The 114,260-nt window shown below is 51.3% G+C and carries 109 protein-coding genes, 3 pseudogenes and 1 riboswitch (2 of these 113 running past the window's edge); of the genes and pseudogenes, 62 read left to right on the top strand and 50 right to left on the bottom strand.

What is annotated here, in order from left to right:
• Nucleotides 1-1,532, bottom strand: the 5' portion of a protein-coding gene (locus tag KTJ90_RS21615) for a DUF4401 domain-containing protein (protein ID WP_499026911.1). The gene continues 676 nt to the left of window position 1, outside the view; only the first 1,532 of its 2,208 coding nucleotides appear in the window; its start codon is at nt 1,530-1,532; its stop codon lies beyond the left edge, outside the window.
• Nucleotides 1,533-1,924: 392 nt separating this feature from the next.
• Here KTJ90_RS21615 and KTJ90_RS21610 point away from each other — a divergent pair, with 392 nt between their 5' ends.
• From KTJ90_RS21610 to araC, 8 genes are all read left to right on the top strand, one after another.
• The gene (locus KTJ90_RS21610) at nt 1,925-3,283 is read left to right on the top strand and encodes an esterase-like activity of phytase family protein (protein WP_499026909.1); all 1,359 of its coding nucleotides are present in this window, start codon (nt 1,925-1,927) and stop codon (nt 3,281-3,283) included.
• Nucleotides 3,284-3,888: 605 nt separating this feature from the next.
• Nucleotides 3,889-5,547: a kdo(2)-lipid A phosphoethanolamine 7''-transferase gene (eptB, locus tag KTJ90_RS21605; RefSeq protein WP_442843829.1), complete on the top strand. Its 1,659-nt coding sequence runs from the start codon at nt 3,889-3,891 to the stop codon at nt 5,545-5,547.
• A 324-nt stretch (nt 5,548-5,871) separates the two neighbouring features.
• Nucleotides 5,872-7,005: a glutathione-independent formaldehyde dehydrogenase gene (locus tag KTJ90_RS21600; protein WP_008924432.1), complete on the top strand. Its 1,134-nt coding sequence runs from the start codon at nt 5,872-5,874 to the stop codon at nt 7,003-7,005.
• A 383-nt stretch (nt 7,006-7,388) separates the two neighbouring features.
• The gene (locus KTJ90_RS21595; RefSeq protein WP_442843830.1) at nt 7,389-8,552 is read left to right on the top strand and encodes a PAS domain-containing protein; all 1,164 of its coding nucleotides are present in this window, start codon (nt 7,389-7,391) and stop codon (nt 8,550-8,552) included.
• A gap of 45 nt (nt 8,553-8,597) precedes the next feature.
• Nucleotides 8,598-9,293, top strand: a complete 696-nt coding sequence (locus KTJ90_RS21590) for an IS6 family transposase (RefSeq protein WP_442843831.1) — start codon at nt 8,598-8,600, stop codon at nt 9,291-9,293.
• Between the two features lie 228 nt (nt 9,294-9,521).
• Nucleotides 9,522-11,552 carry a beta-galactosidase gene (locus KTJ90_RS21585; protein ID WP_008927170.1) on the top strand — a complete coding sequence of 677 codons (2,031 nt, stop codon included), beginning with the start codon at nt 9,522-9,524 and terminating at the stop codon, nt 11,550-11,552.
• Complete coding sequence (locus KTJ90_RS21580; protein WP_499026904.1) at nt 11,549-12,973, top strand: MFS transporter; 1,425 nt, start codon at nt 11,549-11,551, stop codon at nt 12,971-12,973. Before KTJ90_RS21585 ends, KTJ90_RS21580 begins: the two co-directional genes overlap by 4 nt.
• Nucleotides 12,974-13,055: 82 nt before the next feature.
• Nucleotides 13,056-13,934: an arabinose operon transcriptional regulator AraC gene (gene araC, locus KTJ90_RS21575; RefSeq protein ID WP_003848208.1), complete on the top strand. Its 879-nt coding sequence runs from the start codon at nt 13,056-13,058 to the stop codon at nt 13,932-13,934.
• 214 nt (nt 13,935-14,148) lie between these two features.
• Here araC and KTJ90_RS21570 read toward each other — a convergent pair whose 3' ends face one another.
• Nucleotides 14,149-15,030 carry an NAD(P)-dependent oxidoreductase gene (locus tag KTJ90_RS21570; protein WP_313045119.1) on the bottom strand — a complete coding sequence of 294 codons (882 nt, stop codon included), beginning with the start codon at nt 15,028-15,030 and terminating at the stop codon, nt 14,149-14,151.
• Here KTJ90_RS21570 and KTJ90_RS21565 point away from each other — a divergent pair.
• Nucleotides 15,016-15,710 (top strand): IS6 family transposase gene (locus KTJ90_RS21565; RefSeq protein WP_499026901.1). Its coding sequence is split into 2 segments (ribosomal slippage): nt 15,016-15,589 and nt 15,589-15,710, totalling 696 coding nucleotides; the frame shifts between segments, so codons are not numbered across the junction. The genes KTJ90_RS21570 and KTJ90_RS21565 overlap by 15 nt on opposite strands.
• Before the next feature lie 758 nt (nt 15,711-16,468).
• Here KTJ90_RS21565 and KTJ90_RS21560 read toward each other — a convergent pair.
• The 3 genes from KTJ90_RS21560 to KTJ90_RS21550 all read right to left on the bottom strand — a co-directional run bounded on the left by KTJ90_RS21560 (nt 16,469) and on the right by KTJ90_RS21550 (nt 20,257).
• Entirely contained in the window at nt 16,469-18,526 is a 2,058-nt protein-coding gene (locus tag KTJ90_RS21560; protein ID WP_255694450.1) for a pyrroloquinoline quinone-dependent dehydrogenase, read from the bottom strand.
• Nucleotides 18,527-18,575: 49 nt separating this feature from the next.
• Nucleotides 18,576-18,935: a hypothetical protein gene (locus KTJ90_RS21555; protein ID WP_187513394.1), complete on the bottom strand. Its 360-nt coding sequence runs from the start codon at nt 18,933-18,935 to the stop codon at nt 18,576-18,578.
• A gap of 488 nt (nt 18,936-19,423) precedes the next feature.
• On the bottom strand, nt 19,424-20,257 hold the full coding sequence (locus KTJ90_RS21550; RefSeq protein ID WP_192378046.1) for an oxidoreductase: 834 nt from the start codon (nt 20,255-20,257) through the stop codon (nt 19,424-19,426).
• A 106-nt stretch (nt 20,258-20,363) separates the two neighbouring features.
• Between KTJ90_RS21550 and KTJ90_RS21545 the strand changes: the two genes are divergently transcribed.
• The gene (locus KTJ90_RS21545) at nt 20,364-21,284 is read left to right on the top strand and encodes an AraC family transcriptional regulator (RefSeq protein WP_140915775.1); all 921 of its coding nucleotides are present in this window, start codon (nt 20,364-20,366) and stop codon (nt 21,282-21,284) included.
• Nucleotides 21,285-21,343: 59 nt separating this feature from the next.
• Here KTJ90_RS21545 and KTJ90_RS21540 read toward each other — a convergent pair whose 3' ends face one another.
• Nucleotides 21,344-22,822 (bottom strand): SulP family inorganic anion transporter, encoded by a 1,479-nt coding sequence (locus KTJ90_RS21540; RefSeq protein ID WP_499026898.1) that lies wholly within the window; start codon nt 22,820-22,822, stop codon nt 21,344-21,346.
• A gap of 485 nt (nt 22,823-23,307) precedes the next feature.
• Between KTJ90_RS21540 and KTJ90_RS21535 the strand changes: the two genes are divergently transcribed.
• From KTJ90_RS21535 to arsC, 3 genes are all read left to right on the top strand, one after another.
• A complete protein-coding gene (locus tag KTJ90_RS21535; RefSeq protein WP_008924815.1) occupies nt 23,308-23,661 on the top strand; it encodes a metalloregulator ArsR/SmtB family transcription factor in 354 nt (117 codons plus the stop codon).
• Between the two features lie 86 nt (nt 23,662-23,747).
• On the top strand, nt 23,748-25,031 hold the full coding sequence (locus KTJ90_RS21530) for an arsenic transporter (protein WP_105099633.1): 1,284 nt from the start codon (nt 23,748-23,750) through the stop codon (nt 25,029-25,031).
• Between the two features lie 48 nt (nt 25,032-25,079).
• Nucleotides 25,080-25,481, top strand: coding sequence for a thioredoxin domain-containing protein (arsC, locus tag KTJ90_RS21525; RefSeq protein ID WP_499026895.1), 402 nt, complete (start codon nt 25,080-25,082; stop codon nt 25,479-25,481).
• Between the two features lie 363 nt (nt 25,482-25,844).
• Here the strand turns inward: arsC and KTJ90_RS21520 are convergent.
• A pseudogene (locus KTJ90_RS21520) lies at nt 25,845-27,505 on the bottom strand (methyl-accepting chemotaxis protein).
• A 302-nt stretch (nt 27,506-27,807) separates the two neighbouring features.
• Here KTJ90_RS21520 and KTJ90_RS21515 point away from each other — a divergent pair.
• A complete protein-coding gene (locus KTJ90_RS21515; protein WP_110411859.1) occupies nt 27,808-28,260 on the top strand; it encodes a GNAT family N-acetyltransferase in 453 nt (150 codons plus the stop codon).
• Between the two features lie 435 nt (nt 28,261-28,695).
• Here the strand turns inward: KTJ90_RS21515 and KTJ90_RS21510 are convergent, their stop codons facing one another.
• Entirely contained in the window at nt 28,696-29,097 is a 402-nt protein-coding gene (locus tag KTJ90_RS21510) for a winged helix-turn-helix transcriptional regulator (protein ID WP_008924809.1), read from the bottom strand.
• Between the two features lie 85 nt (nt 29,098-29,182).
• On the opposite strand from KTJ90_RS21510, the gene KTJ90_RS21505 reads away from it, so the two are divergent.
• Nucleotides 29,183-30,118 (top strand): aromatic alcohol reductase, encoded by a 936-nt coding sequence (locus KTJ90_RS21505; RefSeq protein WP_499026893.1) that lies wholly within the window; start codon nt 29,183-29,185, stop codon nt 30,116-30,118.
• A 404-nt stretch (nt 30,119-30,522) separates the two neighbouring features.
• On the opposite strand, the gene KTJ90_RS21500 is transcribed toward KTJ90_RS21505, so the two are convergent.
• Nucleotides 30,523-31,440 carry a LysR family transcriptional regulator gene (locus KTJ90_RS21500; RefSeq protein ID WP_140034278.1) on the bottom strand — a complete coding sequence of 306 codons (918 nt, stop codon included), beginning with the start codon at nt 31,438-31,440 and terminating at the stop codon, nt 30,523-30,525.
• A gap of 130 nt (nt 31,441-31,570) precedes the next feature.
• Between KTJ90_RS21500 and KTJ90_RS21495 the strand changes: the two genes are divergently transcribed.
• Nucleotides 31,571-32,968 (top strand): amidohydrolase family protein, encoded by a 1,398-nt coding sequence (locus KTJ90_RS21495; RefSeq protein WP_140915779.1) that lies wholly within the window; start codon nt 31,571-31,573, stop codon nt 32,966-32,968.
• Nucleotides 32,969-33,178: 210 nt separating this feature from the next.
• Here KTJ90_RS21495 and KTJ90_RS21490 read toward each other — a convergent pair.
• The 3 genes and pseudogenes from KTJ90_RS21490 to KTJ90_RS21480 all read right to left on the bottom strand — a co-directional run.
• Nucleotides 33,179-33,407, bottom strand: a pseudogene (locus KTJ90_RS21490) (transposase); the annotation flags it as partial.
• A gap of 376 nt (nt 33,408-33,783) precedes the next feature.
• Nucleotides 33,784-35,028, bottom strand: a complete 1,245-nt coding sequence (locus KTJ90_RS21485; RefSeq protein WP_499026891.1) for an SLC5/6 family protein — start codon at nt 35,026-35,028, stop codon at nt 33,784-33,786.
• A gap of 1,055 nt (nt 35,029-36,083) precedes the next feature.
• Nucleotides 36,084-36,614: pseudogene (locus KTJ90_RS21480) on the bottom strand (DUF2778 domain-containing protein).
• A 681-nt stretch (nt 36,615-37,295) separates the two neighbouring features.
• On the opposite strand from KTJ90_RS21480, the gene hemH reads away from it, so the two are divergent.
• Complete coding sequence (gene hemH, locus KTJ90_RS21475) at nt 37,296-38,267, top strand: ferrochelatase (RefSeq protein ID WP_110411858.1); 972 nt, start codon at nt 37,296-37,298, stop codon at nt 38,265-38,267.
• Nucleotides 38,268-38,597: 330 nt separating this feature from the next.
• Here the strand turns inward: hemH and KTJ90_RS21470 are convergent, their stop codons facing one another.
• The 5 genes from KTJ90_RS21470 to KTJ90_RS21450 all read right to left on the bottom strand — a co-directional run bounded on the left by KTJ90_RS21470 (nt 38,598) and on the right by KTJ90_RS21450 (nt 43,849).
• Complete coding sequence (locus KTJ90_RS21470; RefSeq protein WP_039661341.1) at nt 38,598-39,293, bottom strand: cyclase family protein; 696 nt, start codon at nt 39,291-39,293, stop codon at nt 38,598-38,600.
• A 1-nt stretch (nt 39,294) separates the two neighbouring features.
• Nucleotides 39,295-40,644, bottom strand: coding sequence for an MFS transporter (locus KTJ90_RS21465; protein WP_039661342.1), 1,350 nt, complete (start codon nt 40,642-40,644; stop codon nt 39,295-39,297).
• A gap of 539 nt (nt 40,645-41,183) precedes the next feature.
• A complete protein-coding gene (locus KTJ90_RS21460) occupies nt 41,184-42,128 on the bottom strand; it encodes a hypothetical protein (protein ID WP_499026888.1) in 945 nt (314 codons plus the stop codon).
• Nucleotides 42,129-42,310: 182 nt separating this feature from the next.
• Nucleotides 42,311-42,583 carry a YrhB domain-containing protein gene (locus KTJ90_RS21455; protein WP_039661344.1) on the bottom strand — a complete coding sequence of 91 codons (273 nt, stop codon included), beginning with the start codon at nt 42,581-42,583 and terminating at the stop codon, nt 42,311-42,313.
• Nucleotides 42,584-42,874: 291 nt separating this feature from the next.
• Nucleotides 42,875-43,849, bottom strand: a complete 975-nt coding sequence (locus KTJ90_RS21450; protein ID WP_039661345.1) for a nitrilase family protein — start codon at nt 43,847-43,849, stop codon at nt 42,875-42,877.
• Nucleotides 43,850-43,949: 100 nt separating this feature from the next.
• Here KTJ90_RS21450 and KTJ90_RS21445 point away from each other — a divergent pair, with 100 nt between their 5' ends.
• Nucleotides 43,950-44,828: a LysR family transcriptional regulator gene (locus KTJ90_RS21445; RefSeq protein WP_039661801.1), complete on the top strand. Its 879-nt coding sequence runs from the start codon at nt 43,950-43,952 to the stop codon at nt 44,826-44,828.
• Nucleotides 44,829-45,292: 464 nt separating this feature from the next.
• Here KTJ90_RS21445 and KTJ90_RS21440 read toward each other — a convergent pair whose 3' ends face one another.
• From KTJ90_RS21440 to KTJ90_RS21430, 3 genes are all read right to left on the bottom strand, one after another.
• A complete protein-coding gene (locus KTJ90_RS21440) occupies nt 45,293-45,856 on the bottom strand; it encodes a TetR/AcrR family transcriptional regulator (protein ID WP_499026884.1) in 564 nt (187 codons plus the stop codon).
• Nucleotides 45,857-46,104: 248 nt separating this feature from the next.
• A complete protein-coding gene (locus KTJ90_RS21435) occupies nt 46,105-46,806 on the bottom strand; it encodes a glutathione S-transferase family protein (RefSeq protein ID WP_039661347.1) in 702 nt (233 codons plus the stop codon).
• A 345-nt stretch (nt 46,807-47,151) separates the two neighbouring features.
• The gene (locus KTJ90_RS21430; RefSeq protein ID WP_039661348.1) at nt 47,152-47,553 is read right to left on the bottom strand and encodes a VOC family protein; all 402 of its coding nucleotides are present in this window, start codon (nt 47,551-47,553) and stop codon (nt 47,152-47,154) included.
• A 306-nt stretch (nt 47,554-47,859) separates the two neighbouring features.
• On the opposite strand from KTJ90_RS21430, the gene KTJ90_RS21425 reads away from it, so the two are divergent.
• On the top strand, nt 47,860-48,327 hold the full coding sequence (locus KTJ90_RS21425; protein WP_008924794.1) for a DUF1203 domain-containing protein: 468 nt from the start codon (nt 47,860-47,862) through the stop codon (nt 48,325-48,327).
• A gap of 313 nt (nt 48,328-48,640) precedes the next feature.
• On the opposite strand, the gene KTJ90_RS21420 is transcribed toward KTJ90_RS21425, so the two are convergent.
• The gene (locus KTJ90_RS21420) at nt 48,641-48,979 is read right to left on the bottom strand and encodes an ArsR/SmtB family transcription factor (RefSeq protein WP_003851702.1); all 339 of its coding nucleotides are present in this window, start codon (nt 48,977-48,979) and stop codon (nt 48,641-48,643) included.
• 52 nt (nt 48,980-49,031) lie between these two features.
• On the opposite strand from KTJ90_RS21420, the gene KTJ90_RS21415 reads away from it, so the two are divergent.
• On the top strand, nt 49,032-50,024 hold the full coding sequence (locus KTJ90_RS21415) for a threonine ammonia-lyase (RefSeq protein WP_008924793.1): 993 nt from the start codon (nt 49,032-49,034) through the stop codon (nt 50,022-50,024).
• 241 nt (nt 50,025-50,265) lie between these two features.
• Nucleotides 50,266-50,871: a hypothetical protein gene (locus tag KTJ90_RS21410; protein ID WP_003851698.1), complete on the top strand. Its 606-nt coding sequence runs from the start codon at nt 50,266-50,268 to the stop codon at nt 50,869-50,871.
• A 228-nt stretch (nt 50,872-51,099) separates the two neighbouring features.
• Here the strand turns inward: KTJ90_RS21410 and KTJ90_RS21405 are convergent, their stop codons facing one another.
• Complete coding sequence (locus tag KTJ90_RS21405) at nt 51,100-51,513, bottom strand: hypothetical protein (protein ID WP_499026878.1); 414 nt, start codon at nt 51,511-51,513, stop codon at nt 51,100-51,102.
• Nucleotides 51,497-51,697, bottom strand: coding sequence for a hypothetical protein (locus tag KTJ90_RS21400; RefSeq protein WP_008924791.1), 201 nt, complete (start codon nt 51,695-51,697; stop codon nt 51,497-51,499). The genes KTJ90_RS21405 and KTJ90_RS21400 overlap by 17 nt, the downstream gene beginning before the upstream one ends.
• Before the next feature lie 382 nt (nt 51,698-52,079).
• Here KTJ90_RS21400 and KTJ90_RS21395 point away from each other — a divergent pair, with 382 nt between their 5' ends.
• A complete protein-coding gene (locus tag KTJ90_RS21395; RefSeq protein ID WP_008924790.1) occupies nt 52,080-52,517 on the top strand; it encodes a VOC family protein in 438 nt (145 codons plus the stop codon).
• 160 nt (nt 52,518-52,677) lie between these two features.
• Here the strand turns inward: KTJ90_RS21395 and KTJ90_RS21390 are convergent, their stop codons facing one another.
• Entirely contained in the window at nt 52,678-53,298 is a 621-nt protein-coding gene (locus KTJ90_RS21390) for a protein phosphatase CheZ (protein ID WP_003851694.1), read from the bottom strand.
• A gap of 167 nt (nt 53,299-53,465) precedes the next feature.
• Nucleotides 53,466-54,140: a hypothetical protein gene (locus KTJ90_RS21385; RefSeq protein ID WP_140915965.1), complete on the bottom strand. Its 675-nt coding sequence runs from the start codon at nt 54,138-54,140 to the stop codon at nt 53,466-53,468.
• A gap of 213 nt (nt 54,141-54,353) precedes the next feature.
• Here KTJ90_RS21385 and KTJ90_RS21380 point away from each other — a divergent pair, with 213 nt between their 5' ends.
• Nucleotides 54,354-54,665 (top strand): cupin domain-containing protein, encoded by a 312-nt coding sequence (locus KTJ90_RS21380; RefSeq protein ID WP_140915964.1) that lies wholly within the window; start codon nt 54,354-54,356, stop codon nt 54,663-54,665.
• A 21-nt stretch (nt 54,666-54,686) separates the two neighbouring features.
• Here the strand turns inward: KTJ90_RS21380 and KTJ90_RS21375 are convergent, their stop codons facing one another.
• Both KTJ90_RS21375 and gstA read right to left on the bottom strand, forming a co-directional pair.
• Nucleotides 54,687-55,397, bottom strand: coding sequence for an alpha/beta hydrolase (locus KTJ90_RS21375; RefSeq protein ID WP_192377993.1), 711 nt, complete (start codon nt 55,395-55,397; stop codon nt 54,687-54,689).
• Nucleotides 55,398-55,502: 105 nt separating this feature from the next.
• A complete protein-coding gene (gstA, locus tag KTJ90_RS21370; protein WP_140915962.1) occupies nt 55,503-56,108 on the bottom strand; it encodes a glutathione transferase GstA in 606 nt (201 codons plus the stop codon).
• A gap of 123 nt (nt 56,109-56,231) precedes the next feature.
• On the opposite strand from gstA, the gene KTJ90_RS21365 reads away from it, so the two are divergent.
• Complete coding sequence (locus KTJ90_RS21365) at nt 56,232-57,116, top strand: LysR family transcriptional regulator (RefSeq protein ID WP_181405308.1); 885 nt, start codon at nt 56,232-56,234, stop codon at nt 57,114-57,116.
• Between the two features lie 121 nt (nt 57,117-57,237).
• Here KTJ90_RS21365 and KTJ90_RS21360 read toward each other — a convergent pair whose 3' ends face one another.
• From KTJ90_RS21360 to KTJ90_RS21345, 4 genes are all read right to left on the bottom strand, one after another.
• Nucleotides 57,238-57,420: a hypothetical protein gene (locus tag KTJ90_RS21360; protein WP_499026866.1), complete on the bottom strand. Its 183-nt coding sequence runs from the start codon at nt 57,418-57,420 to the stop codon at nt 57,238-57,240.
• Complete coding sequence (locus KTJ90_RS21355) at nt 57,404-57,532, bottom strand: hypothetical protein (protein WP_499026864.1); 129 nt, start codon at nt 57,530-57,532, stop codon at nt 57,404-57,406. Before KTJ90_RS21355 ends, KTJ90_RS21360 begins: the two co-directional genes overlap by 17 nt.
• A 99-nt stretch (nt 57,533-57,631) precedes the next feature.
• Nucleotides 57,632-59,491: a M48 family metallopeptidase gene (locus tag KTJ90_RS21350; protein ID WP_499026862.1), complete on the bottom strand. Its 1,860-nt coding sequence runs from the start codon at nt 59,489-59,491 to the stop codon at nt 57,632-57,634.
• 365 nt (nt 59,492-59,856) lie between these two features.
• Complete coding sequence (locus KTJ90_RS21345; protein ID WP_033762506.1) at nt 59,857-60,294, bottom strand: DUF2628 domain-containing protein; 438 nt, start codon at nt 60,292-60,294, stop codon at nt 59,857-59,859.
• A 394-nt stretch (nt 60,295-60,688) separates the two neighbouring features.
• Here KTJ90_RS21345 and KTJ90_RS21340 point away from each other — a divergent pair, with 394 nt between their 5' ends.
• Together KTJ90_RS21340 and KTJ90_RS21335 are read left to right on the top strand one after the other, a co-directional pair.
• Nucleotides 60,689-61,030, top strand: a complete 342-nt coding sequence (locus KTJ90_RS21340) for a hypothetical protein (RefSeq protein WP_003851674.1) — start codon at nt 60,689-60,691, stop codon at nt 61,028-61,030.
• 71 nt (nt 61,031-61,101) lie between these two features.
• On the top strand, nt 61,102-61,659 hold the full coding sequence (locus KTJ90_RS21335; RefSeq protein ID WP_140033817.1) for a hypothetical protein: 558 nt from the start codon (nt 61,102-61,104) through the stop codon (nt 61,657-61,659).
• A 149-nt stretch (nt 61,660-61,808) separates the two neighbouring features.
• Here the strand turns inward: KTJ90_RS21335 and KTJ90_RS21330 are convergent, their stop codons facing one another.
• Complete coding sequence (locus KTJ90_RS21330; RefSeq protein ID WP_140915960.1) at nt 61,809-62,927, bottom strand: ABC transporter ATP-binding protein; 1,119 nt, start codon at nt 62,925-62,927, stop codon at nt 61,809-61,811.
• A gap of 325 nt (nt 62,928-63,252) precedes the next feature.
• Here KTJ90_RS21330 and KTJ90_RS21325 point away from each other — a divergent pair, with 325 nt between their 5' ends.
• The 6 genes from KTJ90_RS21325 (at nt 63,253) to KTJ90_RS21300 (ending at nt 70,762) form a co-directional block, all read left to right on the top strand.
• Nucleotides 63,253-64,473 carry an extracellular solute-binding protein gene (locus KTJ90_RS21325; protein WP_105099660.1) on the top strand — a complete coding sequence of 407 codons (1,221 nt, stop codon included), beginning with the start codon at nt 63,253-63,255 and terminating at the stop codon, nt 64,471-64,473.
• On the top strand, nt 64,473-65,822 hold the full coding sequence (locus KTJ90_RS21320) for a carbohydrate ABC transporter permease (RefSeq protein WP_373681462.1): 1,350 nt from the start codon (nt 64,473-64,475) through the stop codon (nt 65,820-65,822). Before KTJ90_RS21325 ends, KTJ90_RS21320 begins: the two co-directional genes overlap by 1 nt.
• Before the next feature lie 10 nt (nt 65,823-65,832).
• Nucleotides 65,833-66,684 carry a sugar ABC transporter permease gene (locus KTJ90_RS21315; RefSeq protein WP_003851665.1) on the top strand — a complete coding sequence of 284 codons (852 nt, stop codon included), beginning with the start codon at nt 65,833-65,835 and terminating at the stop codon, nt 66,682-66,684.
• A gap of 3 nt (nt 66,685-66,687) precedes the next feature.
• Nucleotides 66,688-67,881: a glycoside hydrolase family 53 protein gene (locus KTJ90_RS21310; RefSeq protein ID WP_499026854.1), complete on the top strand. Its 1,194-nt coding sequence runs from the start codon at nt 66,688-66,690 to the stop codon at nt 67,879-67,881.
• Nucleotides 67,882-67,922: 41 nt separating this feature from the next.
• The gene (locus KTJ90_RS21305) at nt 67,923-69,995 is read left to right on the top strand and encodes a beta-galactosidase (protein WP_033762501.1); all 2,073 of its coding nucleotides are present in this window, start codon (nt 67,923-67,925) and stop codon (nt 69,993-69,995) included.
• Nucleotides 69,996-70,444: 449 nt separating this feature from the next.
• A complete protein-coding gene (locus tag KTJ90_RS21300; RefSeq protein ID WP_003851663.1) occupies nt 70,445-70,762 on the top strand; it encodes a PTS sugar transporter subunit IIB in 318 nt (105 codons plus the stop codon).
• A gap of 106 nt (nt 70,763-70,868) precedes the next feature.
• Here the strand turns inward: KTJ90_RS21300 and KTJ90_RS21295 are convergent, their stop codons facing one another.
• Nucleotides 70,869-72,131: a maltoporin gene (locus tag KTJ90_RS21295; protein WP_003851661.1), complete on the bottom strand. Its 1,263-nt coding sequence runs from the start codon at nt 72,129-72,131 to the stop codon at nt 70,869-70,871.
• A gap of 266 nt (nt 72,132-72,397) precedes the next feature.
• Here KTJ90_RS21295 and KTJ90_RS21290 point away from each other — a divergent pair, with 266 nt between their 5' ends.
• On the top strand, nt 72,398-73,468 hold the full coding sequence (locus KTJ90_RS21290; protein WP_003851659.1) for a LacI family DNA-binding transcriptional regulator: 1,071 nt from the start codon (nt 72,398-72,400) through the stop codon (nt 73,466-73,468).
• 184 nt (nt 73,469-73,652) lie between these two features.
• Nucleotides 73,653-73,979: a hypothetical protein gene (locus KTJ90_RS21285; RefSeq protein ID WP_003851658.1), complete on the top strand. Its 327-nt coding sequence runs from the start codon at nt 73,653-73,655 to the stop codon at nt 73,977-73,979.
• Between the two features lie 108 nt (nt 73,980-74,087).
• Here KTJ90_RS21285 and KTJ90_RS21280 read toward each other — a convergent pair whose 3' ends face one another.
• Nucleotides 74,088-74,861 carry a COG4705 family protein gene (locus KTJ90_RS21280; protein ID WP_499026849.1) on the bottom strand — a complete coding sequence of 258 codons (774 nt, stop codon included), beginning with the start codon at nt 74,859-74,861 and terminating at the stop codon, nt 74,088-74,090.
• A gap of 787 nt (nt 74,862-75,648) precedes the next feature.
• Between KTJ90_RS21280 and KTJ90_RS21275 the strand changes: the two genes are divergently transcribed.
• Nucleotides 75,649-76,896, top strand: a complete 1,248-nt coding sequence (locus KTJ90_RS21275; protein ID WP_033762496.1) for a sensor domain-containing diguanylate cyclase — start codon at nt 75,649-75,651, stop codon at nt 76,894-76,896.
• Between the two features lie 394 nt (nt 76,897-77,290).
• Nucleotides 77,291-78,649, top strand: coding sequence for an esterase-like activity of phytase family protein (locus tag KTJ90_RS21270; protein ID WP_128755145.1), 1,359 nt, complete (start codon nt 77,291-77,293; stop codon nt 78,647-78,649).
• 42 nt (nt 78,650-78,691) lie between these two features.
• Here the strand turns inward: KTJ90_RS21270 and KTJ90_RS21265 are convergent, their stop codons facing one another.
• From KTJ90_RS21265 to KTJ90_RS21245, 5 genes are all read right to left on the bottom strand, one after another.
• Nucleotides 78,692-79,168, bottom strand: coding sequence for a glutathione peroxidase (locus KTJ90_RS21265; RefSeq protein ID WP_497817314.1), 477 nt, complete (start codon nt 79,166-79,168; stop codon nt 78,692-78,694).
• Nucleotides 79,169-79,334: 166 nt separating this feature from the next.
• A complete protein-coding gene (locus KTJ90_RS21260) occupies nt 79,335-80,357 on the bottom strand; it encodes an NADP-dependent oxidoreductase (RefSeq protein ID WP_497817352.1) in 1,023 nt (340 codons plus the stop codon).
• Nucleotides 80,357-81,178 (bottom strand): oxidoreductase, encoded by an 822-nt coding sequence (locus tag KTJ90_RS21255; protein WP_497817313.1) that lies wholly within the window; start codon nt 81,176-81,178, stop codon nt 80,357-80,359. Before KTJ90_RS21255 ends, KTJ90_RS21260 begins: the two co-directional genes overlap by 1 nt.
• A gap of 123 nt (nt 81,179-81,301) precedes the next feature.
• The gene (locus KTJ90_RS21250; RefSeq protein ID WP_497817351.1) at nt 81,302-82,084 is read right to left on the bottom strand and encodes an SDR family NAD(P)-dependent oxidoreductase; all 783 of its coding nucleotides are present in this window, start codon (nt 82,082-82,084) and stop codon (nt 81,302-81,304) included.
• Between the two features lie 67 nt (nt 82,085-82,151).
• Nucleotides 82,152-83,243: an alkene reductase gene (locus KTJ90_RS21245; protein WP_497817312.1), complete on the bottom strand. Its 1,092-nt coding sequence runs from the start codon at nt 83,241-83,243 to the stop codon at nt 82,152-82,154.
• Nucleotides 83,244-83,370: 127 nt separating this feature from the next.
• Between KTJ90_RS21245 and KTJ90_RS21240 the strand changes: the two genes are divergently transcribed.
• Nucleotides 83,371-83,919 (top strand): TetR/AcrR family transcriptional regulator, encoded by a 549-nt coding sequence (locus tag KTJ90_RS21240; RefSeq protein ID WP_187513039.1) that lies wholly within the window; start codon nt 83,371-83,373, stop codon nt 83,917-83,919.
• 175 nt (nt 83,920-84,094) lie between these two features.
• Here KTJ90_RS21240 and KTJ90_RS21235 read toward each other — a convergent pair whose 3' ends face one another.
• Nucleotides 84,095-84,895 (bottom strand): SDR family oxidoreductase, encoded by an 801-nt coding sequence (locus KTJ90_RS21235; RefSeq protein ID WP_003851631.1) that lies wholly within the window; start codon nt 84,893-84,895, stop codon nt 84,095-84,097.
• Nucleotides 84,896-85,330: 435 nt separating this feature from the next.
• The gene (locus tag KTJ90_RS21230; RefSeq protein ID WP_003851630.1) at nt 85,331-85,804 is read right to left on the bottom strand and encodes an Lrp/AsnC family transcriptional regulator; all 474 of its coding nucleotides are present in this window, start codon (nt 85,802-85,804) and stop codon (nt 85,331-85,333) included.
• Nucleotides 85,805-85,965: 161 nt separating this feature from the next.
• Between KTJ90_RS21230 and KTJ90_RS21225 the strand changes: the two genes are divergently transcribed.
• From KTJ90_RS21225 to KTJ90_RS21175, 11 genes are all read left to right on the top strand, one after another.
• Nucleotides 85,966-86,322, top strand: a complete 357-nt coding sequence (locus tag KTJ90_RS21225; RefSeq protein ID WP_003851627.1) for a Dabb family protein — start codon at nt 85,966-85,968, stop codon at nt 86,320-86,322.
• Nucleotides 86,323-86,351: 29 nt separating this feature from the next.
• Nucleotides 86,352-86,774, top strand: a complete 423-nt coding sequence (locus tag KTJ90_RS21220) for a DUF2000 domain-containing protein (RefSeq protein WP_003851626.1) — start codon at nt 86,352-86,354, stop codon at nt 86,772-86,774.
• 97 nt (nt 86,775-86,871) lie between these two features.
• Nucleotides 86,872-88,281, top strand: a complete 1,410-nt coding sequence (locus KTJ90_RS21215; RefSeq protein ID WP_499026842.1) for a phenylacetate--CoA ligase family protein — start codon at nt 86,872-86,874, stop codon at nt 88,279-88,281.
• Complete coding sequence (locus KTJ90_RS21210; RefSeq protein WP_003851622.1) at nt 88,278-89,249, top strand: branched-chain amino acid transaminase; 972 nt, start codon at nt 88,278-88,280, stop codon at nt 89,247-89,249. Before KTJ90_RS21215 ends, KTJ90_RS21210 begins: the two co-directional genes overlap by 4 nt.
• A gap of 21 nt (nt 89,250-89,270) precedes the next feature.
• Nucleotides 89,271-89,858 (top strand): type 2 periplasmic-binding domain-containing protein, encoded by a 588-nt coding sequence (locus KTJ90_RS21205; protein WP_105099669.1) that lies wholly within the window; start codon nt 89,271-89,273, stop codon nt 89,856-89,858.
• A gap of 3 nt (nt 89,859-89,861) precedes the next feature.
• On the top strand, nt 89,862-90,407 hold the full coding sequence (locus KTJ90_RS21200) for a carboxymuconolactone decarboxylase family protein (protein WP_003851618.1): 546 nt from the start codon (nt 89,862-89,864) through the stop codon (nt 90,405-90,407).
• A 15-nt stretch (nt 90,408-90,422) separates the two neighbouring features.
• Nucleotides 90,423-91,394 (top strand): ornithine cyclodeaminase family protein, encoded by a 972-nt coding sequence (locus KTJ90_RS21195; RefSeq protein ID WP_003851617.1) that lies wholly within the window; start codon nt 90,423-90,425, stop codon nt 91,392-91,394.
• A gap of 31 nt (nt 91,395-91,425) precedes the next feature.
• On the top strand, nt 91,426-92,052 hold the full coding sequence (locus tag KTJ90_RS21190; RefSeq protein ID WP_003851614.1) for a LysE family translocator: 627 nt from the start codon (nt 91,426-91,428) through the stop codon (nt 92,050-92,052).
• Between the two features lie 643 nt (nt 92,053-92,695).
• Nucleotides 92,696-94,036 carry an MFS transporter gene (locus KTJ90_RS21185; RefSeq protein WP_140033829.1) on the top strand — a complete coding sequence of 447 codons (1,341 nt, stop codon included), beginning with the start codon at nt 92,696-92,698 and terminating at the stop codon, nt 94,034-94,036.
• Between the two features lie 371 nt (nt 94,037-94,407).
• A complete protein-coding gene (locus KTJ90_RS21180; protein ID WP_110411837.1) occupies nt 94,408-95,577 on the top strand; it encodes an alpha/beta hydrolase family protein in 1,170 nt (389 codons plus the stop codon).
• Between the two features lie 158 nt (nt 95,578-95,735).
• A complete protein-coding gene (locus tag KTJ90_RS21175; protein ID WP_143756055.1) occupies nt 95,736-96,224 on the top strand; it encodes a GNAT family N-acetyltransferase in 489 nt (162 codons plus the stop codon).
• Nucleotides 96,225-96,284: 60 nt separating this feature from the next.
• Here the strand turns inward: KTJ90_RS21175 and KTJ90_RS21170 are convergent, their stop codons facing one another.
• The 3 genes from KTJ90_RS21170 to KTJ90_RS21160 all read right to left on the bottom strand — a co-directional run bounded on the left by KTJ90_RS21170 (nt 96,285) and on the right by KTJ90_RS21160 (nt 98,364).
• Complete coding sequence (locus KTJ90_RS21170) at nt 96,285-96,632, bottom strand: cupin domain-containing protein (RefSeq protein WP_039661365.1); 348 nt, start codon at nt 96,630-96,632, stop codon at nt 96,285-96,287.
• A gap of 89 nt (nt 96,633-96,721) precedes the next feature.
• On the bottom strand, nt 96,722-97,672 hold the full coding sequence (locus KTJ90_RS21165) for a hydroxyacid dehydrogenase (RefSeq protein ID WP_008924763.1): 951 nt from the start codon (nt 97,670-97,672) through the stop codon (nt 96,722-96,724).
• A complete protein-coding gene (locus KTJ90_RS21160) occupies nt 97,672-98,364 on the bottom strand; it encodes an RraA family protein (RefSeq protein ID WP_499026836.1) in 693 nt (230 codons plus the stop codon). Before KTJ90_RS21160 ends, KTJ90_RS21165 begins: the two co-directional genes overlap by 1 nt.
• A 173-nt stretch (nt 98,365-98,537) precedes the next feature.
• Here KTJ90_RS21160 and KTJ90_RS21155 point away from each other — a divergent pair, with 173 nt between their 5' ends.
• The 3 genes from KTJ90_RS21155 (at nt 98,538) to KTJ90_RS21145 (ending at nt 101,569) form a co-directional block, all read left to right on the top strand.
• Entirely contained in the window at nt 98,538-99,248 is a 711-nt protein-coding gene (locus tag KTJ90_RS21155; protein WP_499026834.1) for an IclR family transcriptional regulator, read from the top strand.
• 281 nt (nt 99,249-99,529) lie between these two features.
• Nucleotides 99,530-100,510, top strand: a complete 981-nt coding sequence (locus tag KTJ90_RS21150; protein WP_337028535.1) for a DUF1852 domain-containing protein — start codon at nt 99,530-99,532, stop codon at nt 100,508-100,510.
• Between the two features lie 27 nt (nt 100,511-100,537).
• Complete coding sequence (locus KTJ90_RS21145) at nt 100,538-101,569, top strand: methionine synthase (protein WP_003851594.1); 1,032 nt, start codon at nt 100,538-100,540, stop codon at nt 101,567-101,569.
• Nucleotides 101,570-102,064: 495 nt separating this feature from the next.
• Here the strand turns inward: KTJ90_RS21145 and KTJ90_RS21140 are convergent, their stop codons facing one another.
• Complete coding sequence (locus tag KTJ90_RS21140; protein ID WP_140033833.1) at nt 102,065-102,643, bottom strand: XRE family transcriptional regulator; 579 nt, start codon at nt 102,641-102,643, stop codon at nt 102,065-102,067.
• 63 nt (nt 102,644-102,706) lie between these two features.
• Here KTJ90_RS21140 and KTJ90_RS21135 point away from each other — a divergent pair, with 63 nt between their 5' ends.
• From KTJ90_RS21135 to KTJ90_RS21125, 3 genes are all read left to right on the top strand, one after another.
• Nucleotides 102,707-103,216, top strand: coding sequence for a GNAT family N-acetyltransferase (locus KTJ90_RS21135; RefSeq protein WP_110411832.1), 510 nt, complete (start codon nt 102,707-102,709; stop codon nt 103,214-103,216).
• A gap of 137 nt (nt 103,217-103,353) precedes the next feature.
• On the top strand, nt 103,354-103,986 hold the full coding sequence (locus tag KTJ90_RS21130; protein ID WP_140915968.1) for a LysE family translocator: 633 nt from the start codon (nt 103,354-103,356) through the stop codon (nt 103,984-103,986).
• Nucleotides 103,987-104,075: 89 nt separating this feature from the next.
• On the top strand, nt 104,076-104,504 hold the full coding sequence (locus KTJ90_RS21125; RefSeq protein WP_442843844.1) for a GFA family protein: 429 nt from the start codon (nt 104,076-104,078) through the stop codon (nt 104,502-104,504).
• 15 nt (nt 104,505-104,519) lie between these two features.
• On the opposite strand, the gene KTJ90_RS21120 is transcribed toward KTJ90_RS21125, so the two are convergent.
• A complete protein-coding gene (locus KTJ90_RS21120; RefSeq protein WP_085980545.1) occupies nt 104,520-105,068 on the bottom strand; it encodes a P-loop NTPase family protein in 549 nt (182 codons plus the stop codon).
• A gap of 214 nt (nt 105,069-105,282) precedes the next feature.
• Here KTJ90_RS21120 and KTJ90_RS21115 point away from each other — a divergent pair, with 214 nt between their 5' ends.
• From KTJ90_RS21115 to KTJ90_RS21090, 6 genes are all read left to right on the top strand, one after another.
• Nucleotides 105,283-106,401 (top strand): alkene reductase, encoded by a 1,119-nt coding sequence (locus KTJ90_RS21115; RefSeq protein WP_442843845.1) that lies wholly within the window; start codon nt 105,283-105,285, stop codon nt 106,399-106,401.
• Between the two features lie 16 nt (nt 106,402-106,417).
• Nucleotides 106,418-106,732 (top strand): ArsR/SmtB family transcription factor, encoded by a 315-nt coding sequence (locus KTJ90_RS21110; RefSeq protein ID WP_008924754.1) that lies wholly within the window; start codon nt 106,418-106,420, stop codon nt 106,730-106,732.
• Nucleotides 106,733-106,873: 141 nt separating this feature from the next.
• A riboswitch (TPP riboswitch) is annotated at nt 106,874-106,993 on the top strand.
• 131 nt (nt 106,994-107,124) lie between these two features.
• The gene (locus KTJ90_RS21105; protein WP_140915949.1) at nt 107,125-108,069 is read left to right on the top strand and encodes an FAD-dependent oxidoreductase; all 945 of its coding nucleotides are present in this window, start codon (nt 107,125-107,127) and stop codon (nt 108,067-108,069) included.
• Complete coding sequence (thiS, locus tag KTJ90_RS21100; RefSeq protein WP_003851578.1) at nt 108,053-108,250, top strand: sulfur carrier protein ThiS; 198 nt, start codon at nt 108,053-108,055, stop codon at nt 108,248-108,250. The genes KTJ90_RS21105 and thiS overlap by 17 nt, the downstream gene beginning before the upstream one ends.
• A gap of 2 nt (nt 108,251-108,252) precedes the next feature.
• Nucleotides 108,253-109,008, top strand: a complete 756-nt coding sequence (locus KTJ90_RS21095) for a thiazole synthase (protein ID WP_003851577.1) — start codon at nt 108,253-108,255, stop codon at nt 109,006-109,008.
• 9 nt (nt 109,009-109,017) lie between these two features.
• Nucleotides 109,018-109,986: a HesA/MoeB/ThiF family protein gene (locus KTJ90_RS21090; RefSeq protein WP_192378014.1), complete on the top strand. Its 969-nt coding sequence runs from the start codon at nt 109,018-109,020 to the stop codon at nt 109,984-109,986.
• 9 nt (nt 109,987-109,995) lie between these two features.
• Here the strand turns inward: KTJ90_RS21090 and KTJ90_RS21085 are convergent, their stop codons facing one another.
• Nucleotides 109,996-110,409: an ASCH domain-containing protein gene (locus KTJ90_RS21085; RefSeq protein ID WP_003851573.1), complete on the bottom strand. Its 414-nt coding sequence runs from the start codon at nt 110,407-110,409 to the stop codon at nt 109,996-109,998.
• Nucleotides 110,410-110,634: 225 nt separating this feature from the next.
• Complete coding sequence (locus KTJ90_RS21080; protein ID WP_008924751.1) at nt 110,635-111,177, bottom strand: DsbA family protein; 543 nt, start codon at nt 111,175-111,177, stop codon at nt 110,635-110,637.
• Between the two features lie 320 nt (nt 111,178-111,497).
• On the opposite strand from KTJ90_RS21080, the gene KTJ90_RS21075 reads away from it, so the two are divergent.
• On the top strand, nt 111,498-111,767 hold the full coding sequence (locus tag KTJ90_RS21075) for a hypothetical protein (protein WP_003851569.1): 270 nt from the start codon (nt 111,498-111,500) through the stop codon (nt 111,765-111,767).
• Between the two features lie 133 nt (nt 111,768-111,900).
• Nucleotides 111,901-112,428 carry a sterol desaturase family protein gene (locus KTJ90_RS21070; RefSeq protein ID WP_033762477.1) on the top strand — a complete coding sequence of 176 codons (528 nt, stop codon included), beginning with the start codon at nt 111,901-111,903 and terminating at the stop codon, nt 112,426-112,428.
• Here KTJ90_RS21070 and crtB read toward each other — a convergent pair.
• Together crtB and KTJ90_RS21060 are read right to left on the bottom strand one after the other, a co-directional pair.
• Nucleotides 112,367-113,296 carry a 15-cis-phytoene synthase CrtB gene (gene crtB / locus KTJ90_RS21065; RefSeq protein WP_039661374.1) on the bottom strand — a complete coding sequence of 310 codons (930 nt, stop codon included), beginning with the start codon at nt 113,294-113,296 and terminating at the stop codon, nt 112,367-112,369. The genes KTJ90_RS21070 and crtB overlap by 62 nt on opposite strands.
• Nucleotides 113,293-114,260: the 3' portion of a phytoene desaturase gene (locus tag KTJ90_RS21060; protein ID WP_140033836.1), read on the bottom strand. Its footprint extends 511 nt past the window's final position; the window shows 968 of its 1,479 coding nt (coding positions 512-1,479); its start codon lies beyond the right edge, outside the window; it ends in the stop codon at nt 113,293-113,295. The genes crtB and KTJ90_RS21060 overlap by 4 nt, the downstream gene beginning before the upstream one ends.

Raw genomic sequence — 114,260 nt, 5'->3', positions numbered from 1 at the left:
CGGTAGGTGCGGTCAGGCATCGACACGGCCATCACGGCAAGAATCGGCAAGGCACACAATGAACCAGACATCATAAAGCTGAAGTCACTGCTCTGGATTTGCAGCAGAGCGCCGAAGATCAGCCCGCACGTTGCCGCAATAGCCCACGCCAGCCCGAGGTGATGTTTATCATCACGCTCATTGCGTAACAGGCCTCGCGCAATGACGGCGAGCAGCAGTGAAGGAAGAATAAGGGTGGCAGAATTCGGATCGTCGAGTAAGTCAGCGGTATAGAGCACCAGCGCCATCAGTAACAGAATGATGATGGCTGCGATCCAGCCTCCGACACTCAGCGCGAGCCTCAGATACCAGGGCAGATCCGATGCGTGACCGCGTTGATTAATTTCCTCAATCTGCGAGGCGCTCAGCAAACCCTGCTGACGCAAGGTGCTTGTCAGTAAGGTCAGCCTGGCAGAAACCAGATCGATTGGCCCCTTTTCAGCCAGTTTGCGTTGCCAGTTCAGCAGGATAGAACCATTGACCAATACCCAGCAAATCATTAGTGCACCGGTCAGAAACAGGTCACCCGTATCATAGGCCAGCAGGAATAGCTGCATGATCAGCGCGCAGCCCACAACGGTCAGACTGGCAACACCCAGCGTCAGCATGCAAAGGTCCACGTAGCGATAACGGTACAGGTAATAACCGGCCAGCAGGGTGATCATCCAGCCTATCGTGACAGATGTAACGTGGTTAGACCCTTGCCAGTCAGAGAGGTTTTCGGTCACGATGGTGGTCAGCAGCAACAGTAAAAATCCTGCCATGACGCGTGAGAACCAGCGGCTTGCCAGCCAGCTCTCAGGATGATGCGTAATCGCCCGCCAGGCCAGCGCTTCCCGGACAAGCAGGCAGGCTGCCAGCAGCGCCAGATAGCTGTGAAGCACAGCCGTCGGGATCCGTGGAACGTTGTCAAAGACAGCGAGATCCAGCAGTGACGTGGGTAACGTGGTGTAATAGAGCTGAAACCCCAGGTTAGCGACCAGCCAGCTGCAAAACCACAGGCTGTTTTGCCGGGCAATCAGCGCCAGCGGCAAAAGAACGCATAACCAGGCCCTGAATAGCTCCCAGCTGTCAGCTCCGGTCTGGTAAATCTGCCCATAGAGTGCAAACAGGGCGCCGAACCCTAAACCTGCCGCCAGCAGTGCGCTGCGAGCCAGCGTGCTGTACCAGCGCCACCAGACCACCACCGTCAGCGCGGCAATCAGCAGTTCGGCCAGGGAAAATTTCGCCATCTTCGGCAGCCAGGCCCAGTTCCAGGCAACAAAGAAAACCGCTCCGGCAACCAGTGACAGCAATCCCAGACAGCAAAGCACCGGGATAAGAAACTGTCGCCACTGAGTATCTGATGGCCTGATACCACAAAAAGCATAGATACGCAGGCAGGTCTCCGGCGTCAGGCTCCCGCCTTTTACCAGCCCAGCGATCTGACGGCACAGATACGCTGCCGTCCGTGACGGCATCCCGGTTATGCCATCAGGTGCAATCTCCCTCATACTTTCCCTGCCTCTGTTTGCGGTGTGACTTTAATGATGACGTTAACCACTGCTTTTCCCTGTGATCAATCCATGTATCAGCTCTGCTGAGCGGCAGATAATTTTGCAGAACAAATGTAAACATCTTTTCCGGGATATAACAGTGTAAATCAAAGGCGAGGCATGAACTCTGCGCGATCCGCCGCATGCTTATGATCATGAGTATCGCAGACCAGAAACATCTACATTTACTGATGTAAAAATCCGGACCATTGTGTCTGAACAGACTGTTTTACCCTGCTTCAGTCATGGCGAATTAATCCATCTGATAGCAGCCCATGTTTCCCAAAGATTTCATTTTTCTGTCATTTTTATTCTTTACGATCGTAGCTTCTCTTCATGGATATAAAAATATGAAAATAAAAGCTATTTCTCTGGTTATCGGTTGTGCGATCTCTTTATCAACATTCGCGGCACAGCCAAAGGTCGAACACTATATCGTCAGTTTTCCCGAAGGGACGCGTGTGAGCTACTACGGTGCCTTCGCCAGCGCGTTTCCCCAGGGTTTGCCGGTGGGTATCGGCTCGGGTTTGCTTTTTACCGGCAGGCAGGGGGATGCGCTGACCTTCGCGACCATCACCGATCGCGGACCGAATGCCGACTCGCCTGATAGGGGTAAGAAAGAGTCAAAAATTTTTGTCACGCCAGATTTCGCTCCATTGCTGATGAATATTCGTGTACAGAACGGCAAAGCCGAAGCCACGGATGCCCGACCGTTGCATGACGATAAGGGCAACGTAAACGGATTGCCGTTGCAGGATGGCGTCATTGGAGCAACCAATGAAATCGCATTAAGCGATACGCTGAAAGTGCTGCAGGGAGATAACCGCGGTCTGGATACAGAAGGCATTGCGCCGGATGGGAAGGGCGGATACTGGCTGTGCGATGAGTATGGCTCGTTCCTGATTAACGTTGATGAGCGCGGTAAAATTCTGGCGATGCATGGCCCTCAGGCAGCAGACGGTGAAAAATCCATCGCGGGCGGACTGCCGAACATACTCAAATGGCGTCAGCCTAATCGTGGTTTTGAGGGAATCACCCGCATGCCAGATGGGCGAATCATCGCTGCGGTGCAGAGCACGCTGGATATCGACGGTAAAAGTAAAAAGCAGGCGCGCTTTACACGGCTGGTTAGCTTCGATCCGGCGACCGGAAAAACCGCGATGTATGGTTACCCTATCGACGGCGAGGCTTACAGTAAAAACAGTGATGCAAAAATTGGCGATATCGTGGCGATCGACAATCAGCATCTTCTGCTGATAGAGCAAGGCACCAACAAAAATGACGCGATGCGTAACCTTGTCTACAAGGTAGATTTGCGTCCGGCTACCGAGCTTTCAGCATTTGATAAGCCTTGCGACTATCCGGAGTTCGACGACGAGAAAACGCTGGCGCAGCGCGGTATTAAGCTCGCAGCGAAATCGCTGGTGGTCGATTTACGTCAACTCGGTTGGCAGCAGGAAAAGGCCGAAGGACTGGCATTGATCGATAATAGAATGCTGGCGGTCACGAATGATAACGACTTCGGTGTGAAAGCAGTCATGCAAAATCCGGTTGAAGGCAAGAAGCGCAAAGATTATCGGGTGACGGATCAGGGGACACTGACGGTAGATGATAAGCCGGTGGCCACGACAATCGGCCTGAAGCCGCTGAAGAAACCTGAGGTGGACAGCGAGTTGTGGATAATAACACTGGCGGAACCGCTTAAATAAACGATCTCCCTAACCCGGGCTGTGTCCCTTAATTGCATCACCTGCTGTAAAAGGGCCGGATGTAACAGCCCGATTTTAACACCGACAGATATTTCCCGGCCGTTTTGTCACAAGGTGTGGCAGTCCGCTACTCCTTTTACCCTTCAAATGTTTCTCTGATGCTTTGCGGCGTTAATCTTCATGGGTGAGTTCTGTGCGCCTGGCCGAAACAGAGTAACTTGCAATTGCGAGCGCACTACGGCCATCTGTGAACCTGATGGCATCAGAAAAGTGGTCGTCTGCTGATAGTGCATTTAGTCATCTCAATTTCTCCTGTTAATGATGCTTCCTTCGTTATGTATCCCCCGCTTATCAGCGTATGAAGATGAAAAATTTTGAAAACGACATTCGTTCAGAGGTTTTCAAAAGGGTAATGCCTGCAATTGCCATTCTGGAAATAACGTTATTTTTCATTTAGTTGAACTGTGATCTTGATGGCTATTATTTATTGTTACATTATAACGTAACTAAAAATGTCGCATATTTGAACCCTTTCTTTAATCTGTCGTCTCAGGACCAGTGGGTAACTGACTGATTTTAAGAATTTAAGGACGAGGTGCATCATAATGTTTCAAAGGCAGTGGCTAAAGCAATTTTACATGCCAGCATTCATTTCTTTTTATATTGGTGTCTTATTAAACACGCCTGTTTTTATCCGCCGTTATAATCAACTGCATTTTGATAATAAACTTGCGTTAACTTTCGAAGTTATAGCTGCCTTCTTTTTTGTCATGTCATTAACGCTGCTGATTTCCCTGACAGGAAAAATTCTGACACGCGTACTCCTGACGTTACTTGTTATTTTTTCAAGTGCTGCCAGTTACTACATGATATTTTATAACGTTGATATTGGTTATGGCATTATTGCTGCCGTTTTAGCAACTGACTCCTTAGATCTTTCAAAAGAGTCTGTTGGATGGCATTTTATTATCTGGTTAATCTTAGTTAGCATCCCGCCCCTGTGGGCAGTCTGGCGCGGAACGCGTACGCTTCCTGCTTCAAAAAATACAAAAAAGCGCGACTGGTATTGCAGAAGTGCTGTATTTTTCATCGCCGCTTTATGCTTCTGGCTGCCCTTAAATGTCATGGGAAAACTTCAGAACGAACAGGATAAAAAAACCAATCGAATGATGGCGAGTTATGGCGGCATTGTTGCAGGTACTTATTCTCCATCTAACTGGTTGTCAGGCATCGGATTGCTGGCATACAGTTCGCTCAGTCAGGCTGAAGATAATCATAATCTTTTCGATCCTTCCGAACATTTCCGATATGTTACACCCAAAAAATCAGATGATTTATATATTGTGTTCATTATTGGTGAGAGCGCACGGCGTGACCATATGGGGTTATACGGTTATGCCCGCGATAATACGCCTTATCTCGATCGTGAAAAAAATCTGGTTCACCTGCAGGGTTACTCATGCGATACCTCGACCAAGCTCTCGCTCCGCTGCATGTTTGTCAGAATGGGAGGCGCATCCGAAGCACCACAGCGCACCTTAAAAGAGATGAACGTATTCACGGTAATGAAAAAGCAAGGTTTTACTGAAGACTTATACTCCATGCAAAGTGAGGCATGGTTTTATAACAAGGTCATGGCGGACAGTTACTCACTCAGGGAATCTATTCAGGCCGAGAAACGTCACACCGGTCAGCCGGTGGATGATATGGCTCTGGTGAGTGAATTAAAGGATTCAATACAACAGCATCCTAAAGGAAAACATATCGTCATTCTGCATACGAAAGGCTCACATTACATGTATACAGAGCGTTATCCGCGCGAATTTGCACGTTTTAAACCCGAATGTCAGGGGATCGATGATGCCTGCAGTACACAGGAGATGGTGAATTCCTATGATAATAGTCTGCTATATATGGACTACTTTATTAAACAGACACTGGACACCCTGAGGGATAAAAATGCCATCGTTTTTTACGCATCAGACCACGGCGAGTCGATTTCTGAGAATATGCATTTCCATGGTACACCGCGCGATCATGCACCCTTAGCTCAGCGCACTATTCCTGTGATGGTCTGGGCCTCTGACAAATTCCTTGAGGATAAAGATAACAACGCCTCTTTTGAAAAATTAAGACAACTGCAGGACAAAAAAACACCGGTATTTCATGAAAAGCTATTTGACAGCATTTTAGGTTGCTCTGGATTTACATCACCTGATGGCGGTATTAATCCCTTAAGAAACTGGTGTTCCCATTCGCAGTAAAAGGGTGGTCAGCGCTTATAAGATCTGACTAAAAATGAAATCATTACGAAAAGGTGAACTGAATACTTTCATTTCACCTTTTTTTACCTGCACTCACACTGTTCTTGCTCCCGGTGATCACCGACTCCACCAGGATTCAGAAGCGTCATCTTTCTCAGACTGCCTTTGTCCGTCATCCCTGCATCAGCATGCTTCAACACAGCCAGCCAGGAAATATCCCGATTACTGTGCTGCCGATCGCGTTATCAGCCATGGCAGCTAAGCTTAGTTGACAATCACCCGGCCGGAAGAGAGTCCACATCCGGACGCAAGCAGGAGAAGATCATGAAAGCAGTAATTTACAACGGTCCCTACGATGTAAAAGTTAAAGACGTACCTGATGCGAAAATTGTTCGTCCTACAGATGTCCTTGTCCGCATTACCACCACTAACATCTGTGGGTCTGACCTGCACATGTATGAGGGCCGGACCAGCTTTGAGCAGGGACGTATTCTGGGGCACGAAAACATGGGTGAGGTGGTTGAAATTGGCTCGGGCGTTGAGCGTATCAAGGTCGGTGACTATGTCTGTCTGCCATTCAATATCGGATGCGGTTTTTGCGAGAATTGTGAAAAAGGTCTGACGGGATATTGCCTTACCGCCAATCCAGGTACAGCGGGAGCGGCCTATGGGTTTGCTGAAATGGGCTCCTGGGAAGGCGGTCAGGCGGAACTGCTTCGGGTTCCTTTTGCAGATTTTAACTGCCTCGTGCTTCCGCCTGACGCAGCAGAGAAAGAAGATGACTATGTGATGCTCTCGGACATTTTCCCTACCGGCTGGCATGCAACAGAACTTGCCGGATTAAAGCCCGGCGAAAGCGTTGCCATTTATGGCGCGGGGCCGGTGGGTTTGATGGCTGCACACTCAGCCATCATAAAAGGTGCTTCACAGGTATTCGTTGTGGATACACATAAAGACCGTTTAGCGCTGGCAGAAAAACTGGGGGCAACGGCCATCAATGCTGTTGGTGATGAGGCCGTGCAGAAAATTCTCGACCTGACGGACGGGCGTGGCACCGACTGTGGCTGTGAATGTGTGGGTTATCAGTGCTGTAACAAACATGGCCATGAAGACAATTCAGTCACCATGAACAGTCTCGTTGCGTCAACGAAAGCAACCGGGGGAATCGGTGTCGTTGGCGTATTTGTCCCTCAGGATCCGGGAGCTTCTTCGGACCTTGCCAAAGAAGGTAAGATGCCCTTTGATTTCGGGAGTTTCTGGTTTAAAGGACAGGCAATCCGCACCGGTCAGGCTAATGTCAAAGCCTATAATCGTCAGTTGTCACGCCTGATTCATCAAGGTAAAGCCAGCCCGGGAGACATAATCTCACACCGTCTTTCGCTTGCAGAAGCGCCTGCGGGATATAAGCATTTTGACGACCGCGATGAAGGATGGACGAAGGTTATCCTGAAGCCATAACATAAGTTGGCCGGTAAGCAAAAATCGTAGAAATGCTGAAGTGCCGACGGGATACCATTGCGTATCCCGTCATTATTTTGCTCTGTTTCAGCAAGCCACCCTGCCTCTTGTCAGCCACTTATTAAACAGGCATTCCGTTCTGTTCTTTGTCATCACATCACATCACATCACATCATGTCATGTAGCCCTGTAATGCTTCTGTTTTCTACTTTAAAAGAGACGGGCACCTCAAAACCGGGAGAAGGGGCAGGCCTTTCATGAAATCATCTGCACAAAATGCCGCTACATTAAACAATAGAAAATTTAAAGATTTACCTCGCTTATATAAGCTGTGATCGGGCCGATAACATGACTGCCATTTTTTTTTCTCACCGGGAGCCGTTATGTTAGGTAAATTATTCAGAAAATCACCCTCCGCAGCAGAGGTCATTTCATCCACAGTGCCTGAAGTGTTAATTGAAGAGTTCCAGCCACGTAGTCAGCTACCCGAACGTCTGGACAGCTTTTTGGCCCTGCTGCCAGAAGTGTTATGGATATGTGAGGGTAAAGACATCAACGAGAGCACGCCGCTATGGATTTCATCGGCAGCGTCGTTAGGTTTGTCACGCGGAAGCAGTAATACCACGACGCTCTCAGCGCTCTGTTCCCTTGTTCATGAAGAAGATAAAAGCCATTTCAGGCATCTTTTACGAAACCCGCAGGCCCCTGTTTCTCCCGACGTAAAGCAAAGATGCCGTTTCAAGACAGCGGGCGGAAGTTATGAGTGGTTTCAGGTGGCTATAAAACGTGAGCGCAGTCCGGACAGCCAGAGTCAAAGACTGACTGGAATGTTGCTGAACATTAACGATGATGTTGCGCACGAAAGTGAATACGACATTGCCATGACCCGTTTCAACCTGTCACGTGAAATGCTGAATGACGGCCTCTGGGATCTTCAGATTATTAATGGTGACCCTTTACATCCGAAAAATGTGTTCTGGTGGTCTCCACAGTTCAGGAAACTGCTCGGATTCGAAACTGTTGAAGAGTTTCCTGACGTGATAGACAGCTGGGCTTCGCGTCTACACCCGGACGACAGCCATCACACGCTGGATGCCTTTATAAAACACCTTAACGATCATTCAGGCGCAACAGGTTATGACGTTGACTACCGCGTCAAACTCAAAAACGGCAATTACCGATGGTTCCGGGCCCGCGGTCAGACCCGACGCGACAAAGACGGCGTACCTTTGCGGGCGGTCGGGGCCCTGATTGATATCCAGACACTAAAAGACCGGGAAGCCCAGGCTGAGCATGAACGTCAGCGAAGACATGAGGCTGCAGCGTCTGTCAGTGAAATTGCTGATTTGGTCTCCGAAAATGCAAATATCGCTGCTCAGATCAAACTCATCTCATTGAACGCCAGCATTGAGGCCGCAAGAGCAGGGGTACAGGGGCGGGGCTTTTCCGTTATTGCCAGTGAAATTCGCGAACTGGCGGACAGAACCGCTGAGATAACCGAAAACATTAGCCGCCTGCAGGTCCGGCTGGAGGCTCTGTCGCATTAAGGAGCCGTCAGGTAACATGCTGTTTTTTTTGTAATGTTGCCGAATATGTCCTTGATCCAAAAATCTTTCCGACGCCTCCATTATCCCGTTGATATTATCGCGCAGTGTGTCAGCTGGTATCTGGCGTACTCACTCAGCCTGCGCAACCTCGAAGAGATGATGGCTGAGCGGGGTATTATTGTTGATCACTCCACACTTCACCGCTGGGTCATCCGCATGGTGCCCCGGCTGGACAGGGCGTTTCGCAGATGTAAACGCACAGTGGGTCGTCGATGGCGGATGGATGAAACCTCCATAAAAGTTAAAGGTGAGTGGAAATACCTGTACCGGGCAGTTGACACTGATGGTCAGACCATCGACTTTCTGCTGACGGCTAAACGGGATGCAGCGGCAGCACTACGTTTTTTCCGCAAGGCCATGCGCCACCACGGTGAACCGGAGGTTGTGACCATTGATACAAGTGGCGCCAATACGGCAGCGTTGACCATACTCAACGCCGGTAAATCAGCAGATGGAAGCATCAGGGTCAGACAGAGTAAGCACCTGAACCACCTGGTGGAACAGGATCACCGAAATATCAAGCGCCGGATACGGCCCATGCTGGTATTCAAATCATTTCGGCGAACGCAGACGATACTGGCTGGCATTGAGTTAATGCACATGATACGCAAGGGTCAATTTCATCATTCAGCCAACAGTGAATTGTCACCGGCAGAGCAATTTTATCTGTTGGCTGTTTAATAAATCGGCAATGCCACTTTTGCTGACTTGTCTACGCTAATGCGACAGAGCCGTTAATACGGTAGAAAGATCAAAACAGATTAATGATCCTCTCTGTCCTTTTGTGATGGACTTCATAAGACTCACTGGGCAGCGAGTTTTTCTATGTTGCCAGCGACATGCTTTATCTATCTCTGACCGCCTTGCTCTAATTTATCCGCTAAGCATTTACAATAAAAGGCGGTTCAAGTGGAGAAGTTACTATACGGTGTTGCTTACTATCGTGAATATATGCCCGAAGAAAGGCTGGATGATGACATACGCCTGATGAAGGCGGCAGGCATTAATGTGGTTCGTATTGCTGAAAGCACATGGAGTAGTTATGAACGACAGGATGGGGAATTTAACTTTTCCAGCGTACTGACCGTTCTGAACCGCATGCATGCTAACCATATCGCCGTCATCATCGGCACGCCAACCTATGCCATCCCTGCATGGCTTGCGAAAAAACATCCTTCGGTTATGGCCACCACCCCACAGGGAGTGAACAAGTATGGTCACCGTCAGAAGATGGATATCACCAGCCCGATTTACCTACGATACGCCGAGCGGGTTATTCGCAAATTGTTAGACGCCACTGCCAGCCATCCAGCCGTGATTGGTTATCAAATCGATAATGAGACTAAATATTATGATACCTGCGGAGAACCCGTTCAGCTTGGCTTTGTGGAGCATCTGAAAAAACTGTTTGATAACAATGTTGAAAAAATGAATGCCGAGTATGGACTTGATTACTGGAGTAACAGGGTCGACGCCTGGGAAGATTTCCCACCGCTTGAAAGTACTATTAACGCAAGCCTGGGTGCCGCTTTTCAGCGCTATCAGCGCGGATTGGTCACGGACTTCCTGGCCTGGCAGGCAAAACTTATCAATGAGTATCGTCTCCCTGGTCAGTTTATTACGCATAACTTTGATTTTGAGTGGCGGACCTGGTCCTTTGGCGTTCGTGGTGAAGTTGACCATTTTACGGCCTCTTCAGTGCTGGACATTACAGGGGTAGATATTTATCACCCAGGCCAGCATCAGCTTACCGGTGTGGAAATAGCCTTCTGCGGTGACATTGCGCGTACGACAAAAGACTCGAACTATTTTGTTCTGGAAACGCAGGCGCAAGCGTTTAAGAACTGGACCCCTTACCCCGGCCAGCTCTTTCTCCAGGCTTTCAGCCATATTGCATCTGGTGCCGCGATGATAAGCTACTGGCACTGGCACTCTCTGCACAACTCATATGAAACGTACTGGAAAGGACTGCTCAGCCACGATCTCGAGCCAAACCCTGTCTATAACGAGGCTAAAAACATCGGTCAAACCCTGGCTCGTCTTTCTCCGCAGCTCACGGGCCTGAAAAAGCATAATCGTGTCGCACTGCTCGTCAGTCAAGACTCATTGACGGCTATTGACTGGCATCCTCACAAGGGGCACCAGTTTGGCCGTCATAAGGAGCATCAGTATAACGACACGGTACGCGCTTATTATGATGCCCTTTACCGCCTCAACATTGAGGTGGATATTCTTGCGGTTGACGATCCCCGGCTGTCCCGTTATCAATTGCTGATTGCCCCCCTGCTTTACGCCGTTTCTGAATCATCTCTGCAACGTCTGAATCAGTTTACCCAAGAGGGCGGACACATCCTGTACGCCTTCAGATCTGGCTTTGCCAATGAACACCTCAAAGTCAGACATGTCAGACAGCCAGCCGTCATCAGGGAAGCTGTTGGCGCAAATTATCAGCTATTTGTTGAGCCGCACGAAGTGACGCTTCAGTCCGATCAGCTAAACATCCCTTCCGGACAAGCCATTGTGTCTGACTGGATGGAGCTGCTGGAAGCCGATGCCAGCGCTGAAGTCTGGGCCAGTTATAGGCACCCCTACTGGAATAAATATGCGGCTATCGTTCACAACCAGTATGGTGCCGGAACGACAACCTACGTTGGCTGCAGCATCAGTTCTGAAGCCGTGGAAGCGGTGCTTCTCCGACTGATTGAAAAAACAACTCTGGATGTCGCCACTATATCGCTGGACTATCCGGTAACGGTGAGACATACGGTTAACCGTTCAGGCAATACCGTTCTTTTCTTCCTTAACTACTCCAGCCAGCCTCAGACCATGACCCTCACGTTTAATGCTGACGAGTTATTGAGCGGACAGCATTACTTGCAGGGGCAGTCGCTCAACCTGGCGGATTGGGGCGTGGCGATTTTTGAAGTGGAGAAACAATGATGACCTCTAACTCATCAAGTCATGATCTGCAGCGTATTAGCATACGGGAACGTCTGGCCTTTGGCGTGGGTGATTACGGCACCAATTTAACGTATACATTAATGGTGACCTTTCTGGCGTTTTATTACACCGATGTTGTAGGCATTTCTGCTCTGCTGGTTGGATCACTGATGTTCTTTGCCCGTGTTCTGGATGCCATTATCTGTATTTATGTAGGTATACGCATTGATAAAACGCGCTCCAGCCTAGGCAAAGCCCGGCCCTGGGTGCTGTGGACCGCCGTTCCGTTTGGTCTGTCAGCCATTTTAATGTCGACCGTCCCGAACGCCAGTTACACACTGAAAGTGATATACGTCTGCATTACCTATCTGCTAACCAATATTATGTTTACCGCGAATAACATTGCCTACGGTTCGCTCCTCGCTTTAATCACGCGTGATAATTATCAGCGTGGCATGCTGAGCGTCTTTCGGAAGGGATTTTCAACCTGTGGTTCACTTACTGTAGGGGTATTAACATTGCCGCTGGTAGCATTTTTTGGGAACAGCAGCACGTCTTGGATGATCGTATTCGCTATTTTTGGCATATTTACCTCCGTATTTTTGCTTCTAACCGCGCTGGGTACCCGGGAGCGCGTAGAGCCGGTGAACAGCAATAACAGCCAAAGAATTAATGCCAGGCAGGTCACGCTTTCAGTAATGGCAAATCGCTACTGGCTCATCATTTTTTTCTATCTGATGATCACGTTCACCAGCCTTACGGCATTGTCAGCAGTGGGGGTGTATTATTCAAAATATGTTCTTGCCGATATATCACTGATTGCATACATCAGTATGGCCCAGTATATACCAGGGTTGCTTACGCTGATGATCATCCCCGCGCTGCTTAAAAAACTGGGGAAACGGCGCCTTGCCATGCTCGGATTAACCATTTGCTGTGTTGCTTACCTGCTCCCATTGTTCGACAAGCAAAATGCGTTGTTTGTGATAGTGGCAACGGCGGTACGTAGCGTGGGATTTTGCGGCATTGGTGCCACTATGTTCGCCCTTCTGGCAGACACTATCGACTACGGTGAATGGCGAACCGGGTTACGTATTGAAGGCATTCTCTTCAGTGCAGGTACGCTGGGTCAGACACTTGGTATGGGGCTGGGTACGGCAAGTGTAGGCTGGATACTGGGTGCGGCCGGATTTGTTAGTGGTGGTGGAGCCCATCAGTCTGAAACCGTCATCAACACTATCGAATTTTTGTTTATCTTTTTCCCGCTAATCCTTGCGGCGCTAAACCTGGTACTACTCTGGTTCTACAAGCTCGATGATTTCTATCCCCAGGTAGCACAGGATTTATCTGCCGGCCGTTATCAGCAATCTGAGGGAGCGAACCCTGCGGCCATGAGTGACGGTTTGCTAAATCCGAAGTGATTTCTGCTGCATAAGATTACATCTCCCCTTCAGCAAGGGGGACAATATAGTATCTAAAATTTTGAAACAGGAACGGGTGAAAATGGAAGAAATGAATGAAGCAGATTTGTTAAGCTTTTCGCCGCTAATGAAAAGATTCTCTTTTAATGCATTCATGGTTTCCGGATTCACCCCTATAAACCCTGGCAGTAAACTCGATTTTTTTATCCATCGCCCTAACGGAATGAAAGGTTACATGATTAATCTGACGTTGAAAGGCGAAGGGATTATTTATCATGCAGATGGAGAATTTTATTGTCAGCAAGATGAGATGCTGCTATTTCCTCCTGGTGTTATTCATCACTACGGTCGGGCAAAGGAGAGTATTGCCTGGGATCATCTTTGGATCTATTTTATCCCCCGCCCTTACTGGACTGACTGGCTGCGCTGGGACAATAAACAGGGAGACATCGGCCGCATGAAGCTTCCTGATAATTTGCACAGCAAGGAAATGGTTCAGCTCTTTAAGGAGGTTATATCGGGTAATGCAGTAGGAGCATCCCTGCCGGAAGCACTGGCCATGAATGCGCTTGAGCGTATCATCTTAAAGGCTTTCCAGCTTCAGCCGGCCAGCAACCAGCATAATCGGGATCCGCGTGTTCTGATTGTCTGTGATTACATCAATAAGCACCTGTCCGAAGATACCCGTATCGAAGCGCTTGCGCGCCTGACCTTCCTCTCAGCTTCACGGCTCACTCATATATTCAGAAAAGAGATGGGCAATACCATTTACGGCTGGCGTGAACAACAGCGTATTTCTCGCGGCTGTGATCTCCTTCGATATACCCAGCTGAATATCACTCAGATTGCTCGCGCGGTAGGCTATGAAGACCCACTTTATTTTTCACGCGTGTTCAGTCAGCATAATCAGCTGAGTCCACGCGATTACCGAAAAAATTTTGAAAGAGCTTCCCTATTTTAGCAATGCAGAGCCTTTATGCTCTTCAAGCGTGGCCACAATTTTGCCCTGTTTTAATTAAGGGGTGCCAGTAAGTATTGGAAGCAATAACGAACTCCTGCTTCTCGCTTCTGGAAGACATCAGCTTAGTGCCAAAAGCGGACCTTCATCCGATAAAAACACATCACAGCCGCAAAAGAGCAGGAATGTCATAACAAGCAGACGGTCTGAACAATGATTAATATCCCAGCGTCCGGTCCACTTCATTGACAAGAGGAGTGCCGTTCCTCATCCATTGCAAGTTATCAATGAACTGGTCCACAACCGGCTCTGTTGATGGTTGCGCGGCAATATGAGGTGTCACCAGAATTTTCATGTGGCCCCAGAATGGAATATCGGGGCCTAACGGTTCCGCGGCGAAAACATCCAGTGCAGCGCCGCTGATGTGTCCGTTCTCAACGAGCTCAAGCAGATCCTGCTCTACCAGAATTCCCCCGCGGGCCACGTTGATGACATAACAACCCTTATGCAGCCTGGAAAGCATATGTCTGTTCAAAAGATGACGCGTCTCGTCAGTCAGCGGAAGCAGACATACCAGAAAGTCACACTCTTCCAGAAAGGCGACCAGGTTCTGCTGTCCGACAAACCGCTCAACACTGACATTACGTGATGCAGTGCGGGTCCAGCCGATTACCCGGAATCCGAGCGCAGCGACGGCTTGAGCGACCACCACGCCTGTCTGACCAAGCCCCATGATCCCCACGGTTGACTGACTGGCGCTGGCAACAGGTAAGCGCGACCACTTCGCAGAAGCGTGCTGCCGCTCAAGCGTTCGCAGATCGCGAAAGTGACGCAAAATCTGCATTACGACATACTGAGACATACTGTATCCCAGCCCGATGTCACAGGCGCGGGTCACTTTTACCTCCGGAGGGAGTTCGCGGGCCTGAAGTATTCCGTCAGCCCCGGCCCCCACCGACGCCACCAGTCTGAGCTGCGGCAACCGCGGTGCTGTTCCTTCAGGCAGGGAAAAGGTAAAGATGGGGCTCTGTCGCATTAAGGAGCCGTCAGGTAACATGCTGTTTTTTTTGTAATGTTGCCGAATATGTCCTTGATCCAAAAATCTTTCCGACGCCTCCATTATCCCGTTGCTATTATCGCGCAGTGTGTCCGCTGGTATCTGGCGTACTCACTCAGCCTGCGCAACCTCGAAGAGATGATGGCTGAGCGGGGTATTATTGTTGATCACTCCACACTTCACCGCTGGGTCATCCGCATGGTACCCCGGCTGGACAGGGCGTTTCGCAGATGTAAACGCACAGTGGGTCGTCGATGGCGGATGGATGAAACCTCCATAAAAGTTAAAGGTGAGTGGAAATACCTGTACCGGGCAGTTGACACTGATGGTCAGACCATCGACTTTCTGCTGACGGCTAAACGGGATGCAGCGGCAGCACTACGTTTTTTCCGCAAGGCCATGCGCCACCACGGTGAACCGGAGGTTGTGACCATTGATACAAGTGGCGCCAATACGGCAGCGTTGACCATACTCAACGCCGGTAAATCAGCAGATGGAAGCATCAGGGTCAGACAGAGTAAGCACCTGAACCACCTGGTGGAACAGGATCACCGAAATATCAAGCGCCGGATACGGCCCATGCTGGTATTCAAATCATTTGGCGAGCGCAGACGATACTGGCTGGCATTGAGTTAATGCACATGATACGCAAGGGTCAATTTCATCATTCAGCCAACAGTGAATTGTCACCGGCAGAGCAATTTTATCTGTTGGCTGTTTAATAAATCGGCAATGCCACTTTTGCTGACTTGTCTACGCTAATGCGACAGAGCCGTCACAGCGGCGCAGCCATTACCCATGCCTTTCTCATTTCGCTTCTCATAATGGTCGCCTGCCTGACTATCGGGGCAGCACTGTGTACCCGGCTTATCCGGCTCGGATCGCTCCGCGAGCCCGGCCCGCGTATCCCAACGGTAACTAGCAGGCTCAGCTGGCTGCGTTGCAGCGGCCAGCAGATAGACTCTCTGTTTTCACTTATGTGGTGCACAGCCTATGCATCGGAATCTGATCGCTTCTTCAATCCGGAACGACAGAAGAGTGGCCACTATTTCAGAAGTCATCGATCAAGCTGACAGGGCAACAGACCCTGTTCGCAATAAGTGAGGAGCAGATGCGCCATCACTGATATCAACCGTACTGACAGGCATCACACACATATTGGACGGAATTGCGCCGCGAGGCCAGGAGTAATGGTGCATTTCAGAGCCCTGATCGACAACATTGCGTCATCGTCCATTACAGAGCTGGTTAAAAAGCATGCTAAAGCGGGGTTGGTTAAGCTGGCGCAGTAACAAAGCTAACGGGGTGCTTTAATCGGTCAAATGAACTGCACCTCATCAGTCAACAAGGCTTGTAAAAATTTCACAGGATTACGGCCAAAACGCAGTTAAATGGTCTGGTTTTAACAGGCACGTGATGCCTGGACGAAAAAAAATGGGGCCCTGAGGCCCCATGCTACTTAGCGTTTCTTCGGCGTCTGTTATTCAGGCAGGGCGTAAACCACCACCTGATCACCCACCTGATCTTTCAGGATGGTATTACCACCCGCGACAAACGCCACATACTGACGGCCTTTGTACTCGTAGACCGATGGGTTAGCTACCGCAGGGGCTTCTGCCTGATCGGACCATAATTCTTCGCCGCTCTCAACAGAGTAGGCGCGAACTTTTGCATCCATTGAAGCACCGATGAAAATGACGCCACCTGCCGTTACAGCCGGGCCGCCAATCGTCGGGGAGCCCCAGCTTTCTGGCATAAAGAAGCCATACTGCTGTGATGCGCCAACAGGACGACGCCATTTAACGTCACCGGTGTGCATATCAATTGCGACGATTTCACCAAATGGCGGCTGCCAGCACGGCATACCCAGCCAGTTGTTTGCAACCATCAGGCGCAGGCCGTAGGGCGCGCCTTCCTGAGGGGCAAAACCGCTTTCATTGCCGGAACCGTTATCCGCTTTTTCATAATCTTTGCGGCTGTAAAGTTTCACATACTGCACAATGTGAGAGGTGTTAACGATAGCAATCTGTTTTTGTGGATCGAACGCCACGCCGCCCCACTGTACGCCACCGGCACTGTCCGGGTAGGTCAGTGCACCTTCGCCTTTGGTCGTTGGCGGCGTATACATACCCTCATAGGTCAGCTTATCCCACAGTCGTGAACACTGACCAGCACCCACCACATCCGCCAGTTTCCAGATCGCTGGTTTTTTCGACTGATCGAGCAGCGGCGCAGGTTTGGTTGGGAATGGCTGGGTTGGCGAGAGCACTTCACCCTCTACGGATCCATCACCCTGAGGCACCGGTCGCTCTTCAATCGGCCAGACATCCTCGCCGGTCAGACGGTTAACCACAAACAAAAAGCCCTGCTTGGTGGCCTGAATCAGTGCCGGGATCTGTTTACCGTTGACGGTGATATCCATCAGCGTTGGCGCAGAGTTGATGTCGTAATCCCACACATCGTGATGTACCCACTGGCGGGACCAGACAACTTTACCGGTATTAATATCCAGTGCCGTGGTCGAAGTACCTAGTGGAATAGGCGCGGTGCGGTTACCGCCCCAGTAGTTAGGAGACGGCGACGAGACAGGCAGATAGACCAGACCGTGCGCTTCATCGGCAGACATATGGGTCCAGACGTTAGCCGTACCGGTGCGTTTGCGAACCTCCGCCGGAATGGCTTCAAATGTCCATTCACGTTTGCCGGTCTGCGCGTTGACGGCAAAAACGGTGCCTGGAGGGGCTTCAGCATAGGCCCAGTCTTTACCTGCCCAGCCAATCAGAAGATGGTTACCGACAACCGTGGGTGGCTGTAGCACCGACAGCGGGTATTTGGCATTCACAGTGTTCCACTGATTAAGATCTAATATGCCATTTTCCGCAAAATCGCTGCACGGCTTACCGGAATCCGCATCCAGCGCAAAAAGTTTGCCATCCACGGTTCCCATGTAGACGATCTTCTGACAGGCCTGGCCGGCAACCGGATTTTTAGCCTGCCAGTAGGATACGCCACGGTTTTTCAGAACCGGCTGAGTCAGCGCTTTACGGGATGATTTAGTGTCATAGTGCCACTTCTCTTTACCTGTGCCTGGGTCAAGCGCGATCAGGCGATCAAACGGTGTACCGATATAGAGTGTCTGATTGGCAAAAATGGGTGTTGCTGACCAGACGGTAGCGGGTGTATCGCCTTTACCATCGGAGACATCGCCGGTATGAAACTCCCAGACTTTCTTCAGTTTGCTGACGTTGTCAGCGGTAATCTGTTTAAGAGGACTGTATTTCTGCGCATTCAGCTGACCATGAAAGCTGTCCCAGGTGGCAGAGGCGGGCACCAATGGGGTGGCGGGATTATCCGCAGAGACGACATTTTCTGCACTATGCGTACCGCTTGATGCTTCATCAGTCGTTTTTGTCGTGCCTGGCGACTGTTGATTGGCCGCCTCAGCATCGACTTTTTCGCGCGCACCCATTGAGGCTTCTGCGGCTTTATCCTGCGCATGGAGAGTGAGCGGCGCAAGCAGCAGCGCCAGTGCCGTCATACTGACTTTCATGAGTGGAGAATAGTGATTGTTTTGCACAGGGGGTTCCTCAGGCGTTGACGCGATGGCGGACGGAGTGATTGTTAAGTGTAATCAGGCCAATCAGGCCGATCACCATCGCTGCGGTAATGATGTACTGATGCAGCAGCGCAGCAGCAAAACCGATACCGATCAACAGGAGTAAAGTCAGCACCATTAACGTAATGCGCGCACCACGCCTGGATGCGCCACGCAAAAGAAACGTCAGCAACGCCAGTACTACGCTGGCAATAGCCACACCCAGCGCTCCGATGGTGCCAGTCACGCCGGTCAGTGGTGTGAGCCACGCATACAAAGCGACCGCGAAGCCAATCACGGCAGCGAGTAGCATGAGTAAGCCGCCCAGGCGGGAAGGTTGAGAGTGCATCATACCGGTAAATCCTTTTTGAATTCGATCAGTCATTAAATATGGCGCACTGACGTAATTTTGCGGATTATTTTTCCTGAACCCGGTAAAGGGAACTATTCACGCAATCCACACAACGATTATTGGTCACTAAACCTCCTGTCGGAAGGTGAGCGCCCAACTGTTTTCCCCGTTCTTCTGTCTTTCAGCCCAAAGCGGTCAGAGAGTACGGGTATCGACGCGGAATTGCGCGTCTTGAGAAGGCGTATATGAAAACTATGCTCATCACCACAGTCGTAATCAGTTAATGCAGCCAGCAGTGTTTTACTTCGACAGGAGAAATGATGTTATGCAACGGATAATTAAGACATCGCTGTGCCCAAATACAGGACGTGCAGGCGCATGACATCTTGAATAAAGAGCAGCATAAAGATCAGTAAAGCGCCGGAGTGAAATGGCCGCTGGTGCGAGCGGCCATCATTATTCAGGGAACGCTTTGTATCAGTAACGGTTTACCCATCCGTTGAGCGTGTGAGGTTTTCCCATTGATCTATTTCCCGACCTAATGCGGCGAGATCCTGCCGTACTAACGTTAATGCATCACTGCCTAATAACAAATGCCTGGGTGGGTTCTGACTGTTAATTAATGTCAGGATGGCGTGAGCAGCCTTGACGGGATCACCGGGTTGCTTACCACTTTTTTCCTGACGTGCCTGACGAATGGGGTCGAATAAAGCGTCATAGTCCGGGATACTGCGGTCGCTACGCACCATTGAACGCCCGGCCCAATCCGTGCGAAACGAGCCGGGCGCCACGGCAGTCACATGTATATTAAAGGGTGCCAGCTCTTTGCTTAATGTCTCCGATATTCCTGCCAGTGCAAATTTGCTGCCACAGTAATAGCTTATGCCGGGCAGCGTAATGAAACTGCCCATTGAGGTGATATTAATGATGTGTCCACGGCGCCGATGGCGCATTCCCGGCAGGACAGCTTTGATCATCGCGACTGCGCCAAACACATTCACGTCAAACTGCCGTCGCATCTCAGCGAGCGAGGATTCTTCCAGAATGCCCTCATGGCCATAACCGGCATTATTTACCAGGACCTCAATGGGCCCGACGTCGGACTCAATCTCATTGACTACCTTATCAATACGCTCAACGTCCGTGACATCAAGCAGTCGTCCAAAAGCGCGCTGTGCATCAAGCGCCTCAAAAGCCTTTTGGGCTTCGCGGTTGCGCACAGTACCGATGACTTGATGGCCTGCGGCAAGTGCTTCCCGTGCCAGCGCGAGACCAAAGCCACTGCTGACGCCGGTGATTAAAATGGTTTTTGCAGATGTCATAAAAAAGAACTCCCATACAGTGTGAAGGTTGCATGGTATTCTCAGTATCGCCGCATTCTTAGGCCGTATCTTCTCTTTTTCTTGCCTGATTTTATGAGGTGGCGGGATGTCAGGAATCATTTCTCTGGTGAAAACACTTGCGGTGCAGGAGGGATACAACCTCACTGCCTTACCCGATGTGCGCATTTTGCGCTCCGACCGACCGCTTAGGAGAACGCCTGTCCTTTACGATCCGGGCATTGTGATCGTCTGCCAGGGCAGTAAATGCGGTTATTTCGGTCAGCAGACTTATCTATATGATGAGCAGCACTATCTGGCGGTTTCAGTGCCCGTACCCTTTGTGATGGAAACCGACGCGTCGGCAGAACATCCGTTACTGGCGATGTATCTGCATCTGGACTTTCAGCTTGCCGCTGAACTGATGCTGCAGATTGAGAAGCATGGCACCCCGCATCCCTCGGCAGTGCCGCAAAGCATGATGTCGAGCATAATGGATGACAGGGTTAAAACGGCTGTGCTGCGCTTGCTCGAAGTCCTGAATGATCCGCTTGAGGCGGAGATCCTGGGTCCTGCACGCCTTCGTGAACTCTATTTTCGCGTGCTGACAGGCGTACAGGGCAACGCAATGCGTGCCGCGCTGGCCTTACAGGGCCAGTTTGGCAAAATCGGCAAAGCGTTACAGCGCATCCATGCCACTTACGCGGAGCCGTTAACGCTGACACAACTGGCGATGGAGACGGGAATGAGCGTACCGACGTTCCATCATCATTTTAAAGCGATAACCCGGATGCCGCCGATGCAGTATGTGAAATCGATACGCCTGCATCAGGCGCGCATGCTGATGGTACGCCAGCAGATCACCGCGGCCGCCGCGAGTTATGCCGTTGGTTATGAAAGCCCGTCGCAATTTAATCGCGAGTTCAAACGCCTGTTTGGCTTGCCGCCAGCAGAGGAGATAAAACGTATGCAGCGTCATTTTGTTGTCCCGCCTCCGCAGCCAGCGTCGGTATTCATTTCATCGCATTAAGCTTTCTCAGTTTCGCGGAATAGGGCGTGCGGATTGGCACGCCAGTGATCTCATGTGGATTAATGGCCACCCATTATCCGTTCAACCTCTTCAGGTTTGTCATGCACACCAAAACGGTCAATGAGCGTGCGGGTTGCGTCGTTCATGCCCCGGATTTCCACTCTGGCACCCTCGCGGCGGAATTTAATCACGATGCGGTCCAGCGCGTTGATCGACGTAATGTCCCAGAAATGCGCGAACGTTACGTCAATCACCACTTGTTCCTGAGTTTCCTGAAAATCAAAGTGGCGGGTAAAACGATCTGCTGAGGCAAAAAAGACCTGGCCTGTCACTGTGTAGGTTCGGGTATCACCCTCCAGTGACGACCTGACTGTCATAAAATGGGCCACTTTTGTGGCAAAGTTCAGTGACGCAATCAGCACGCCGGTCAGCACACCAAACGCAAGATTGTGGGTTGCCACCACCACGACAACGGTCGCCAGCATTACGATGCTGGTTGAAACCGGATGGGTCCGCAGGTTCGTAATTGATCGCCATGAGAAGGTGCCGATGGAAACCATAATCATCACCGCAACCAGCGCCGCCATGGGTATCTGAGACACCCAATCGCGCAGGAAGATCACCATCAACAGTAGCACCACGCCGGCCGTGAGAGTGGAAAGCCGCCCCCGTCCACCCGACTTCACGTTAATCACTGACTGACCAATCATGGCGCAGCCCGCCATGCCGCCAATAAATGCCGTACAGACGTTGGCAATACCCTGCGCCTTGCACTCGCGGTTTTTATCGCTCGGGGTGTCGGTCATATCGTCCACAATAGTGGCGGTCATCATAGATTCCAGCAGCCCTACAACGGCAAGGCCGGCGGAGTAAGGCAGGATTATCAGCAACGTATCCATGTTCAGAGGAATGTCCGGGATAAGGAACACCGGCAGGCTATCCGGCAGCTTGCCCATGTCGCCTACGGTGCGCACATCTAAATGCAGCCACATGGAGATGGCGGTCAGCACCACGATGCAGACCAGCGGGGAGGGAAGGGTTTTATTGAGGTAGGGAAAGAGGTAGATGATTGCCAGGCCTGCGGCGATGAGCGCATAGACGTGCCAGGTGACGTTTGTGAGCTCTGGCAGTTGTGCCATAAAGATCAGTATCGCCAGCGCATTGACGAAGCCGGTCACGACCGAACGGGATACGAAGCGCATCAGGCTGCCGAGTTTCAGGTAGCCGGCGAGCAGCTGCAATATGCCGGTCATTACCGAGGCAGCAAGCAGATACTGCAGCCCGTGGTCCTTAACCAGCGTGACCATCAGCAGCGCCATTGCGCCGGTTGAAGAAGAGATCATCGCCGGACGGCCGCCAAAGAAAGCCATGACGATGGGGATACAGAATGCGGAGTAGAGTCCAACCTGCGGATCTACGCCAGCGATAATAGAAAAGGCGATCGCTTCTGGAATGAGTGCGAGCGCGACAACAATACCAGCAAGGACGTCACCACGGACGTTGCCCAGCCAGTCCTTACGCGTCGAGGACAGCAGCATAGTAATTTCTCAGATTTTGAATACAGTCAGCCCGGGAGGGCAAAAAGTTTCAGGTACAAAAAAGCACATCCGCAGACGGGATGTTTTCGAGTGTGCGACTGAGATTACTCAGTGCGACAGGGGAGGGTGAAGACTCAGGGTGGCGTAAGACGCATGATTTTTGAGTTCTCCTTTAAGGCAAAAAGGTGCCTGCAGGACTGAATTTAGCCAGCAGAGACGGTGGAGGCTGCGCTGACGGTGATGTCCGTTCTTATCCGGACAGGCAATCAACTATAAACGAAAGGGATGTGAGGTCAACATTTGAGCGCGCAGAAGGGTGTCGTTGACAGCCGCAGAAACGGGCATGCAGGTACGCGCCATCCGGGGCATAGCACAGTAATATGTGAAACCAGCTGAACAATATATGTGGAATGATGCATGTGTGTTGACGGCACAGAGATAGAAAGTCACACTGTTTTTTTACCCCTGTTATCGGGAGCTCTATCATGCCCCAGCTTTCTCCTCTTCAGCTCTTCAAAGGGCTGTCGGACGAAACGCGTTTAAACCTTGTCCTGCTTTTGCGCGAAAAAGGCGAACTCTGTGTGTGCGAGCTGACGCTTATACTGAAAGAAAGCCAGCCCAAGATATCGCGGCATCTCGCTTTACTCAGAGATACAGGCCTGCTGATTGACAGGCGAGAGGGCAAATGGATTCATTACCGGTTGTCACCTCACATGCCCGCCTGGGCGGCAGCAGTGATTGAACAGGCTTATCTTTGTCAGCGGGATGACATTTTGGATCTCAGCAAGCAGGCTGAACGGGACAACGTGACCACTAACGGCAAATCTGTCTGCATTTAAAAATTTTATACATACATATATGTTTTTTCATATGTATTTTGAATTGCTGTGCCCGTTATGACAGGCGCAGTATTAAAGGAGAGTGTATGTTTCTGGCGGGTGCAGTTTTTATCCTGACACTGGTACTGGTTATCTGGCAGCCGAAAGGGCTCAGTATTGGCTGGAGCGCCGTTATTGGTGCTGCGCTGGCACTGCTCACCGGCGTGGTGCATATCGATGATATTCCGGTTGTCTGGCAGATTGTCTGGAATGCCACGGCCACGTTTATTGCGGTCATCATCATCAGCCTGCTGTTAGATGAGTCTGGCTTTTTTGAGTGGGCGGCCCTGCATGTTTCACGCTGGGGAGGCGGCAGAGGCAGACTGCTGTTCACCTGCATTATTTTGCTGGGCGCGGCGGTGGCGGCGCTGTTTGCCAATGACGGTGCTGCACTTATCCTGACGCCCATCGTCATCGCTATGCTGCTTGCGCTGGGTTTCAGTCCGGCTGCCACGCTGGCATTTGTTATAGCGGCCGGCTTTATCGCGGACACGTCCAGCCTGCCGCTTATCGTCTCGAACCTGGTCAACATCGTGACGGCGGATTTCTTTAAGCTGGGCTTTAGTGAGTATGCGTCCGTCATGGTTCCGGTGAATATCGCCTCTGTTGCCGCCACGCTGGGAATGCTGCATCTGTTTTTCCGCAAAGAGATTCCGGTCACCTATGACCTGACCAGACTGAAGCGTCCACGGGAAGCTATTCGTGACAGGCGAACCTTTAAAGCCGGCTGGCTGGTTCTGCTCCTGCTGCTGGCCGGCTTTTTTGGTCTGGAGCCGCTCGGCGTGCCGGTTAGTCTGGTTGCGGCGGTGGCGGCATTTATCCTCTGGCTGGTTGCCCGAAAAGGGGCGGTTATTGATACAGGTAAAGTGCTGAAAGGTGCGCCCTGGCAGATAGTCATCTTTTCGCTGGGCATGTACCTCGTCGTGTATGGCCTGCGCAATGCCGGACTCACGGATTACCTATCGGCTGCACTGAACCGGTTTGCGGAGCACGGCGTCTGGGGTGCGACGATGGGTACCGGTTTTCTCACAGCCTTTTTGTCATCAGTGATGAACAACATGCCAACGGTCTTAGTCGGAGCGCTCTCCATTGACGGCAGCACCGCTCAGGGTGTGGTGAAGGAGGCGATGATATATGCCAACATCATTGGCTGCGACCTCGGCCCGAAAATCACTCCGATTGGCAGCCTGGCAACCCTGCTGTGGCTGCACGTTCTGGCACAGAAAAACATCAGCGTCAGCTGGGGCTATTACTTTCGCGTGGGCATTATCATGACCCTGCCGGTGCTTTTTGTGACGCTGGCCGCGCTGGCCCTGCGTCTCTCTGTTTAACCTTAATCTGGCGCTGCGTGCACGCACCGTCTTAAAGGAACATCGCTAATGACTGACATAACTATTTATCACAACCCGGCCTGTGGGACGTCTCGTAACACCCTGGCGTTTATCCGCAACAGTGGTGTAGAGCCTTTAGTGATTCTGTATCTGGAGACGCCGCCGACCCGCGACGAGCTGCAAAAACTGATTGCAGAGATGGGAATAAGCGTGCGCGAATTACTGCGCAAAAACACGGAACCGTATGAGCAACTGGGGCTGGCAGAGGACAAGTTCAGCGATGATGAACTGCTTGATGCCATGCTGGCTCATCCTGTCCTCATTAATCGTCCGATGGTGGTGACGCCGCTCGGCACAAAGCTTTGTCGTCCGTCGGAGGGGGTTCTGGAGATTCTGCCGGACCCGCAGCAGGGACCGTTTACCAAAGAAGAGGGTGGGAGTAATCAGTGAAACATCAGCGCGTCTGATAACGTCAACGTGGGCAGATTCGGTTACGCTTCAGGCAGACCTGAGAATACCTTGTGGGCATGCATCAGAGCGGATACGGCAGGGCCGCAGAGAGCGATGTTATCCGCAGCGGATAAAAGCGCGAAGGTAACCTGACCGTAAAACGGCTGGTTACTCTCAATTTAATTGTGAAAGGTTCTCAGTTAATGATAAAAAACCCGCCATCTTCAGCGGGTTGAACAGTTAAGTCGTTCAAATTCTATTGCAGACGCCAGCTCCAGCAGTGAAGTGGCACATTTCAGCCTGGAAGAAAACGCAAATTCTGCAAGACGAATTAATAATAAAACAGATTAAAGCGCTGACTCATCAAAAGCTTTGCCAGTTCTGATCACCTGCTGCCGCGACGGCAGGACCCGTGCGCAAAACGGGTGCGGCCGGTACCGGGCGGTTTACATTGCTGTGTGATGGCGACGCAGGGACAGACAATGAAGCGAGCGTGAAAGTATTGACCAGCTGGTTAAGTGACGCTGCCTGCTCCATCAGCGAACGTGAGGCTGCAGAAGCCTCTTCAACCAGCGCGGCGTTTTGCTGTGTTACATCGTCCATCTGATCCACGGCTTGATGAACCTGTCCGATTCCCTGAGACTGCTCACTGGCCGCCACGGATATTTCATCGACCAGATGAGTAACCTGACGAACGGCATCGTTCATTCTGGCAATATTTTCGCCCACACCTTCTGCCTGTGCTGAGCCAGCCTGAACAAAGCCCATAGACGATTCGATAAGCGCCTTGATTTCACGCGCTGAAGACGATGAACGCTGCGCAAGATTGCGGACTTCACCGGCCACGACGGCAAAGCCACGACCCTGCTCACCAGCACGGGCAGCTTCTACAGCGGCGTTGAGGGCCAGAATATTGGTCTGAAAAGCAATCCCCTCGATCAGTGAAATGATATCGGTGATTTTCGATGAGCTTCCCCGGATATCGCTCATTGTTGACAGCAGAGTGTGCACACGACCTGCACTGTCTTCTGAGATTTCATGCGCATTTTTTGCCAGCTGGCTGGCAAGACGCGTGTTTTCTGCGGTCTGACGAACGGTCTCACTCAACTCAGACATGCTGGCAGCCGTTTGCTCCAGTGAGGCAGCCTGCTCCTCAGTACGGGATGAGAGATCTTCGTTACCGGCAGATATCTGCGCCGAGGCTGAGCTGACCGACTGAGCAGAAGCTTCTACTTTTGAAAGCGAGGCTGAGACATTGCCGATGAGCTGATTGAAGGCCTTCGCGGTCATGCCGATTTCATCCCGGCGTGACTCGTCCACCCTGAGGGTAAGGTCAAGCTTCTCGCTGGCTGTTTCCATGGTCTTCCGCATACCATTCAGCTGACTACGGATGGCGAAAATAGTTTTCAACGCAAAGAATGCAAGAATAGTGATAGCCAGCGCGGAGCCACCCATCAGGCTCCAGAGTGTCACCTGATAACTCCGGTCGTTCTCAATTCTCAGGGCTTTACTGATGCCCACATTAAGCTGCAGCTGTTTCTTGTAACCTGCAATCAACTGGCGTGCCCATTCGCCAAGGCCGTCATTACTTTGAAGCGCGCCTAGCGCAACAGCGTCATTCTGTGCGCGTGAGCCAGCAAGAAACTCCGGAAGTGAGGCGTCAATTTTTTTTATGGTAGAGAATGCATCCTCAGTTAACTGCCGGTCTTCCTCATTGGAAATGTCGTTGCTGAGGTAAAACTGATTCATGGATTTGATATTGCTGATAGTTTCATCAATTTTTTTTCAACTTCAGCCTGGCGCCGGGGTTCTGTTGCACTCTGGTGGCGGTACAGCCAGATAATTAGCGTATTACTGTCGTCAATCAGTTTGCCCAGATCCAGAAGCGATGGAACCGTGTTTTCCTGCACATACTGAAAGCGGGACTGAAATCCGCCAGCAACGAAGACGGCCACGATAACCATCGCGACCAGCGCGGTAGAGAGAAGTGAAAAGGTGAGCAATAATCGCTGTGTAATTGTCATCTTTATTCCTGCTTTTTTAAGTGGTTAATGATATGGGCTGTCTATTTGAAAATATTCAGCATATCGATCGGCATAAAGATGAACTTAATTAGAAAAAAACTGATGTCTCAGGTAACTGAAGTTCAGTGCAGTGTCTTGACTGGCGTAGTCGTCATCGGGAACAGAAATACAGGTTGGGAGTAACGTCTGCTTCTGGCATAAAGCGGGCATTGATGGCATTAGCCATGAGAGGGTGCAATTGTCATACTGGACACAATTATAATTCTGTCCAGACCATGCAAATTGAAATCACAGGAAGAATTATGGACATCCAACTCACAAGCGTTACCCCGGACAGCCCAGGATTTGCTGAGTTAAGATCGCAGAGCATGGCTGAAGGATTTAACATGTTACGCCGACTGCAAGATAACTGGCTTAGCGGACAGAATCGCTTTGATAGACCAGGAGAAAAACTAATTGGGGCATCTATAGATGGATTAATGGTTGGCGTTTGTGGACTTAACATCGATCCATTTACCTCAGAAACTGGCATCGGACGTCTGCGACATCTCTATGTAGACTCAGGATGGAGAAAAAGGCAGATCGGCAGTGCCCTGCTCAGTGAGATAATTAAGGATTCTGACCGCTGGTTTGATTTTATCAACACAAACGCTCCTCCATTGGCATTCATTTTTTATGAACGAGCTGGCTTTGTTGCTTTAACTGGCATAGAAAAAGTCACCCACCATCTCTGCCTCAGAGACCCAGCGCGTTAATACAGTCATCTTGTGGATTGACCACATATTCTGTCCAGTGAACCTTTTTTACAGGAATGCCGGCCAGGGTATAGTCCTGGCGTAATCAAACCGTAAATCAGAGACATTACATTAAATCCATGCCGCCTGGACACACTGCGTTTCTGAGCAGGTTTGCAGAACGGCGACTGGAAAATCTTCAGGATATCAAAGGAACTGACTGGCAGCTTTGAGCGAAGAGCGGACCTGTAGGCTAAGAATGTAGGCTGCAATACCATTATGCTGATTTATTGTGCAGTGAGGTATCCTGCATCATGTTAATGAAGACAATATTCATAGCGATTAGCCAATCGGCATTTTTTCTGAAAGAGAGTATGTTGAACCGTCTGCTTTGATTAGAGTTTCAACATTCATAAAGTCCTCTGTTCTCTGCCTGCCAGTTTGTCACCTGAACATTCAATCACCGTCGTACTGTTCTCTTGCTACCCGAAAATAGCTGGAGGAGGTGATAATCCAGGACCATAAAGGTAACATCCGCATAAGCATTTCTTTTCCCATATGGGTAATCGCATAAACCACCCGGGGCAATTTTTCCTCGTAATCACAGCGGGATATAAGCCCGTCCCGCTCCAGATGGCGTAATGTTCGCGTCAGCATTCTTTGAGTGACATCCGTAAGGTAGCGGCGTAACTCACCATAGCGAAGAGGTCCGCTGGTACCAAGAATATGCAGCACGCCCAGCGACCAGCGATTACCTGCATGCGCCAGGATCTCACGTTTCAGTCCCTCATCATCGTTGCTTAATTCTTCACAAAACTCCTTTGAAAATTGCAACAGTGCTTCCCGTTCAGACTCCATATTACCTCCGGTATCCTGTGTGTGCCTAATTGAACCAGGCTATGTCAGCTGTCAGGATGACGTTTTAATACAACAGGAAGCAAGAATGAATTTCGACATAAAACCTATAAACACTGTTCTTATACTGGGTGCTGGAGAGCTTGGTATTCAGGTACTGAGAGCGATGAGCAATAAAGCGCAGGCGCATACTCATGTAAAAATTAGTGTGTTACTCAGAAGCGAAGCCGCTCATGCTGTTTCTGGTTCACGCAGGGCACGGCTGGATGAACTGATGAAGCTTGGGATCGCTGTGGTGGAGGGCGATCTGCAGGAAAACAGTATTGATGAACTGAGTGAGCTAATTGCTTCTTTCGACGCCGTCATCAACTGCAGTGGTTTTGTTGGCGGCCCGGGAACGCAGATAAAAATTACGCAGGCGGTATTGAAAGCGGCTGTAGCTCGCTACTTTCCATGGCAGTTTGGCGTTGATTATGACGTTGTGGGTAAAGGCAGCGGGCAACAAGTCTGGGATGAACAGCTTGAAGTTCGCCACCTTCTACGCCAGCAGAATGTGACAGGATGGGTCATTGTATCTACAGGTATTTTTACCAGCTATCTGTTTGAGCATGATTTTGGTGTGATTGACGCAAAAAGTAAAACTGTCTGTGCTCTGGGAGACTGGCAGCACGCCGTAACGCTGACCACACCTGAAGATATCGGCCAACTGACAGCGGACATTTTCTTCCATCAGCCCACTTTCCAAAACGAGATTATCTATATTGCAGGTGATACGCTTACTTATAGTGAACTTGCTGATTTAATGCGTGACCACTGGGGTGCTGAAGTAAAAAGAAAATTACTGGACAGGCAAAAGCTCCAGGATGATGTGCAACATAATCCGCAGGATGTCGGGGCAAATTACCGACTTGCTTTCGCACGGCCTGACGGAGTAGCCTGGAATAAGAGCGATACTTACAATCAACGTCAGGGGATTGCAACTACAACGGCCCGTCAGTGGCTTGCAAAACAGCATGGAATGTAGCAGTCCGGTACTGACAAAAGCACAACATTACGCGGTGCATGTCAAAGTCTGATACCGATGTCGTTAATATATTGCTCTATATTTCACCGAAAAAAATTTCCTGGCAGTTTTGCTGACAAGACGATTGGCCCACGTATGCTAAAAAGGCCAGAACGTAAAGTGATGGCCCTAACTTAGTTAGGGAGGGCCTTTGTATTGGATCAAGGTTTTAATGTCCGCTTCTGGCACAAAGCGGACTGATGCATGGCCAACGTCCGCTTTAGGCGAGGAGCTGACGCTAACGTTATTTTTTAAAAATTTGGTTTGTATCTTTTTGCATTAGTCTGTAGTCGAAAAATATTGCGTCGGTTATTTACCCTATGTTTTTCTCAACATTGTAATAAACGCGCTGCCTGAGCCGTTTTCTATGGGGAAAACTGCTTTTCACCTGCGCCTTCGTTGAAAAGCCCGGCGACCCAGTCAGCAAAAGCACGCACGGCGGGAGAGAGAAAACGCTGATGCGGATAGAGCATCGTCACCGGCACGGAGGGTGGCTGCCAGTCCGCAAGAACCTCGACCAGTTTGCCTTGCTGCAGATTCTTTGAAATCACATTCTCAGCAAGCTGCGCCAGCCCAAAACCCTCAAGACACAGTCTGATGTAAAGTCCCGTTTCGTTGACGGCTGTATCCCCCTCCACCGGAACAGAGAAGGCCTCAGCGCCTCGTATAAAACGTAGCTCATTAGTGCGTCTTCCCGAACCGAAAAAGTAATGAATCGCCCTATGCTGCGATAACGCCTCCGGCGTCTCAGGAATACCGTATTCCCTGAGATAGTCCGGCGAGGCGCAGGTCAACCAGCGAAACCGGCCAAGCGGACGTGCAACCAGTGTGGAGTCAGTTAATTCACCGGTTCTTATGACGCAATCTACACCTTCCTGCACAAGATCGACCTGCCGGTCGCTCACACCAATCATCAGGTAAATATCCGGATAAAGTCGGTAAAAGTCTTTCAGGTTGGGCAGGACGATGAAATGCGCGATCCCACCGGGCATATCAACCCGCAGGCGCCCACGGGGGCGCCTGTTCGAATCAGCCAGACTGGCTTCAGTATGTTCAATTAAAGCCAGAATTTCCCGGCATTGCGCCAGATACTGCAGGCCTTCAGGCGTAAGGCTGACCCGTCTTGTTGTGCGGTTCAGCAGACGTACCTGCAGGTATTTCTCCAGGTTTTTAATAGTACTGGTAACAGTGGAAGAAGGCAGTGACAGCGTTTCTGCCGCGCGTACAAAGCTCCCGGCCTCAGCAACCCGTATGAAAATCTGCATAGCCTGAATCCGATCCATCATCCTTCCCATGGGTAAAAATTGAGTCTGATTATTCGCAAATTATGAATTATGAAAACGGTTTAAGCACCTTTTTCAGGGTAATGGCGTGGCGTATCGTTTCCACATTGATCAGGAAAGAGGCAAGTTAATGACCGGCTATATCAGAAATATTGTTAACAATCAGAATCTCACTTCACAGGCTATGTTGATACGTGGTGCCACGATACTGAGCATGGACGAGAGTGTCGGTAACATTGAACGCGGTGATATTCTCATCAACGGTTCAACGATTAACGCTGTGGGTCAGGACCTTGACGCGCCGGGTGCTCACGTCATTGATGCCAAAAATATGATTGTCATGCCGGGGATGGTTGATTCTCATCGTCACGCCTGGGAAGGTCAGCTGCGCCGCATTAACCCTAACGCCACCTGTCTGGACGACTACAGCAACGCCACGCACTTCTCGTTCGCTAAATATTACCGCCCTGAAGATATCTATGTCGGTAACCTGCTGACGGCGCTGGGTGCGATTGACGCGGGCATTACCACGATGATTGATAATTCGCATAACAGCCGCACCGCAGAACACGCCGATGCCGCAGTCGAGGCCCTGCTTGATAGCGGTATTCGCGCTATCCATGCTTCCGGCGCACCGGTTGCGGGTGAATGGAACAAGGCGCACTGGCCTTGCAACTGGCAGCGTCTGCAGGAAAAATATTTCAGGGATAATCCAGAGAGTCTTGTGACGCTGGGCGTCATGGCTCAGCTGGAGCCGGAATTGTGGGCTGAGGCCCGCAGACTGGGGCTGCCGATTGTCACCGAGTTCTTTGGTGCTGAAATGGCCTCCGAGCTCGAATCACTGCATCAGCAGGGTCTTCTTGGCCCGGACAATATCTTTAACCACTGCACAGCCCTGCCTGATGAGGGATGGGAAATCCTGCGCGACGCCGGTGTCCGGGTCAACGTCTGCCCGCGCTCAGATTCGCACTATGGGATCGAAAGCGGGATGTTCGCCATTGAAGCCGCGCAGCGTCATGGCATCAATCCTGGACTTAGCGTGGACAATGAAACGTCTTACAGCACCGATATGTTTACAGAAATGCGCGTGGCGTTCTATCTGCAGCGTGTGATGGGTATGCATAAGCAGCACTGCTGTGATTCAGAGCATTCGCTGACAACGCTTCCGGCTGCTAAGTTGCTGAAATCGGCAACCGTTGATGGCGCGTTTTGTGCCGGACTGCAGGACAAAATCGGGAGCCTGACGCCAGGCAAACAGGCTGACCTGATCCTGATTAACGCGACTGACCTCAACCTCTATCCAAACGGGAATGCGTTTGGCACGGTGGTGCATGCTGCTGAACGCAGCAACATCGATACCGTGATGATCGGCGGTCGCATCGTCAAGCAGAACGGCAAAGTGCTGGGTGTGGACAGCGAGCGCCTTCGCGCAGCGATTGACGAATCACGTGAGCACCTTTTTGCGGCAGCAGGGTATGAACCAGACATCTTTGCGGAAAAATTCCTGCCACTTATTCAGTCTGACTGACAGAGACGAACAGCATGATTATTCGCCAGCTAGCAGCATTGTGTCCCTTGGAGTTTCGGATCAACCAGAACTATCACCAGGCCAGCGAAGTGCTGGGCGTTGAACCGAATATTGGGGACAAACTTGTCAGCCCGCAGGTACGACAGTGCTAAAGGCCTGAAACCTTACACTTGACTTACAAGACTTCATATTTTTGATTAATTGTCAGAACTTACGGATCAGAGTCATCTGAAGTGCCTCCCTGGCAAGTATGGCTTCAGCGAGCGGCTTCCTGAGGCGTGTATTCTCCTCTTCAAGCGACTTGAGCTGCTTCACTTCAGGAACCTTCAAGCCGCCAAACTTCTTGCGCCAGGTGAAAAAATGACGTCGGAAATAGCTTTTTACGGCAGAATTCACCGGAAGAAAAAACAGCCTCATCTGAGCGGAGGATACTGATGATCTGTTCGTCGGAAAAAGCTTCCTGGTAGGGGTGTACGCAGGTGGCTTATGAGGACATCACTTACATCGCCTGTGTTAATCAGCGGAGGGCAGGTCAGCCTGTTTATGCAGGAGGTTATATTACAAAAGCTTTTCTGGTTTAAGGATAAGGGATGTAAATCAGAACTGCTAATTTGACCTTTATCAGCTAATACAAAGCTGGTGGCGGGGTAGATAGTTAAGCACGGGATTTTGCCTGCGATGTTCATGGCCGTACGGTGTGTTGTTAACCAATCGGCCAGAAAGTATGCAATTGACGCACTTCCTGACCGGCTTAATCATTAAATTACAGGCTGTTTTGCAGGAAATTATTATGTCATCAAACCTTTCTGATGACGTTAAAATACCGGCAACAGATCAAACTCGCTCAGCGCCCATGAAAGGATGTTCAGGGCGGCGAATACCATAATCATGCACAACTGAAGCCCGTCCCACTGGCTGCGCTGATAGCCTGAGTCATGACGGGATCGCATTTTCAGATGAAGTAATCCCGGAACAATCACTGCCCAAATTGTCGCGATTAGCCCGGCATAACCAATCGCCCTAACAAACCCATCCGGAAAAAGCAGAGATAAACTCAATGGCGGCAGGAACGTGATCGCTGTGGCTTTGAGGCGTCCCGTTCTGTTCCTGGGAAGAGTCAGGCGGTCACTGATGTAATCCACAAGGCCCGCTGTCACCCCAACGAACGAACAGATAACGGCAAAATGCGAAAATATCGAGAACAACAGCGACATTCCGGCCGTATAACCGCGCAGACTAAACGCGTGCATTAGCGCGGCAATGTCGCCGCCCTGGCTGGCAATTTCCGGAAAGGCTGAGCGCGGAAGGTTACCCATCGTGCAGATTATCCAGAAAAGATAGATAACCAGCGCCACGGCGGTGCCTGTGTACAGGCATATTTTCACACGTCGATGATCGCCATTGTAATAGCTAATCAGACCAGAAATGTTTCCATGATAACCGAATGAAGCAAGGCAGAATGGCACGATGCCTAACATATAGGGCCAGTAGAATGCTGCCGGATTCTGACTGTCCAGCAGGTAGTCGACATTCACGGTGGTAAGTAATCCACCAAACAGGATAAGTAACAGAACAATTTTAGTGATGAGCAAAACAGACATTATCCTGCCAATGCTGCTGGTGCCTAACCAGACGATGGCAGCCACGGTCAGGCTTAACATAACTTTGGCTTCGGATGATGAAACCGTTTTGCCGGTCAGTCTGCTCAGTGAGTGATCATAAACAGGCCCGACCGCTGAAATATAGGCGTATGTCAGAATGCCCAGCACGAAAACCAGGCTCAGGCCATTTACTTCAGCCCAGTTACGGCCTAATACATCACGGACGATTTTGTCATAGCCGGTTTCCAGAGGGTAATGCTGGCTCACACGGTGAAACATCAGACCACTGATTAACATACAGACCCAGCTAAACGTCAGTATCAGTAACGCCCATCCAAACCATGCCCCGGCCATCACGACCGGCAGGACGAACATGCCTGCACCCACCACGGTGCCGCAAATGATGGTCGCTCCCCAAAATACCGAAGGAGAACGCCTTGAAATTGCAATATCTGACATAGGGGTTCCTGAAGTGAAAATTTAGCGCTGAAGGATAGCCTCTATAGCCAGGGCATGGCTAATTAACTGACGATCTTCTTTCGGCAACCCATCTGACGATAATCCTACTGACAAATGTCCCCGGCCAGTAACCGGCATTTTATGCTGGGCACACCTGTGCTGCTGGCAATGTCGGTGTTACGAATAAGTTTATTGGAAATATCAGGTAGACCGGCATTACCGATTCGTGGCACTTCACACCACAGAGTCGGATAGACTCAGCCGGTAGCCCTGATCATGCAGGCAGATGAGGGATAACAGCGGGTTCACCCATCACTGCTGCGTCGGGTAGCGACAAGTTGCTGACTGTCGGGGCAACAAATCCAGGGGTATCTTTGGTGAGGGATATAGGAACAATACCCCGGCTGAATAACTTCCCTGCGAAAATGCGCACATACCGGCAGCTACCGATGCGATACTTCCGCCGCTGCTTATAACTACCCGCTCCCGGGGAAATCAGCGACAAAGAGCACCTAAGCAACAGGTTTCACGGCGGGACTGAGCGCTGATTTCAGGCATAGATTATGCAAAATCTGTGGGGTTCAGAGGCGGGCAGGGGGAGTTTAACAGGTTTAATACTTGTTTAGAGAAAGTGTGCTGCTCCGAAGGTCAGGGTTCGCTTTGAGCGATAAGCGGACGTGAAATAGTATCGATAGGGACGTTCTGCTATATCAAATATAACGATACGCTCGCGAACCCTTGTTGGTGTTGATTTTTCAGACAGAAGAGCAGGGCAATATAAACCCCAGGTTTTTAATGCAACCAGCCTATCCACGTTTTACTTTTTTAATTGCCATTTTTACTAACCAATACATGGCTAAAGCGTAAAAAGCGATAACGGTTACAAGGGAAAAGAACGTAACCGGATCCGTACCGGCTTCGTATACGTCATCCTGATAACTGCCGAAAATTTGATGAGAATGTTCAACGAGCCACGCCGTCAGCGGATAGAGTGGCATCCCGTAACGCGATACCATAAAGGCCGCAATAAAGCAGACGAAAAACCCGCTGCTTTTCTAGCGAATTTTGCTGTTTGCAAAATTACTTTCTCCCTGAACGTCAACGTAGCCGTATGCCATCAAGCTGTTTCGCGAACCCGGCTCGCGAATTGTTTTTCTCCGGAGCAGCGCCTGTCTTACCGTATAGAAATCAGTGCGCCGCACGAAGGTGATACACCCTTCACTTTCTCCGGAGCCGTCTGGCCGAAGAGGATGCAGGCGGAAACCGCCGCGGGCAACGCCATTGATGAAGATGGAAACACTCATCGTTTCCGAATTAAAGAGCGCAAACCATTCAGAATGATTTGAGTTGTTCCAGGTGTCGACGGCCTATCCTCTGATCCGGTTAGCGATACTGCCTTCAGGACGCGGAACAATCCAGTAGCGCCCGACCGGAATGGCACTGTTAGGCTTGTAAGTACAGTTTGGATCATTGGTATAAGGCTTTTGGCCGGAAAATACCGGGAAGGTACCCACGCCGTAAACGTGTAGCTTTGCTTCGCCGCCGCCCTTTGTCAGATCGTCGTAGGTCATTCTCTTTAACTGCATTAAACGCTCCCTGCAGGTTATGAGGCATGCCAGTGAACCGGGCAATGCTACCATTCATTCATAGAGAAGTTAACGGGCAGGCGGGCGCTTGACAGCCAGTGTTCTTCTGCGAGCCAGACAGCATTATTTATCATAAGACTATTTGCCGCATCCCGTCATAGGCATTCGGCGCGATCCTTCAGCACAAATACGTATGTCCGCTTCTGGCACAAAGCAGAAGTGCGTCTTAGGCAAGGTCCGCTTTTCAGCAAGTCGCGGACGTTGCTAAAAGCGTTCTGTATGAATTAACAGGGAGCAGGTCAGTCGCCTACATCACTTTTACGCATAAAAAGATAAAGCCTGAGGCATGCATCTGCGCGAGCATCCAGATGCGGTTTTTCTCACCTCCTCCAGCCAACTAACCCCCACACGCCGACTTCGATAATGACGTCGCGTAGCCCCGCACCGGTTAAATCTGACGCTAGAGAAAGTAATGTTTTTACTGATGATATGCCCTAAAATCATGATCGTTCAGTCAAAGCGATGGCTGCAATCAGTTGCATAGAATCATAAGCCGTGAAACCGTAAAGCTGCATTGCAAATATTTCTACAAAATGAGGTCAAATTGAGGCCTGAAGACAAGCAGCTACGGAGTGACTGGCATGAGTGAATTAGTGACAATGGCTTTGAGGGCCCCACTTAATGACGAATAAACAGGGTGTTTTGATTGTTAACCTTGGAACACCAAATGAACCAACGCCTGCTGCGGTTAAGAAATTTTTATCTAAATTTCTGCATGACTACAGAGTGGTCGACTTACCGAGAATCATTTGGTGCCCCATTCTACATGGCGTGATTATCCCATTACGTGCGAAGCGAGTGGCGAAATTATACTCTTCGATTTGGATGGAGGAAGGTTCCCCTCTCATGGTTTACAGCGTCAGGCAAGCCCGTGCGCTTGAAGAAGTGACAGGTTTGCCCGTCGAGCTGGGGATGAGTTATGGCGAGCCGGGTATAGGTAGTGCAATTGACAGGCTACTGGAAAAAGGCGTCGATAAAATTATCGTCATTCCTTTGTATCCCCAGTTTTCATCTTCGACCGTTTCTTCTGTTTGGGATAGCGTGAGCCGTCACCTGCAGACAATGAAGAACCGCTATACACCCTCCATAAATTTCATCAATGACTATGCCGATCTTCCTGCCTACATTGAAGCGTTAAAAGCATCCGTTCTGGCATCTTTCGAAGCTAACGGCATTCCAGATGCATTGTTGATTTCATATCATGGTATACCGGTAAGGTTTGTCAAAGAGGGGGATCAATACCAGGAAAGATGTGAGTTAACGACAAAGTTACTCATTGAAGCAATCAATATGCCGTCATTGAAAATATTGATGACGTTCCAGTCAAGATTCGGCAGAGAGCCATGGTTAACGCCTTATACTGATGAGACAATTAAAAATCTTCCGAATGAAGGAATAAAAAGCCTGCATGTAATCAGCCCGGGGTTCGCATCAGACTGTTTAGAAACGCTTGAGGAGCTTGATGAGCAGAACAGGGAGATTTTTATGCATGCGGGTGGTAAATCGTTTACTTACATACCGGCGCTTAATGATAAACCGATTCATATCGAGATGCTGCGACAACTTGTGAAGCTTAATCGGTTTCAGGCATGATTTTCACATTCTTGTGAGCAGGATGTTGCAGGTGTCAACATTCATAGTGAAACCAGAAGTGGGCCCTCCCGGACATGTATTTGATACGTGCCGGGACGGCCTTATAGGGGCCGCCTGGAAAACCCGCTACGCCAGCTGCAAGCAACTGTCTTATACGTGGGTATGAGTCGAAGATTATTCGAGGGCAGGTCAGCTATAAGCGAGGAGCGGACATTGCTAACAGCGTTCTGTATGAATCAGCGGGGAGCAGGTTAAACATCGCCTGCTCCCCGTTAATTAATCCTGAGTCTCGTTAAAATTGCGTCCTGTTCAGGCAAACACCCGCGTCATTTACTCTACTAGCGCCACTGCCCGGATTGGCGAAGCCGATGCACCTTTAATCCTGAGCGGAAATGCCATGAAAATAAATTCGGAAGGCAAGGCTTGAAGATTAGCCAAATTCTCAATGATCAGGCAATCAGAGCCGAGAACGGCAAGGTGAGCCGGGTATGCTTCATTATTATATCTGTCCAGCGACATGGCATCTGTACCGAAAACAGTAACGCCTTTTTCAATCAGATAATCTGCTCCTTCGCCTGATAAGCCTGGCCAGTTTTGTAAAAATGGCGCATGGTTTGGACGACAGCTCCACTTCTCATCATAACCCGTTCGAAATATCACAATATCTTCTGCAATGATTCTTCCTTTATCAGCTTCCCAGGACTGGATCATTTCTACAGTGATGTCACTGTTCTCTGCCAGATGCGACATATCCAGGCAGCGACCCCGTCCGGTGAGCTGGCGCACGTCAATCTGCTCTATAGTTTTTCCACCTTCAATGAAATGAACAGGCGCATCCACATGAGTACCGCAATGATCGCCGAGGCTAAGTTGACAGTTATAATTGCCATCACCAGCAATGTAGTCTTCGGCACGGCTGCAGAAGAATTTTCCATGGGTTGGCCAGACTGGCATGAACTCTTCATAGAGATGGTTTAACTCAATGAGTTTATGGTGACGTAATAAAGTGATCAGATCGCTGGTCATATCAGGCCTTTTTCAACGTTACTGTTTCTTTAATGAACCAAAGTGGAACACATGAGATAAGTAATACCGCGACAATAACCAAATAGTGCACGGTGAAACCGTAGTTGTGAATAATCCAACCACTAATGGGTGCGACCAGAATACCAGCGATGCCAACTGCGAGGCCGATCATCAATCCCATGCTGGACGCTGCAGCACGAGGAGATGAGTCGATAAGTAAAGCATAAGCCACAGGGTAAGGTGAGTTGCGGAACAGGCCCCAAAAGATAAGAATGGCCCAGCCAAGTGTTGCGGAATGGATGAACATGCAAAGCGCCGCTGCCAGAATCCAGCCCGTAATAATGATGCCCAGAGAGCGTTTACGCCCTTTCAAATCCGAGAAGCTGCCCCACAAAATCTGCCCAATCCAGCCAGTCAATCCGGATGCACCAGAGATGATTGCTGCGGTCGAGAGGTCGAGTCCAACTTCACGCGTCAGTTGCAGCGTCAGAAAGTTAGCTATCCCCATCTCTGCCCATGTAAAACCAAAAATCAGCAGAATACTCAATTGGCAGTTGCGGTTTTTCAGGCAAGATGCGGCATTAGCCCATACCGAACTCTTTTCAATGGTGTTCTGCAATGATTCCGTAACGGGCGGGGTCAGCTTGTTATCAACAATCCAGTCATTAACCCTCTGATGATTTTTACGTGTACCAACGATTAACTGTGCCACTAAAATAACTAAGCCAATCAGTGGAATAAACAGAAATGCTTCACGCCAGGTCGCAAAAGCCAGAATGGCTGCGATCAGGATAGGACCAATAAATTGTCCTAGCGGAAATCCGGTATGATGTACTCCAATAGCAAATCCACGGTTCTCTTTCTGCCACCACTCCCCGAGCAGAGCAACGTTTATCGGTTCCGACCCCCCGGTTCCCATGCCCATTGTGACACGCAGCACCTGAAACGCTCCCAGCGTCTTACAAAAGGCAGTCGCCACACCTGAGATAATTTCCACAAGCACCGTTACGCACCAGCTGTAACAGCGCTTATGCCCGGCACCTAACCAGTCTGAGAACAAACCGAAAACCACAGCGCCAGCTAAGGTTCCAACAAAGCTAAGTGAGTTGAGCCAACCTGCCTGAACTTCGGTCAGGTTAAATGACTGCATTATTGCCGGAAGCAGAGTAGGAAGTATAATCCTGTCAATTGAGTTCATCAGGATCGCAAGAGTCGTAATGACCAGCATCCACCAGGAGAGAGGATGCGCTTTAGGGAGAAAACGATATAGCCCGGTGCGCGGAGCGTGTTCACCGTCAGTCCAGGTCTCTTTTGGCGACTTTTTCGTCTGTTCAGATGTGGAAGTTGTCATATCTGGTGCCTTAGAAAAATATTTATTGTCAGCAGCCCTACTGATGCCGCTGGCGAGCCCAGCCCCTATTTGTAGTTATTATTGTTATGTTTAAGGAAACAATAGATCAAAATTTAAACACCTTGGTAACATAGCTATTGCGGCTACTACCATACAAGTAGCTTGCAGTTGATACTTGACCTTGATCACGGTTAATCAATGATTAAATAAAAAAACCATTAAAGAGATCACATAACTGGACTGATTTGTCGGGTGATTTATAACCAGGCAGGCTGTTCAGGTATTAAATTGAGTTTAAAGCAGTAAAATCCGAGTGTCCGCTTCTGGCACAAAGCGGACTAACTTGATGCAAGGTCAGCTATGAACGAAAAGCTGACGTCAGAGTATTAGGCTTGCGACTACGGTAATGGCTGTCAAATTAAGTAGGCGTTTTAAACGGTTGAGGAAAACGCCCACGGCAGGTAAAAATCTGGAATATAGCAGTTAATTATTTTTCTTAAACTCAGTCCATTCTAACCATGGAGCGAGAACAAGAATTTTTATCTGGCTCGCACAAAAAAATGTACTTTTCCCTGCTTCAATATGAGAGCAGGTAACCCCTCATCTTCATGAGGGCTTAGGTGAAACACTACCCAAGAAGGAAGATGTCGGCTGACCTGTTGTAAGAAGGCATAGCTAAGACGCAGGCTGTCAGCCTTGGAATGCGATGACAGCTTTTCATAAACCGGGCTTATGTAACTTCCTTTTATTCCGTCAAGCCGGATCAAATAGCTTTTACCTGTGCCATTTGCGTTGATAAAATCGGGCGTGGAGACAATTTTTTCCGGATCATGGAAAGACGTAAAAAAAGTGCAGTCAGGACGGTTTTGGTGTTCCGATACGTAATATTTGTCCGTGGAAACTTCACACCCAGCATATGCATCTTCAAATTTGACAACCAGATAACGCCCGTCATTATCCTGAAAGACATATTTAGCCAGCCAAAAAGCGTTACTTTTCCCTTTACGCACATCCCCATAAGAGCGCCCCCTTTCCTTCAAAGTGCTTATTACCGCTTTCTCCAGTGTGTCCGAGAGTACCTGAGATGCCTGAGCGGGGGTGGAAGCAAGTGCTAAAGGAACCCATGCCAGAATTCCATCTTTAAGCCAGTCTTCAGGCCCTAAACCCACAGAAACAAATTCCATCAGGGGGGTTAAAGACACCGAGCCCTCGTTAAACCCGTTAGCTTTAACCACAGGAAATGACAAATCAAAGTCGGTACGAGTGAAAAGCAACTTTGCATTGGGGCTGACCTGAGCATCATAATACGGGGTCATACCCGACGCATTATTGATATTCCACGCGAGGCTATGATCACTTTTATAAGTGTATTTTTGGCTCGAAATATCACGGACCTTTGTACAGCCAGAAAGTATTAATAACAAAGTCAAGATAACCAGATATCCAGGTAAACGACAAATCATTTCTATCTCCATATAATCCATCACGTGAATTCTGTTATCGGCAGCTATTTAGAAATATTTAGCTAGAGCTAGTTGAGAATTAGTGAGTTTTACTGAGCTTCTTTCCTGAAGAGAAAAACTGGCACTGGAGAGAAATTCAGCCTCTTTTTGGCATACAGCCGCCTGACGTGGAGGCACATTCCGCTTAGAGCGATGAACGGATGTTATTCGTTTTTTTGTTGTTCGTAATCCAGCAAGTGTTTATCTAAAGGATAAGCAGTGCCAAAAGAGTGAATTTCTCCATTATCTTTATCAATTATGAACGGTGCATTTCCCGCCAACTGAGCAGAAAAATCACCCGTTTCCAGATACTCTTTCGATTGATAACAATAGAACCAGCCTTCTGAAAAGCGGCCATGAAGTGTAATGACGACTGGAATGTCAAAGCCTTTAAGGTAATCCAAAGCTCTGTCCATCGCATTTTGATAAGTAATCATTATTTCATTCTCAATCAATAATGTCATGTGAACTAGCGGGTTTGACCAGCTCCCGATAAACTAATATAGCACGATGTATGCAACGTCAGCTTCTGGCACAAAGCGGACAGTGTGACTCTTGCAAAGGTCCACTATGAGCAAGAAGCGGAAGTACGCAGTTGTTCTGCAACAGATAAAAATTTTGTTAATGTCGCCGCCTGTTCATTAATCGGGAGCAGGTCAAAAAATGTCCACTTGACCTGCTCCAGGAACAAAACGCCGCAGTCAGATGCGATTCTGTGTGGGTTCCTTTTAAGGTATCTCATCCGAAAATCGTGCGTTGATCGCATCACGTTCATAGCCCTGTGGTTGGGTCAGTATCTGGTATAGATCAGGACGTCGCCCGTGGATCCAGCGACGCCCGGTACTCATGGCAAGCAGGCTTAAATCCAGTTCAGCGCTAACCATTAAATCTTCAGCAGCCCAGGTTTCATTAATGACTCTGCCATAAGGATCAAGGATCATGGCATTGCCTGTGCGGACCTCGTCGTCATCTGCGCCGACACCGTTACTAAAGATAAGAAATAACCCGTTGTCGTGCGCACGGGCAGGAAGCCAGCGCATCAGCCATTCCCGACCGCTTGCCCCTTTGAATGCAGCAGTAATCTCTTCCTTTCGGGTTTCCCGCTCCGCCCAGAGTGTTAGCGGAATGGGTTTCATCGCATGAGGGCTGCGGGAATCGGTACCGCCTGTCTGATGTGGCGCGAGAAGAATATCTGCACCCAGCAATGCCGTAGCACGCACGTTTTCCACGAGATTATTGTCCCAGCAAATCAGGATCCCTGCCTTTACTCCCCAGGGAGTATCAAAAACGGTAAACCTGTCACCGCTGCTGATAGCCGGATGCTCAAAGGCATGAAGTTTACGGTGCGTCTGCATTGAACCGTCCGGCATACAGGCAACGTATGCATTATAAAGGCGGCCATCTTCAGCTTGCTCAATTAGCCCGGCACCAATAATCATTTGATGTTTTAGCGCCAGAGTGCGAATTAATTTCAGGGAGGTACTGGTTGCAATCGGTTCTGCAAGCGCATGAACCTCCGCGGTGGTGAGTTTTGGTACATGCCAGTAGCCGGTGATGCACATTTCCGGAAACGCGAGGATCTTCACCTGCTGAACAGCCGCCTGCTCAATAAATTTCTCCATTATCAGAAGATTATATCTTTTGTCATTTGCCTGATGCTGAAACTGTACGGTTGCAACTTTTAAAGACTTAAGCTCGTGCATGATGTTTCTCCAGTTGTTGTTGAAACTGGATTACATAACAGTTTCCAATAACTGTATAATCAAAATATTTCCATTTTCGATAACCTTCTGGAATGAAAAAGTGAATATCCGATTGCTTCAGGCCTTTTCGATACTGGCTGAAAAAGGAAATTATGCCGACGCTGCACGGGAACTTTGTATTTCACAACCCGCTTTGACCAAACAGATCAATCTTCTTGAGTCAATGGTGAAGGTGTCACTTTTTTCACGGGGCCGTCATGGCGCAACACTGACCGCCGGGGGCAAACGTCTGTTGCCAGAGGCTAAAAAAGTGCTCAGGCAAACCCAGTTATTTATGCAGCAGGCAGGGCGGGTATCAGCTGGTATTGAGGGGCATATAGACGTAGGGTTTGGCCTTTCAAGCTTCTATCTGGCACCACGCTGTATTGCTGAATTTCGCAAAGAGTATCCGGGAATTGAGATGTCATTGACGGATCTTCCCTCCTTCCTGCAATACGAACTTCTGCAAAAAGATGAGCTTCAGGTAGGCTTTGTCAGGGTACCGCCACCGATAGCGCTTGATTACCTGCCATTATTTACCGATCGGCTGGTTCTGATTGCACCCGCAACACCGTTGTTATCATCGTCTGCTGCTGACTGGCTAAAAAAATTCCCTTTGTTACGTCTTCATACTGAACGAGGCCAGGGTTTAAATATGCAGATTGATCGTTTCCTGCATGATAACGGCCTTTTTATATCATCCACCCAGCTGGCTGATGATATACAAACTATTGTCGCGTTGGTGATCGCGGGTGCGGGTGTTGCCATTCTCCCTTATAGCGTTGTTCATATCGCCCCACCGGAACGGACTATTATTCCGCTAACAGGTAAGTCAGTAAGCTGGGAAATGGGTGTCGCCTGGAACGGAGATAGGGAGGATGTCACGCGGGATAATTTTATTGCCAGTATAAGAAAGAGTATTGCGGCAGAAAATAAGTGAGCGGTCTGACATTTTCTCTCGGCCTGACGCTGGGCAATGCTAATAATGGGCTGCAGGGAAAGACTGATACGCATTTTATTATGTCCGCTTCTGCCACAAAGCGGACATGCGCGCTAGCACTCTGTCTGCTGTGAGACTGGAATTTAATGGGTCACAAACGCTATTCTTAAAGAAGTTTGGATGTCGCTATGAAACGAAGAACGCAAATTGACTCCCTGTGCCAGGTGGATCGTTTTCCGGTTTAGCTTAACAGGCGCGGGGTCAGATAATACGTAAGCGTTCTTCTGAAGAGCCCACATTGCGTATCAGCATAGATGGCATAGATAGTGGGCTCATCGTTACGAACCGTTTGCAAAAGTGATGCATTCCTGAGTGTAAAAGCACATGCACGATCGGGCGCCGCTTCGCATTGAGGGCGCATGCGGCAAAGCTGCCCGTTCATGGAACCGCATTGCTGGCAGTTGCTAAGCCGGCAGAGGTCCGAACGCGCGGTATGAGTCGACCAGTGCATCGTAAAGCGAGATATCTGAGCGACTTCTGGCAAAAAGCTGGGCACCAACAATAGCTGCGAAAATTGCGCGTGCTCTGGATTCACTCTCACTTGATTCGCACACCTCCACAGCCAGCAGAAGCTTGTTTAGCCACGCAATATTGACATCAGCAAAGGTCTGGATTTCTTTGGTCAATTCAACAGGTAAATTATCTTTTTCAGCGCCCATGAAACTGCCCAGACAGAGACGATTGTCGGCCTCAAGCGATCTTCGGAAGATTTCAGGAAAGCGATGCAGAGCGTCAAGCGGAGAGGGACTTTCTGATTCGATCATCTCAAGTGCAAGCGCGCCATCCTCCCAATATCGTCTGGCAACGGCAACACCCAGCTCGGCTTTGCTTGGGAAATGGTAGTAAATACTCGCCGCTTTGATACCAACCTCTTGCGCGAGGTCGCGGAAATTCAAACCATTGTAGCCCTGAGATTGGGCAATTTTCCTGGCCGCCAACAAAATGGCTTCCTTTGAGTTCGTGCTCATCCTGGTGCCTCCCGACCTGGTAGGATCTTTTAAACTGGTAAGCTTATTTTATAGCAAACCCCTAACGGTTGACAGGTAGATTATCAGTTAGCGCAATGAGTTCACTCCTTCCGGAGGGTTCATGCAGATGTCGTTCCATCATAATCGGGCAAGCGGCATCGACAAATGACGCTATCAGGCACAAGGCGGTGACCGGGAAAGTCAGGGAATGGCGATCCCGGCGTACCGGAGTGTTGATTGAGAAGCGCTTACTGGGCTGGCGAATCCAGCTCAGGAATGCCGCTGTTGCGATCAGAGTAGGCCGCCTGGAAAGCGGGACGTTTTGTCCAGCGCTGCCAGTACGCATCTAAGAACTCAAAACGCTCGTCCAGTGGAGTGGCATTGACCGGGAATTTCGAGAAGGCGATCGCGGTTGCCAGCGTTATGTCCGAAAAGGTCGGTTCATTGCCGCCAAGCAGCCATTCGCGGCCGTCTGAAAGGTGGCGATTGACCAGTGCGGCGTGAGCCAAAGCTTCCTTACGGCAGTGTTCGCCCCACGCCTCATTTTTGGTCAGTTCCAGCTTAAAGCCGAGACCGGTGTGCAACACGTGAAACGCAGTAACGATGCGATACAGAATATGCACCCACACCCGGTTATCCCACATGTTATCCAGACCCTGTTCCAGTGCTGTCTCCCCCATGATTCTGCGACCAGGATAAACCTGGTCCAGATAACGGACGATGGCAGCCGTTTCGGAAATGTAACTACCATCTGTCAGTTGAAGGGTGGGCGTTTCGCCCCACGGGTTCATATTCAGGTGACGCCAGCCACGCTGTTCTCCTACAGGAGACATGTCATAGATGGTCTCATTAAATTGGTCAGCGATGCCCTTTTCGTGCAGGAACAGGCGTAGACGCTGAGGGTTCGGAAAAGCTGAAGGCGAGGTGAAAAGGTGAAGTTTAGCAGTCATGGTCAATCCTTTAAGTGAGTGGCTGGGATACCTAACTAACGCTAGGTAAACAAACCTTAGCGGGCAACCTGACGTACGTCAATACCTATCTAACATTTGTTAGGTAAATCGTTTTGTGTGTCTTTCCGGTTGATACGATATCTCACCGCGTGCATCGCTGAAGGCAGGGAATAGGATGAGTCCAGAGGGTAGGGCGAATACCAAGACTGGTAAGGTCTGATACATACAGGTGTAAGGGTGCAATGCAATTTCGCGATTGCTGTCGGCAGTTCAGGGTCCGCTAAGAGCGAAAAGCGGACCTGGGATTGAGGCCGATTACGCATTAGTAACCGGACTCCAGAAGAGTTAACTTTGCTTGTTCTGGTAAAGATCCCAGCTGTTGCCGTAGATGTCTTCAAACACAACGACCATCCCGTACTCCTCCTCTCGCGGCTCCTGGCAGAAATGGACGCCTTTCGCCTTCATAGCGTTATAGTCGCGCCAGAAGTCGTCAGTCTGCAGGAACAGGAATACCCGTCCGCCGCATTGGTTGCCGATAAAGCCTTCCTGCCGTTCGTTTGAAGCACGGGCCAGGAGAAGATTACAGTCGCTTTCCGGATTCGGCGTCACAACGACCCAGCGCTTACCCGGCTGCGGCGTGTCTTCTACCAGCGTAAAGCCCAGCTTGTCGGTGTAGTACTCAATCGCGCGGTCATAGTCGTCGACCACGATGGCCACATAACCCATGCATCTTTTTTGCGTTCTCATTTCTGCTCCATCAGGTTTCAGACACAGCTGTCTTGAAACAACTTTTTAACACAGCCGAACGCTACTAGTTGCATTGATAAGTCCAAAATAATAACGTCCGCTTCTGGCACAGAGCGGACTTCCTGTGCCTTGAAATGATTCGCGGTTAACTTAATGTCGTGTAGAGGCTTCATGAAAAGCACAGGTCTCAGTAACCTGAGACCAACCCGTGGCCCGCCTTACATCAGCTATTTCCCTGTCCGAAAACAGCGAGCAGCAAATGAAAATAAAGAGGTAATGTCTTTCTGACAACAACGGGAGGCAGATATGGGTTTTAAAATTTCAGGGCTTAATGCTGAACCCTTTATTCATCTTTTTAAGCAGGACGAAGACTACTTAAAACGTCACGGCGCTTTAAGAATAAAGGTAGACAGCCATCCCGGTTATCCTGACAGAATTTCACTGCGAGATATTCCTGTCGGTGAAACAGCGATTTTGCTCAATCATACTTATCAGCCAGCCTACACTCCTTACCACGGCTCCCATGCAATTTACCTGTGGGAGGGATGTAATGATCAAGGTATATACATCAATAAAATACCAGAATCGATAGTTGCCAGGCTCCTTTCATTAAGGGCCTTCGGTGAAAACCATCTGATGTTACAGGCAGATATCTGTGAAGGTGCGGATACGGAAATGCTGCTGAAGCTTTTTTTCGACGACCCGTCAGTGAGCTATATCCATATTCATAACGCAAAACAAGGATGTTACGCCTGTCTTGCCGAGCGTTTATAGATAAGCCTGCAATCCGGACTCTTGAGGGAAAAGTAAAATGAAGATTACTGACGTTGTAAAACCTGCCCAGAAGTCCGCTTCTGACACGAGGTGGACGGAATCAGATGAACGTCAGCTAAGAGCGAAAAGCGCACCCTGACCTGCAGGATGGTTATCAGCCAGTGTAGTTTCTGAAGTTTAAACTGCACATAAGATGACGGCAGATAACGATGATTCGATATGTCCCTCTGAAAGGCAGGAGTACTATAAACGAAGTATACCTACTTACCGGTTTTGCTCGCTTCGTTATGGACATTCTGCCCGATTGTGGCTGTTAATTTGGACCCGTCTTAAGCTTCCCATATCCTGACAGCATTACGGTTGCTTCATCCATCCGCTGACGGTCGAGTTTATAGAACACCCAGTTCTTGATACGTTTCGAGGTCACTATTCCGGCCTTGGCCAGGATCTGAAGATGGCCTGTCACGGTAGGCTGACTGAGACCAATCTTTTCGGTGATAAACCCGACACACACCCCATCCTCGACCAGATCGCCATCCTGCTGTTCCGGAAAATATGACCTGGGATCGGAAAGCCACTCCACCACCACGAGCCGGTGCTCATTGCCGAGAGCGCGGAAAAGGTCTGCCATTGATGTTTCAGGATTGTTCATATAGCCAACCTCCTATATAGTTATTTTCCTATATAAACTCTGAGGTCATATTATGACAAACCACACCCAAAGACCAATGGACAGTGTCACGCTGAAGGCGATTTATGCTGCTTCCGCGCGCATCAAAACAACGGTTTGCAGAACCCCGCTGCAGCTTTCGCAGGCGCTGTCTTCTCTTGCAGGAGCAGAGGTCAGGCTCAAGATGGAGAGTCTTCAGCATACGGGTAGCTTTAAACTGAGGGGGGCTGCAAACGTCATTGCCAGTCTTAATGCAGACCAGCGCATTGCCGGCGTCATTGCCCCGACGGCGGGAAATCATGGACTGGGGCTTGCCTGCGCGGGTCACGCAGCAGGTGTACCGGTGTCCATATTTCTGCCCTATTCAGCAGACCCGATTAAGGTCTCAGCAATGAAAAGCTATGGTGCTCAGGTTACGTTCTTTGAAAATATTGAAGAGGCGAGACAGGCCGCGATTGTGGCTGCGCAGGAGTCCGGCGCGACGTTTGTCTCCGCCTACGATAATGAGCAGATGATAGCCGGAGCCGGCACCGTCGGTCTGGAAATAATGGAAGACTGGGCAGACGCTGACGTCATTCTCGTAAATATTGGCGGCGGCGGGCTGGCGTCAGGTATTGCGACGGCCGTCAAAGCTATCAACCCTGCAGCCGAAGTGTGGGCAATTCAAAGTGAAGCCAGCCCGACTTTTGCACACTGGAAAGAGGCTGGCCGAACGATCCCGGTTGAATTATCCCCGTCAATCGCCGAAGGCATCAGTGGCTATATTGAGCCTGAAGCAATAACCTGGCCCCTTGTACGCGACCGCGTTGATCGTGTTCTTATTGTTTCAGAAGCCGGGATCAAAGCAGCGATGCTGTTAATGCTGAATCAGCACAGCCATGTTATTGAACCTTCGGGAGCACCTGCAATTGCGGCAGTCCTTCGTTATGCAAAAGAACTGAGTGGACGTAAGGTCGTCTGCGTGGTTAGCGGCAGAAATATATCGGGTTACCGTTATCTGAAATTAATGAATGAGGCCACACTCTGACGACACGCAGCAAAGGTGCAGGCAGGAAACAGAATAGCACGCAGCCGGTGTGAGAGTGAGAATTGATAAAATATCACGCCCCCTTCTTTACTTAGATCGATATGCGAACTTGCCCTAAAAAGCGAGGTCTGCCCCGATTATGTTACTCTGTGCAGAAGACCGGGCCTCATCTGAACGCAGTCTGTCAAAATAATTACATTGTCCGTACCTTCTCTCCGAAGCTAAATAAAATGAGAATAATATGAATAAAAGCAGTCTTAAAACCTTTCACCTGTTACGTATTCTGATGCTGACGTGCGTACCCATGTTTTTACTGGGTTGTGCCAGTGCATTATGCCCTTTTGGCAGCTTTGAAGGCACGGTTCCGGACTTTAAAAATAGTTACTGGAGATCCACTGAAAAACATCCGGCTAAGTCTGATGAACAAGTCCAGGAAGAATGCACTCATGCTGCCGACGCTGAGGAGCAACGCCTTTCGCAGGTCTATCTGCAGTTGTGTAAAACCGGCCAGTTAACCGCCGAAAATCAACGATTTGCACAGAAATTACTGGTCAATCCACTCTATTCTGGCTTGAAATCAGCAAAAGCCGTACCACAGGATAAGTCCGTTAATACAGTTGAAGCCCAGCTGAGACGGTCGATTTCTGGGAGCGATAACGCTAAGTATTTCAAAGAAAATTGTGGCTATTACATTGAAAAAAACGCAGCCGAACGGACCAGCACCCTGCTGGGTTTACAGGCAGGGGATTACAAAAAGGAGGTTTTTAAACAGTGCATGGCAGAAAATCATATGGCGCTCATTGTTCCACAGACTGAATTCAGCCGGTGCAAGTCGATAGGATGGTAAACAACCCAGGCCTGACCTCTACTTCAGGTGAACAGGTAAAATGATGACATTGGCCATTTACGCTCCTTACCCCAGACAAACAGTGCTATGCAGGCAGATCTAAAATTAAATGCGGGCTTTGCTATAGAATGCATGAGCCCGGAACAACATTAAATATGCTGAACAGCGTTCATGCCAGGCGGCGCGTTCGCCGTTTACCTTCGGTCTGCACTATCTGATGTATACGCATCATTCCCAGTAAACCAGGTAAGCAAGTGCAGCAGCTGAACAGAAAGCATAGGGGCTTAAAAGCAAAATATCCGAATAAGACGCCTCACATATCCTGATAACAGGCCATGCCAGTATAAACAGCCACATGAAGAGCACAGAGTACACAATACAAAAGCTCCCCTTCAGGGCGGCATCAGGATAAAATCGCTTCGAAATCATCGCTAATGGCATGCCGATTATCATTGTTCCCATCGTGGTCCCAATAATACTCATCGTAACGATGAAAAAATAAATAAATATGAGGCCCATTATCGGTGCACTGTCTTTCCCCAGGGAAAGATAGATTAAAACCAGTAATGAACCCACGAGACTACTAAATGTTGCTGATATCACAGATATCCTAATCCAGTTATCGTCAATAATGTTCGCCATAACTCTCTCTTTGTCTGAGCAGCTTTATTGATGCACCGTACCCGCTAAAATTTTCGGCACGAGGTTTGACTGCAAAACAGGCTTCAGGCACAGCATCCTCATGACGACCTGCGACGGGCATCCTGACAATAAGGACATAACGCCGCCAGTCAGTTTTTTTGGAGCAGGCCAGCATGATTGTCATCCCTTTTCCTGGTGAGTTTTATTCTACGAGCCTTTTGCATGTGCCATAAAAATTTTTAAGCATAACTATCTAATTCGAGTAAGGCGACAACATCTGCTTATGGCACAAAGCAGACCTACGTACTGCAAGGTCCGCTATGAGCAAAAAACGAAAGATCGCAGGACCTCTCTGATTGATAAAAACTTGCAACGCAGTCCCATAATTTTCCTCAGGGATTAATAAATATGCATAGCTCTCACGCTGGATAATCAGAAATATTTCAGTCAGGTCAGCCTTAACTATATGTTTTAATGAGTAAACTAACTCCGCACTTATCGTGAAGTACTAAAGCAGAGATTTCAGATAGTTTGGTGCTTAATTTTTAAACTCAGCAGGTAACTTCATGATAAGAAGAGTGGATCACGTTGGTTTTTCAGTTAAAAACATTGATGAGTCATTATTCTTCTGGACTCATATTCTCGGAGGGGAGTTATTACGCGAAGGGAAAATGTCTGGGCCCATCATTGATGAAGTTACAGGCGCAAGGGGGGCTGATGTACGAATGGCGTTGCTTGAGCTGGCTGGCATCAAAATTGAATTACTCCAATACGATAACATTAAACAGCCAGCAGAACCCTCAGCACCCTACATCCCCGGCTATGCTCACCTTGCGTTTATAGTTGAGGATCTGGATACGCTCTTGCGCAAAGTATCGGAGTATGGCTGGAAAACACCAGGTAAACCTCAGACAGTCTTATCAGGTCCCATGCAGGGAACCAGAGTAATTTATTTACAAAGCCCCGATGGACAGACGCTGGAGTTGATGGAGCACGGTCAATGAAGTCCACCTGTCATAGCCCGTTATCGGCTTATTTGAAACATTGATCTTTGCAATGTCCGCTTCTGGCACAATACGGGCCCACATCAGGACCGGCGGGTTGCCCTGGCGCAAACCCTCTTCTTATTAAGTGTGAGTGTTCGGCAGGCCTCTTTCTGTCGGCCTACATTCCCAGACTGGCCAGCAGGTCATCCACATCATCCTGACTGGCAGGCGTTTCTGATGCGGAAGCGGGTTTAGAAGGCGCATTACGTTCGGCGCTGCTATGTGAGCCTGCGTTATCACGGATGACCTGTATCAGTTGCTGCTCCGCCTGGTTCAGCACGGCCATCATCGCCTGCACAATTTGTCCTGTAAGATCCTGGAACCCCTGCGACATCATTATCGCGTGCAGTTGCTGTTGTGTCAGACCCGTGACACGAGGGACGTCATTCAGCAAGGCAACGGTATCTGTAGCTAATGCCTGGGTCTGTTCTTTGTCTGACAGCGTCCCGGAAGTGGCATCCCAGCGTTGTGTGAGTTTCTCCGCTTTTTCTCCCAGCTCAGTTTGCAGCGGCTGCGTGATTTCCACGCTGTTGATTACGCCCTCTGCTGCTTCGCGGGTCATTGTGACGACATAACCCAGCCTTTCACGGGCGTTCGGAATGCTTCCCGCCACATCGGCAATGGTTTTATCAAGCCCCAGCTGTTGCAGACTGTCGCGAAGCTGCCGCAGGATGTGGCCAGCACGCGCCGTAATTTCGCCAATTTCCTGATGCTTACTATGAATGTCGGATGGTGACATGGATGTTGTTTCCTGCGTACAGAGTGTCGATACCTGAGGTTATCGGCAGCTCTCGGCAGATTTTTAAATTTCCCTGGAATTTTTCCTCAGGTAAAAAGTGACATGATGACAATGAGGCGGCATTGGCTGAACGTCATCAGGCTGGTGGAAGCGAGAAATAACCCTGATTAAATCGTCAATGGGTAACATATCGTCCAGTTATAGTTGACCCTCGCCAATTTTAAATCCCCGGTAACATCGCCAAAATTAACGGCCTGGCGTTCAAAAATATACTGACGCAGAGAAGTGGGTAGAAAATCGGCGCCGTAGCGCAGAAGGGTGCTGTGCCAGAAAGGGGCGGGTAATGGGCTGCCACTGTGACGCAGCTGCAATTCATTCTTCCATTGAGAATTCAAAACGCTTTCGCAGAAGGACTGGCGCATAGCGATTGCAGTACTGTCAGGGATTCCCGCCAGCAACAACTGGCTGGGCAACGCAACCAACCGAAGGTCTCGTATAACGATTCGTTTTGCATCAAATCCAGTCCAGATCTTCGTCAATTCTGCCACTTTTTCTGGCAGTGGCTCGTTTTCGTTCATGAACGGCAGAGTCAGGGGCAGGAAGGTAAAATGGAAACCCTCCGGGGGAAGAACATCAGCAAGAGGGTCATCTTTTGTGAGCTGCTGCAATTCACCAATAAGACGCGAGACATCCAGAGAAACTGGGGGCTGAATACCCGAGGCAAGAGCCAGCCTGACAGGATCGTAATAGTTTCCCTGTTTAATATCCCCAACTCCTGCATTTTTCGCCCAGATGGCGGTGGTGTTTTCGTTTGTTGAACGATAGAGGTTTTGCAGACTCATCGATGACAGACCTTTTGGAATTAGAATGAATACAGGCTTTTACCCTGCTATTTCTGCCCGGTATTTTACGCTATTCAATTAATTATTTAGTGTTCACCTGCCCTTAAACAGACAATCAGGGGACAGATCAGGACAACATAAAGCGGACGCATAGAATCCATCCAGTCTCTCTGATATTGATGACGCTAAAGCACGTCTGTTGAGGGAGAAAAGATGAATTTTTTTAGCAGTAAAGAATTTACTGGCTCAAGAGCATGGGACTCACTGCATATTGCCAGCTTTGATAATGTCAGCGTGAAACTTCACTGGACCGATCAGCCTTACAAGTGGCACATCAACGATGGGCAGGAAGTTTTTGCTGTCATGGATGGATGCGTTGAAATGCAATATAAGGAACAGGGCGAAGTTAAAAGCCGTGTTCTCAACGCCGGTGATATCTTTTACGCCAGTGAAGGAACCGAGCATATCGCGCGCCCACAGGGCGTCGCACGCGTGCTGGTTATTGAAAAAGAGGGCTCGGTTTAATCAGAGTGTTTCTTTATCGGGTCAGGCCTGATAATCCGTGACGAAACAGGATATCTCCTCTCCCAGACTGAGCAGAAATGATTCGCGTGAAGGGTGGGTATCTATTATGTGCGGCGGCAGCGTGTTCATAAAAGTAAAATGGCCCGCATCCTTAACCACGCAAACATCAATTACCGTTTCTGATTCTGATTGCATAAACAGCGCTTGCGACGGCGGTGTCAGAGTGTCCTTTTCGCCTGTCCAGATCTTCACCGGTACATTGAGGGATGCGAGTGCCGAGGGGGCTTTAAAAAAGTCCGCCGCAGGCGCTAACAGGAACAGTTGATTTAAAACCTGACTGCCTGCAAACGTCACCTTCTCTCCGGCTCGGGTCCACGCCTCCGCGCCGACTTGCATCAACAGAATCACGGCGCCGAGGGAGTGCCCGACACCGGCAATCGATTCATAATCATGACCAAAATTATCCAGAGCGAGGGCAAGCCTCTGGCTACGATCCAGCAGGTCAATCTTTGAGGGTGTGGGTGAGGTCAACCGATCAAAATGCGGTGCGACCACCGCAATACCATTCCGGTTAAAGGTCTGCAAGAGCGCCAGATGACGCAATGGACTTCCTCCAGCACCGGCTGCGAAAAGGATGCATTGCCTGGCCTCTTTCGCCCTTAATAGCGTGACCTCGAAATCCTTACCGGCATGCCGGATGACAGCGGTTTCCACCTTCTCGCTGTAAATCATAAAGCCGACTCCCTGCTGAAACATGAGTCCCGTGATACTAACCCATCGCGTGTGAAACGATAGTTTTTGCCCACTCCGGAACCCGGCCTTGCAGTTTTGCTGCGCTTACTGCGACGCCTCTGACAGTAATGCCGCCTGCACAGCAGGGCGCGCGCTGATCCTCGTCCGATAAGCCACCAGCGCTGGCCAGCGCGCCAGTTCAATGTTGAAGAATTTGCACCAGCCCAGCACGGTGTACAGATAGGCATCAGCAACGCCGAACGACGTCCCCATCAGAAAGGCTTTATCGGTCAGCGAAGTCTGCAGATAGTCGAACCGCCGGAACAGCTTCTCGCGAAAAATCGTCAGAACATTGTCGGGCAGGGACGTGTTAAACAGCAGCGCAGACCCCGCATGAATTTCACTGGTAATAAAGTTAAGCCACTCCTGCAGACGAACCCTCTCCCAGCTTCCTGCTGGCGGTGCCAGCTTGCTTTCTGGTTTCAGGTCAGCGAGATACTGCACAATCGCTGGCCCTTCCGTCAGTATCTGCCCGTCATCCAGTTCCAGCGCAGCGACATAGCCTTTGGGATTGATTGAGCGAAAGTCATGCCCGTCAGCGGTGAGCTTGCTCCTGTTATCCACTTTAACCAGCTCAAACGCTATTGCCAGTTCACGCAACACGATGTGGGGCGAAAGCGAACAGGTATCCGCGGCGTAGTAAAGTTTCATCTTTTCTCCGATAACATTAAAAGCGGGTAGCGTGTGTTGTGCCTGAATACACTGTGCTCAGTTTCACTGTTGCTGTAAAATTAATGTTTAATAAATTAACTATAAGCCTGGCTACTGATGACTATGATGAATCTTCAACACTGGCGCCTGCTGGTGGCGGTGGCTGATGCCAGTAACATCTCGCGCGGCGCTGAAGTGACGGGCATGACCCAATCTGCTGCCAGTCAGGCGATTGCCCAGTTAGAGTCCTCGCTGGGGTTCCCGTTGTTCGTGCGGGAGCGTCGTCAGATCGGTATAACCGCCCTGGGTGAGCAGGTGATTGAACATGCCCGAACGATGGTGGCGCAGCTCAATGCTATTCGCGAACTGGCTGATGCGCACAGGGGTTTAAAAGGGGAACGTATCCGGCTTGCCAGCTTCCCCTCGGTCACCTCTACACTTTTGCCTGGCTTGCTGCGGAGCTTTAAGCGTCTGCATCCGGACATGGATGTGGTGGTGCTTGAAGGGACTGATGAGGAAGTGGAGGCGTGGCTGGCAGCAGACACCGTTGAGCTTGGGGTGGTGATGAACCCCGCGCCCGGACGTGCTGACGTGATATTAGGACAGGACGCCTGGGTTGCGGTGATGCCTGCCAGCTCTTCGCAGGCTAGCGCGAACGGCATCACCCTGCAGGAACTGGCAGACCAGCCCTTTGTGCTTGCGACAGGCGGCTGCGTGGTGAATGGGAGAAGCCTGATCGAACAGGCGGGCCATCAGCTTACCGACGTGCGGGTAAAAGTCCGCGACTGGATCAGTGCCTGCCTGCTGGTGCGAGAAGGGATGGGGGTTGCACTGGTGCCGGAATCTGCCCTGCCAGCGGAGCTGCGCGGCCTGACCGTGCTGCCGGTAATCCCTGCGGTACACCGTGAGTTCGGGCTGGTCTGTTCACGCGCAGGAAAAGCTTCTGATGCCACGCAGATACTCCTGAAAGGCGTGCGAAAAGGGCAGGGACACCAGGCGGCATGCTGATCAGGCGGAACAATTGTCATCGCTCAGAATTCGCGTAACGGGTCGAAAAGCGGGTAAAGCCGGGGCTGATTCACAAGTAAAGCGCCTTGCTCGCCCAGCTCCCGCTTCCTTTCGGCAGCATTTAATCCCCCGTACTGTAAGGTGTTTTATCGCGGACCCGACGCATGCGATCTTTGCAGTCTTTCAGGAAGGTTTCCGCACTCTCCCGGAAGATGGACCAGGTTAATGGCTTGCCCGCTTCGCTGGCCGTTGCCTTTTCTGCCCCATTCAGCAGTGTACTGTAAGCATCAATCGCTTTTGTCATTCCGGCCACGTCGGGATTGGGTGAGGTAAACAGGATAGCCAGGCAGCACAAGGGCAGTCACCGTCATCGCGGGCATGCTGGCAATGCTGGCAATGCTTGCGCTTCTAAACACGATCGTTCCCTTCTTTATATGGTCAGAAATACAGACTGGAAATGGATATTCGCATTGGCTCCCTTATCAGCTGCGATGAGGGAGCCGATGACAAACGGCTTATGCGCTTTGCGACGCTTCGGCCGATTCTTCTTTCATTAATGCCCTGACCGTCTGATGGCGATGCCAGTAAAGGCCGAGAGTATTTTTAAAGGCTTCAATCTCTTTCTTCAGACCGGGTAAGGGGATCTCACTGCGCTTTTTACCTTTAGCGTTCGGCTGCTCATGCTGTAGGTAGAGCTTATCCCGGCCGAAATTACGAATGACATTGATGTTTTTTACGTTATCCCACTCCAGCAGTTCGGCGGTTTTCGGTGACACGATGCCCTGCCAGGTGATGACAATCTGCGAGCCATCTTTAAGCGTGTAAGGCACATTGGGGAAATGCTTCAGCACCAGCGCGGTTTCCATCTCACCCTCAGGCTGATAACGCCAGGCCAGGCTTTCCTCATGCACTGAAGAGAAGTCGCGTTCATATTTCTGCCACAACTGCTGTTCGATCTCGTTGGCAACCGGCATCAGATCAACCCAGCTCTCGGCCGGGAAATCGGCGGCGACCGCTGCATAGTCGGCTTCGTCAATGTTGTATCCGACGTTGCGCATCCTTTCTGCCAGCGGCGGGTGTGAGTCAAAGGGGTGCGGCACATTCTGTTCGCGGACAACGCTGATAAAGTCCGGAGACGCGACATGCTCAGGCAGACCGGCAGCGATAGCTTTACTGATCCCCAGTTCATTTTCATGCAGCGTCCGGTTATTAAAGAAGTTTCGCTCAACTTCACTGCGGTAACTGGCATAGGCGGATACTTTGATCAGCGATTCGATAATCGCGGCGGGGGAGACCAGCGTTGAGGCATTGCGATCCGCCACAAACTCACGTTCACGGCTGTTGCGCTGCCATGCCAGCTCAAACAGCATGCGATAGAGGTAAAGCGGATAGTACACGATCAGTGTTGCCAGATTCTGACCCATCAATTGCATGTAAAGGTCAAAGCGATGCAGCTTCGGTCCCAGCAGTGCGCCGGAAGCGGTGTCACCTTCATGCAGGTGTGTCAGCTCATGGACCATCACGCCATCAGCCTGCGCAACGGTGAGCTGACGCAGCAGCGGAATGCTGACATAGAGTTTACGACCGGTAAGCGGGTGTCCGTTTACGCTGAGTGGGGCTTCCGTCACGTAAAAGTTGGTATCGATGCCCGCAACGATATGATCGGGGGGCGTGGTGCCGACTCTGGCGGCCAGCATATCAATCTGTGACCAGAGTGCCGGAGCGGCTTCGCGGGTCACGACTTCACCTTCAATACTCTCTTCCGGCGGGAGTTTTTTGAAGATGCCTTTAATCATGTAATACATGCCGGCCAGCACCAGCAGGCCTACGGCCATCACCAGCTTTGGATAGTAGGTTTGCGTGAAGAAAGCGGTACCCCAGAATGAGAGCCAGACCAGCATGCCGCCCTGAACCATAACTTCCAGTGAACAGGCCAGCATCAGGAATTTGCGGGCCAGCGCCAGACTGATCACCTGTCCCTTGCGGCTTTTAAAAGCCAGCGCACTGAACAATAGCACCATTAGCAGGACAACGCCGCTGCCGATCAGCGTCCAGAAAGCCACTTTATCCATCATGTAGAACTGCCACAACTCGGATTGCGGTGCGCAGACGGCGTTTTTGTAATCCTGCAGACTTTCATCGACCGGGCCGCAGACGCTGGACGGCGGGTTCTGCTGCAAAAATGTCTGCAGTTTGCCGGTATCCTGATGTTGCTCCTGCGCATCGTTCATAAAGAACTGGGTGTACTGCTGATCGAGTTGCGCATTGCCGTATTCAGCAAAAACCAGAGTAATAACAGGTACCAGAAACAGTGTGAACAGCAGCCAGAGAAATACCTTCAGATAACCCTTTTTCAATTCCGTTAATGATTTCAAAATAATAACATCCTATATGTCAGTGAAAGGGAGAAGCTGCTGACATCAGGAAGTTCTCAACAAGAAAATCCTGGCCCCGACTATGCCGTGCGGGGCACGTAAGCGCTTCAGAGAGAGTGTAATGAGTGCAATGAGATTATAATCCAGTCTGAACTCATTTTGAAAAGCCCGGAAAATATTTCTGGATGTTTTTCATTGCCCGTTCGCTATTCTTCGGGCGGCTCACGTTGCTCAGGCATAACACCGATAATTTGAGTTAAAGTTTATTATTTATTTTGGTCAGCCTCCGCCATGAAGTTTAAAAAGCTGCCTTCCTGCTGACCCTATACCAGATTTTATATTTTGCCAGTTGCGCTGAAAAAAAATTACCAGCGCATCCCTTTAAAGGGGTTCCAGCCGTTATCGCCTTTTCGCTCTTTCAGGTAATAATTGTAATTCGTACTCATGCCGTACAGTGCATTAAAGCCATAGGCCAGGCCGCCCTGAAGATACCGTGGGAACTCCATGCCCGCTATCGCTAAAGCGATGATCAAAATAACATAAACAGCCATCATAATTAAAATCAGCATGATGTTCTTTTTCCACAGGCCGAGTACAAACAGATAAATCGGGCCAAAAATGAAGGCAATTAAATTCATGTTCACTCTGAATTTTTGCCTGAAAGGCAGTTGCTTCAGTGCCTGTCTGAAGCCGGGTGAACTGGGAGCACCATAACGGTCGAAAAAATCAAAGCGGGCCTGCCACCTCGCACTGTATTCTTTAGATCTGTTCTCTTTACCATTATTTTCAGTGAGTTGTTCCATATCAACCTCCATGCTTTACACGAAATCTGACGATCACCATACTGTTTCATCCGGATGACAGCGGCATAAATGTCTCCCACCTAAACAGCCGATGCAAATGTTAAAAACAGCGATATCACAGCCGCGACTCATTCAAACTAAAATAATAGCGCAGTGCAACAAACAGCAGTGCCGCATCCGGCGAGCAATATTAATGGCACACTGGATCCGGGATAAGCAACAACCTCAGGAAATAATCCTGGCGGCATCAGGCGTTTTATAACGAATCGGGCTGATATGCCCTGAACGGGGCAGGGAGAATATTAGCATCAAAGAAAATATCGCTACAATGATAAAAATATGTTAATTTCAAGAAAATAATTTCTCGTTCCTCACCCATCTATAGGATATAAATATGATCGCCTGGAGCGGAGTCGGGTTTTTTGTCGCACTATTAATTTGTGCTGCTTATCTGCTGTGTAAATGGGTGCTGGATTTTTATTACTACGATGGTTTTTTTGTCGCGCATTTATGGGCGACAGGCGCAACGCTCATCGTTGCTGCCCTCTTTTGTGCGCTCTTCGTCTGGGCGCTCCGGCAGGAAAAATGGCTGGACTCCATCGCAACGGCGACCAAAAGTGAGCCGATGATGGCCCCCGAAAAAACCCACAACTTCTTTTTTATCCCCGTTCTTTACTGGCCGATAATTTTGTTATTGCTCGGTTCAGGGATCTGTATTTACGACCTGACCCGATAACGCCTCTGCCTCGCCGACACCCGATTCGGTGTCAGTGAAATGGAAATAGCCACTACACGAAGGAGTTCACGGTGAAATTACGTCAATCATTAAACATTATGGGTGCGCTCTGCCTGACGGCTGCACTTGGCAGCACCCCGATGATCGCATCAGCAGCCGAAGCGAAAACAGCACAGGCTGCAAACACGCAGAATCAGACGATCTCGTTGCTGGATGGCAAACAGACTTTCAACCTGCAGGGTTATGAAAAGCAGCCTGTTCCGGGCGGTGGACCTGGAACCATGTATGTAAACAAGCAGGAAAAACGCGTCTTGATCATTGGCGAAGAAGAGATCCCGCTGATTGCGCGCGGTGGCAGTGACGCTGATTTTCTTGAAGGCGGGAAGTCTATCAAAGACAAGCAGAAGCAGGCGTCACCTTCTTATACGGTGATCAGTGAGAAAACTGAGAATGACAATGGTCTGCCCGTTTATCACGTTGAAGCCACTGACAAAATGGGGGGTAATGATGTTCAACAGGCGACGCTGCTGGCGGTTGCCAACAAGAAATTCTCCGTTATTCAGGTGGTTTCAAATCACAAAGATAAAGCTGGCCACCTGAAAGCGGTTAATAACATTCTTGGTAAATAAGCCGGGACAGCGGGTCAGTAAGAGAAGGGATTACGGGTGAGTCATGCGTTTACTCAGCCGGTAATGCCTTCTCTGTCCCCGGTTTTTTCCAGGTCTTAAAACATAAAAGGCCGTTTCCGGCCTCTCGTTATCTCCCCCAGATACTCACTTCAGGCCGCACGCACCTGAGGCATTTCAATATCCCTACTGATGCGTGCGCCCTCGGCATCAAATACCATGCAGTGATGCGGATGGAAAGACGGACGCAGCGTCTGGTAAGGGCGGAAATGCACATCACCCGGCAGCAGCATTTTGAAGCCGTCGTGGCCGTGGCTCTGACCAAACAGATAGGTGTTGTTGCCGAGTCGCTCAACCACCTCACAGTGGAAGTCGATGTTCAGTGGCGCATCGCCGTTGATCTGTAACTGTTCCGGCCGGATACCCAGCGTGATCTCATCACCGGGCTGCAGCTGACGGATTGGTGAGGGGAGTTGCAGCCGGTGTTCGCCGTCATTTATCAGGGCGACCAGCCCGGAGGGGCCACACTGCTCCACGCGCGCGGGCAGGAAATTCATCTTAGGTGATCCGATAAAGCCCGCGACAAAGCGGTTAATCGGGTTGTAGTAGAGTTCCATGGGCGAACCGACCTGTTCCACCTTGCCGTAATTCATCACCACAATCTTATCGGCCAGCGTCATCGCCTCCGTCTGATCATGTGTCACATAGACCATGGTGGTTTTCAGCTCCTGATGCAGCTTAGCAATGTGCAGCCGCATATCGACACGCAGTTCCGCATCCAGGTTCGACAAGGGCTCATCAAACATAAACACCCGAGGATTACGCACAATCGCGCGGCCAATCGCAACACGCTGACGCTGCCCGCCAGAAAGTTGTTTAGGTTTACGATCCAGCAGATGCGCCAGCTGCAGCGTCTTCGCCACCATCTCCACCTGATGCTGAATCTGCGCTTTTGGCAGACCGTTTACTTTCAGACCGTAACCGATATTCTCCGCCACCGTCATATGGGGATAGAGCGCGTAACTCTGAAACACCATCGCCACGCCGCGGTGCGAGGGTGCGACATCATTCATCACCTCATCCCCAATCAAAATCTCGCCTTCACTGATCTCTTCCAGACCGGCAATCAGCCTCAGCAGCGTGGATTTACCGCAGCCTGATGGACCGACAAAGACGGCAAATTCACCGGCCTCAATATCGAGCGCAATATTTTTCAGCGTTTCTGTTTTACCAAAGCGTTTGGTGACGTTTCTCAATCTGATACTGGACATGCTAATCCTCACAACAAGATGTCTGGCGGCTAAAATGTATGACGTATAACAGTTGATCATTTTTCACGTCAGCCCTGATGGTGCCTGTGTTGACTATAACGTTCAGCCAGAGTGCACCCTATCGCTGTTTTTGATTTCTGTAATACCGATCACACATTGGTGCAAACGGGCTGGAGCGCAGCACCTGTTCCGCGTAGCTTATGGCTCAAATGCGATACGTTATTCACTCTTCACATGCCTGATAAATCCTTATTCAGCGTGTGTCTGAAAAAAGAACAACAGCAAATGACAGCTAAAAATGTCATACCTTCACACGAGGCCAGCAATGAAAATTAAAATCAGCGTTACGCTACTCCTGTCAGCATTGATGCTTAATCAATCCGTCTGGGCCGCTCAGCAACTTACCGTCTGGGAAGACATTAAAAAGTCAGACGGCATTAAAACGGCGATCGCCGATTTTCAGAAACAGTTTGGCGTTGAAGTGAAAGTACAGGAGATGCCGTTTGCACAGCAGATCGAAAAGCTGCGCCTGGATGGTCCGGCAGGCATCGGACCCGATGTGCTGGTGATCCCCAACGACCAGCTTGGCAGCGCAGTCGTGCAGGGCCTGCTGGCACCACTGAAAATCGACACGGCAGAACAGAGCGCCTACACCCCGTCAGCGATGGCGGCTTTTACTCAGAACAACGTGGTCTATGGTGTCCCCAAGGCGGTTGAAACGCTGGTGCTGATCTACAACAAAGATCTTTTGCCTGCGCCGCTGAAAACCCTGGATGAGTATCGCGTGTTCTCGCAGAAGCAGCGCGAGGCAAAACAGTATGGCTTGCTCGCGAAGTTTGACCAGATTTACTACAGCTGGGGCGTGATGGCGCCAATGGGGTCTTACATCTTTGGCAAAGACGCTAAAGGCGCGGTTAACACCAAAGATATCGGGCTGAACACGCCAGGCAGCGTGGAGGCGGTGACTTACCTCAAGCGCTTCTTCAGCGAAGGATTGCTGCCAGGCGGCATCATGGGCGACAACGGCCTGAACGCTATCGACTCCCTGTTTACCGAGAAGAAAGCGGCGGCGGTGATTAACGGGCCATGGGCGTTCCAGCCCTATCAGGCTGCCGGTATCAACTATGGCGTGGCACCGCTGCCACTACTGCCCAACGGCAAGCCAATGAGCTCCTTCCTGGGTGTAAAAGGCTATGTGGTGTCCACCTGGAGTAAAGATCAGGCGCTGGCGCAGAAATTCCTCACCTTTATTAACCAGCCGCAGTATGTGAAAGAGCGCTATCAGAAAACGCAGGAGATCCCGCCCGTTACAGCATTGATGAACGATCCGATTATTAAAAATGATGAGAAGGCCAATGCGGTCGCAGTGCAGGCGGCACGTGCGTCAGCCATGCCAGGCGTACCAGAGATGCAGGAAGTGTGGGGGCCGGCCAATGCGGCGCTGGAGCTGAGCGTTTCAGGCAAGCAGGAGCCAAAAGCGGCGCTGGATAACGCGGTGAAGCAGATCACCATGCAGATTGAAGCGATGCAGGCCAGCAACCAGTAATGCGGGTTCGCGGGATAACCGTACAGGATAAGGATCAGAGTGTGGCTATATCTTCCGATGAACATCTGGTGACGGCTAAGCCGCCGCGTCGTCATGCGACCACCGGTGCGCTGCTGGCACTGCTGCCTGGCTTTGGCCAGTTTTACCACCGCCAGTGGGCGAAAGGGTTATGCTTTCTGATTCTGCTCAGCAGCTTTACCGGCGTCTTCCACGATTTTCTGCGTGAAGGATTCTGGGGGCTGTATACGCTGGGTGAATCAGTTCCGCGCGATAACTCCATTTTCCTGCTGGCTGAGGGGATTATCAGCGTGCTGATTGCCGCTTTCGGCGTCGCGGTATGGGGCGTGTCTGTGCGCGATGCGTGGGTCAATGGCGCCAGGCGCGACAGGGGCCAGCAGCTTAACAGCGTGCGACAGCAGTATCAGTTACTGCTGCGCGACGGCTTCCCGTATCTGATGATTTCGCCGGGCTTTATTCTGCTGGTATTCGTGGTGGTGTTTCCGATTCTGTTTGGTTTCGCCATCGCCTTCACCAACTACAACCTCTATCACACGCCCCCGGCGAAGCTGGTGGACTGGGTGGGGTTCAAAAACTTCATCAACATTTTCACGCTGTCGATCTGGCGCTCCACGTTCTTTGACGTGCTGCAATGGACGGTGGTCTGGACGTTGCTGGCGACGACGCTGCAGTGCACCGTGGGCGTGATGCTGGCGATTCTGGTGAATCAGAAAGACCTGCGCTTTAAGCCGCTGATCCGCACCATCTTTATCCTGCCGTGGGCGGTGCCGGGCTTTGTCACCATTCTGGTGTTTGCCGGGATGTTCAACGACAGCTTTGGGGTGATCAACAACGCGATTCTCGACTTCTTTGGTATCGCGCCTAAAGCCTGGATGACCGATCCGTTCTGGACCAAAACGGCGCTGATCATGATGCAGACCTGGCTGGGCTTCCCGTTTGTGTTTGCGATGACAACCGGCGTCCTGCAGGCGATCCCGGATGACCTTTATGAGGCCGCCATTATGGACGGCGCCAGTGCCTGGACGCGGCTGAAAACTATCACGCTGCCGCTGGTGCTCTACGCCATTGCGCCGATCATCATCACGCAATACACCTTCAACTTTAATAATTTCAACATCATCTATCTGTTTAACAACGGCGGTCCGGCCGTGGCGGGGTCGAATGCCGGCGGAACCGATATCCTGGTGTCATGGATTTACAAGCTCACCATGTCGTCGTCGCAATATGCGATTGCCGCCACTATCACCATTTTGCTGTCGATTTTCGTGGTAGGTCTGGCGCTGTGGCAGTTCCGCGCGACCCGGTCGTTTAAACAAGATGAGATGGCGTAAGGAAGCAAGTATGGCGAAGTCCGGCAGTATTAAACGCGAAAGGTGGATACGCCTGTCGCTGACCTGGCTGGTGGTGCTGGCCGTCTCGACCATCATTATTTATCCGCTGGTCTGGACGGTAGGCGCATCACTGAATGCAGGTAACAGCCTGCTCAGCAGTTCAATCATTCCGGAGAATGCGTCGCTGCAGCACTACCGCGACCTGTTCAATGGCACGGTGCCGTATATGACGTGGTACTGGAACTCGATGAAAATCAGTTTTCTGACCATGGTGCTGACGTTGATCAGCGTCAGCTGTACCGCCTACGCCTTTTCCCGTTTTCGGTTTAAGGGGCGGCAGAACGGCCTGATGCTGTTTCTGCTGCTGCAGATGATCCCGCAGTTTTCGGCGCTCATCGCCATTTTCGTCTTGTCGCAGCTGCTGGGATTAATCAACAGCCATCTGGCGCTGGTGTTGATCTATGTCGGCGGGATGATCCCGATGAACACCTATCTGATGAAGGGCTATCTCGACTCAATTCCCAAAGATCTGGATGAGTCGGCGCGCATGGACGGGGCAGGTAATTTCCGCATCTTCGTGGAGATCATCATGCCACTGTCGAAGCCGATTCTGGCGGTGGTGGCGCTGTTCTCTTTCACCGGGCCGCTGGGTGATTTTATTCTCTCCAGCACCATTCTGCGAACGCCGGAGCAGTTCACGCTGCCCATTGGCCTCTATAACCTGGTGTCACAAAAAATGGGTGCCAGTTACACCACTTATGCAGCGGGCGCGGTGCTGATCGCCGTGCCGGTCGCGGTGTTCTATCTGGCCCTGCAGAAATACTTCGTTTCCGGCCTCGCCTCAGGCAGTACTAAAGGATAAATCATGACGCCAAAAACATTGATTCTCGCCCTGGCACTGGCCTGGGCGACACCGCTGCTCGCCGCCGATCAGCCTGTCATCGCCTCTGGCGGGCCGTGGCCAGCCGATTTTATCAAGGGCGCAGATATCTCATCGCTGGCTGAGCTGGAGAAACAGGGCGCAAAATTTTACAACGCGAACAATCAGCAGCAGGACGCCATCGCCATTCTGAAAGCCAGTGGTATCAACACCATCCGGTTGCGACTGTGGGTCGATCCCACCGACGGCAGCGGTCACACCTACGGCGGTGGCGGCAACGATCTGGCGACCACGCTGGCGCTGGCGAAGCGGGTCAAAGCGGCGGGACTGAAGCTGCTGCTCGATATTCACTACAGTGATTTCTGGACCGATCCCGGCAAGCAGTTCAAGCCCAAAGCCTGGCAGTCGCTGACCTTTCCGCAGCTGGAAGCCCAGGTGCATGACTACACACGCGACACCATCGCCCGCTTTAAAGCGGAAGGTGTAATGCCGGATATCGTGCAGATTGGTAACGAACTTAACGGCGGCATGCTCTGGCCAGAAGGTAAGAGCTGGGGCCAGAACGGCGGCGAGTTTGATCGGCTGGCGGGTTTGCTGAAGGCCGGTATCAGCGGTTTGCGCGAGAACCTCAGCGATCCGCATCAGGTGAAGATCATGCTGCATCTGGCCGAGGGCACGAAAAATGACACTTTCCGCTGGTGGTTCGATGAAATCGTTAAGCGTGATGTCCCGTTCGATGTGATTGGTCTGTCGATGTACACCTACTGGAACGGTCCTGTCAGCGCTCTGAAAGCCAACATGGATGATATCTCACGACGCTATAACAAGGATGTCATGGTGGTGGAGGCCGCTTACGGCTACACGCTGGAAAACTGTGACAATGCTGAAAACAGCTTCCAGGCCAAAGAGGAGAAAGCGGGTGGCTATCCTGGCACGGTCGCGGGTCAGGCGGCATACCTGCATGACCTGATTAAGGCGGTGCTGGCGGTGCCGGACCATCGCGGCAAGGGCGTGGTCTATTGGGAGCCCGCGTGGATCCCCGCACCAGGCAATACCTGGGCGACACCGGCTGGCATGAAATATATCCACGACGAATGGAAACAGGGAAACGCCCGCGAAAACCAGGCGCTGTTTGACTGTCACGGCAAGGCGCTGCCTTCGCTGCAGGTTTTTCATTAACGCTTAGCGCTAACGCTAATGTCTTCCTCTGAGGAACAGGTATGAATAAATTTCCCCCGCTCAGCGCCCGGGTTAACCGGCTGCTGCATGGTGCTGACTACAATCCGGAACAGTGGGCGCATCAGCCGGGTATCATTAATGACGACGTTGAAATGATGAAGCAGGCGAACTGTAACGTCATGTCGGTGGGTATTTTCAGTTGGGCGAAGCTGGAGCCGGAAGAAGGCCGCTATGAATTTGGCTGGCTGGATGAGGTCATCGACACGCTGTGGCTGCAAGGCATTTCGGTATTTCTTGCAACACCCAGCGGGGCACGTCCGGCCTGGATGTCGCAGGCCTATCCTGAGGTGCTGCGCACAGGGCGCGATCGCGTTCCGGCGTTGCATGGCGGCCGCCATAACCATTGCATGACCTCGCCGGTTTATCGTCAGAAAGTGCAGGCGATGAACAGCAGGCTGGCGGCGCGTTATGCGCACCATCCGGCGGTGATCGGCTGGCACATTTCCAATGAATATGGTGGTGAATGTCACTGCGATCGTTGTCAGGAGGCCTTTCGCGGCTGGCTGCAGCGCCGTTATGAGACGCTGGAGGCGCTGAATCTGGCCTGGTGGAGCGACTTCTGGAGTCACACGTATAGCGACTGGTCACAGATTGTGTCACCTGCGCCACAGGGTGAGATGTCTATTCATGGTCTGAATCTGGACTGGCGGCGGTTTATGACCGATCAGGTGACTGACTTCTGCCGTGAGGAGATTAAACCACTGAAGCAGGCCAATCCCGATCTGCCTGCTACCACCAATTTTATGGAATATTTCTACGACTACGATTACTGGAAGCTGGCACCGGCGCTCGATTTTATCTCGTGGGATAGCTACCCGATGTGGCACAACGAGAAGGATGAGACCACGCTCGCCTGTTATACCGCGATGTATCACGATTTGATGCGCACCCTCAAGCAGGGCAAGCCGTTTGTGCTGATGGAGTCGACGCCGGGTGCGACCAACTGGCAGCCGACCAGCAAGTTAAAGAAGCCGGGTATGCATATTCTCTCTTCACTGCAGGCGGTCGCCCACGGTGCGGACGCGGTGCAATATTTCCAGTGGCGCAAGAGCCGGGGTTCGGTCGAGAAGTTTCATGGCGCAGTCATCGATCATGTCGGTCATCTGGATACGCGCACCGGTCGTGAAGTGAGTGAACTGGGCCGGATGCTGGCCGCTATGACGCCCGTAATGGGCAGCCGGGTCGAGGCGCGTGTTGCCATTATTTTCGACTGGGAAAGTCGCTGGGCGATGGACAACGCTCAGGGGCCGCGCAATCTGGGTCTGCATTACGAGCGCACGGTAAACGAGCATTATCGGGCGTTCTGGGAGCAGGGTGTTGCGGTAGATGTGATTAATGGCGACAGCGATTTCAGTGGTTACGATCTGGTGATTGCACCAATGCTCTATATGGTGCGCGACGGTTTCGCGGCGCGTGCAGAGCAGCATGTTGAACGGGGCGGGCATTTCGTGGCCAGTTACTGGAGTGGCATCGTCAATGAGAGTGACCTTTGTTATCCAGGCGGTTTCCCGGGTCCATTGCGGCCGCTGCTCGGTATCTGGTCAGAAGAGATCGACAGCCTGACCGACGAGGAGTTTAACGGCGTGCGCGGTGTGCGCGGCAATGAACTGGGGCTGAGCGGCCCTTATCAGGCCAGAGAGCTTTGTGAACATATTCATCTGGAGGGTGCGACTGCGCTGGCCAGTTACGAGAGTGATTTTTATGCCGGCACCCCGGCGGTGACGATGAATCGCGTCGGTCAGGGCAAAGCCTGGTATATCGCATCGCGTAACGACCTGTCATTCCATCGGGATTTTTATGGCGCGTTGATTAAGCAACTGGGATTACCGCGTGCGCTGGCAGGTGAGTTGCCGCCGGGCGTGGTGGTTCAGCGCCGAACTGACGGTGAGCAGGCGTTTCTGTTTGTGCAGAACTTTACCGCTCAGACGCAGCAGCTGTCGTTGCCCGCCGGGCTGAGTGATTTGGTGGATGGCATGAGTGTTGGGGAATCGCTGACGCTGGGGGCGTGGGGGTGCAGAGTGTTGAGCGGACCTATGGCGCAGGGAGCGGTATAACCGGAGGCAGTAAGCGGTCAGGGGCAAATTTAGTGGCGGTGGCAGGCCGTTTGAGCACAGGCGCAGAGGACCAGCGCCCTGGGCAAAGACACAAAAGATGCCGCCCCTTTCCGCTCAACACAGGCTATTACGCACCTCATTCCTGAGGTGCGTCCGTTACTGCTCCAACGCGTTGCGTTGTTCAGAAACGCTCCCGGCGTTATTCTCCATGGCCCGTGATGCTTTGCTACAGGCACTGGCTCCCATCGCTTATGGTTTTGGCCTTGCCTGTACTAAGGTCTGAATTTAACTGTTTATAGGGAGCCGGTTTTTTAGAGGCTGCTAACAGGATAGATGCAGGAAGCGTGTATATTCAGTGAGCGTTCCCAGGCATGTCCCCCGCGTTTTCATTAATCAGTCGTGAGTGGCGGGCCATTGCCCGCCTTTTTTATTATCTGAAGGAGAACAACATGTTGAGTCTGAAATCGTTTAAGCAATATTTCAGTCGGCAGCCGCTGACGGTGGAAGAGCTTGAGGTAGACAGCGCACTACTGGAGCGTCTGGTGAACTGTTTTGGCGGGCGTGAGAATATTCAGCAGGTTGACGCCTGTTTAACCCGGCTACGGGTAAAAGTAACGTCGCTGAAGGCAGTTGATACGGCGGGATTACAGAAAGCGGGAGCGATTGGCGTGGTGATTCTGGGGCATGAGGTACATGCAATCTTTGGTAAGCAGTCTGACCAGTTGCGTCAGTTGCTGGAAGAACGTTTCTTTAAACCAGAGCAATAAACCGCTGTAAAAATATGATGCAAAAAAAATGGATAACCGTCGCCGGTTATCCAAATAAGCCCCTGCATAAGAGCTTAACAATGATCACAATGAGGAGACTGCTCTGTTACCACCAGGCTTCGACCTGTACGCCGAAGTTCCAGGTGTTGTTACTGGTGTTGTCTTTGAAGCTGTGTCCGTCTTCTGAATCATTCAGGTAAGAAGCAAACAGACGCAGTTCCGGACGAGACATAAATTCGGGACCGGCTGCCAGGCCCAGCGCCAGCGTATATTTCTGTCCCGCCGCTTTATAGTCGCTGCCCACTTTATTCTCATCTTTCTGCCAGAAACTGCCGACTTCGCCGATACCACGGACATACTGTGTAAACTGATACTGTCCACGGCCCACCAGCGACAGCAGCGTACTTTTGCTTGTCTGCGCGGTGATATCATCGGCTGAGCCCCAGGTGAAGACCTGATTCAGGGAGAATTTATCGGTTATCGGCAGCAGGCCGGTATTGATCACGCGATAGCCGGTGGCATTGCTGGTATCGTTCCACATGTCATACCAGCCGCCGCCCTGCGAGATCATGTTTTGTGCCAGGCCTTTGTTGGCATACTGGAACACCAGTTTCTGATAGCCACCCCACATATCCTGACTGATCTCACTGGTGAGCATAACGCCGTTATCCGCGTCATACAGGCCACCATATTCTTTCTGTTTGTTCGTGGTGTTCGGCATGGCGTAGTCAACACCAAACTCGGTCCAGGCACCGCTCCAGGGTTTCCAGCCGGCATAGCGAAGGTCGAGGTAGTTAATGTTGACGTCGTTATCGCCATCCACGCGGTAATCCACATCATTGGCGTCGCCACGAATCCACGCAAACGAGATAGCGCCCGGACCCAGGGTGTAGTTTTCGATACCGGCACCTGAACCGGAAATATTCCAGTATTTGGTATCAATGATATGCAGATCGTGACGCTGGTAGTAGCGTTTGCCGCCCCAGATCACGGCATCTTTGTCTCCCGGCACCAGTCCTTTTATCTGCAGGTTCAGCTGACGTAAACCAAACTGCGCATCATCGCCGAAGGTGGTTTCGTTATCGTTTGAGCCGTCGGAGAACATGCTGACCATGGTGTCGACATAGAAACTCACGTCGTCCTTTTTGTAGACCTCGCTGCCCAGCTCAACCTCGCCATAGGTGTCGGCTTCATTGCCAAGACGGCCGACCTTGTTTTTTTGATACTCTTCAATACCGCCATCCTGCGATACGCCCACGCCACCACGCAGATAGCCATGGAAATCAATGTTGTCGATAGCGGCATAGAGTGTCGGGGAGGTCAGGGCCGCAGCAAGCGCCACAGCAGCAGTACGTAACCTTGTTTCCATGTTATCCTCAATTTTTATTTGTAATACGTTCACATGACAGCGGCAGTAAACGTCTTTTGTCAGATGAGTGACAAATAAAATCGCGATAATGTGTGACGCACTGCAAATAAAGCGGCGCTATTTGTAACGATTAGTGAATTGGATCACCAAATTTTACTATGTGAAGGTATTACTTTTACTTTTTATTTCCGCAATGTGACTGCGGCAGCCTGGCTGTCACTGCGGCTGTGATACCATGCCGACTTCGGTCATCAGGGATGCGAATTATGAAATCAAAAAATGCCACCTTAGAGGATGTCGCCCGTCATGCTGGCGTGTCGTATCAGACGGTTTCACGGGTTTTGAATAAGTCGGCAAATGTCTCGGAATCAACGCGGCGCAAGGTGGAGCACTCCATTGAGACCCTGCGTTACGTGCCTAACAGACTGGCGCAGCAGCTGGTGGGTAAGCAGAGCACCACGCTTGGTCTGGTGACAACATCGCTCGCCCTGCATGCGCCTTCTCAGGTGGCCGCCGCCGTTAAACGTTATGCAAATGCTGCGGACTATCAGGTACTGATTGCGATGATTGATGAGAACGTCAACCAAAGCCTGCAGGACTGTATCAATGAACTGAAGTCTCAGCGGGTGGATAAAGTCATTATCAACGTCCCGCTGGAGAGTGCTGACGCAGAACAGGTCGTGGAGGAGAATCAGGACATACTCTGTCTGTTCCTGGATGTTGATCCCTACAGTTCGGTGTTTAACGTTTCGTTTAACCCGGCTGACGGCACTCGCGCCAGCGTCAAATATTTGTATGAGCAGGGGCATCGCGAATTCGCGCTGCTGGCCGGGCCTGAGCAGTCGGTCTCTGCCAATCTGCGGTTGAAGAGCTGGCTGGATACGCTGGAAAGTTATCGTCTGAAGCCGGTCAGTGTCAGCCACGGCAATTGGGATGCGCAGAGTGGTTATAACGGTGTATTGCAACTGTTGCGGGAAGCGCCGGAATTCAGCGCGCTGCTCGTGGGCAATGACCAGATGGCGCTGGGTGTGCTGAGCGCACTGCATCAGCGCGGCGTGGCGGTGCCGGGGCAAATTTCGGTGATTGGCTACGACGACACCTATGAAAGCGCCTTCTTCCATCCGGCGTTAACCACGGTATCGCTGGATCTGGATTTACAGGGTAAAGAAGCGGTGTCGCGTCTGTTGTTAGCCAGTGAAGAGGATGATCAGCGTTCCTCTTCCATTCTGCCAGCAAAACTGGTGGTGCGCAGTTCAACCGGTAGCGCCGGGCAGCAGCAGCGGGATTTAAAGCAGATTGCCGAACAGTTGCGGCTGATCGCCAGCCGGCTTGAGTAACCCGACAATTCCTGAAGATAAAAAAGCACAAGAACGCACCGCTGCTATGCTCAGATCAGGATAATTATTCTGAATGTCGGACAGATTGCCCGATTATCTGATGCTGTCGTGACGTGCATTCTGATTCGCGCTAAGGCACTCCGATACATTCAGCCCGATTTCATTGGCTTCAGGGAGTGACATTATGCTGTGGCTCGAACAGGGACTTTACCTTCGGATTGAGGAGTTAGCGCATGGCCCCAGGCCGCTGCCGCTTTCGAGTGGTTTTACGCCCCAGACGGCTTATCGGGCGCTGGGCTGTTTTAACCCCTCCGAAACTTCAGATGCTTACTACATTCTTTCAAATGACCGCGATGAAATATGGTTTATCTGTAATCGTCATCTGAGAACCGTTTTTCTTGATGCCAGTAACACCGCATTTCGGGTAAAGATGCAGGAGCCAGCAGAGAGTCTGCCGGTGCCCTCCGCCGCGCCCGAGGGTCATAATATCTCTTTTGAGCGCTCAGTCTGATTTCGCTGTCTGCGAACCATGACGCACCAGAAATATAAAAGCCGCCATTGCTGGCGGCCCTGATGACATCTGTAAAAGCGTGACCTGTAAGTCTAAGGGTCGCGCTTTTTAATTTTCGGTTGCCGTCTTTATCGCCGGTCGCTGTGGCAGTACGACCATACAGGTGATAATGATCAGTGCCAGCGTCAGCGAGGCACCGTATCGACTCAGCGCCAGTCCACCTGCGGCAAGGGGTTTATCCAGAAAGTCGCCGACAACGGCACCTAAAGGTCGGGTCAGAATAAAGGCTGCCCAGAAAAGCGCTGTGCGGGAAAGTGACGTAAAGCGACTGGCAGCCCAGATAATAGCAAGTGCCCCAACAAACAGCAGGATCCCGCCATCGTAACCCAACCCTTCGGTGTCTGCCGTCCAGTCACCCAATGCTGTGCCCAGTGTTTGTGAGAACATAATGGTGACCCAGTAAAAACACTCCGTGACCCCATTGTTGACTGAGCTTACTGCGACTGTGCCGCAGGTGATTTTCCACAGGAACAGAGAGAGAACCAGTAGTGTGCTCAGTAGCAGCGTGCCCCCTGGATAGTCAATGTTAAGCGAGCGATCGGCAAAGTCTGCCATCGTCGTGCCAACTGTGGTTGTGGCGACCACGGTGAACCAGTAAATCCATTTATTGAAGTTGTGACGGTTAATCTGCACCACCACCGCGACCAGGAAGATGATGGCAAATATCAGTGTCCCGGTCAGATAACCCAGATTCATCGACATGGTCACTGCATCACCACCGGTTTCACCCAGGGTTGTCGCTGCAATTTTGATTAACCAGAAAGCCGCGGTGACGGCCGGAACTTTGCTTAGGGAGTGAGAGGCTGTGTTGTTATTTTGCATGAGGTCGTGCTCCGGAAAAGCCCAACATGGGCTAATATCGCAGCGATTCTATGAGATTAATCTTAAGAAAATGTTAAGCTGAAGGAATGAAAAAGATTTCCCTAACAGGATTTTTAACGTGGCGTGAATCGGGAAGGGCGTTTTGAAATGAGACCTGAATTTCAGATGAAGTGCCCACATCACAATGTAATCACATGTTATTTTTTATCCGGACGGAAAGCTGGTTTTCGTGATTGGATGCGGGTAGCCAGACAGGCGCAAATAAAACTCTCTGACAAACATCCATCTATAAGCAATAAAATTAAAGAATCACAGCGCGCCAGCACAGTGTCTCAGATTACCGTCAATCTCCTGTTGTGAATGCCGTGAATGCCGTGAATGCCGTGAGGGCCAGCCAGAGTGACTAATCCCTGTTACAGGAGGAAAGGGACGGCGCTGGCGGCGTAAAGGTTTCCAACTAAGCTGTCCCTCCAGCGTTTCACATCCCTGATATATCAGGGATGTGACTAAAGATTCTGTCCCGATGCGCCGATATACTCAGGCTGATACTTCTGACACTGCATACTGTCATGGACGTTTTGCGCAGACTCATAGGGAAAGGGTGACTCAAAAACGGTAGCCGCAGTGGCGCCGGTTTAAGCCAGTGTTTATGGCGGGTATTTTTGCAATGATAAACCTGTGCCCAGGCCTGTTTTAGATGCAGGCGGGGACTTACGGTTATAATCAGGTGTGTAGCGACGAGTATTGCGCACAGTTAATATCGTCAGCAACATCGGAGTCGGCCACCATGAACACAATGATCAAACCCTCTTTTACCGCTGTTTGGTCTACTGACGCCCAGGGTATCTGCATTACCAGTCAGGCAAGCCCGGCGGGTATGATGCCTGAACTGAAAGGCGTGACGCTGAGTTCATGGCTGAGGCTGGCGCAGGCTGACGACGATGCGAAAGTTGCGCAGAAACTGACTGCAGCGCTGGAAGAACTCACGCCTTTTCATATCGAAGTGCCTATTCACTGTCTGGACGGTAAGACGCGCCGTGTCCTTTTGTCTGGCCTGCCGGATTCCCTGCCCGGGCGATCTCATCTGCAATATAACGGCTTCATTCTTGATGTCACCGGACAGCGTAAAGCGCTGGAGGATGCGCTGCGCACGGCGGCAGAATATCGTCTGTTAATTGAAAACAGCACCGATCTTATTGCCCATTGCGATGCGGAAGGCCGCTACGTGTCGATCTCACCCTCTTATAGCGAAATGATTGGCTGGACCGCCGAAGAGGTGGTGGGCAGGTTAGTACTGGATTTCCTGCATCCCGACGATCATGACGCTGCCACTGAAACACTCTCATGCATCTTTAGCGGGGGAGTATGGCCGGATGTGGTGGAAGTGCGCAAACTGCATCGTGACGGTCACTACATCAATCTGGGCACCAAAGCCTGTGGCGTCACCAATCCTAATACGGGAAAAAACATTGGTGCCGTACTGGTGTCGCGCGACATCACGCGAGACAAAGAGCGGATGCGTGATCTTGAGAAGCTGGCGACCCTGGACACGCTGACCGGCCTGCATAACCGCGCCTGGATCATTGAGAAAGTGGGCGGCATGCTGTCTCAGGTGGAGGATCAGGCCTACACCACAGTGATGTTTATTGATCTTAACGGCTTTAAGGCGGTAAATGATCTGATGGGGCACGCGACGGGCGATGCGCTATTGCAACAGGTGAGTCAACGGCTGCAACGCTGCATGCGTCCCGGAGATTCCGTAGCGCGACTGGGCGGCGATGAGTTTGTCGTGGCAGCAAAGTGTCATAATCGCGAAACCGCATCTGCTATTGCTCAGCGTATTATTGACAGTCTTCAGGCGCCATTTGCTATTAATAATATGGATGTGCGCATCGGCGCAGCGATCGGTATCAGTCTTGCCCGCTTCGGCACGGTATCGGCCAAAATGTTATTCGAAAATGCAGATAAGGCGATGTATCAGGCCAAAGCACGGCGTGATGGTTCTTACCAGTTTTTTGAGTCAGCAGCGCCTTAGCCAATCATCAAGCTGGCGGGAAACGCTCTCTGAATTCTCCATTTCTCCTGCTCCGGCGAACAATCAGCTTACGGTGTCATCACAGTGGTCATAACGCCGTCAAGCCTGGCTGATTAATCTCATTCCTGTCAGACACTATGCCCGTCCTGTTATCCGGGAGAAGGCCAGATCGATATCATGCCCGTCGTGTGCCATCGAATCTGCCTGCCGGATTCGCCTCACGGGTATGCTGCCGTGAACGGCTTTCATTGAAGCTATACACTCCTCCTTTTCCAGCCACTCTTCTCAACGGTGTAATAATCAAGCTTTTAGCCGTGAATGTTTCCAGGTTATTTCATTTTCCTGTCATTTTCATTCTTCACGCTGTGCGTTTTCCTTCATGGATTTTAGAAATATGAAAATAAAAGCGATATCTCTGGTTACCAGTTGTGTGCTCTCTTTATCCACATTCGCGGCGCAGCCGCAGGTGGAACGCTACATCGTCAGTTTTCCGGAAGGAACGCGTGTCAGTTACAACGGCGCGTTCGCCAGTGCATTTCCTCAGGGGTTGCCAGTGGGCATTGGCTCCGGTTTGTTATTTACAGGCAAGGAAGGGGATGCGCTGACATTTGAAACGGTCACCGATCGCGGGCCGAATGCTGATTCGCCTGATGTGGGTAAGAAAGAGTCAAAAATCTTTGTCACGCCAGACTTCGCGCCACTGCTGATGAGAATTCGGGTTCAGAACGGCAAAGCTCAGGCCACGGATGCCCGACCGTTGCATGACAATAAAGGCAGTATTAATGGATTGCCGTTACAGAATGACGTCATCGGGTCAACTAATGAAATCGCGCTAAGTGATACGTTGAAAGTGCTGCATGGCGATAATCGCGGTCTGGATACAGAAGGCATTACGCCCGATGGAAAGGGCGGGTATTGGCTCTGTGATGAATATGGCCCGTTCCTGATTAACGTTGATGAGCGTGGCACTATTCTGGCCATTCACGGACCGCAGGCCGCAGAGGGAGAGAAAGCTCTGGCGGGTGGTCTGCCGAATATTCTCAAATGGCGTCAGCCAAATCGCGGCTTTGAAGGGATCACCCGCATGCCGGATGGGCGCATCATCGCCGCAGTACAAAGCACGCTGGATATTGACGGTAAAAGTAAAAAGCAGGCGCGATTTACGCGTCTGGTGAGCTTTGATCCGGCGACCGGGAAAACCGCGATGTATGGCTACCCCATCGACAGTGGGGTTTACAGTAAAAACAGTGACGCAAAAATTGGCGATATTGTGGCGATAGACAATCAGCATATCCTGTTGATTGAGCAAGGCAGCGACAAAAACGACACAATGCGCAACCTTATCTACAAGGTCGATCTCAGCCCGGCTACCGATCTTACAGCCTTTGATAAGCCGGGCGACTATCCGGAATTTAATGACGAGAAAGCGCTGGCGCAGCGCGGTATTAAGCTGGCCGATAAAACCCTGGTGGCCGATTTACGTCAACTCGGCTGGCAGCAGGAGAAGGCTGAAGGACTGGCGCTTATCGACAGGAAAACGCTCGCGATCGCCAATGACAATGACTTCGGCGTGAAAGCGGTCATGCAAAATCCGGTTAAAGGTAAGAAGCGTAAAGATTATCAGGTGACCGGGCAGGGGACGCTCACGATTGATGATAAGCCCGTGGCAACGACCATTGGCCTGAAACCCTTAGAGAAACCTGAATCGGACAGCGAGTTGTGGATTATTACGCTGGCAGAGCCGCTGCAATAAACGCTTTGCTCACTCAGGGCTGCATGCCTTTAATGCAGCCCCTTAAAGGGCAGCAATAATGGCGGCTTCCATTTTCCCGGGCGTGGTGGTTGGGGCAAATCGTTTGATCGGTTTGCCGTCGCGCCCGATAAGGAACTTAGTAAAGTTCCATTTAATACGCCCACCCAGCACGCCGGGCAATTCCTCTTTCAGGTACCGAAAAATCGGATGGGCTGCGGCGCCATTAACCTCTACCTTGCCGAACATCGGGAAACTCGCACCATAGTTGATGTGGCATGTCTGCGCGATCTCGTCGGCTCCGCCGGGCTCCTGTTTACCGAACTGATTGCAGGGGAATCCCAACACCACCAGTCCCTGAGCAGCATACTTTTTATAGAGGTCTGCAAGACCTGCGTATTGGGGCGTGAATCCACAATGGCTGGCGGTATTCACCACCAGAACCACTTTGCCTGCGAAGTCGTTCATTGAGATAAGCTCACCATTGAGGCTGGCGGCCTTAAATTGATAAAAGGGAGACATGTCACCCTCCTCTGAGCAAAACCCGGTATGGGTCAACAGTAGCACAGCACGAACAGCGGAGGGAGATGGTGCCCGGCAGAGAGTGCGCTCACAGACCCGTAATCCTGATGCCAATCTCTGCCGCCAGCGTACAGAATGATCTTTCGCTCCCGATGAGAGTCGGGGGCTATTCCTGCTGAACCTTAACCACAACTTTACCTTTTGCACGCCCTTGTTGAAGCCAGTCAAGCGCCTCCTGAGTTTTAGTGAAAGGGAAAACTCTGTCGATCACCGGCTTAATGTGTTCCGCTTCAATCAGGCTGGCTATATGGCTGAGCTGATTGCCATCGGGACGCACAAAATGAAAGGAATAATGCAGGCCACGTTTTTTTGTAAGCCGCACAATCTTTCGGCTCATCAGGCCCAATATTAGCCGCAGAACGATGTTCAGGTGTCTGGCTCGCGCGAAATCAGCGTCTAAAGGTCCAATCAGAGAGACTATTTTTCCACCGGGTTTTAGGATCTGCGTGGATTTCTCAATGGCATCCCCACGGAGCGTGCCGAGAACAACATCATAATCCTTCAGCACCTGTTCGAATTCCTGTTTTTTATAGTCAACCACTTCATCTGCACCCAGCCGACTGACCCATTCCACATTAGCCGTACTGGTCGTCGTTCCTGTCTTTGCGCCAAGATGTTTCGCCAGTTGAATCGCAAAGCTGCCGATGCCTCCTGAACCTGCCGGAATAAAGACCTTCTGTCCTGGCTGCAGAGAGGTTCTCTCTGTGAATGCCTGCCATGACGTCAGACTCACCATCGGAAGCGAAGCCGCCTGAACGAAATCCAGATTCTTTGGCTTTATTGCGGCGTGACTTTCATGAACCCGCGCATACTCAGCCAGAGAACCCGTACCGGTGTCGAAAATGCTGGCGTAAACCTCATCACCCGGCTTAAAGCGCGTCACGCGACTCCCCGTTGCGACAACCACACCCGCCAGATCGCTGCCGAGCGTAGCGGGCAGCTTAAAATGCAAAACCGGCTTGAACGTTCCCGCAGGGATCATGTTATCGATGGGATTCAGACCTACGGCATACACCTTCACCAGAATGTCTTCAGCGCCGTGAGAAGGATAATCGCTCTCTTCAAACCCCATTTCAGGTGATTTTCCGTAGCGTTTAAACGTAAAAGCTTTCATCGTTCGGGTTTTCATCATTCATTTCTCGCATCAAGCTGAAGGCTGTTTCGCACAACTTTGTCGAGCAATGAAGCGGGCGCAAAACGGCGGATAAAATTGAGTTTTGCAGCCAGCGTTCCTGCTGTATAGCGTACTTTTGGCCGTGCGCTCTGCGCCGCGTTAACCACGACCTCTGCCACCACCTCAGCGCTTTCTGCTGTAGCCATTGCCTTACTGACCACCTTCGTTAACTTAGCCCGAATGAGTTCGTACGCTTCAAGCTTTGCGTCTGGTTCTATATTGTGAGCTTCAAACTGCGTTTTTATGTATGCCGGTTCGATGACGGAGACCCTGATACCCTGTGTGCGCAGTTCATGATCGAGTGCCCCCGAGTATCCCTCTACGGCATGTTTACTGGCGGCATACAGGGCGACATAGGGCAATGGCACGATGCCGAGAATCGAACCGATGTTAATAATGCGCCCACTGCCCTGATGGCGCATGTGGGGCAGCACGACCCGTGTCACTCTTACAATACCCATAAAATTGGTGTCGAAGATCTGCCGCGCCTGCTCAATAGAACTCTCTTCTGCGGCTGCCGGAGAAACCCCGAAGCCCGCGTTGTTCACGAGAAGGTCGATTCGGCCCTCCCGCTGGATTAACGCCTCAATGGCAGCCTTAACCGACGCGTCATCCGTCACATCCAGTGGCAGTAAGGGAAAAGCGTGTTCACCTGCCGCCGGACCACGCCGGCTTGTGCCATAGACCCGATAACCCGCCGCAAGAAGTTTATTAGCAGAGGCTTCGCCAATTCCTGAAGATGCGCCAGTCACAAGTGCTACACGTATTGGTGTCATGATGAGTATGACCTTAAGTTTGCGTTTGGATTTTTCTGCAGGAAAAGAGACGCAGCCGCAGATTAATCATTGGCTTCACTCTCAGCAGAACCCCGATGGAGGGTTCCGCTGAAATGACTTTTATTACAACGTTTTGTAGCGATCTGCTGCTTCATCCTGTCTGATGTCTGACAGCAGCCCCTGACGGGCGGTATCCAGCACATCCCAGCGCTCAGCATGGTGCAAAGGCGGAATCGTCACGAGCTCGCGGCGGTCAAAGCCTGCCAGAGCGGCGTCAACCAGTTCGCTGACTTCCATCATTTTCGGCGCGTTAGTGATGTCGATACCGGCGCGATTCCATATTTCGGTGTAAGTCCCCGCCGGAAGTACCGCCTGGATATAAATCCCTTTTGATGACAGCTCTACGTTCATTCCCTGAGACAGGAACAGAACAAAGGCTTTGGTTGCGCCGTAGACCGTCATAGCAAATTCCGGGGCGAGTCCAACGATTGAACTGATATTGACGATTGAACCTTCTCCGGCGTCGGCAAAACGGGTAGCCGCAACACTGGCAAGTCGCGTCAGGGCGGTTACGTTTAAGGCGATAAGCTTTTCCATGGAATCCGGTGTTTGCTCGGTAAAACTGCCGGACTGAGCGATACCTGCGTTATTGATAAGAATACCTATCCCCGCATCTTCACGCAGGCGCGCTTCTACTGTGGTTAAATCACCCGCTTGAGTCAGATCGGCAGGCAGAACATCCACGGAAATGGTGTGTTCCTCTCGCAGTCGTTTCGCAAGGGCTTCCAGTTTTGTTTTATCGCGAGCAACCAGAACAAGGTCATGTCCACGGCGGGCAAACCGTTCTGCATAGACCGCACCAATACCTGCGGATGCCCCGGTGATAAGAACTGAAGGTTTTTTCATCATTTTATCTTCTTTGTTAGTGGGTAAGAATCGCCGTCGGCGAAGTATGTTAAGCACACCCAGGAATTTATTCGCTGGTATCGTTTAGTGACGGATAATCGGTATAGCCTTGTGCTCCACCGCCATACAGTGTTTCAGGATTGAGAGGGGCCAGAGGCGCGCCCGTTTTTAGTCTTTCGACTAAATCAGGGTTAGAAATGAAGGGGCGGCCGAACGCGAATAAATCGGCTTTATCCTGTGCAAGATGCTCAGATGCCAGTGCCAGGTCATAGCCATTATTAGCGATATAGGTGTTTCTGAAGCGGCGACGCAGCGACGTGTAATCGAACGGCGTTGCATCACGGGGACCGCCCGTTACGCCTTCAACGACGTGCAGATAGGCGATACCTGAAGCATTAAGCTGGTCTGCCACATAGTCATATTGTGGCTGTGGATCGCTGCATGAAATCGCATTGGCGGGAGAGACAGGTGAGATGCGAACGCCCGTACGCTCTGCGCCGATCTCATCTTTGACGGCCTGCACGACTTCCAGCAGCAGGCGCGCACGATTCTCTACAGAACCGCCATATTCATCGGTCCGCTGGTTGGCACCATCCTTCAGGAACTGTTCCAGCAGGTAGCCATTTGCGCCATGTATTTCTACGCCATCAAAACCGGCGGCAATGGCATTAGCCGACGCCTGTCTGAAGTCAGCGACAATCTCGTTTATTTCATGCAGTTCAAGGGCGCGGGGTTCAGAGACGTCAGCGAATCCGTTGTTCACAAAGGTTTTAGTTTCAGCGCGGATGGCCGAGGGTGCGACTGGTGCAGCGCCGCCGGGCTGTAAATCGACGTGTGAAATCCGACCCACGTGCCATAGCTGTACAAATATGCGCCCACCTTTCGCATGCACTGCGTCAGTCACTTTCCGCCAGCCGTCAATCTGCGCCTGGGTGTAGATGCCAGGCGTATCCTGATAGCCCTGCGCCTGCTCAGAAATCTGCGTGGCTTCGGTTATCAGTAATCCTGCCGTGGCACGTTGCGCGTAGTAAGTCGCTGCCAGTTCGCCCGGCACCAGTCCTGCTTCGGCCCGGTTACGGGTCAGCGGAGCCATCACTATGCGATTTGCCAGCGTGATGGACCCCAGTTCATAAGTTTGAAATAGCGCGTCATTGGTCATGATCATTCCTCGGTGAAGTAAGGGCAAAAGTAATTTTTTAATGATGATGATCGTAATCATTAATGTCAACTGGTTTGATTATGATCATAATCAATGTATAATCAGGCTCTGTGTCAGGAGGTAAAATATGAAAGTGTCCAAAGAGCAGGTTCGTGAAAACCGGTTGCGGGTCGTTGAAACCGCGTCAGCGCTTTTTCGCGAGCGTGGTTATGATGGAGTAGGCGTTGCAGAACTGATGTCAGCCGCAGGATTAACACATGGCGGGTTTTATAAGCATTTCGGGTCTAAAGCTGATCTGTTAGCCGAAGCGATGCGCTGCGGTTTTGCGCAATCCGCAGAAAAAACCCAGGGTGTGAGTCGCGAAACGTTTATCGAATACTATCTTTCCAGACAGCATCGCGATGATAGAGGAAAGGGATGTGTCATGTCGGCTCTGGGGACTGATGCAGCCCGTCAGTCTGAATCCATTCAGGAGACATTTGCGGCCGGGCTTGAACGGCAACTGTCTATTCTGGAATCAGAAAAAGCAACGCGCGCAGAACTGATCAATACCATTGCGCATCTTGTGGGTGCGATAATGCTTTCGCGGGCCTGTCCGGACAACTCCGGGCTCGCTGATGAAATTCTGGACGTCTGCCGGACGCGTTTGCTTACGCCGGATGAAGATGAACATTGAGTCCCTATTTTTCCGCTCCACTGGTATGAAGCCACGGCGCACTGACGGGAGTGTTCAGCTTGCTGGCGTGTAATTTATAGCAGCAGGCGTGCGAAATCCGGACCTCCTGTTCCGGATTGCGTACTGGCTGATGGATATAAACCTGCCGTCCATCTCCTGAACCAGCGACTCACGTTCAGCCGTTGTCGCGAAATCCAGGATACAGGCTCATTCCGCCATCGATAAATAGCGTTGTCCCATGAACGTAGTCAGATAAATCGCTGGCAAGCCATACGACGGCGTTCGCCACGTCTTCAGCTGCACCGATGCGCCCGTAAGGAATGAGTTTCAATAACTCTTTGCCTGCCTCGCCCTGAGTCGCTTCCTCGTTGATGGCCGTGGCAATAGCGCCGGGGGCCACGGAGTTAACGCGGATGCGATCTTCACCCACTTCCTGTGCCAGGCTTTTCATCAGCAAATCAACCCCGCCTTTTGACGCGGCATAGTTGACGTGTCCGGCCCAGGGAATAAGCTGATGAACCGAACTCATATGAATAATTTTTCCCACCGCGCGGCTGAGGTGAGGGCGGTGCTCCTGGCTGCGGAACTGTCGCAACGCAGCGCGCGCGCACAGGAACTGGCCGGTGAGGTTGACGTTAATAACGGTGTTCCAGTCCTCAAGCGTCATCTCAATGGAGGGCGCATCCTTCTGAAGCCCTGAGTTTGCGACCAGGATATCCAGTCTGCCAAATTCAGCAATCGTCTGGTCGAAAAGGTTCTGCACGTCCGCTTCTTTCGATACATCTCCTTTAACTGCGATGGCACGTCCACCGTCTGCACGGATGTTTTCAACCAGTTTCTCTGCCGGTTCCGCCTGACTGTGGTAGTTAACCACCACACAGGCACCTTCTCTGGCGAGAGCTTCAGCACAGGCATAGCCGAGACCTGAGCTGGCGCCGGTGACCAGCGCAACCTGATTTTTGAGAGAAAAGATCATGAGGCTTCCTTAATTCAGTCAGTAATGGGCATCGTTAACCCGGCAGGCATCGTGCAGGATGGAATGGCGTTTGTTCGCTGACACGTTGACGTTCAGGCACTCAAACGCGGCTTAGCGGGTCAGCCGGATGCGATGCCTGGGCCTGAGTCACTGAATTATAGATGCGAAATTTAGGATTAGCAGCGATGACGGGCTTGACTGACGGGATCTTCGTTGCACAGGCTTTGCAGGAGCAGTGCCTGCGGGCAGGAAATGTGGATTCACCCTGGCAGGTTTTCTGGCGGGCAGGTCAATTGACTGCCCGATGCTCAGCTGAGTAACCGGGAGGCAATGCCCTGATGCCGCAGACAGCGGACGCCCGCTTAACCGGCGATGGCCGACCGGCAAAAGGGCCCGGCCTGAAACCGCCATCCTCAGCGAGGCCGGTGTCATCATCTATTCAGGCATTTTCTTAATAGGATAAGTCACGAGTGGTTTGATCTCCTTCAGCACAAACATGCTCTGCATCTCTTTGATGCCGGGTAACCGGCGTACCACGGACATGGCAAAATCGGCGTAGGAGTCGAGATCTGACGCCACCACCTGCAGGAGGAAGTCAGCATCGCCACCGATACTGTAGCAGGCCACCACATCCTCCAGCGCAGTCACTTCCTCTTCAAATTTTCGGGCCTCGGCTTCGCTGTGACTGTCAATGACGACCCGGATGAAAACCATCACGCCCAGACCAATTTTTTTGCGGTCAAGTACAGCACGGTAGCCCTGAATGACTTCATCTTCTTCCAGCTTGCGGACTTTGCGCCAGCACGGCGAGGCTGAAAGGCTTATTTTCTCTGCCAGCACCTGGTTCGTCACGCGCGCATCATCCTGCAGGATTTCAAGTATTTTCATATCTGTCGGGCTAAGGGCCATGCGGGAAAACTCCTTTCTACAGAGAGGCTTTAGAGGGTTATTTTTACCTAATTATCCGCATCGGGTAAATGATATAGGTAACAATTTTCTGCCCCGCTACGGCATAATACATTCATCTTTCTAATGAATATTATCAACGGAACAAGGAATGAACGGATCCTATGTTAATGCACATCGTCATGTTTACGCTGAAAAGTCCGTGGAGTTGGTCATCCCTGGAGACTATTGATGCAGAGAGAGCCACGCGTGCTCACCCGGATCATATTAATGAAATAAAAGGTTGGAGCTGTGGCAGGAATATCACCCGACGCGACATCGCAGCGGATTTTGTCGTAATTGGCCTGTTTGAGAACCGCGAAGATTTGAACGCCTATATTATCCACCCTGACCATCAGAAAGGCGTCGCCAAATGGAAATATATTGCGGACTGGAAGGTGGTTGATATTGAATTTCCCGGCGACTTTACATTAAACCGTGGTTTGCTCTCTGTACTGAATACGCTTTCGCACGCACATTAAGATCCATTCCAGAGAAGTGAGGAATTACGATGAAGTTCGACGCCAGTCAGCATCGCTGTACGATTATTATTGATAAAGATCTCCCGGCCGGTCTTGCCATGAACGCAGCAAGCGTTATCGGAATCAGTTTTGGACGCACGGTCGATAATCTCGTTGGACCTGATATGCAAAGCCTCGATGAAGTCAATTACCCCGGTGTTATTTACGCGCCTCTCCCGGTACTACTGGCTTCAGGTGATTATCTGCATGAATTACAGGCCAGTGCTGAAAGTGATGATGAGATGTATGTCATGCCATTCAGCGCACTGGCACAGTCGTGTAAAACCTATGAAGAGTATGGCGAAAGAATTTCGTCTGTGAAAAGCGAGAATATTGAGCTGGTCGCCATTGGCATTATCGGGCCTAAAAAGAAGCTGACCCGAATGACAGGGAATCTGCCGCTCTACAAATAAATCATCTTAAAGCGCGTTAAGCAGCCGATCGCATAGCGATCTCACCCTGCATGCCTGCCTGTTTTTATTTTAATTTATCCTGACTAAGGAAGAGAAGATGTACGCTATTTTTAAAGAACGAGTCATCGCGCAGGCGAAGGAGGTTTATTATCTGCATAGCGCCTTCCATGCGGGTAATATCAGCCTGAATGAGCTTGGTCTTCATCAGAATAATAAACTGCGAGAAGTGGTGAAATATGTTGCAGAGCATTCACCCTTTTATCGCGAGCATTTTAAAGGTTTAACGTCTTTCGATATTGAATCATTAACTACCGCTGGTCTCACGTCTCTTCCGTTCACGACTAAAGATGATCTGAGAATGCAAGGCGCAGCGCTGGCATCTGCCCCCCTTCATCAGAGCTGGATTTATTACGAAACGACAGGCACAACGGGGAAGCCGACGCCGTGCCCGCGTAATGAAACCGATTCGGTGCATAATAATACGCCTCTGATTATTCATTACCGTAATATCTTTGAGCAAATTGCGCCCCATCATGTAGTGGGCGTCATGGGGCCAACAGAACTTCATTCGACCGGGGATACCTTCGAGGATGTATTCCGCAGTCTGGGTTACAGCGTCGTCAAAATGTGGCCGCGTTCGCCCGTCGTGGGAATGAAGCGGGTAATGGCATTAATTAATGAACTGCAGATAACCGCACTGGTCTGTACGCCCGCCGTGGCGATTGCTGTAGCGCGTTTCATTAAAGATTCGGGCGGGGACCCATCGGCAACCAGCGTGAAGCTGATTCTTACCGTGGGTGAATTGACCACGCCACCTCTGTTAAGAAACATAGGTGAGATCTGGGGGGCAAAAGTCTATAGCTGTATGTATGCCTCACAGGAGTCTTCTATTCTTGCCGTGTGCGCACAGGATAGTCACCTCTACACCGTCCCGCTGAACAACTACTACGAGATTATCAACCCTTTCAGTGGCGCAGCCTTTGACATCACCACGGGACAGGGGGTAGGTGAGTTAGTCATCACGCATCTCTATAAGGGCCAGAAACCGCTAATCCGTTACCGTACCGGTGACATGGTACGGTCAACCTTGATGCCGGATGGCAGCCAGAAAATTGTGCCGATTGGTCGTGTTCGCGATGTCCTGACGCTCAACGGGCAGGCTTACTGTGCCTGGGACCTTGAAGCCGCGCTTCTTGAAAAACTGGAAGGCTGTCTGGATTACGCTATCCAGATTGACAACCGCGAAGGGAGAGATGTGCTCAACATCACGGTGGAGATGTTTAACCGGCAAGCCGATGTTTCTTCGTTACTCAGCAACGTCAAACGACATATTGAACAGAACATTGCCGGTGTCAGCATTCACCTGATTGATGGCGAAACCAGTCGCGTAACCGGCACCTCTGCAATGGTGAGCTGGAAAGCGGCACGTATTCATGACCTGCGTCCGGCGGCAGATAACAGCGATCGTGACGCGGCACTTGCGCTGATTAATCGGGGATTTGAATGATGACAATCAGTGACGCTGATAAACGTGATGAAACCCGGTCGCCTCACCATCTATGGAGCTACCTCAACGGCGAGTTTATTACCGCCGATAGCGCGCTGTTACCGGTTACCACCCAGGCCTTCAATTATGGCACCGCTGTGTTCGAAGGTATTCGTGGTTACGCGCATCATGCTGATAACACCGTTAATGTGTTCCGTCTGGACGATCATATTAACCGGCTGATTCAGTCAGCCTTATTACTGCTGATTGATGATCTACCCGAACCTCAGGCGTTAAAGGCGTTAACGCTGGCGCTTCTGAAAAAAAATGATGTCGAAGACGACTGCTATATCCGACCGATAGCATATAAACGTCATCTTTTACCTGGCACCGGATTTGGCGTAAAGCTCTCCGGCGTCAGTAGCGGGCTTTCGGTTAATAGTCTGAATATGCGCGCCTATATAAAGCAGGGGGGGGTGAAGTGCACGGTTTCAGGCTGGCGTCGCATTGCCGATAATTCTATTCCCGCGCGGGCTAAAATTACCGGCAGCTACGTCAATTCGGCTCTGGCAATGGAGGCGGCTCATCGTGGCGGATATGATGACGCCATAATGCTTAACCACCACGGTTACGTTGCCGAAGCGACCACATCCAACGTGTTTATTGTGAAAAACAGGACGCTCATTACTCCGCCAGTTACCGCTCATATTCTGGAGGGTATTACCCGCAGCACCGTCATTGAACTGGCTACAACCTGCCTTGATCTGCGTGTCGAGCAACGGGATATATTGCCTTCAGAACTCCTGACGGCGGACGAATGTTTTTTAACAGGCACGGGCGTCGAAATATCGCCTGTCATTCAGATCGACCATCGCAAGCTGAATAGCATGGATGAGAAAAGTATTTCCCTGTCTGTTAAAGGTCTGTATGAAAAGTTAGTCCGCGGTCAGTTAACTGCCTTTAATCACTGGCTGACCCCTGTCTGTTAATTCATTAATTTAGGTGAAAAGATGCGCCATCATTTTATGGATATGGGCTTAACGCATGTTGTGAATTATCCCATTCATACTTTAGGCCCTTCAGGAACAAGCAGCGAATATGCCTCACAATTTTTCCATCGCTGGATGGGTGATCATTATTCTGACAGCTCTCATACGATTCATCTTGATGACTCCTATGAACTGGCAAGAAAAAATATTGATGAAGAGAACGGGTTATTAATTGTCGCCAATGCGTACCCTAAAATTAACGATTTTTATATGGACACCCGTCTAAAACTCTTAGCAACATTCCTTTATGACACGCCTCTTTATGGGCTGGTTGCTAACAGGGTTTTACCGGACAGGCCTTTGACGGTTGCCTCTCATCCGGCGCCTGTTCCATTGATTGCCGAATTACTCCCGGCCGGATTACGTATTACAAAGATTGTTGAGATGTCTTCTACCAGCGCGGCAGCACAGGCGGTGGCCTGCGGTGAAGTGGATATTGCGTTAACAACAGAAATTGCCGCCAGACTGCATAACCTTAATTTTATTTCGCGCACCCGCCCGATACATATGCTCTGGTCTGTTTTCGCATCAACGATTCGTAAAGGATAAAAAATGACAATGTTTAAAATGCACACACTTGAAAGTGCACCCGCTGCCAGCCGCCCTTTGCTGCAAAGCTCCATTGACGGTTTCGGCTGGATTCCCTGGCAAAGTGCGTTCATGGCAGAGTCGCCCGCACTGCTCGCTTCTTACCAGTTCGCCCATGACGCCTTCTCTCAGTGCTCGCTGACAGAAGAGGAGCGGGCCGTTGTCTGGATCACCACAGGGCTGCTCAATCAGTGCGCCTATACGGTTCAGGCGCATAGCTGGATTGCGCAGCATAAAGGTGTATCGGCCGACATCCTGAGCAGGCTGACTGAGCAACCTGAAGCCCTGCCGGCGAAGCTGGCTGCGTTATACCACTTTACCCGCGACGTTGCTCTGGCTCAGGGTCAGATATCGCACAACGCGGTTAAGGCGCTTCTGGCTGCAGGGTACAGCCAGCAAAATGCGCTGGATGTGGTGCTTGGGGTCGCCCAGAAAACCATGTCAACGCTGCTTAACAGCATGGCAGATACCCAAATCGAACCGCATTTTCAGACCTTTTCGTCGCGATAACCACGGACATTCACCATGCAATTTATCCATCGTGAGCAGGTTGAGCAGATTTTATCGTCTGCGACATGCCTGCAGTTGAGCCGGGAGGCGTTTACCCTGATGAGCAGGGGCAAAGTTAAACAGACTTTGCGGAGTGTTATCGCTTCTGAGCAGGGTTCCCTGATGGGCACCATGCCCGCTTACATTGAGGATGGCCCCTATGCGGGATTCGGGCTCAAAACAGTCAGAGTCGATTTCAATCATCACAATCAGTCTACGTCCCATGAGGGGTGTATCCTGCTTTACGATGCCACTGATGAGGGCGATATCGTGCTGGTTGATGCCGCGTCTGTGACAGAATTACGCACAGCCGCCGCATCTGCACTGGCTACGGACCTGCTTGCTCACCAGAACGCAAGCCATCTGGCAATCCTGGGAACAGGGGTTCAGGCGCGAAAACATGTTCAGATGATCATGGCCGTTCGTGCAATCACGTATATCTCAGTCTGGGGAAGAAGCCGGGCTGGCGCGGCGCAGTTTGCAGCGTGGTGTCAGCACTATTCCGGGCTGCCCGTTACGGTTGCGGAAACGCCTGCTCAGGCCATCGCTCAGGCGGATATCATTTGTACGGTGACAGCGGCAAAAGCACCGTTTCTTCGCGCCAGCGATCTGCCTGCGCGCTGTCATATCAATGCCGTGGGGGCGTCTGCCCCCGGCTTTCAGGAAGTGGCGCCAGATATCTACACGGCGGTCAATCTGTATTTGGATTCCAGAGAGGCCGTCTGGAACGCCTCCTCCTGCCTACTTAAGGCAAAACAGCAAGGATTATTACTTCAGGACGCTTCAGGCACGGAAATAGGCACCCTGCTGACCTCAGGCGATCGTCCTGACCTCCCTGTGTCACAGAGAACGCTGTTTAAGTCCGTGGGGCTTGCCGTGCAGGATCTGGTTTTTGCCCGGGCTATCGTCGCCGGAAGCCGGTCCGCTATGAACAATACGCTGAAATAACTTTTCGCCCTCTCTTTCGACAGGAATCACTATGTCAGGAACTGCTCAGATACTCTCTTACATGGCTGCATTGGGACTCGCGGCCGCCATTCCGGGGCCGGGGATGACCGCATTAGTCGCCCGTAGCGTCAGTGGCGGTCTGATGACCGGCTTTACGATGCTGGCTGGCCTCATTCTTGGGGATTTGATCTATTTATCGATTGCCGTCTTTGGTCTGGCGGTAATCGCGCACAACTACACCTCCATTTTTACGCTGATTAACTGGGCTGCTTCACTCTATTTATGCGTGCTGGCATGGCAGTTCTGGTGCCACCAGCCGCAGGCGATAAACATCAATCAGAAAGCGACAAAACGGGAACTGGCATCGGCGTGGTTTTCCGGGCTGACGATTACGCTGGGCAATCCGAAGACCATCGCTTTCTATATGGCGATATTACCTCTGGTGATCTCGCTGGATAATGTCTCGTTGCAGATGTGGGGGGGAATGCTGGTGCCACTAACCGTATTTGTCCTGCTCTGTATTGGCGCAGTTTTCATTCTGGCGGCGCTCAGAATACGCCACCTCCTCACCAGCGAAAAAGCGCAACGACGCCTTTTCCGATCGGCCGGTTTCATTATGATGCTGGCCGCGGCAGGCATGGTCATTAAGACGCTGTAAAATCCGGTGGCTCCGCCTGCCGGCAGGGGCGGACTGGCACGTCTGTCCGGGATTGGCGGCAGTTGCGAACCCGACGGTCAGCGGCAGGGGCGGTAAGACGTGCGGCTGACCTGTCGCCTTGATATCAGCTTGATCGCTTAACGCCACGCCGGTGGCCGTCAGGCTGCAGGGGGGCTAGGCTGCACAGCCTGAATGCTGCGGGAAACGGACAGCAGCTTGCGGCTGCGGGATAACACATAGTTAACGCTGCACGGTTTCTCTGGCCGCTGCCAGCGCAGCAGCTGGAGGGTGATAAGCCCCGCAGCAGTTCACCGACTCACCCTCATGGAAGTTAACCGTCCTCCGCAGGCCTGCGTTACTTAACCTCTGCTTCCCTTTCGCGACGATCAGCGTCCCTCCTGACGATTACCGTTAATCAGCGCCAGAGATTCCCCGCTGCCTGCTCATTTACGGCATGCCCGTCACATAAACTAAAACTGCGTCATACTTTTCTGTGACAAATAACACAACCTGATTACATCTTCCGGCGGAGAAGATTTTTTATCGTGATAATAGTTTTACTGAGTACATTGATGTTGTACTGGGTACAACAAGGCGCTTTGCGCTTAGCGCGTTAAGTGATGAAAAAATTGTGAGGATCATCATGTCTGAAAAACAGCACATCACGACTTTCTCTGCCGATATTGAGCAGCAGACCGTTAAGAAGGTGGTCTGGCGCATTTTGCCCTTCCTGATTATTTGTTATCTGATTGCCATTATCGATCGCGGCAACATTGGTATGGCTTCGTTACAGATGAACGAAGATTTAGGACTGTCGAAAGCGGTATTTGGTTTTGCGAGCAGTCTGTTTTTCGTCGGTTACTTCCTGTTCGAGGTTCCCAGCAACCTCGCCATGCAGAAAATAGGCGCAAAAATCTGGATCTCCCGCATCATGGTGTCGTGGGGCATCATCTCGGTTTGTACCGCCTTTGTAGAGAGCGCCAATACCCTCTATGTACTGCGCTTTTTACTGGGGGCCGCGGAGGCAGGATTTTTCCCGGGCGTGATTCTGTATCTGACATACTGGATCCCCGGTAAGTACCGTGCCCGCGTGATTGCGACTTTCATGGTGGCTATTCCTGCAGCGAATTTTGTTGGATCGCCAATTTCTGGTCTGATTCTGTCACTGGATGGCTGGCTGGGCATGCGTGGCTGGCACTGGCTATTCATCCTGGAAGGCATTCCTGCGGTGATTCTGGGGATTGCGGCCTTCTTCGTATTAAGCAATCGTCCCACCAGTGCCAGCTGGTTAAATGAGGAACAAAAAGCGTGGCTGAACAGCACCCTTGAAGCTGAAAATGCGAAGAAGAAAGCCATTGGTCACATCTCTCTCTGGCAATTGCTGCGTCACAAACATATCTGGGTAATGGCGCTGATCTATGCAGGTGCGTCAGCGGCGGGCTCAACGCTAAGCGTCTGGTCTCCGCAACTGCTTAAATCGTTTGGTCTGGATAACCTGACCACCGGTTTGGTCAACGCAATACCATATGGTCTGGCATCGGTTCTTATGATTGTCTGGGGCAGAAGTTCTGACCGCAGCGGCGAGCGTCGCTGGCACACCGCGTTAACGCTGTTTCTGATTGCGGGTGGTTTGCTGTCCGCCTTCATCACCAATAGTCTGACCGGAAGCGTTGTCATCCTGTCGCTGGTTCTGATCGGCGCGTATTCGATGAAAGGGCCTTTCTGGGCACTGGCATCGGGGTGGATGTCATCCACTACCGCTGCTGCGGGCCTTGCTGCAATCGGCGCGGTGGCCAATCTGATTGGGGGAGGACTGATGGTTAACGTTTACGGCATTATTAATCAGGCGACCGGCAGTCATACTCTTGCCATGGTGCCACTGGCTATCCTCTGCGGTGCTGGAGGTATCGCTGTGCTGGTCATGGGCCGTAAAAAAGAGTCGGCGATTAACGTTGAGAATAACGCTTCGCCAGTCGGCAAATAATCTCACCAGGCCAGCAGACATTAATCAAAATGTCTGCTGGTCACACCGCCCGGCTTTTTATCCCCGTAACTAACGCGCCGCTTGCTGCAGACACCTCAACCAGTGAGAACTGCCTGATAGCCTCAACGCTAAAGTGCATGATGAAACCAGCAACACAATACTGCTGCACATCCTTCTGGCGGGTTTTAAAAAGTCTGAGAGAAGTGCACATGAACCTGCGCTGAAACGACGACAAAACGATCTGACACTCATCCTCGTCCAGAAAGAGATCATTAACAATCTGACAAGATAATTCCTTTCCTCATCACTACTGACTTAAACAATCTCAGGCTAGTTTATCCAATTAAATTGGATATACGGAGCCGCTAAACGTGTTTACATCCTCTCTGAATCATTCAGCATGCGGGCTTATAGTTATATTGACGCTAGGGCTGGCAGTTTCCATACCCAATGCGAACGCGGTTAACGCTGAAGAAAACCAGCAGATTAACGGTCTTGTCAGAGAGCCACTCATGCTACCTGTGACTTTGCCAGAGGGTAAGCCAGCACTCCTGGAAGCTTTCGTGACGCGACCCGCCGGAGATAAACGCTGGCCTGTTGCCCTTATCACCCACGGCACGGCGGAGACGGCTGAGTTCGATCGGCTGGAAATGAACCCGAACTGGATGTCAGGAATGGCACTGGCATTCGCCCGGCACGGCTATGCGGCGGTGGTCGTTATGCGTGAAGGTTACGGGTATTCAAGCGGCGGTGCTGAATATACCGGCAGTACCTGTGTTGAGCCGCGGCATGATCTTGCCGGAAAACGGGATGCTGAAGACCTGCTGGGAGCGCTCAACGCTATCAGGCATGAGCCCTGGGCATCCCATCATTCAGCCATTCTCGCCGGGATGTCAGCAGGGGGTTTTGGCGTCCTGGCCACGGGGGCCCGCCAGCCAAAAGGGGTTCAGGCAATCATCAACTTTGACGGCGGGCGGGGGGCCGGAAAGGGTGGGTCGTTGTGTGACAGAGCCGGGTTACTTAAAAGCTTTGCTTCCATGGGCGCCACTTCGCGCATTCCTTCGCTTTGGCTCTATTCGCAAAACGACACATTATTCCCGCCTTTCACCGGCATCTCTTTTTTCCATTCTTATACTTCAGCAGGTGGTCTCGCCAGCTTTATCGTGATGCCACCTTATGATACTAACGGTCATACTTTTATAGAATCCGCACCTGAAGATTTCTGGTGGCATCCTGTCGCTGAATTTCTTCAGAAACAGCGGTTGGCATACAAGGCGATAGTGGCGACACGCATTGAAAGACTGCCTCTGCCGCAGACTCTCAATAGCGCCTCAGGAACCTTAGCATTCAGAAAATATGAATCTGCACAGCTTTATGAAAAAGCATTTGCTACCGATGTCAGAGGTGTTTGGGGGGTGTCTTACCGGGCGCGCACAACGAAAGATGCTGCTGCGAGGGCGCTTAGCAACTGTCAGATGTATGAGCATACCGCGAATGTGAAGTGCAGGATTTATGCTGTCAATAACACCCTCATGCCGTGATAAAATTAAATGGGTCAGTAACGTGATTCCTCGGGTGGAATGAACGTCTCTGCATATCGCGGATGTATTCTCATTGATCAGGTTTACAGGAAGGGTGTACGGCTTAATAAAGACACCTTCCCATGACCGGGATGTTTAATTGTTAAAAAGGAATAGGTGTGGAAGTAATTGCAGAACTGTGTCCTCCAGAGGAATGGGAATCAATGGTGAACATTTTTACTGAAATGGAAGAATACTATTACGGTAAAGGAATTATTCATGAGTCACTGTTGAAAAACTATCTTCATACTCAACTGTTCAGCACACTCTCTGGCACACAGGTCATCAGGGCGCGCTGTGGTACCCACATCGTTGGGCTGGCCTGCTGCACTATTCTTTATCCTTCTCCCCGGTATAGCGGTGAGTTTCACATCAAAGAACTTTTCGTCTCTCAACATGAGAGAGGCAAAGGGATTGGTAAATCACTCATGCAGTTTATGGCGCAACTTGCCCTTAAGCAGGCGTGTCTCAGCCTGAGCTGGAACGCAGAAAAATCCAACCATCGTGCAAACCGTTTTTATCAGTCACTCGGCGGAAAGATCAACGACAGTATCGTGAGTTATTCTCTGCAGGGTGACTCCCTGAGAACACTGGCTACTGAAGGTTAATCAGATCCTCACAACGCTGACCTGAAGAGAAGATAATCGGTAGCACGCTTTCATGAGTTGTCAGCCGTTTTCAGGGAGGTCAGCACGATCGCCACGGGTTGATGGATGCGAAATCACAAGAAATTCCACAGGAAACCCGCTGTCATTTCTGGCCTGATGCTTTGCTCCCGGCGGGATTTCGAGTCCTTGCTGAGCCTTGATGTCATGTTTCTCACCCTCTGACTCCATGGTAAGAACACCACTGAGTACAAAGAAAAATTGTCTTGAGACGGCGTGCCAGTGGCGTTTTTCAGACGTGCCTGGCGGCATCTTTTCATGAATCACCAGCATGTCCTGGCGATTTAACAGATACCAGCCGTCGCATTCTTCACCCCATACATAGTGCTCTGCGTTTTCCTTAGAAATCATCCTTATAGTCCTTTTAGCTGAATCTAATGAGTGCCTTCAGGATGAGATACAGCACTGAGTGAGTCATGTCTAATCTTTGACACTCAGAATTACGCTGCTGGACTTCCTTCCTTAAGCGTTACCGCCAGAACATCCAGAATGTTACGTGCTGCAACAGTGCCCATCTTCACGTAAGAGTTATCACTGACGCCGCCGATGTGTGGCGACAGAATTACGTTCTCAACATTCTGCCAGATATGTGGTGCCGTGAGGGGTTCTGAGTGGAAACTGTCCAGTGCGGCCCAGGCCACGGTGCCATTCTTCAGCGCCGCGCTCAGCGCGTCATCATCAATGAGTCCGCCGCGTGCGGTGTTCACCAGAATGGCGCCTTTTTTAAACAACGCCAGTTTCTCTGCGTTAATCATCTGGCGCGTCTGTTCGGTGAGCGGGCAGTGCAGCGAAATGACGTCAGACTGTTGCAGCAAATCGTCAAGTGAGGAGGACTCACACTCATCAGGGAAGGTTTTGGCAAAAGGATCATAGGCGAGAACCTTCATGCCAAAAGCCCGGCCAATGCGGGCAACGCGACCACCAATTGCGCCCAGCCCCACCAGTCCCAGTGTTCTGCCTTCCAGCTCAATGGACTTATGGGTGGATTTATCCCAGTATCCCTGACGCATACGCTGATCCAGCGTTATCACCGATTTGGCGCAGGCCAGAATCAGCGCCCAGGTATGCTCGGCCACGGCCGCTGCGTTGGCACCCGGCGCGGACTGGACACTGATATGGCGTTCTGCCGCTGCTTTTTGATCAATAACGTCAATACCGCTGCCATGTTTGGAAACCACCCGCAGGGCAGGTGCGGCGTCCATGATGCGGGCGTTGATTTTACCGTAGCGGACGATAATCCCCACCGGGTTGTGCTGCTGGCAGAGCTGGAATAGCGTGTCTTCGTCAGGTTGCTTGCCAGCATAAACGATGCGGAATTCAGTCAGCAGATTCAGCGCCTGCGGTGCCAGATCGTTGCCGGTCACCAGAATGACGGAAGATGATGTTGTCATCACAGTGTCTCCCCCTCGTGCAGCATGCCTGCGATTTGAAGCGATTTCTCTAACCAGGGTGCGCGCAGGTCGCCATCACGAATGGCTGCAATGCGGCCGGTCTCAAAATCCAGTTTTTTCTGTGCCAGTTCGAGCAGCACCGGAACGGCTTCACGCGGCAGAACCACCACGCCATCAATATCACCAATGACAAGATCGCCTGGCTGAATGGCTGCGCCCGCCACAGAAACAGGGAAGTTAACGCGTCCCGCAACAGATTTAGTCGGGCCGCAGGGATTCAAGCCTGCAGAGAAAACCGGGAATCCGTTTGCGCTCAGTGAATCGGCATCACGCACCGCACCATCAATAATGATTCCGGCGATACCAGACGCTTCAGCCTGAGTGGACATAATTTCCCCGATTAAGGCACAGCTGATATCGCCTTTGCCATCGACAACAATCACATCACCTGGCTGAGCAATTGCCAGTGCGGCATGAATGGCGAGGTTATCGCCTGGCCTGACTTCAACGGTAATCGCCGGTCCGGCGACTTTCATCGTGGCGGAGACAGGTTTAACGCGACCATGCAGCGTTCCACGTCGTCCGGCAACATCAGCGAGTATCGCTGCCTGATACTGCGCAGCCTGTTTTACGAGCTCTGGCGCGACACGGACAATATCGCGATTGATAAAGGTATTCTCTGCATTAGGCATAAATCATTCCTCGTTTGTTTTACCAGGTACAATCAGGTTGTACAATATAAAACAACTATATCTATGTTAATTCCGATCGCACCAGTGTTAAGCGTTCATTTGTGATGTAAATACGATGTGAATCACAAATTGCGCGGTAAACTGCCTGCCGTCGCACACAGGAGGACGTACCGATGGGGAATGAAGGCGTAATTGCCGTAGAAAAAGCGCTGGCGCTGCTGGATTGTTTCAAACCTGGCGAGGAGTCGCTGACGCTTACCGCCCTGGCGCAGGTGTCGGGCTACCATAAAACGACGGTTTATCGCCTGATGAACTCACTAGAGCGCATGAACTATGTGATTCGCCGCGACAATGGCGTTTACACTCTGGGGCCCAGACTGCTTTATCTGGGCAAGCTCTATGAGCAGTCCTTCCATCTGGCGAGTATTGTTCAGCCTGAACTGCATGCACTGGCGACCGCGACGGGCGAAAGTGCCTCATGGTATGTGATGGAAAATGAGCAACGACTCTGCCTTTTCAGAGCCGAGCCGTCGGAAGGATTACGCGAAACGCGTCTGCCGGGCACCTTTCTGCCGCTGGATAATTCTGCTATCGGACAGGTGCTTCGCTACTGGGGTCTGAATGAACCTCTGTTTGACACTGCGCCTATGCTTCCCCTGTTCACGTCAGGTATACGCGATCCGCATATCGCGGCGTTCTCAGTACCGGTGTTTGGCGAAGGTGACAAACTGATTGCGGCGCTGGCACTGACCGGGCCCGCATCACGCCTGACGCAGAGAACGTGTGACGGTGGATTGGGTAAACTGATGAAAGAGGTGGCCAGCAGGCTTTCGATTAAATCAGGCGCGCGCAAAGTGATGTGCGATAATTTTTATAAAATTTAGCGGTCAGCTTAACCCGCCTGCAGCGAGGCTTTTATGCACGGATTTAACCCACCGGCGTTAAAAGCCTCGCTTTTGTCATGAAAAAATCCCCACTTCCCCACCTCAACATGAATTTCCTTCATGTTCGTTGAAATTTAATCACTTTTTTTCAACCCGGCGTTGAGGCATAAAGTAAGAATTGTTAATAACTTTGAGTCATATGAATGCTTGTAAAGGGATAGCAACGCTGGATAAACCCTTAAAACAACCATTCATCTCAGCGACCAGGATACCCGATAGCGATGAACAATTTAGCCTTTACCCTCAAGCGCATTCGTTTCGACGAAAACTATAATCCTTCGAAAAATACGCGGGCGACGACTAACTTCGCTAATTTAGCGCGCGGCGAAAAACGTCAGGAAAATCTGCATAACGCCCTGGCGATGATCGACAATCGTTTCAACGCGCTGGCGCACTGGGACAATCCTAAAAGCGATCGCTATTCTGTTGAACTTGAGATTATTTCTGCTGAGCTGAATCTTCGCCCGGAAAGTTCGGACGAGCTGTTCCCGGCGATTGAAATTCTTAAAACGCACATCGTGGATCATCAAACCGGTCAGCGCATTGAAGGGATCGTCGGCAACAACTTCTCATCCTATGTGCGTGATTATGATTTCAGTGTCGTGCTTACAGAGCACAATAAAGGCAAGTCAGAGTTCAGTCTGCCGGATGATTTTGGTCAGCTGCACGGCAATATTTTTAAAAGCTTTGTCAACTCAGCGGCCTATAAAGAGAGCTTCAGTAAATCGCCGGTTATCTGCCTGAGCGTGTCGAGCAAAAACACCTACGTGCGCACCGGTAACCATCATCCGGTACTGGGCATCGAATATCAGCAGGATGCGCCTTCCCTGACTGACGTTTACTTCGGAAAAATGGGTTTGAAAGTGCGCTTCTTCATGCCGCAGGGCAGTGTTGCGCCGCTGGCCTTCTACTTCCATGGCGACCTGCTCAGCGATTACACCAATCTTGAGCTGATCAGCACCATCAGTACGATGGAAACGTTCCAGAAAATCTATCGCCCGGAAATTTATAACGCCAATTCTGCAGCCGGACAGTGCTATCAGCCCACGCTGCAGCATCAGGATTATTCATTAACCCGCATTGTTTACGATCGCGAAGAGCGCAGCCGACTGGCCGTCGAGCAGGGCAGGTTTACTGAGGCGCATTTCATCAAGCCTAATCAGACACTTCTTGCACAATGGTCTGCTGAATTCGTTCTTTGATTAATTAAAACCAGAAGGTCACCTGCTATGAAAACCTTATTACCGACATCCACCGCGGGCAGCCTGCCTAAACCTTCATGGATTGCGCAGCCAGAGGTGCTCTGGTCACCTTGGAAATTGCAGGATGATGAGTTAGTTGACGGCAAAAGAGATGCGCTGCGTCTGTGTCTGGACGATCAGGTTCGTGCCGGTATTGATATCGTCAGTGATGGCGAGCAAACCCGTCAGCACTTCGTGACGACGTTTATTGAGCACCTCAGCGGTGTGGATTTTGAAAAGCGCGAAGTGGTCCGCATCCGTAATCGTTACGACGCGAGCGTCCCGACCGTGGTGGGTGAAGTCTCACGTCAGAAGCCTGTGTTTGTTGAAGATGCGAAAATCCTGCGCAAACTGACCGATCGTCCTATTAAGTGGGCGTTGCCGGGGCCGATGACGATGATCGATACCCTGTATGACAATCACTACAAAAGTCGTGAAAAGCTGGCCTGGGAATTCGCAAAAATCCTGAATCAGGAAGCCAAAGAGTTAGAAGCAGCAGGCGTGGATATCATTCAGTTTGATGAGCCTGCGTTTAACGTCTTCTTCGATGAGGTGAATGACTGGGGTATTGCTGCGTTAGAGCGTGCCATCGAAGGTCTGAAATGCGAAACCGCCGTTCATATCTGTTATGGCTACGGCATTAAGGCGAATACCGACTGGAAGAAAACGCTGGGTACAGAGTGGCGTCAGTATGAAGAGGTATTCCCAAAACTTCAGCGTTCGGCTATCGATATCGTTTCACTGGAGTGTCAGAACTCGCGCGTTCCGATGGACCTGATCGAGCTGATTCGCGGTAAAAAAGTCATGGTCGGTGCTATCGACGTGGCAACCCATGAAATTGAGACACCTGAAGCAGTGGCAAACACGCTGCGCAAGGCGCTGCAGTTTGTGGATGCTGAAAATCTCTATCCTTCTACCAACTGCGGCATGATCCCGCTGCCGCGTCAGGTGGCCAATGGCAAACTGCATGCGTTGAGTGCCGGCGCAGAGATTGTCCGCAGAGAGATTCTGGGAAAATAAACTTTTCCTGAGCAGGCTCAGTCCGGCTGGCGATTCGCTAGTGAGAAACCAAAAGCCGGACTGAGTAGTATTCCCTGTGCTGGGAGTGGGTTTGCACAGGGATACGTGTCAGCATTAAAATTACGCTACTACCTATCTTCTGCACCTTCTCTTTTCCCGCCAGCCTCATCGTTAAAATATCTTCTGCCCTGATCCCTTACTCATATCGTCATGTTATATCTGTTGTTAAAGCTGATATTGTCAGTCAATCATCAGGTAAAAGGATCGAAGATGAATACAATATTTGAGTGGCGCCATAACCATTATCTGATCAGTACCGACAAGAAAAAAATCAGACCAAAAGGCTAACCGGGAGAACTATATCTGGACGATGACGCGGCCTGATATCTATGCCGGGAATAATCGTTAAATAACCACGGCTAAACAGCGATAATCCGTTCAGATACAGCGCGGTGTAAATCCATCATCAAGCATGGATGTCTGCCAATAAACGGATCAGACTGGCCGCAGGACGATCACAGCGTATCGACACGCCTTGCTGGTGCTATTTCTGAAGACACAATCAGCTGGATCGCCCAGTTCCAGACAGTCGCCAGACGCCATTTCATACGTGCTGGAGCCGGCTTCGAAGGTCAATGACCCTTCCAGTACCCATATCAGCTGACGTCTCGAAATATACGAGATAGCGGGCATCGGCACAGCGGTATTGGCCGGCAGTTCGACACTGACCAGATCGACCGGCATCTCACCCGGTGAAACGTGCCGACGCAAGTAGCCGGTTTCAGGATCCTGCCATATCGGCTGATTTTCGTGCCTGACCAGCGTTCCTGTCTGAACTTCGGTCTGGGCCAGAAGCTGCGAGATGCTCATGTCAAAAGAGCCCGAAAGCCGCGCTAACAGCACTGCCGTCGGGCTGCTCTCTCCACGCTCAATTTTGTGGATCATCGCCCGCGATACACCGGAGTGACCTGCCAGTTCAGTCAGTGACCAGCCGCGTTTTTCTCTTTCCTCTTTAACCTTTAATCCGATCCGGATATTCAGGCTATCTTCTTTGATGGACATTTCATCTAACATAATGGATAACTATCATTGTGTACAATTCATCTACTTTAGTGAATGAGTAAAGGGGTGTCTACCATGATTATTCGTGCGGCTATTGAAAGTGATGCTGATGTGATTGCTGAGATTTATAACGATGCGGTGCTTAACACCACGGCCATCTGGAATGAAAGCAGGGTAGATGTCGCGAACCGCATCGCATGGATACACAGTCGTCAGCAGGCGGGTTTTCCTGTGATAGTGGCAGCGGATAACGATGAAAGCGTGCTGGGATATGCCTCATTCGGTGACTGGCGGCCCTGGGATGGATATCGCCACACCGTTGAACACTCTGTTTACGTGCATAAAAACGTGCGGGGACAAGGCATAGGTGATGCCCTGATGCGGACGTTAATTCAGCTTGCCTGTAAGAGCAAAAAGCACGTGATGGTGGCGGGCATTGAATCGGAAAATGTAGCGTCAATCACGCTGCATAAAAAGCTGGGCTTCACGGAGGCGGGCACCATGAAAGAAGTCGGCAATAAATTCGGGCGCTGGCTGGATCTGACATTTATGCAGTTGCGTCTGGATGACCGCAAACATCCATGACTATCACTGCCTGAACGTTAACGCGCGCATGCGGTGGCGGACATCCTTTGGAGGCTGGTCGACATCGTGTGAATGAATTGTAAATTCACACACCAGCCGATATAACAGACGGATAACCACGCATCACCGAGGCAATGATGGCGCTTTCACACGAGTTAGTCCTGATCTTCACCACCTATCTTGTCGCCACGGCCAGTCCCGGGCCGAGCAATATGGCCATAATGGGCACGGCAATGAAAAAGGGCAGAGGTGCCGCACTGGCGCTGGCGGCGGGTGTCGTGAGTGGTTCAATGATCTGGGCGCTGCTTGCCGCCTGCGGTGTGCTGACCGTGCTGGCAACCTTCGCCCAGTTACTGATTGTGTTAAAAATCGGCGGTGGCTTGTATCTGCTCTGGCTGGCCTTTAAAGCGGGCAAATCAGCATTACGTCGCACGGAAGCCAGTGACTTTACCGCCAGCGATGATCGTGTAGCTTATGGCAGGCTTTTCCGGCAGGGGATCCTGATGCATATCGGTAATCCTAAAGCGATTCTCACCTGGGTAGCCATTATGTCATTTGCACTGAAGCCAGAGGGGATGGCGTCAACGCTACCTATTGTTATCTGCGGCTGTGCGGCCATTTGTATGCTTGTCTTCGGTGGATATGCTCTGCTGTTCTCAACTGCCGTCATGAGCGCCTTTTACCGTCGGATTCGTCGGGAACTCGATGCGCTGTTAGCCTGCTGCTTTGGTCTGGCAGGGTTAAAACTGATATTCAGCCGCAACTCGTGACCTTTAATGATGAGTGATAGAATTTTGCTTCTGGCTTAAAACCTGAAATGATCGGGTAATTTCAGAATCCCCACTTACAAGGCAAAAAAATGCAAGGCGCATGTCTCTGCGGAACCGTGACTTTTGAACTATCGATTACACCCAGGCACTTTTATCGGTGCCACTGTTCACTCTGCAGAGAGCAAAGCGGAACCGGCTACAATCTTGCAACGCTGGTGAATGAGACAGACTTTAGCTGGCTATCCGGTGAAAGCCAGCTCGCTTCCTGGCGTAAACCGACCGGTTATCGCAACGATTTTTGTTCCAGCTGTGGTTCGACCGTACCTAACGCGCTGCGTGACAGGCCCTATATCTGGATCCCGGTGGGTTTACTCAATGAACCTGCCGATATGCAGTGCATCGGAGACTACTGTACCGATGACGCGATGCCCTGGGACACAACCCGTTCAGAGACAAATCATGCCGGGCCTGTTGAGTCGCTGAATGCACTATTGGCGAGCTTAACGTTACTGGATTAATAACAGCAGCCATGGTCAGTTATTCGTAAACGTTAAGCCCCAGTATTTCAGACAGGCATTCACATCAGTTGAAGAATGCAGCAGAAGCTTAGGCAGTCTGACATGGTCATAAAGTTTCTTATGGCGCTTTCTGTTCTTTGGGGCAGTAAGGATAATATATTTCAGCATATCCAGGGTTACATGCTCTTTGCGTATTCCGAGACCGCCAACTCGCGGCGTGAATGAGTAGCATCTGCGAATATACCGAAACAGCGCCACTGGCACTTTTACATCCAGAAGAATGAATCCGGTGGCGCGCGCGAGACGTTCTTCAATACATTTTGTGTAATTCCCATCCATAACCCATTTTTCCTGACTCACCGCGGCAGCGTGCAAGCGGAGAAATTCAGCCGGTGCTCTTGGAATCCATTGGCTTCCCGGAAGATGGTGAAGTTGATCCAGATGAATGGCAGGTAATGCTGTTTTGTGGGAGATAGCGTCCGCTAAAGTCGATTTTCCGCTGTTCGACGGGCCCATAATACAAATGCGCGGTCCGAGCGCGTCTAAAGAAAGTAATGTGGTCACAATATTTTCCGGGATTATGCTGTCAGGAAAAAGATAAATGAGTACAGCTCTGATAGCCATCCGCATACCGCAATGATGAGATTCAACGGGTTAAAAGCGTGTAAAAACGCCACTGACGGTAAAGGTCCGGGAACAAAAAGCACAGATTACACATTTACAAATTTAAATGTGTAAATATAATGGCGCCTCTTCACACATCAGAGGACTTTTTGTTATGCCGTCACTTTTTACCCCCCTGAACCTGGGCGATCTCAAACTCCGTAACCGCATTGTCCTGCCGCCGCTGACGCGTTGCCGCAGTGAACAGCCGGGCAATATTCCCGGCGATATGATGGTGGAATACTACCGTCAGCGTGCCGGTGCGGGACTGATGGTCACTGAAGGCACCCAGATTGAGCCTCGCGGGCAGGGCTATGCATGGACGCCGGGGATCCATAGCGACGCGCAAATCGCGGGCTGGAAAAAGGTTACAGAGGCGGTACATCAGGAAGGTGCCACCATTTTCTGCCAGCTCTGGCATGTTGGCCGCGTGTCACACAATGAACTTCAGCCAGGTAAACAGCCACCGGTAGCGCCTTCAGCCATCGCAGCCGATAACGTCCGGGTATTTATTGAAACCGGGCCAGGCGCGGGGATACTGACCGCACCCAGCGAGCCACGGGCACTGACCACAGAGGAAGTTAAAGAGATCGTTGCGCTTTACCGACAGGCAGCGGAGAACGCCAAAGCAGCCGGTTTCGACGGCGTGGAACTGCATTCCGCTAACGGCTATCTGATTAACCAGTTTATTTCAGAGCATACTAATCTGCGTACGGATGAATATGGTGGCTCAGCGGAGAATCGTCTGCGCTTCCTGCGTGAAGTCGTTGAGGCCGTCAGCTCGGTCTTTGGCAGCCATCGCGTGGGCGTTCGGTTTGCCCCTCTGTTTTCGAGTACTGACGAAGAGCGCGTTTATCTCGGTCTGGTTGAAAGCGATCCCCATGCCACCTACATCCGTGCCGCTAAACTGTTGAATGAACTTGAAGTCGGTTATCTCTCCATTGCCGAAGCGGACTGGGATAATAGCCCGGACATGCCTGAAAGTTTCCGCGTTGCGCTGCGGGAAACATTCAGCTCTCCGATCATCTATTCCGGTCGTTACACGGCTGAAAAAGCGCAGCATGTACTGGAAAAAGGCTGGGGCGATCTGTTTGGTTTTGGTCGTTCATTTATCGCTAATCCTGATTTGCCTGCACGCATTAAATCAGGTCATCCGCTGAATGAGGTCGACCACGCCTCTCTGTATGGCGGCACGGAGAAGGGTTATACTGACTATCCTGTTTTTCAATCCTGATACTCTGTGAGGCGGCATGTCCCCCGAAAATGCCCTGAAGTTACTGTCCAATCCAACCCGAGTGGCAGTGCTGAAGTGGCTTAAGCATCCTGAAGAAGCGTTTGCGGGCTATACCCAGCTCTATCCCTTCGATCAGTATGGCGTCTGTGCCAGCCTCATACAGGACAAGGCGGGCTTATCACAGCCCGCCACGTCGTTATGCCTGAAAGCACTTCACAGTGCCGGGCTGGTCGAAGCCAGCAAAGTGGGCAAATGGACCTATTATCGTCGTGCTGAACCGCGTATTCGTGAAATCACCGACGTGCTGACACAATCACTGCAGGCGCTGTAAGGCGACTGCAGTTTAAACACCCTCTCATTGCCTACTGCTAACGCATTGCATTTGACTCTGGCGCAAAACCTTGCCTGTCCCCTAAAATTCTTAGCAGCCATCCTTTGCGCGCTTGACGAAGCTGCCCGCTTCACTTACAACTAAACCCGTCAGGGGAGTCTCGCCAGAGAGACTGAGAGGCTAATAGCGCATCGCGCGGCTTAGCGACCCTTAGAACCTGACCCAGTTGATACTGGCGTAGGAAGACGGGTATCGCATCAGATACTTGCCGCAGGGGCGCATGCACGACGCCTCTGCCTTTTCCCTCCGTATCACGGGTCTTCGTTAACGTATAACGAGGCCAAAGTGAAATATCTCATCCAGAATCTCTTTCTTCCTCGCCGGTGGACATCATGAGCCGCTGGTCGGTGCTTGGCAGTGGCGTGGCCGGGCTGTGCGTCGCCACACTGCTGATGGAGCGGGGCGAAACCGTCGAAATCATTACGCAGCCTGACTGTCGTGCCGCCTCACACTGGGCGGGTGGCATGCTCGCGCCCTGGTGCGAAGCGGAAAGCGCGCCTCAGCAGGTGATCGATTGGGGCCAGCACGCTGCAGGCTGGTGGTCGCAACGTGTTGATGGCGTGGAACAGCAGGGTACGCTGGTGGTTGCGCCGCCGCGTGATAGCCGCGAACTGACGCGCTTCGCCAGCATGACGGAAAAACATGAGTGGGTCGTACCGGGTGATATCGAACCGGCGCTGGAAAATCGCTTTGCCCGTGGTCTGTATTTTGCGGCGGAGGCGCATCTCGATCCCCGCCGCGCGTTGCAGCAACTGCGTGACAAATTACAACAGGCTGGCGTGCCCTTACACAGTGGTGAACCCACCGGCACCATCATTGACTGCCGTGGCATTCACGCCGCGGATCAGCAGCCCGCGCTGCGCGCCGTACGGGGTGAAATGCTGATCCTCCAGACGCATGACGTTCAGCTCTCCCGTCCTGTCCGGCTGCTGCATCCTCGCTTTCCCTGCTATCTGGTGCCCCGAGCAGAAGGGCACTTCATGCTGGGTGCCACCATGGTCGAAAGTCACGACAGCAGTCCGATTAGCGCCAGAGCCATGATGGAGTTGCTAAGCGCCGCTTACAGTCTGCATCCGGCGCTGGCTGAAGCGCGGATTGTGGAGAGCGGCACCGGCCTGCGCCCTGCCTATCAACAGAACCTGCCGGAGGTTCGTTTTGAGAATGGCCGTTTTTCGCTCAATGGGCTGTATCGCCATGGCTTTTTGCTGGCTCCGATCATGGCTGAAAACCTCATGCTGCAACTGACTCAGGAGATGACTCATGCGAGTTCAACTTAATGGACGCACGATTGAAACCGATGCAGGCACGCTGGCGGAACTGCTGCAGGAGCAGCAGATCGACCCGCGCTCCGTCGCCGCCGCGCTGAACGGTGAGTTTGTGCCGCGAAGCCGGTATGCCAGCCAGCAACTTGAGGCGGGTAATCAGCTGGAAATCCTGTCACCAATGCAGGGAGGTTAATGATGTTCTATCAATTTGCGCCGCAATCCCGCTTTCTTCTGGGTACTGCTGGCTATCCGTCTCCCGACATTCTGCAGCAGGCGATCGACGCCTCAGGTGCAGAAATCATTACTGTCAGCCTTCGACGGGAGGGCAGCGAAGGGGGTGCCTTCCGCACGCTACTGCAACAGCTCAACAAGCGCATTCTGCCGAATACAGCCGGTTGCCACACGGTAAAAGAAGCCGTGACAACGGCGCAAATGGCGCGTGAACTGTTCGACACGCCATGGATCAAACTGGAAGTGATCGGCCATGCTGACACGCTGCAACCCGATCCTTTTGCACTGGTTGAAGCCGCCCGCATCCTCTGTGCTGACGGTTTCCAGGTTTTTCCCTATACCACCGAAGATCTGATTGTCGGTGAAAAATTGCTGGAAGCGGGTTGCGAAGTGCTGATGCCCTGGGGCGCGCCAATTGGCTCCGGTCAGGGGCTGCGCAATATCGAAGGGCTGCGCACGATGCGTGCGTGGTTTAAAGATGTGCCGCTGATTATCGACGCAGGTATCGGCTCACCCGGTCAGGCGGCGCAGGCTATGGAGATGGGTTTCGACGGTGTGCTGCTCAACACAGCGGTGGCAAAAGCAGGCGATCCGGTGCGGATGGCCGGTGCGTTTGCTGCTGCGATTTATGGTGGACATCAGGGATTCCAGGCGGGCCTGATGGAGCAGCGTGATATGGCCTCTGCCTCTACGCCCATTTTTGGTCTGGCAGAGTTCTGAGGAGAGACAATGGCGCGTTATCAGCGACAGACCATGTTGCCTGAAATTGGCGAAGCGGGGCAGCAGCGGCTGGCCAGGGCAAGCGTGCTGGTGGTGGGCGCGGGCGGCCTCAGCGCCACCCTGCTGCCGTTACTGGCAGGTGCGGGCGTGGGATTTATTCGTCTTTACGATGGCGATCGTGTTGAACTGCACAATCTTCACCGGCAGACGTTGTTTGGTGTCGGCGATGTGGGCGAGCCTAAAGCACGCTGTGCGCAGCGTGCGCTGGCGCAGCGAAATCCTGACTGCCTTGTCGAGGCGCATTCACACCTGCTGAGCGCCAGTCAGCTACCGCAGGCGCTGGAGGGAATCGATCTGGTGGTGGATGCGGCGGATAACTTCGCCATTACTTATCAGCTTTCTGACGCCTGCTATCCGCGCGACCTGCCGCTGATCTGCGCCTCGGTGCTGGGGCGTAAAGGGTATGTCGGCGGATTCTGCGGCGGTGCGCCCGGCTATCGCGCAGTGTTCCCGCAGTTGCCCGTGGCCTCGGGTAACTGCAATACCGCTGGCGTAATGGGACCTGCGGTGGCGACGCTGGGTGCAATGCAGGCACAGATGGCACTGAGTGTATTACTCAGGCTGATGCCATCGCCGCTTGGCTGCATGATCCAGTGTGACTTTGTGGACTGGCACATCAGGCAGTTTCGCTTCGATGATGCACCTGAGCCGGACACGCCTGGCACGCCTTTTATCGATCGTCTGATGCTCAGGGATGATGACTGCGTTGTGGAGTTGCGTAGTCTGGAGGAGGCGTCTGAAAGTGTGGCTGATAGGGTGTTACGGATTCTGCCGCAGCAGATAGCAGCCTGGCAGCCGCCATCCGATCAGCGCGTGGTGCTGGTGTGCGCCAGTGGCATGCGCGCCGCCCAGGCGGCGGATAACCTTGCCGCGCGGGGCGTTACGCGGCTGGCGCTGATGGCAGCGAATACGCTGTAGGAGGCGGGTTTAAATCACCTCGACCAGCTGGAACGTCTCGAAGATCAGCTCCATTTCGCTGTGGAAATAGCCTTCACGTTCGAAATAGCGCTGATGTTCCTGTCGCCAGTAGTCGAGGCTGAGATCGCCTTCACCCTCCAGCATCGCCATCTCTGGCGTCACGCGGTCAAAGCGCGTCAGGAATAGTCCGGTGGTGCGGATAACACACACCGGCTGCTTTTCGCCGTTCAGAACAATGCTGTAACCGCCCGGCTGAGGCAAGGCATCCTGCTCCTGCCAGCTCCGCAATGAACCGCAGGTAGCCACCTTCTTTCCGGCAATAATCAGCGTTGCAAGCTCGCTGGCTAATTCCGGAGAATCACCAAATGCATCTGTAAATGCACCCGGATATTTGTCCTGTATCTGTTCAAGCGTCATTGTCATCTGCAAATCCTTAGTGAAATAAGCGCCTGACCAGCATAACTGCAGGCCAGCGGCGCCGTTTAGAGGATGTAGCAACGGCTCAAACGCTGCTAATAGCCGTACAGCTTACCCGGCCTGCTTACGGGAAAACAGGCATAATTATCAGGACATTGAAAGAGATGGCGTACTGGCTCTCTTAGCGGTGGTTTAAAGCCTGGCGCGGCAACGGCGGCCGCGCACGTAAAACTAACGCATCAGAAAGCTCGACCAATGTTCGATGTCGTCACCACTGCTGATTTCAGGTTGTACCAGACCATTGACCATAAAGGTCGGGGAAACGTGGATACCATTCTGACGAGCATACTTGCAGTGCCATTTAATCGCGTTCTGCAGGTCAGGCTGATCAAACGCGGCGCTGGCATCTACGCCACTGTACGCTTTAAGACGGTCCAGAATCTGATTTGGCGTGGTATCGCGATTCGGGCCGGTGCAGTGGTCGGTGAATTCGAACTCTTCACGATGATCGGCCACCGCCTGCATCACCTTCTTCGCTGCGTCTTTACTTTCGCAGGCGGCGGCAAGGATATAGCGGACAATCAGCCCGGAATAAAGATGCCATGGCTGAGATTGCAGCCGGATCTTCACGGTGATTTTATCTTCACCTGCGTGCGCCAGTAATGCGTCTAATTTATTGAATGCACGCACCGAAAAAGGACAGGTAGGTTCCAGGAAAACTTCAAACACTTCGGGGCCATGGCCCCACACCAGGACATCAGCATGCTGATACATCGGTCACTCCTAAAAGATAAACAGGAAGGTAAGACATTTACTCTGGCAAATCCTCTTTATTTCAGCCAGTTGAGAATCAGCCGCAATTGTTACAAAAATCAGCAATCAATCACTGACTGGCGCGTAACAGGAGACAGGCAGGTCCATTGATCGCTAGAATTAAAGGCAATAGCATTCTCATTATCTGACTCTTTATCGTCAGCTGAACTGAAGAGCGCTATAGTTACCCGCAGAGTTTGCTATCTGCATGATGAAGCCATCTCTGCGACTTTCCTGCTGATCGCCTGCCCCGAGCCGATAAGCGTTAAAAGAGGTTAATTTTGCATACCGATCTCACCTGGAAAACTCTGCATCGCGTCATTAACCAGACGATCTCAGACATGCTGGACGAGCAGCAGAGTATCAATGTGTTGTCACTCCGCGCCCGATTGCATGAACTGGCAGAAAAAGAGGAGGATGAGGTCATGGTCTTATGTTACTGGCAGGCGAGTAAAATTTTAATGCGATTGCCCGCCACGGTAACCGCCAGTCAGTTAATGGTTGCTGCACGTCACGCGTTTCGCACACCAATGGATCACGATTTAACCTGAAAGATATTTCACGCACGAAGGTGCCCGCCCCGTTCCCGTTATCCTCTGTTTATCTCCTGAACGCGGTTTTCCCCAACTTCTGTTAAAATTGAACCTCTGCGCCACTTTGCAGGATGCATGCTCGGGAGAAACTATGTTGTGGATTTGGAATGCCCTGATTGTTCTGGTCACCGTTATCGGTATGGAGATAACGGCTGCACTGGCGCACAAATATATCATGCACGGCTGGGGTTGGGGCTGGCATTTGTCACATCATGAACCCCATAAAGGCTGGTTTGAGGTTAACGACCTTTATGCAGTGGTATTCGCCTGCCTGTCGATTTTGCTCATTTATCTGGGCAGCACAGGTGTCTGGCCGTTGCAGTGGATTGGCGCGGGGATGACGCTTTACGGTTTGCTCTATTTTATCGTGCATGATGGCCTGGTTCATCAACGCTGGCCGTTCCGCTATGTTCCGCGCCGGGGTTATCTGCGCAGACTTTATATGGCGCACCGCATGCATCATGCTGTACGTGGCAAAGAGGACTGCGTCTCGTTTGGTTTCCTTTATGCGCCGCCGTTGTCAAAACTGCAGGCGACGCTGCGGGAACGTCACGGTGTTAAACGGGGCGCTGCCAGAGGTAAGCGGGACGTGGAGCAGGATGCGCCATCCGGGAAGTAACCGCCTGACCTGATGCCGCCACCAGCATAGCCAGTTTCTCGGGTGTGCTGGTGGACTGGCGTTGATCCCACGCCTGTGAACCCGCCTGAACAACTTTCATCCCGATTTTACGATACACCTGTTTAGCAGTAGCAATCGCCCACGCTGAGCGCAGAGGCAAACCGGGTAGTCCGGCTAACGACGACTGGTAATAGGGCTCGGCCGTCTCTACCAGCCGACGGGCCACGCGACTCAGTGCCTGGCGATTATGCGGGTCAGCCAGCGTCTCTCGTGTCAGACCCGCTTCAGTCAGCCACTCGGCGGGCAAATAGCAGCGTCCCGCTTCAGCATCTTCAACGATATCGCGCGCAATATTGGTCAGCTGAAATGCCAGCCCGAGATCACAGGCACGATCCAGCGTGGCATTGTCTCGCACGCCCATAATCTGCGCCATCATCAGACCCACCACGCCCGCCACGTGATAACAGTAGCGCAGCGTATCATCCAGCGTCTGATAGCGTGTCTCGCGAACATCCATCGCAAAACCTGCAAGATGATCAAAGGCATAAGCAGGCAGAATGTCATGCGCCATCGCCACCTCCTGAAAGGCCGCAAAGGCAGGTTCATGCATCTGTGATCCGGCATAGGCCTGACGCGTTTTCATCTCCAGCTGCGCCAGGCGCTGTTCCGCAGATTGCAGCGACGGCGTATTGTTACTGAAGCCCAGCACCTGATCGTCAATCACGTCGTCACAGTGCCGACACCAGGCGTAGAGCATCAGCACACTGCGTCGTGTTTTGGCATCAAAAAGCTTCGATGCCGTGGCGAAGCTTTTTGAACCCACTTCCATGGTTTCTACGGCATGGTCGAGCAGTGACGGACTGTTCAAGCCAAATCCTCCAGCATTAATCCTGCAGTGGCTTTGGCCGAACCAATGACGCCCGGAATACCCGCGCCCGGATGGGTGCCTGCACCGACCAGATAGAGATTTTTGATCGTCTTATCGCGGTTGTGCGGCCGGAACCAGGCGCTCTGCGTCAGGATCGGCTCCACCGAGAACGCCGAGCCCTGATAGGCATTCAACTCATCGCGAAAATCAAACGGCGTGAAGATGCGGTGCGTCACGAGCTGACTGCGCAGGCCCGGCATATAGTGCTGCTCCAGATAGTCGAAGATGCGGTCGCGCAGGCGCGGACCTTCAACACTCCAGTCGATATCGGCGGTGCCGAGATGCGGCACGGGCGCCAGCACGTAATAGCTGCCGCAGCCTTCAGGTGCCAGTGACGGATCGGTCACGCAGGGCGCATGCAGATAGAGTGAGAAGTCCTCTGCCAGCGCGTCTTTGTTGAAGATCTCATCAATTAATTCGCGGTAGCGCGGACCAAAGCAAACCGTATGGTGCGCCAGCTGATCATGATGATGATTCAGGCCAAAATAGATCACAAACAGCGAGTTACTCATGCGCTTATTTTGCAGGGTTTTCCCCTGCGCCACAGATGCCGGATGCTGGCTCAGTAATTCACTATACGTGTGAACCACATCCGCGTTAGAGGCGACCGCACGGGTCGGGAATACCCGCCCGTCATCCAGATGCACGGCGGTAATTTTATTTTCCAGCGTCTCCAGACGGGCAACGCTGGCATTCAGCTCTACTTCCCCGCCCAGATCCTCAAACAGCTTCACCATGCCCTGAACCAGGGCGCCAGTGCCGCCGCGTGGGAACCAGACGCCCCATTCACGTTCCAGTGCATGAATCAGGGTGTAAATTGACGACGTGGCAAAGGGATTTCCGCCCACCAGTAGCGAGTGAAAAGAGAATGCCTGACGAAGATGTTCATCTTCAATGTAGCTTG

Source organism: Pantoea jilinensis (genome assembly GCF_019104105.1).
GTDB lineage: Bacteria > Pseudomonadota > Gammaproteobacteria > Enterobacterales > Enterobacteriaceae > Pantoea > Pantoea eucalypti.
This window is presented reverse-complemented; position numbering and strand designations above follow the sequence as displayed.

Excerpts from the sequence above, each read along its gene's own strand:
- KTJ90_RS21610 (WP_499026909.1), top strand. The coding sequence starts at position 1,925 with ATGAAAATAAAAGCTATTTCTCTGGTTATCGGTTGTGCGATCTCTTTA.
- eptB (WP_442843829.1), top strand. The coding sequence starts at position 3,889 with ATGTTTCAAAGGCAGTGGCTAAAGCAATTTTACATGCCAGCATTCATT.
- KTJ90_RS21600 (WP_008924432.1), top strand. The coding sequence starts at position 5,872 with ATGAAAGCAGTAATTTACAACGGTCCCTACGATGTAAAAGTTAAAGAC.
- KTJ90_RS21595 (WP_442843830.1), top strand. The coding sequence starts at position 7,389 with ATGTTAGGTAAATTATTCAGAAAATCACCCTCCGCAGCAGAGGTCATT.
- KTJ90_RS21590 (WP_442843831.1), top strand. The coding sequence starts at position 8,598 with ATGTCCTTGATCCAAAAATCTTTCCGACGCCTCCATTATCCCGTTGAT.
- KTJ90_RS21580 (WP_499026904.1), top strand. The coding sequence starts at position 11,549 with ATGATGACCTCTAACTCATCAAGTCATGATCTGCAGCGTATTAGCATA.
- araC (WP_003848208.1), top strand. The coding sequence starts at position 13,056 with ATGGAAGAAATGAATGAAGCAGATTTGTTAAGCTTTTCGCCGCTAATG.
- KTJ90_RS21560 (WP_255694450.1), bottom strand. The coding sequence starts at position 18,526 with ATGACGGCACTGGCGCTGCTGCTTGCGCCGCTCACTCTCCATGCGCAG.
- KTJ90_RS21555 (WP_187513394.1), bottom strand. The coding sequence starts at position 18,935 with ATGATGCACTCTCAACCTTCCCGCCTGGGCGGCTTACTCATGCTACTC.
- KTJ90_RS21550 (WP_192378046.1), bottom strand. The coding sequence starts at position 20,257 with ATGACATCTGCAAAAACCATTTTAATCACCGGCGTCAGCAGTGGCTTT.
- KTJ90_RS21545 (WP_140915775.1), top strand. The coding sequence starts at position 20,364 with ATGTCAGGAATCATTTCTCTGGTGAAAACACTTGCGGTGCAGGAGGGA.
- KTJ90_RS21540 (WP_499026898.1), bottom strand. The coding sequence starts at position 22,822 with ATGCTGCTGTCCTCGACGCGTAAGGACTGGCTGGGCAACGTCCGTGGT.
- KTJ90_RS21535 (WP_008924815.1), top strand. The coding sequence starts at position 23,308 with ATGCCCCAGCTTTCTCCTCTTCAGCTCTTCAAAGGGCTGTCGGACGAA.
- KTJ90_RS21530 (WP_105099633.1), top strand. The coding sequence starts at position 23,748 with ATGTTTCTGGCGGGTGCAGTTTTTATCCTGACACTGGTACTGGTTATC.
- arsC (WP_499026895.1), top strand. The coding sequence starts at position 25,080 with ATGACTGACATAACTATTTATCACAACCCGGCCTGTGGGACGTCTCGT.
- KTJ90_RS21515 (WP_110411859.1), top strand. The coding sequence starts at position 27,808 with ATGGACATCCAACTCACAAGCGTTACCCCGGACAGCCCAGGATTTGCT.
- KTJ90_RS21510 (WP_008924809.1), bottom strand. The coding sequence starts at position 29,097 with ATGGAGTCTGAACGGGAAGCACTGTTGCAATTTTCAAAGGAGTTTTGT.
- KTJ90_RS21505 (WP_499026893.1), top strand. The coding sequence starts at position 29,183 with ATGAATTTCGACATAAAACCTATAAACACTGTTCTTATACTGGGTGCT.
- KTJ90_RS21500 (WP_140034278.1), bottom strand. The coding sequence starts at position 31,440 with ATGGATCGGATTCAGGCTATGCAGATTTTCATACGGGTTGCTGAGGCC.
- KTJ90_RS21495 (WP_140915779.1), top strand. The coding sequence starts at position 31,571 with ATGACCGGCTATATCAGAAATATTGTTAACAATCAGAATCTCACTTCA.
- KTJ90_RS21485 (WP_499026891.1), bottom strand. The coding sequence starts at position 35,028 with ATGTCAGATATTGCAATTTCAAGGCGTTCTCCTTCGGTATTTTGGGGA.
- hemH (WP_110411858.1), top strand. The coding sequence starts at position 37,296 with ATGACGAATAAACAGGGTGTTTTGATTGTTAACCTTGGAACACCAAAT.
- KTJ90_RS21470 (WP_039661341.1), bottom strand. The coding sequence starts at position 39,293 with ATGACCAGCGATCTGATCACTTTATTACGTCACCATAAACTCATTGAG.
- KTJ90_RS21465 (WP_039661342.1), bottom strand. The coding sequence starts at position 40,644 with ATGACAACTTCCACATCTGAACAGACGAAAAAGTCGCCAAAAGAGACC.
- KTJ90_RS21460 (WP_499026888.1), bottom strand. The coding sequence starts at position 42,128 with ATGGATTATATGGAGATAGAAATGATTTGTCGTTTACCTGGATATCTG.
- KTJ90_RS21455 (WP_039661344.1), bottom strand. The coding sequence starts at position 42,583 with ATGATTACTTATCAAAATGCGATGGACAGAGCTTTGGATTACCTTAAA.
- KTJ90_RS21450 (WP_039661345.1), bottom strand. The coding sequence starts at position 43,849 with ATGCACGAGCTTAAGTCTTTAAAAGTTGCAACCGTACAGTTTCAGCAT.
- KTJ90_RS21440 (WP_499026884.1), bottom strand. The coding sequence starts at position 45,856 with ATGAGCACGAACTCAAAGGAAGCCATTTTGTTGGCGGCCAGGAAAATT.
- KTJ90_RS21435 (WP_039661347.1), bottom strand. The coding sequence starts at position 46,806 with ATGACTGCTAAACTTCACCTTTTCACCTCGCCTTCAGCTTTTCCGAAC.
- KTJ90_RS21430 (WP_039661348.1), bottom strand. The coding sequence starts at position 47,553 with ATGAGAACGCAAAAAAGATGCATGGGTTATGTGGCCATCGTGGTCGAC.
- KTJ90_RS21425 (WP_008924794.1), top strand. The coding sequence starts at position 47,860 with ATGGGTTTTAAAATTTCAGGGCTTAATGCTGAACCCTTTATTCATCTT.
- KTJ90_RS21420 (WP_003851702.1), bottom strand. The coding sequence starts at position 48,979 with ATGAACAATCCTGAAACATCAATGGCAGACCTTTTCCGCGCTCTCGGC.
- KTJ90_RS21415 (WP_008924793.1), top strand. The coding sequence starts at position 49,032 with ATGACAAACCACACCCAAAGACCAATGGACAGTGTCACGCTGAAGGCG.
- KTJ90_RS21410 (WP_003851698.1), top strand. The coding sequence starts at position 50,266 with ATGAATAAAAGCAGTCTTAAAACCTTTCACCTGTTACGTATTCTGATG.
- KTJ90_RS21405 (WP_499026878.1), bottom strand. The coding sequence starts at position 51,513 with ATGGCGAACATTATTGACGATAACTGGATTAGGATATCTGTGATATCA.
- KTJ90_RS21400 (WP_008924791.1), bottom strand. The coding sequence starts at position 51,697 with ATGACAATCATGCTGGCCTGCTCCAAAAAAACTGACTGGCGGCGTTAT.
- KTJ90_RS21395 (WP_008924790.1), top strand. The coding sequence starts at position 52,080 with ATGATAAGAAGAGTGGATCACGTTGGTTTTTCAGTTAAAAACATTGAT.
- KTJ90_RS21390 (WP_003851694.1), bottom strand. The coding sequence starts at position 53,298 with ATGTCACCATCCGACATTCATAGTAAGCATCAGGAAATTGGCGAAATT.
- KTJ90_RS21385 (WP_140915965.1), bottom strand. The coding sequence starts at position 54,140 with ATGAGTCTGCAAAACCTCTATCGTTCAACAAACGAAAACACCACCGCC.
- KTJ90_RS21380 (WP_140915964.1), top strand. The coding sequence starts at position 54,354 with ATGAATTTTTTTAGCAGTAAAGAATTTACTGGCTCAAGAGCATGGGAC.
- KTJ90_RS21375 (WP_192377993.1), bottom strand. The coding sequence starts at position 55,397 with ATGATTTACAGCGAGAAGGTGGAAACCGCTGTCATCCGGCATGCCGGT.
- gstA (WP_140915962.1), bottom strand. The coding sequence starts at position 56,108 with ATGAAACTTTACTACGCCGCGGATACCTGTTCGCTTTCGCCCCACATC.
- KTJ90_RS21365 (WP_181405308.1), top strand. The coding sequence starts at position 56,232 with ATGATGAATCTTCAACACTGGCGCCTGCTGGTGGCGGTGGCTGATGCC.
- KTJ90_RS21360 (WP_499026866.1), bottom strand. The coding sequence starts at position 57,420 with ATGACAAAAGCGATTGATGCTTACAGTACACTGCTGAATGGGGCAGAA.
- KTJ90_RS21345 (WP_033762506.1), bottom strand. The coding sequence starts at position 60,294 with ATGGAACAACTCACTGAAAATAATGGTAAAGAGAACAGATCTAAAGAA.
- KTJ90_RS21340 (WP_003851674.1), top strand. The coding sequence starts at position 60,689 with ATGATCGCCTGGAGCGGAGTCGGGTTTTTTGTCGCACTATTAATTTGT.
- KTJ90_RS21330 (WP_140915960.1), bottom strand. The coding sequence starts at position 62,927 with ATGTCCAGTATCAGATTGAGAAACGTCACCAAACGCTTTGGTAAAACA.
- KTJ90_RS21325 (WP_105099660.1), top strand. The coding sequence starts at position 63,253 with ATGAAAATTAAAATCAGCGTTACGCTACTCCTGTCAGCATTGATGCTT.
- KTJ90_RS21320 (WP_373681462.1), top strand. The coding sequence starts at position 64,473 with ATGCGGGTTCGCGGGATAACCGTACAGGATAAGGATCAGAGTGTGGCT.
- KTJ90_RS21315 (WP_003851665.1), top strand. The coding sequence starts at position 65,833 with ATGGCGAAGTCCGGCAGTATTAAACGCGAAAGGTGGATACGCCTGTCG.
- KTJ90_RS21310 (WP_499026854.1), top strand. The coding sequence starts at position 66,688 with ATGACGCCAAAAACATTGATTCTCGCCCTGGCACTGGCCTGGGCGACA.
- KTJ90_RS21305 (WP_033762501.1), top strand. The coding sequence starts at position 67,923 with ATGAATAAATTTCCCCCGCTCAGCGCCCGGGTTAACCGGCTGCTGCAT.
- KTJ90_RS21300 (WP_003851663.1), top strand. The coding sequence starts at position 70,445 with ATGTTGAGTCTGAAATCGTTTAAGCAATATTTCAGTCGGCAGCCGCTG.
- KTJ90_RS21295 (WP_003851661.1), bottom strand. The coding sequence starts at position 72,131 with ATGGAAACAAGGTTACGTACTGCTGCTGTGGCGCTTGCTGCGGCCCTG.
- KTJ90_RS21290 (WP_003851659.1), top strand. The coding sequence starts at position 72,398 with ATGAAATCAAAAAATGCCACCTTAGAGGATGTCGCCCGTCATGCTGGC.
- KTJ90_RS21285 (WP_003851658.1), top strand. The coding sequence starts at position 73,653 with ATGCTGTGGCTCGAACAGGGACTTTACCTTCGGATTGAGGAGTTAGCG.
- KTJ90_RS21280 (WP_499026849.1), bottom strand. The coding sequence starts at position 74,861 with ATGCAAAATAACAACACAGCCTCTCACTCCCTAAGCAAAGTTCCGGCC.
- KTJ90_RS21275 (WP_033762496.1), top strand. The coding sequence starts at position 75,649 with ATGAACACAATGATCAAACCCTCTTTTACCGCTGTTTGGTCTACTGAC.
- KTJ90_RS21270 (WP_128755145.1), top strand. The coding sequence starts at position 77,291 with ATGAAAATAAAAGCGATATCTCTGGTTACCAGTTGTGTGCTCTCTTTA.
- KTJ90_RS21265 (WP_497817314.1), bottom strand. The coding sequence starts at position 79,168 with ATGTCTCCCTTTTATCAATTTAAGGCCGCCAGCCTCAATGGTGAGCTT.
- KTJ90_RS21260 (WP_497817352.1), bottom strand. The coding sequence starts at position 80,357 with ATGAAAACCCGAACGATGAAAGCTTTTACGTTTAAACGCTACGGAAAA.
- KTJ90_RS21255 (WP_497817313.1), bottom strand. The coding sequence starts at position 81,178 with ATGACACCAATACGTGTAGCACTTGTGACTGGCGCATCTTCAGGAATT.
- KTJ90_RS21250 (WP_497817351.1), bottom strand. The coding sequence starts at position 82,084 with ATGAAAAAACCTTCAGTTCTTATCACCGGGGCATCCGCAGGTATTGGT.
- KTJ90_RS21245 (WP_497817312.1), bottom strand. The coding sequence starts at position 83,243 with ATGACCAATGACGCGCTATTTCAAACTTATGAACTGGGGTCCATCACG.
- KTJ90_RS21240 (WP_187513039.1), top strand. The coding sequence starts at position 83,371 with ATGAAAGTGTCCAAAGAGCAGGTTCGTGAAAACCGGTTGCGGGTCGTT.
- KTJ90_RS21235 (WP_003851631.1), bottom strand. The coding sequence starts at position 84,895 with ATGATCTTTTCTCTCAAAAATCAGGTTGCGCTGGTCACCGGCGCCAGC.
- KTJ90_RS21230 (WP_003851630.1), bottom strand. The coding sequence starts at position 85,804 with ATGGCCCTTAGCCCGACAGATATGAAAATACTTGAAATCCTGCAGGAT.
- KTJ90_RS21225 (WP_003851627.1), top strand. The coding sequence starts at position 85,966 with ATGTTAATGCACATCGTCATGTTTACGCTGAAAAGTCCGTGGAGTTGG.
- KTJ90_RS21220 (WP_003851626.1), top strand. The coding sequence starts at position 86,352 with ATGAAGTTCGACGCCAGTCAGCATCGCTGTACGATTATTATTGATAAA.
- KTJ90_RS21215 (WP_499026842.1), top strand. The coding sequence starts at position 86,872 with ATGTACGCTATTTTTAAAGAACGAGTCATCGCGCAGGCGAAGGAGGTT.
- KTJ90_RS21210 (WP_003851622.1), top strand. The coding sequence starts at position 88,278 with ATGATGACAATCAGTGACGCTGATAAACGTGATGAAACCCGGTCGCCT.
- KTJ90_RS21205 (WP_105099669.1), top strand. The coding sequence starts at position 89,271 with ATGCGCCATCATTTTATGGATATGGGCTTAACGCATGTTGTGAATTAT.
- KTJ90_RS21200 (WP_003851618.1), top strand. The coding sequence starts at position 89,862 with ATGACAATGTTTAAAATGCACACACTTGAAAGTGCACCCGCTGCCAGC.
- KTJ90_RS21195 (WP_003851617.1), top strand. The coding sequence starts at position 90,423 with ATGCAATTTATCCATCGTGAGCAGGTTGAGCAGATTTTATCGTCTGCG.
- KTJ90_RS21190 (WP_003851614.1), top strand. The coding sequence starts at position 91,426 with ATGTCAGGAACTGCTCAGATACTCTCTTACATGGCTGCATTGGGACTC.
- KTJ90_RS21185 (WP_140033829.1), top strand. The coding sequence starts at position 92,696 with ATGTCTGAAAAACAGCACATCACGACTTTCTCTGCCGATATTGAGCAG.
- KTJ90_RS21170 (WP_039661365.1), bottom strand. The coding sequence starts at position 96,632 with ATGATTTCTAAGGAAAACGCAGAGCACTATGTATGGGGTGAAGAATGC.
- KTJ90_RS21165 (WP_008924763.1), bottom strand. The coding sequence starts at position 97,672 with ATGACAACATCATCTTCCGTCATTCTGGTGACCGGCAACGATCTGGCA.
- KTJ90_RS21160 (WP_499026836.1), bottom strand. The coding sequence starts at position 98,364 with ATGCCTAATGCAGAGAATACCTTTATCAATCGCGATATTGTCCGTGTC.
- KTJ90_RS21155 (WP_499026834.1), top strand. The coding sequence starts at position 98,538 with ATGGGGAATGAAGGCGTAATTGCCGTAGAAAAAGCGCTGGCGCTGCTG.
- KTJ90_RS21150 (WP_337028535.1), top strand. The coding sequence starts at position 99,530 with ATGAACAATTTAGCCTTTACCCTCAAGCGCATTCGTTTCGACGAAAAC.
- KTJ90_RS21145 (WP_003851594.1), top strand. The coding sequence starts at position 100,538 with ATGAAAACCTTATTACCGACATCCACCGCGGGCAGCCTGCCTAAACCT.
- KTJ90_RS21140 (WP_140033833.1), bottom strand. The coding sequence starts at position 102,643 with ATGTTAGATGAAATGTCCATCAAAGAAGATAGCCTGAATATCCGGATC.
- KTJ90_RS21135 (WP_110411832.1), top strand. The coding sequence starts at position 102,707 with ATGATTATTCGTGCGGCTATTGAAAGTGATGCTGATGTGATTGCTGAG.
- KTJ90_RS21130 (WP_140915968.1), top strand. The coding sequence starts at position 103,354 with ATGGCGCTTTCACACGAGTTAGTCCTGATCTTCACCACCTATCTTGTC.
- KTJ90_RS21125 (WP_442843844.1), top strand. The coding sequence starts at position 104,076 with ATGCAAGGCGCATGTCTCTGCGGAACCGTGACTTTTGAACTATCGATT.
- KTJ90_RS21115 (WP_442843845.1), top strand. The coding sequence starts at position 105,283 with ATGCCGTCACTTTTTACCCCCCTGAACCTGGGCGATCTCAAACTCCGT.
- KTJ90_RS21110 (WP_008924754.1), top strand. The coding sequence starts at position 106,418 with ATGTCCCCCGAAAATGCCCTGAAGTTACTGTCCAATCCAACCCGAGTG.
- KTJ90_RS21105 (WP_140915949.1), top strand. The coding sequence starts at position 107,125 with ATGAGCCGCTGGTCGGTGCTTGGCAGTGGCGTGGCCGGGCTGTGCGTC.
- thiS (WP_003851578.1), top strand. The coding sequence starts at position 108,053 with ATGCGAGTTCAACTTAATGGACGCACGATTGAAACCGATGCAGGCACG.
- KTJ90_RS21095 (WP_003851577.1), top strand. The coding sequence starts at position 108,253 with ATGTTCTATCAATTTGCGCCGCAATCCCGCTTTCTTCTGGGTACTGCT.
- KTJ90_RS21090 (WP_192378014.1), top strand. The coding sequence starts at position 109,018 with ATGGCGCGTTATCAGCGACAGACCATGTTGCCTGAAATTGGCGAAGCG.
- KTJ90_RS21085 (WP_003851573.1), bottom strand. The coding sequence starts at position 110,409 with ATGACAATGACGCTTGAACAGATACAGGACAAATATCCGGGTGCATTT.
- KTJ90_RS21080 (WP_008924751.1), bottom strand. The coding sequence starts at position 111,177 with ATGTATCAGCATGCTGATGTCCTGGTGTGGGGCCATGGCCCCGAAGTG.
- KTJ90_RS21070 (WP_033762477.1), top strand. The coding sequence starts at position 111,901 with ATGTTGTGGATTTGGAATGCCCTGATTGTTCTGGTCACCGTTATCGGT.